Consider the following 113224-nt stretch of genomic DNA (forward strand, 5'->3'; position numbering starts at 1 on the left):
CATCATCACTATTTATCTCGTCCTTCCCAGTGATCAACCGTTTTGTCTGACGACCATAGCGGCCCGGAACCACCTGATCCCATCCCGAACTCAGAAGTGAAACAGGCCTGCGCCGATGGTAGTTTGGCATTGCCCATGCGAGAGTAGGTCATCGTCAGACTCCTAATACCAAAACCCCCGACAGCACCGCTGCCGGGGGTTTTTTATTGCCTTTAGAAAACCGGCCATGGGTGCTCTTCTGGCTGTGATGGTCGAAAAATAAAACTGGCCTGGATAACCATTCTTCGAGATTCCTCACCGTGACAGACTGGACGTCGCATTAAACTGATCAAAAAAAGAACTGGCAAAAAATAAAACGATAGCCAGCTTTCAGAGACGCTCATCAGTCTTCATAAGGAACAGCCGCTCACAATAAAAGTGCGGCGACAGTGAGACGTGACTATGAGTAAAAATAGCGTAGCCCTCCTCGTGCTGGGGTTGATGAGTGTATCGGCTTTTGCCGAATTGCAGCCCATTTCTGATGATCAGCTATCGGAAGTGACCGGCCAGGCGTTCAAGTCTGTTGATCGCCAATATCACCCTGACGAAAACAACTCCACCTCTTATACCCGTGTAAACCTAGGAATGGATACGATATTCAGACCGGAATTGATGTCCTTGAAATGGGCCGATATGAGCGGGATGGAGAAAAAGCCGGCAGCTCGGATGTATATATCGAAGATTTTGGTCTGGGGTATATCAATAATCAGGCCTACTTCGAGGCGAACCCCAAGGCGCCCCGTCAACGAAAACCCGACGGCTCCGCCTACGCCGAAGGTGAAATAGTCCCTTTCCACATTGAAAATCCCTTCTTCGAATTTGCCTACGATGAAGCCACTGAAGAAGTAGTGGGTTTCCGCCTTGGCTTCGGTAATTCGATGGGGGTTTTTCTCCGGCAAGATTGAAACCCTTACCGGCAGTATCAATGTGGACATCGTCGATCGTGGAGAGGGGATTAGGCAGGCGGACTCTGACGGTAACTTCTTTGACCAGTTGATTGTCCTTTTGACGCCTCTGCTGGAGAAGAACAGCCCGCTGGTGACGAAAGCCAAGCTGGTGTATGGCGCCGAAGGCGATCCGAATATAGGTTCCCTGGATCCAATCAGAGCCGAGTACATTGGCATTCCGGACGGTGAGAAATTTGTTCTGGAGGGTGCCGGTGGGTTTACCCGGTGGTCGCTCAAAAACCTGATTGGTTGGGGGGGGGCAGCTCGGAAATCGAGGTCCCCGATTGCTCTTTCTTCAGTTGTGGTAGCGGTGATATCTACGTTTACGCTCAGGACTATGTGATTCTCGGGATCGATGCCTGTTTCGATCTCGATATCTACAACAGCTTTCCGATCGGCGAAGTGGGCGAAGTCGATGGCGAACGGCGCATCACCGGTGCTACCGATGGCACCTTCATCTCCTTTCAGACCAAGGATCTTGATTGGCTGAAGGACGTCAGCAATACCGACATCACCCCTGAAGATTTCATCCGAACGACTGCCGGTGCTTTCTTTAACATTCCTAACGGCGCAACCGAGGTTAACCTTAACGAAGCGTTGTATGGCAGCCAGCGCTACCGTACCGAATACATCGACCGCGGACACGGCATGTTTTAGGAGTGTCTATGGTCCTTATAGACGATGGAAATGCCCTGGCGCTTCGCGATATTACGGGAGCCTACCAGTTGATTGACCTGCTGGTGGATGTTACCGCAGACCGCCGTGGAAGGCCGGCGCTCGGGTTGACGACCACCTCGTTGACTGGCGATCTGAGCATCGGCTCCATTGAACTCGGTGGGCAGGGAAGCGCTTCGGCGCTGTCGATCTGGGTTTTCTGTTTGAAGATGCTTCCTTTACTGGCCAAGCCTACACCAATGCGCTCTATTTGCAGGGCGGTGGTCACGCCGATGCCGGCCCCCAGGGAATGCGACTGTCGACAGAGTGGAGTCTGGCTGACGCCAACATAGCCTATACGGAAGACGGTAATCGAGTCATCCTCAGCGGCTCGCAGTCCTGGGGGCGCGGTGACGTGACGCTGAACGTAACCAGGTCTGAAGTCCGGAATGACACGCAGTTCTATGACGGACTGAGAATTGGATTCGAGGGCGTTGAGGCCGGATATCGAATCAATGGATTGCGTGTGGCCAGCGAGGATTCGGAGTTGAAGGACGGGACAGAGCTGCTGCTGGCATTGGGATTCTACCCGGCCTATGAGTTCGAGCTGGACGGACACCTGACCCTCGGTCCTGGGGGCACGAGCGGGGAAGGTATTACCATCAACTCGGACGTTCAAATTCGCAACGGTAAGGCCGCAGTCATTGCCGCGCCCTACGATGAGGGAAGTGGCGAGATGAGCCAGAAAGGTCTCTGGTTGACCGAGCTGGACTACGACAGTCACGTCCGGGACATGACTATCGATCTCACTGATGAAGGTCTGGCCATTATCAAGGGTGAAGCGTGGGGCACCATGAATATCGGGAACCTGCGAGTGGGTGACAAGGACACGGGGCAGAGTATTGGGCGATTCGAGCTGCAAAAATACGAAACCGGCAGCAGTATGATGATCATGCCCGGCGGCGCCGGAACGGTCTGTGCCGGAGGCATGGGGGTGACAGCCTTGGCGTGTCAGGCGACCGGTGGCCGCTGGGAAGACCGGGGTGAGGAAGGGGTTACCATTCGACTCAAGCAAATCTTTGCCAGGGCCCTCAGTGATGAAAAGAAAAACGCACTGACCTGGGAAACCAATCGCCAGATTGGTGATGGCGGTAACCTGGTCAACGGCACCGGAACCCAGCTGGTCATCAATGACATCTATACCAGTGATGGCGGTGATTTTGATGGTGATGGGATGGAGGATAATACCTTCGGCATCCAGACCGAGCTCGCGATAGATATTTACCAGACCAAAGTGGTGAAAAAATCCACGGGTACCGACGCAAAGGGCGTGGTTGGCGCGCGCGGAGATGAGAAAATCATGGATTCTTCGGCGCCCGGCGGTTATCGCTATGTCAGCAATCCTACGACAGATGAGAAGCAGAATCGTCCATTGGGATTTGCTGTATCGGCACGCACCCAGTTTAAAGAGTTGTCTATCAATAACGTTGACCTGGTGCATCCAGCCGGAGGAAGTCAAACCGCAATCTACGGGGTCAATCTGCACAACGTCGATATTCGTGCCAATCTGACCGCCACGCCCATTCCCTGAAATCGGGTATCCAGCTACCCGGCGCTGGATACCAACTTTGTCTTTTGGTCTCTGCTGGTGTTTAATCCGGCGGAGTCCACTTTCCTGTCCGGATGGCATCAAATGAAGTCTAAAGCATTGATCACACACCTGAGTGATGGCGAAGTTCACTCCGGTGAATCCCTCGCCGCCAAGCTTGGTGTCAGTCGTACCGCAGTCTGGAAACAGGTCCGAAAGGCCATGGAAGAGGGTGTGGAGATTCAGACCATTCGTGGCAAAGGCTACCAGTTGCTTTCCTCCGTGGATTTGCTTGATGCCGACAGCATCTTGTCGGCCATTGCCCCTGAGTACCGGGGCGATATTGCCCTGCAAGTCTTGGATGAAGTGGGCTCGACCAACGCCGAGGTCGGTCGTCGGATGTCGTCGGGGGAGGCCAGTCTGCCAATTACCATTGCTGATTGCCAGACAGCGGGCCGTGGTCGTCGTGGGAGGGTATGGACGAGTCCCCGGGGGGAAAATCTTTATCTATCCATGGGGATTACTCTGCAGGGTGGTTTTTCGAGACTTGATGGATTGAGCCTCGTGTTGGGGGTTGCCGTGGCCAACGCTCTGGAGCGACTCGGTGCACAGGGTCTCGGGTTAAAGTGGCCCAATGATATTTTTGTTCCCGGCGGAAAGCTCGGTGGGATTCTTGTAGAGCTTCAGGGGGAATTGCAGGAGGGGGTTGTGCAGGTGATTGCCGGCTTCGGTATCAATGTACATGCGCAAACGCTGGGCGGTGTCGATCAGCCGTGGAGCAGTCTTGCCCGTTCTTACCCGGACGTTCGCTGGCGCCGCAATGATCTTGCCGGTAACTTGATTACTGCCGTTCAGGATGCGCTTGATCTGTTTTCTCGAGACGGTTTCGGTGCCTTTCTGGAACCCTGGCAGGCACGTGATATTTTCAAAGGCCAATCCGTAGAAGCTAAGGGAGGCGGTGTGGTGGGCATCGCGGCGGGCATCGACGAGCGCGGCAACTATCTGGTTCGGACCGGCGATGGGACCGTTCCAGTGCGCGCCGGTGAAATCAGTCTCAGGGTGGTGTCATGAGGCTGCTCATCGATGCCGGTAATACCCGAATCAAGTGGCGGTTGGTTAAGGGGAGCAACGAGCAACCAGTGGTCGTAGATCAGGGCGCAGTGGACCTTGTTGATCAGGAATCGCTGGCATCACTCGCCGGGCGTCTGAGCGACGTTGAGCGTGTTGCTGTCTCGGTGGTCGCGGGAGAGCCGCAGCGAAAACGCCTGTCGGAGGTGTTGGCCTTGTTAACACCGGCGCCTGTGGTCTATCACTGGGCGGAGGCGGAGCGAGCTGGTCTTCGAAATGCTTATGACGATCCTTCAAAGATGGGGGCTGACCGTTGGCATGCCATGTATGGCGCCTGGTCAACGTACCGACAGGGGGTGGCGATTGTTGATGCGGGAAGTGCCGTTACCGTCGATTACGTTGACGGAGCAGGGCAGCATCTTGGCGGTTTTATCTTACCGGGTTTGCAGATGATGTTCCGAAGCCTGAAAACCGATGCCGCTCGCATTGGTTTTGAGCCGAATCAGGTATTGGATCGGTCTCCCGGGCGGTCAACCGGGGAATGCGTTAACCACGGGCTGGCCTGGTTGTCTGCCGGAATGGTGGCGAAGATTCAGGAGGACGTAGACCGGTTTTCGATAAAGGATGTTCTGGTAACCGGCGGAGATGCGGAGCGCTTGGTTGGCTTGGGGCTGGGCGGGATGATTGTTCCGGACCTGGTACTGCAAGGGCTTGCACGTATCGACGGTGAGGAGTCAGCGGTATGAAGTGGTTGGCGTTCATCGTGCTGGCTATCAATGTTGCCGTCTGGTATTTCGCCGATGTGTTCCAGCCGCCAGTTCGGTCCCCAGTGACGGACGGGGGCACCTTGCCTCGTGTTGCCAGCCTTAAATCGCCTGAGTCCGAAACCAGCGAGTGGGCCGAGCCAGCCCCTGAGCAGGAGGTATTGCAGGAAGCCGGCGTCCAGCCGGTAACAGCCACGGAGTTGCAGGAACCAGTGCCTGAGCCTGAACCTGAACCGGAGCCTGACGCCGAACCCCGGGCGGAAGTGGCTGATGTTTCTGCCCCGGTTGCTGGGGCGCCGGTGGGGCCGATAGCTTCAGGTTCGCCGGAAGCCGAGGGCGCAGCTGAGGCGATGGGGGAAACGGGTTCAGGAAGTGTCGCTGCCCGGCAAGGTGTGGGGGAGCCCGTGGAAGAGGTGTCGGCCGAAGAGCCCGAACTGAGGGTCTGTGTCCGGATGGGCTGGTTGGAGACTCGTGAGCAAGCGCAACGCTTGATCGAGGCCCGAGCCGGTGAGGCGGTCGAGCTGGTGGTGGTCGAAGAGCGCCGTGAACTGACGCCCTATAACTGGGTCATCATCCCCCCTCAGCCAGGCGCCGAAGCGCTTCGGCAGTTTCGTGAGATCCAGCGTCGTGGCATTGATTCCTATCTCGTGACCGAGGGTGAGAACCGAAATGCGATCTCTCTGGGGCTGTTTGAGTCGCGAGAGGCAGCAATATCCGTGCTGGAAGAAAAAAAACGTCAGAATCTTAATGCGGTGCTGGCAAACTTCCCCCGAAATCAGATAAGCTACGCGCTCGCTTTTGAGGGGCAGCCCGCTCTTGTAGAAGAGCTGGTTCCGGCGGTGGAAGCGGATTATGGAAGCAATTTTGATTTCGTTGAAATCAACCCTTGTGAGGGTGTTGCAACGCCGAAAAAAAATCCGTAGTATACCGCCCTCGCTGACGAGGCGAATGTGAGCTGGCGTAGCTCAGTTGGTAGAGCAGCTGACTTGTAATCAGCAGGTCGGGGGTTCGATTCCGTCCGCCAGCTCCACTTTTAGTTTTTGACAGGTTTGCGAGAGTAAATCTGACTCGGAGGGGTTCCCGAGTGGCCAAAGGGATCAGACTGTAAATCTGACGGCATCGCCTTCGCAGGTTCGAATCCTGCCCCCTCCACCACTTATTGCTCGCGGGCATCGTATAGTGGCTATTACCTCAGCCTTCCAAGCTGATGACGCGGGTTCGATTCCCGCTGCCCGCTCCAATTTGGTTTTGTAATGCTCATGTAGCTCAGTCGGTAGAGCACACCCTTGGTAAGGGTGAGGTCGGCGGTTCAAATCCGCCCATGAGCTCCACTTTCAATCCGGTCAACGTTACGGTCCTGTTGATTAGGGAGTTGGTCAAATGTCCAAAGAAAAGTTCGAACGCAGTAAGCCTCATGTAAACGTGGGCACCATCGGTCACGTTGACCATGGTAAAACCACTCTGACTGCCGCTCTGACTCGTGTGTGTCACGAAGTATGGGGTACAGGTACTGCCAGCGCGTTTGACCAGATCGATAACGCTCCGGAAGAGAAAGCGCGTGGTATCACCATCGCTACTTCTCACGTTGAGTACGATTCTCCGACTCGTCACTACGCGCACGTAGACTGCCCGGGCCACGCTGACTATGTGAAGAACATGATCACTGGTGCGGCGCAGATGGACGGCGCGATCCTGGTTTGCTCCGCAGCTGACGGCCCCATGCCGCAGACTCGTGAGCACATCCTGCTGTCCCGTCAGGTTGGCGTTCCTTTCATCGTTGTGTTCCTGAACAAGGCCGACATGGTTGACGATGAAGAGCTGCTTGAGCTGGTAGAGATGGAAGTTCGTGACCTGCTGAGCCAGTACGACTTCCCGGGTGACGACACTCCGATCATCACCGGTTCTGCCCTGATGGCTCTGGAAGGTAAGGATGACAACGAAATGGGTACTACCGCTGTTAAGAAGCTGGTAGAAGCCCTGGACGACTACATCCCTGAGCCGGAGCGTGCCATTGACCAGCCGTTCCTGATGCCGATCGAGGACGTATTCTCTATCTCTGGCCGTGGTACTGTTGTTACCGGTCGTGTAGAGCGTGGCATCATCAAGGTTGGCGACGAAGTTGAAATTGTTGGTATCCGTGAGACCACCAAGACCACCTGTACCGGTGTTGAAATGTTCCGTAAGCTGCTCGACGAAGGTCGTGCCGGTGAGAACGTTGGTGTTCTGCTGCGTGGTACCAAGCGTGACGACGTTGAGCGTGGCCAGGTTCTGGCGGTGCCGGGTTCCATCACTCCGCACACCAAGTTCGAGTGCGAAGTGTACGTACTGAGCAAAGAAGAAGGTGGTCGTCATACCCCGTTCTTCAAGGGCTACCGTCCTCAGTTCTACTTCCGTACCACCGACGTAACCGGTTCTTGCGAACTGCCGGAAGGCGTAGAAATGGTTATGCCGGGTGACAACGTGAAGATGAGTGTTACCCTGATCGCTCCGATCGCCATGGAAGATGGTCTGCGCTTCGCAATCCGCGAAGGTGGCCGTACCGTTGGTGCCGGCGTGGTATCCAAGATTATCGAGTGATTGCTCGGTAAGTAGTAGTTGCACTGAGTTGTTTCGGTGCAGGCCAGTAGCTCAATTGGCAGAGCAGCGGTCTCCAAAACCGCAGGTTGGGGGTTCGATTCCCTCCTGGCCTGCCATTTTTAAAACATTTGGATACAAAAGCTGATTCCTATGGAGTCAAAAGCCGTACAGTCAACCAGTCGTTTCGATCTCCTGAAGTGGCTGGTTGTTTTCGCATTGATTGTCGTCGGTGTCGTCGGTAATCAGTATTTTAGTGCCGAGTCATTGTTGTATCGGGTTCTGGCTCTCGTGGGTCTCGCTCTTGTGGCGGCCTTCGTTGCGCTCCAGACTGATCGTGGGCGTCGGTTCGCGACCTTGTTGAAAGAGGCGCGTGTCGAGATTCGGAAAGTCGTTTGGCCCACCAGGCCTGAGCTGGTGCAGACCACCATTATTGTTGTGGTGTTTGTGCTGGTTGTGGCGTTGATTCTGTGGGGAATGGATTCGCTGATCAGTTGGTTGGTCGCCGGATTTATCGGTTAATGGGAGTGTGCAATGGCTAAGCGCTGGTACGTGGTTCATGCGTATTCTGGCTTCGAAAAGCATGTGATGCGCACTCTTAAAGAGCGTGTGGCTCTGAATGGCATGGAAGATATGTTCGGCGAAATCCTCGTGCCTACCGAGGAAGTGGTCGAAATGCGCGATGGTAAGAAGCGGAAGAGTGAGCGCAAATTCTATCCGGGGTACGTACTCGTCCAGATGGAAATGGATGATGCATCGTGGCATCTTGTAAAAGATACGCCAAAGGTTCTTGGTTTCATCGGTGGGACCAAGGATAAGCCGGCTCCTATCACCGAGCGTGAGGCTGAGGCGATCCTGCGCCGAGTAGAGAGTGGTGCGGAAAAGCCGAAGCCCAAGACCCTGTTTGAGCCGGGAGAGATTGTTCGCGTTATTGAAGGTCCGTTTGCTGATTTCAATGGCGTGGTAGAGGAAGTGGATTACGACAAGAGTCGTTTGAAGGTGGCTGTTCTGATCTTTGGTCGTTCAACTCCGGTCGAGCTGGAGTTTGGGCAGGTCGAAAAAGACTGATCGGTTGCTTTACATCTGAAAGCTCGCGCGCCCAGGCGACGCGGGCTTTTTGTGTCTGAAGAGGGGAGCCGAAAGGCGTTTGAACCCATAGGAGAACTGTCATGGCAAAGAAGATCGAAGCGTACATCAAGCTTCAGGTTGCTGCCGGTAAGGCCAACCCAAGCCCCCCTGTTGGTCCCGCGCTGGGTCAGCACGGCGTTAATATCATGGAATTCTGCAAGGCGTTCAACGCCAAGACTCAGGAAATGGAGCCTGGTCTGCCGATTCCGACTGTTATCACTGTTTACAGCGATCGCAGCTTCACGTTCATCACCAAGACACCGCCTGCCGCGGTTCTGCTGAAGAAGGCTGCTGGTATCAAGAGTGGTTCCGGTCGTCCGAATACCGAGAAAGTCGGTACCGTGACCCGTGCGCAGCTCGAAGAGATTGCCAAGACCAAAGAGCCTGACCTGACTGCAGCCGACATGGATGCAGCGGTTCGTACCATCGCCGGAACAGCCCGTAGCATGGGCCTGAACGTGGAGGGCCTGTAAGATGGCAAAGCTGAGTAAGCGTCAGAAGCTGATTCGTGAAAAAGTGGAAGCCGGCCGTTCATACTCTATTGACGAGGCCGTTGCTCTGCTGGTTGAGCTGGGCGAAGGCGTCAAGTTCAAGGAGTCTATCGACGTTGCTGTCAACCTGGGTGTTGACGCGCGTAAATCCGACCAGGTTGTTCGTAGCAGTACTGTTCTGCCTCACGGCACCGGCAAGTCTGTTCGCGTAGCCGTTTTTACTCAGGGTGCAAACGCTGAGAAAGCAACCGCTGCAGGCGCCGATGTTGTCGGTATGGACGATCTGGCGGAAGAAGTTAAGAAAGGCAACATGGATTTCGACGTTGTTATCGCAACGCCGGACGCCATGCGTGTCGTTGGTCAGCTGGGTCAGATCTTGGGCCCGCGTGGCCTGATGCCAAACCCGAAGGTTGGTACCGTAACTCCGGACGTTGAGACTGCGGTCAAAAACGCCAAGGCGGGTCAGGTGCGCTACCGCACCGATAAGAACGGCATCATCCACGCTCCGCTGGGCAACGTGGAATTCTCTGCTCAGACCATCAAGGAGAACCTTGAAGCTCTGGTTGCAGACCTGAAAAAGGCCAAGCCTGCGTCGGCGAAAGGTGTGTATCTGAAGAAGATCACCCTGTCCTCGACCATGGGTCCTGGCCTGGCTATCGATCAGGGAACCCTGGCACTTTAAGGTCCGGATCGGTAGTTGCTTTGTAGTCTAGGCGGAAGCCAAGGCTGTCAAAGACCGCAGGCCCCCGCGGCCTTCCGGATGCCGGAAGGCCACAAGGGTTAAAGCAACGCCTGCGCAGACGGTGTGAAGACGTTCTCTGAACCCAAACACCGTTAGGCGCCCGAAAGGGCATTGATGGGTTTGCCGGTAAGAACCGGCGAAATCGAGGAGATTACCAGTGGCAATTAGACTCGAAGACAAGAAGGCGATCGTCGCTGAAGTCAACGAGACTGCTGGTGCTGCTCTGTCTGTGGTTTTGGCTGACTACCGCGGTGTCACTTCTGGTGACATGACTGCGCTTCGTGCCAAGGCTCGTGCTGAGAAGGTGCATCTGAAGGTTGTTCGTAACAACCTGGCAAAGATCGCCATCAAAGGTACCGAGTTCGAGTGCATTGACGAAGCTCTGGTAGGCCCAACCATTCTGGCCTTCTCTATGGAAGATCCGGGTGCCGCTGCGCGCCTGCTGAAGGATTTTGCCAAAGAGAATGAGGCGTTTGAGATCAAAGGTCTGGCTGTCGGCGGTGAGCTGATGGGCGCAGAACAGATTGATCGCCTTGCCAAGCTGCCGACGCTCCACGAAGCGTTGACCAAGCTGGCAGTCGTAACCAAGGCACCAGTTACCAAGCTCGTACGCAGCCTGAACGACGTTCCTGGACGGATTACGCGGGTAGTAGCCGCAGTCCGTGACCAGAAGCGCGAAGCTGCTTGATTCTGTTGAACACTATTTTTCTATTTTTTGGAGAAAGTCATGGCTCTGTCTAAAGACGATATTTTGAATGCAATTGCTGAAATGAGCGTAATGGAAGTTGTTGAGCTCGTTGAAGCTATGGAAGAGAAGTTCGGCGTTTCCGCTGAAGCTGCCGTTGCTGCTGCTCCGGCTGCCGCTGGTGGCGACGCGGCTGCTGCTGAAGAGCAGACCGAGTTCGACGTAGTTCTGACTGGCCCGGGCGAGAAGAAAGTAAACGTCATCAAGGCCGTTCGTGAGCTGACTGGTCTGGGTCTGAAGGAAGCTAAGGAAATGGTTGACGGTGCTCCGTCTACTGTTAAGGAAGGCGCTTCCAAGGACGACGCTGAAGAAGCCAAGAAGAAGCTTGAGGAAGCAGGCGCTTCTGTTGAGCTCAAGTAAGAGTCGGTTTTTGATCGACACCGTGCTTTAAGCATGGACAGGCTGGTGGCTTTACGCCACCGGCCTTTTTCTGTTGTATGTGCTATAGACTCTGGTCTGCTATGGCAGACAGGCGCCAGAGCTATAACAGCGACAGCCAGGGTCTTGTTCAAGACGGCGCTATATGCCGAGCAATTCGGCCCCGAAGCAGAACATTGGTTGCTTCTTGATACCAGGTATCAGGTCTAAAGCTGGGGAATGCAGATGACTTACTCCTACACTGAGAAAAAGCGGATTCGCAAAGACTTTAGCAAATTGCCTTCCGTGATGGACGTCCCCTATTTGCTGTCTATTCAGCTGGATTCGTTCCGGGACTTCCTCCAAATGGAAGCCGCTCCTGAAGACCGCCGGGAAACCGGTCTTCACGCAGCATTTAAATCCGTATTCCCAATTGTCAGTTACTCTGGCAATGCCGCGCTCGAGTACGTTAGCTATCGTATTGGCGAGCCGGTTTTTGACGTCAAGGAATGCCAGCTTAGGGGCGTAACCTACGCAGCGCCGCTGCGGGTGAAAGTCCGCCTTATCATTTACGATAAGGAGTCGTCCAACAAGGCGATCAAGGACATCAAGGAGCAAGAAGTCTACATGGGCGAAATGCCCCTGATGACCGAGAACGGTACCTTCGTTATCAATGGTACTGAGCGTGTAATCGTTTCCCAGCTCCACCGTTCACCAGGTGTGTTCTTCGATCACGACAAGGGCAAGACTCACTCCTCCGGCAAACTGCTGTACTCCGCGCGGGTGATTCCTTACCGTGGCTCCTGGCTCGACTTCGAGTTCGATCCGAAGGACTCTGTGTTCGTTCGTATCGACCGTCGTCGTAAGCTGCCCGCCACCATCCTTCTGCGTGGTCTGGGGTTCACCTCCGAGCAGATGCTGGAGATGTTCTTCGATACCAGTAAGTTCACGCTGGGTGCCGAAACCTGCAAGCTTGAGCTGGTTCCGAGCCGTCTGCGTGGCGACATTGCGACCTTTGATATCAAGGATAAGGACGGCAATGTCATTGCAGAGGAAGGTCGCCGGATCACCGCGCGCCACATTCGCCAGCTTGAAAAGGCCGGCATTAATGAGTTGGACGTGCCTACCGAGTACCTCCATGGACGTGTTCTGGCCAAAGACATGGTCGACAGCAAGTCCGGAGAGGTGCTGGCCGAATGTAACTCCGAGCTGACAGCCGAGCTGATCGAGAAGCTGCTGGACGCCGGTATTACGGAAATCGAAACCCTGTACACGAACGACCTCGACTGTGGTCCGTTCATGTCCGATACCCTGCGTATCGATCCGACCCGCACGCCGCTGGAAGCGCTGGTCGAGATCTACCGTATGATGCGCCCGGGAGAGCCGCCCACCAAAGAGTCGGCGGAAAACCTGTTTACCAACCTGTTCTTCTCCGACGAGCGTTACGATCTGTCCGGCGTTGGCCGTATGAAGCTCAATCGTCGTCTGGGTCGTGAAGACAGCACTGGTCCGGGTACCCTGACCAACGAAGACATCATTGATGTTCTCAAGACTCTGATCAACATCCGTAACGGTCAGGGCAGTGTGGACGATATTGATAACCTGGGTAACCGTCGTGTTCGCTGTGTGGGTGAGATGGCGGAGAACCAGTTCCGTGTCGGTCTGGTCCGTGTTGAGCGGGCAGTTCGTGAGCGTCTGAGTCTTGCTGAGAGCGAAGGCCTGATGCCGCAAGACCTAATCAACGCCAAGCCGGTAGCTGCGGCTGTGAAGGAGTTCTTCGGTTCCAGTCAGTTGTCCCAGTTTATGGATCAGAACAACCCGCTGTCGGAAGTGACTCACAAGCGTCGTATTTCGGCACTTGGGCCGGGCGGTCTGACCCGGGAGCGAGCCGGCTTCGAGGTTCGTGACGTACACCCGACTCATTACGGACGTGTGTGTCCGATCGAGACTCCGGAAGGTCCGAACATCGGTCTGATCAACTCACTGGCGACCTATGCCCGCTCCAACTCCTACGGTTTCCTTGAGAGTCCGTACCGGAAAGTGGTAGATGGCGTGGTGACCGACGAGGTGGTTTACCTGTCGGCCATCGAAGAGAGCAACTACGTTATCGCCCAGGCAAGTGCGGCGATGGACGAGGAATCCCGCCGTCTGACAGACGAGCTGGTTACCGTGCGTCATCAGAACGAATTCACCGTAATGCCGCCGGAGAGCGTGAACTTCATGGACGTATCGCCGCGCCAGGTTGTGTCGGTTGCTGCGTCTCTGATTCCGTTCCTTGAGCACGACGATGCGAACCGGGCTCTGATGGGTGCGAACATGCAGCGTCAGGCCGTTCCGACCCTGCGCTCCCAGGTACCTCTGGTCGGTACCGGTGTTGAGCGTACTGTGGCCCAGGATTCCGGCGTCTGTGTGACTGCCCGTCGTGGTGGTGTGATTGAAAGCGTTGATGCGGCCCGTATCGTAGTTCGCGTCAACAACGACGAAACCGAAGCCGGTGATGCAGGTGTGGATATCTACAACCTCACCAAATACACCCGCTCCAACCAGAATACCTGTATCAACCAGCGTTCCATCGTTCGTCAGGGCGATGCCGTAGCGCGTGGTGACGTTCTGGCTGACGGCCCGTCTGTGGATCTGGGTGAGCTGGCGCTGGGCCAGAACATGCGCATCGCGTTCATGCCCTGGAACGGATACAACTTCGAGGACTCGATCCTGATCTCCGAGAAGGTGGTTCAGGAAGATCGTCTGACGACTATCCATATCCAGGAACTGACCTGTGTCGCTCGTGATACCAAACTCGGTAGCGAAGAGATCACGGCAGACATCCCGAACGTGGGTGAAAGTGCGCTGGCCAAGCTGGACGAGTCCGGCATTGTCTACATCGGTGCCGAAGTGGGCCCGGGCGACATTCTGGTCGGTAAGGTAACGCCGAAGGGTGAGACTCAGCTGACTCCGGAGGAGAAGCTGCTGCGTGCGATCTTCGGTGAAAAGGCGTCTGATGTAAAAGACACCTCTGCCCGTGTCCCGACTGGTACTCGCGGAACCGTTATCGATGTTCAGGTCTTTACCCGTGACGGTATCGAGAAGGATCAGCGTGCTCAGTCCATCGAGAAAGAGCAGCTGGATCAGTACCGCAAGGATCTTAAAGACGAATACCGGATCGTTGAGGGTGCTACCTACGAGCGTTTGATGAATGCTCTGAACGGTCAGGAAGTCATCAGTGGACCCGGCCTGAAGAAGGGCGCCAAGCTGGACGAGGCTTATCTGGCTGAGCTGCCGCGTCCGGACTGGTTCAAGCTCCGGATGAAGGACGAAAGCCTGAATGAGCTGCTGGAGAAGTCCGAGCAGTCTCTGGACGATCGCAAGAAAGAACACGAAGCCCGTTTCGACGACAAGAAAGGCAAGCTGCAGCAGGGCGACGACCTGGCTCCGGGCGTGCTGAAAATTGTCAAAGTGTACCTGGCCATCAAGCGTCGCATTCAGCCTGGCGACAAAATGGCCGGTCGTCACGGGAACAAGGGTGTTATCTCTGCGGTCATGCCTATTGAGGATATGCCGTACGATGAGCACGGAACCACCGTGGATATCGTGCTGAACCCTCTGGGTGTTCCGTCGCGGATGAACGTTGGCCAGGTTCTTGAAACGCACCTGGGTGCGGCTGCCAAAGGTCTGGGTGAGCGCATCAGCCAGATGCTGGATGAGCAGCGCAAGATTGCCGAGCTGCGCAAACTGCTGGATGAGATCTACAACCATTCGGACGAAGTGTTCAAGGTGGATCTGGACTCCCTGAGCGACAAGGAAATCCTGGAGCTGTGTGGAAATCTGCGTTCCGGCGTACCGATGGCGACTCCGGTCTTCGATGGCGCGAAGGAAGCGGAAGTGAAGCGGATGCTCGAGCTTGCCGGCCTGAGCACCACTGGCCAGACTGTGTTGTACGATGGTCGTACAGGTGATGCATTCGATCGACCGGTGACGGTTGGCTACATGTATATCCTGAAGCTGAACCACCTGATCGACGACAAAATGCACGCCCGTTCTACCGGTTCGTACAGCCTGGTTACCCAGCAGCCGCTGGGTGGTAAGGCCCAGTTCGGTGGACAGCGTTTCGGTGAGATGGAAGTGTGGGCCCTTGAGGCCTACGGTGCGGCGTATACGCTGCAGGAAATGCTTACCGTCAAGTCTGATGACGTGAATGGTCGGACCAAGATGTACAAGAACATTGTTGATGGGGATCATCGTATGGAGCCGGGCATGCCCGAATCCTTCAACGTTCTTGTCAAGGAAATCCGCTCGCTGGGTATCGACATCGAGCTGGAATCCGAGTAAGCCGAATTGTTTTTGGCAGCGTGAGCGGGTACCCCGTGTACCCGCCCGAATTTAACGCCATCCGGAGCTTTTACTGATGAAAGATTTGCTGAATCTTCTCAAGAGCCAGAACCAAAGCAAGGAATTCGATGCCATTCGCATCGGCCTGGCATCCCCTGACATGATTCGCTCATGGTCTTACGGTGAGGTTAAAAAGCCTGAGACCATTAACTACCGTACGTTCAAGCCTGAGCGTGACGGTCTTTTCTGTGCCAAGATCTTCGGCCCGATCAAGGACTACGAGTGTCTGTGCGGCAAATACAAGCGCCTGAAGCACCGTGGTGTTATCTGTGAGAAGTGTGGCGTTGAAGTCGCTCTGGCCAATGTTCGTCGTGACCGTATGGGGCACATCGAACTGGCTAGCCCGGTCGCCCACATCTGGTTCCTGAAGTCCCTGCCATCCCGTATTGGCTTGATGCTGGACATGACTCTGCGTGACATCGAGCGGGTTCTGTATTTTGAGTCCTTCATCGTCATCGAGCCTGGCATGACCACGCTTGAAAAGGGCCAGCTGCTGAACGACGAGCAGTACTACGAAGCCCTCGAAGAGTTTGGTGACGAATTCGATGCCCGCATGGGTGCGGAAGCCGTCAAGGAATTGCTGGAAGGTATCGATCTGCAGGCCGAGGTTGACGCGCTGCGGGAAGAGATTCCGCAGACCAATTCCGAAACCAAGATCAAGAAGTTCAGCAAGCGCCTGAAGATTCTTGAAGCGTTCCTGCACTCCGGCAACCGCCCGGGTGACATGATCATGACCGTTCTGCCGGTTCTGCCGCCGGATCTCCGTCCGCTGGTACCGCTGGATGGTGGTCGCTTTGCCACCTCTGACCTGAACGATTTGTACCGTCGTGTGATCAACCGGAACAACCGTCTCAAACGCCTGCTCGAGCTCAACGCGCCGGACATCATTGTCCGTAACGAAAAGCGGATGCTGCAGGAAGCAGTTGACGCGCTGCTGGATAACGGCCGCCGTGGGCGTGCTATCACCGGCACCAACAAGCGCCCGCTGAAGTCCCTGGCCGACATGATCAAAGGTAAGCAGGGTCGTTTCCGTCAGAACCTGCTGGGTAAGCGGGTAGACTACTCGGGCCGTTCGGTCATCGTGGTAGGTCCATACCTGCGCCTGCACCAGTGTGGTCTTCCCAAGAAGATGGCGCTGGAGCTGTTCAAGCCGTTTATTTTCTCCAAGCTGGAGCATCGCGGCCTGGCGACGACAATCAAAGCCGCCAAGAAGATGGTTGAGCGCGAAGAAGGCGTGGTCTGGGATATCCTGGACGAAGTCATTCGTGAGCACCCGATCATGCTGAACCGTGCGCCGACCCTGCACCGTCTGGGTATCCAGGCGTTCGAGCCGGTTCTGATCGAAGGCAAGGCGATTCAGCTGCACCCGCTGGTGTGTGCCGCCTATAACGCGGACTTCGACGGTGACCAGATGGCGGTACACGTACCGCTGACTCTGGAGGCGCAGCTCGAAGCCCGTGCCCTGATGATGTCTACCAACAACGTTCTGTCTCCGGCAAACGGAGAGCCGATCATCGTTCCGTCCCAGGACGTGGTACTTGGTCTGTACTACATGACCCGTGAGCGCGAAAGTGCGCTGGGTGAGGGCATGGTGTTCTCTGATGTGAAGGAAGTTCACCGCGCGTACGGCGCCGGAATGGTGGACCTTCAGGCCAAGGTCAAGGTTCGGGTTAAGGAGGTGAGCGTCGCGGAAGACGGTTCCCGCGAGGAAACCTTCAAGGTCGTTGAGACCACCGTTGGCCGTTCGCTGCTGTTTGATATCGTGCCGGATGGCCTGTCGTTCGATCTGGTCAACAAGCCGATGGTCAAGAAGGCCATTTCCGGTCTGATCAATACCTGCTATCGCGATGCGGGCCTGAAAGACACCGTTATCTTTGCTGACCAGCTCATGTACATGGGTTACCACTACGCGACCGTGTCCGGTATCTCGATCTGTTTCAACGACTTCGAGATCCCGCCCGAGAAGTACGAGATGGTCGACGCGGCTACCGATGAAGTTAAGGACATCGAAAACCAGTACGCATCCGGTCTCCTGACCCAGGGTGAGAAGTACAATAAGGTCATCGATATCTGGTCCCGCGCCAACGACAAAGTCTCCAAGGCTATGATGGAGCGTTTGTCGAAAGAGCAGGTTATCGGGCCTGATGGCCTGCCTGTGAAGGGCGAAGACGGCGAAGACCTGATGCAGGAGTCGTTCAACTCCGTCTACATGATGGCCGACTCCGGGGCGCGGGGTTCTGCGGCCCAGATCCGTCAGTTGGCGGGTATGCGTGGTCTGATGGCCAAGCCGGATGGCTCGATCATTGAGACGCCGATCACTGCGAACTTCCGTGAAGGTCTGAACGTACTCCAGTACTTCATCTCGACCCACGGTGCTCGTAAGGGTCTGGCAGATACCGCTCTGAAGACTGCGAACTCCGGTTACCTGACCCGTCGTCTGGTCGATGTATCCCAGGATCTGGTGGTCACCGAGGAAGACTGTGGCACGGCCGAAGGCCTGCTGATGACGCCGCACATCGAGGGTGGCGACGTTGTTGTGCCGCTGGGCGATCGTGTGCTGGGTCGTGTTACCGCTCGCGATGCGTTTACCCCGACCGACAAGGACAACGCGGTTGTTCCGTCCGGCACCCTGCTGGATGAGAAGACCGTCGAGACGCTCGAGCGGGCCGGTGTAGACGAGGTCTGGGTGCGCTCTGCGATCACCTGTGAAACCCGCCACGGTATCTGCTCCAAGTGTTACGGCCGTGATCTGGCCCGTGGACACCAGGTTAACGTTGGTGAGGCCGTTGGTGTTATCGCGGCTCAGTCCATCGGTGAGCCGGGTACCCAGCTGACCATGCGTACCTTCCACATCGGTGGTGCGGCGAGCCGGGCCTCCGCGGTGGATAACATTCAGGTCAAGCATGGCGGTACTGTTCGCCTGCATAACCTGAAGTCTATTGAGAAGACCGATGGCAGCCTGGTGGTTGTATCCCGTTCCTCAGCGCTGGCCATTGCCGATGAACAGGGTCGTGAGCGTGAGTGGTATAAGCTGCCCTACGGTGCCGTGCTGTCTGTTAAGAACGGCGATGCGGTTGAGGCCGGTGTGGTTGTGGCTAAGTGGGATCCGCATACCCACCCGATTATTGCCGAAGCCCAGGGTACAGCCAAGTTTGTCAACATGGAGCAGGGCATCAGCGTCCGCACCCAGACTGACGAGCTGACAGGCCTGTCTACCATGGAAGTGATCGACCCGAAGGATCGCCCTGCTGCTGGTAAGGACGTTCGTCCGGGTATCCAGCTGCTGGATGAGTCCGGTAATGAGGTCGAGCTTCCGGGTGGCGCAACGGCTATGTACTTCCTGCCAGCCAACGCCCTGGTCACCATGGCCAATGGCGCCAAGGTTGAGCTGGGTGACGTGGTTGCGCGGATTCCGCAGGAAAGCTCGAAGACACGGGATATAACCGGTGGTCTGCCGCGGGTTGCGGATCTGTTCGAGGCGCGTCGTCCGAAAGAGTCTGCGATCCTGGCAGAAATCAGCGGCACCGTGTCCTTCGGCAAGGAAACCAAGGGCAAGAAGCGTCTGGTGATTACGCCGAAAGATGCAGACGCTTACGAGGTTCTGATTCCGAAGCATCGTCAGCTTAACGTGTTCGAGGGCGAAACTGTTGAGCGGGGCGAGGTGATTTCTGATGGCCCGTCTAACCCGCACGACATTCTGCGTCTTCTGGGTGTGGTCGAGCTGGCCAAGTACATCACTAACGAAATCCAGGACGTGTACCGTCTGCAGGGCGTTGTCATCAACGACAAGCACATCGAAGTTATCGTTCGCCAGATGCTGCGCAAGGTTGAAGTGACCGACCCGGGCGATACGACTCTGCTTTCCGGCGACCAGGTGGAAATCAACCAGGTGCTCGAAGAGAACGAGAAGGCCGATGCTGCTGACAAAGAGCCGGCGCGCTTCGAGCGTCTGCTGCTGGGTATCACCAAGGCTTCTCTGGCGACCGAGTCGTTCATTTCTGCTGCGTCGTTCCAGGAAACCACGCGGGTCCTCACCGAAGGTGCGGTTACCGGCAAGCGTGATTACCTGCGCGGCCTGAAAGAGAACGTGGTTGTTGGTCGTCTGATTCCGGCCGGCACTGGTCTGGCGTACCACAGCGAGCGCCGTCGCAAGCGCGAACTGGGTGAGCAGGGTGTGACCGCGGCGGATGTCGAAGAGGCGCTCAGCGCAGAGCTCAACCGCGAAAGCTGAGTTGGGCTGGCGAGCCACCTCCGGATAGATACCTATTCCGAAGGTGGTTAAAAAGAGATCAGTCATCTTGACTGACATGGGCCGCAGGCTTAAACTTGCGGCCCTCAAATTTTACCCCCTGTACCCAGGGGGTAAGTTTCATTGGAATGGTTTTTGGAGTTTGCTTACATGGCAACGATTAATCAGTTGGTGCGTAAGCCTCGTAAGCGCAAGGTAGCCAAGAGCGACGTTCCCGCTCTCCAGGCCTGTCCTCAGCGCCGTGGTGTGTGCACTCGTGTGTACACCACAACGCCGAAGAAGCCGAACTCAGCACTGCGTAAAGTGTGCCGTGTTCGTCTGACTAACGGCTACGAGGTTTCCTCATACATCGGTGGTGAAGGTCATAACCTTCAGGAGCACAGCGTAGTGCTTATCCGTGGCGGTCGTGTAAAGGACCTCCCGGGTGTGCGTTACCACACTGTTCGCGGAACACTGGACACCCAGGGTGTGCAGAACCGTAAGCAGGGTCGCTCCAAGTACGGTGCAAAACGACCCAAGTCCTGATGTCCCTAATGGGTGTCTTTTATCGTTGCTTGTTAGAACGGTAAGAGTAAGGCTGAGTAGCAATTGGCTATCTCAGGGGTTCCTGAAGACCTTTTAAATAGATAAGGGCTTATCGATGCCTAGAAGAAGAGTTGCAGCTAAACGGGAAATTATCCCGGATCCTAAATTCGGCAGTGCACGCCTTGCCAAGTTCATCAACCACGTGATGGAAAGCGGCAAGAAGTCTGTTGCAGAGCGCATTGTTTACGGCGCGCTCGATATCGTCGCCGAAAAATCCAAGGAAGAGCCGATCGACATGTTCGAGAAGGCCCTGGAGAACATCCAGCCGATGGTTGAGGTTAAATCCCGTCGTGTTGGTGGTGCTACCTACCAGGTGCCTGTAGAAGTTCGGCCTTCCCGTCAGAACGCGCTGGCCATGCGCTGGCTCGTTGAATTCTCACGGAAGCGTGGTGAGAAGTCCATGGCTCAGCGTCTGGCCGGAGAAATCCTGGACGCCGTTGAGAGCAAGGGCGCCGCTGTGAAGAAGCGCGAAGACGTTCACCGCATGGCAGAAGCCAACAAGGCTTTCTCCCACTTCCGTTTCTAATAAGCCGAGGTTTATACAGTGGCACGCAAAACTCCAATCAAGCGATACAGAAACATCGGTATTTGTGCGCACGTTGATGCGGGCAAAACCACGACCACCGAGCGGGTTCTGTTCTATACCGGTCTGTCTCACAAGATCGGTGAGGTTCATGATGGCGCCGCCACCATGGACTGGATGGAACAGGAGCAGGAGCGTGGTATCACCATTACCTCTGCTGCGACCACCTGTTTCTGGCAGGGTATGGACAAGCAATATCCTGAGCACCGTATCAACATCATCGATACTCCGGGGCACGTAGACTTCACCATCGAAGTAGAGCGTTCCCTGCGTGTACTCGACGGTGCGGTGGTTGTTTTCTGTGGTTCTTCTGGTGTTGAGCCGCAGTCTGAAACTGTTTGGCGTCAGGCTAACAAGTATGAAGTTCCCCGCATGGTGTTCGTCAACAAGATGGACCGTGCTGGTGCTAACTTCCTGCGTGTTGTGGATCAGATCAAGAACCGTCTGGGTGCGACTCCTGTGCCCATTCAGCTGCCGATCGGTGCCGAGGAAGACTTCCAGGGCGTGGTAGACCTCATTCGTATGAAGGCTATCTACTGGAATGAAGCTGATTCCGGAATGACCTACGAAGAGAGGGACATTCCTGCTGAGCTGCTCGAAGAGTGTGAAATGTACCGTGAGCAGATGGTTGAGGCTGCTGCCGAAGCCAACGAAGAGTTCATGGACAAGTACCTGGAAGGCGGCGAGCTGACCAATGACGAGATCAAGGCTGGTCTGCGTCAGCGCACCCTGGCTAACGAGATCGTGCTGGCTACCTGTGGTTCTGCGTTCAAGAACAAGGGTGTTCAGGCGGTTCTGGATGCGGTTATCGAGTTCCTGCCGGCTCCGGACGAAGTTAAGGCCATCCGCGGTGAAGTTGACGACGAAGGTACCGAGGAAACTCGTCCGGTCGACGACAACGCCCCGTTCGCGGCGCTGGCGTTCAAGATCGCCACTGACCCGTTTGTTGGTACTCTGACGTTCTTCCGTGTGTACTCGGGAACCCTGGAAAGCGGCAATGCGGTCTACAACTCTGTGAAGGGTAAGAAAGAGCGTGTTGGTCGTATGGTGCAGATGCACTCGAAGGACCGTCAGGAAATCAAAGAAGTACTGGCTGGTGACATCGCTGCGGCTATCGGTCTGAAGAGCGTGACGACCGGTGACACCCTGTGTGATGAGAACAACAAAATCGTTCTCGAGCGCATGGAGTTCCCGGAGCCGGTTATCTCTGTAGCAGTTGAGCCGAAGTCCAAGGCTGATCAGGAAAAGATGGGTGTTGCCCTGGGTAAGCTGGCTCAGGAAGATCCGTCGTTCCGCGTTCGCACGGACGAAGAGTCTGGCCAGACCATCATTTCCGGTATGGGTGAGCTTCACCTGGACATCATCGTTGATCGTATGCGTCGCGAGTTCAAGGTTGAGGCCAACATTGGTAAGCCGCAGGTGGCCTACCGTGAGTGCATCCGGAAGCCGGTTGATGTCGAAGGCAAGTTCGTGCGCCAGTCTGGCGGTCGTGGTCAGTACGGTCACGTCAAGGTCAAGCTGGAGCCGCTGCCTCTGGACGACGATACCGAAAACTTCATTTTCGTGAACGAGATCGTCGGTGGTGTGGTTCCGAAGGAATACATCCCGGCGGTTCAGCAGGGCATCGAAGAGCAGATGCAAAACGGCTGTCTGGCCGGTTACCCGCTGCTGGGTATCAAGGCCACTCTGTATGATGGCTCCTACCACGATGTGGACTCCAACGAAATGGCGTTCAAGATCGCGGGTTCCATGGCCATGAAGAAGGGCGCGCTTGAGGCGAACCCGGCGCTGCTTGAGCCGATCATGAAGGTTGAAGTTGTCACTCCTGAAGACTACATGGGTGACGTCGTCGGTGACCTGAACCGTCGTCGTGGTCTGGTTCAGGGTATGGATGAAAATCCCTCCGGCAAGCTGGTTCGAGCTGAAGTTCCGCTGGCGGAGATGTTCGGTTATGCCACCGACCTGCGTTCTGCGACTCAGGGTCGGGCGTCATACTCCATGGAGTTCTCCGGTTACTCGGAAGCGCCGTCGAACATTGCCGAAGCAATCATGAAACAGGGTTGATTCCCGGACTTAAGAAACAGGAAGAGGTGTAACCGTGTCTAAAGAAAAATTTGAACGTAGTAAGCCCCACGTAAACGTGGGCACCATCGGTCACGTTGACCATGGTAAAACCACTCTGACTGCCGCTCTGACTCGTGTGTGTCACGAAGTATGGGGTACAGGTACTGCCAGTGCGTTTGACCAGATCGATAACGCTCCGGAAGAGAAAGCGCGTGGTATCACCATCGCTACTTCTCACGTTGAGTACGATTCTCCGACTCGTCACTACGCGCACGTAGACTGCCCGGGCCACGCTGACTATGTGAAGAACATGATCACTGGTGCGGCGCAGATGGACGGCGCGATCCTGGTTTGCTCCGCAGCTGACGGCCCCATGCCGCAGACTCGTGAGCACATCCTGCTGTCCCGTCAGGTTGGCGTTCCTTTCATCGTTGTGTTCCTGAACAAGGCCGACATGGTTGACGATGAAGAGCTGCTTGAGCTGGTAGAGATGGAAGTTCGTGACCTGCTGAGCCAGTACGACTTCCCGGGTGACGACACTCCGATCATCACCGGTTCTGCCCTGATGGCTCTGGAAGGTAAGGATGACAACGAAATGGGTACTACCGCTGTTAAGAAGCTGGTAGAAGCCCTGGACGACTACATCCCTGAGCCGGAGCGTGCCATTGACCAGCCGTTCCTGATGCCGATCGAGGACGTATTCTCTATCTCTGGCCGTGGTACTGTTGTTACCGGTCGTGTAGAGCGTGGCATCATCAAGGTTGGCGACGAAGTTGAAATTGTTGGTATCCGTGAGACCACCAAGACCACCTGTACCGGTGTTGAAATGTTCCGTAAGCTGCTCGACGAAGGTCGTGCCGGTGAGAACGTTGGTGTTCTGCTGCGTGGTACCAAGCGTGACGACGTTGAGCGTGGCCAGGTTCTGGCGGTGCCGGGTTCCATCACTCCGCACACCAAGTTCGAGTGCGAAGTGTACGTACTGAGCAAAGAAGAAGGTGGTCGTCATACCCCGTTCTTCAAGGGCTACCGTCCTCAGTTCTACTTCCGTACCACCGACGTAACCGGTTCTTGCGAACTGCCGGAAGGCGTAGAAATGGTTATGCCGGGTGACAACGTGAAGATGAGTGTTACCCTGATCGCTCCGATCGCCATGGAAGATGGTCTGCGCTTCGCAATCCGCGAAGGTGGCCGTACCGTTGGTGCCGGCGTGGTATCCAAGATCATCGAGTAATATTCTCGGGTGATCCTGAGAAAGGGGCTGATTTATCAGCCCCTTTTTCTATTTAAGTCGCAAAGTCCTTGCCCGCTCCCGTCGGTGGCTATAGCTGTTGACAGGGTTGGGTATTATGCATACAATGCGGCTCCTTTTTTTGAAGGTCGGCTAACTAGTAGCTGCTACGAGTGGAGTTTGGTGCATCATGCAAAGCCAAAAAATTCGAATTCGGTTGAAGGCGTTTGATTATCGTCTTATCGACCAGTCCACGCAGGAGATTGTCGATACCGCCAAGCGGACCGGCGCTCAGGTGCGTGGCCCTATCCCTCTGCCGACGCGGAAGGAAAAGTACACCGTTCTGATCTCTCCGCACGTCAATAAAGACGCGCGTGATCAGTATGAAATTCGTACTCACAAGCGTCTGCTCGACATTGTTGAGCCGACGGAAAAGACAGTAGATGCTCTGATGAAACTGGACCTGGCAGCAGGTGTAGACGTTCAGATCAGCCTCGGCTAATACCGCCCGGTATTAGTCTGTGTAACTGTCCTAAGGCCATAGAGGGTGAGAGCCCCGTACACTTAAGAGGTGAAACATGGCAATTGGTATTGTCGGTCGCAAGGCCGGTATGACCCGTATTTTTACGGATGAAGGGCACGCAGTGCCTGTAACGGTAATCGAGGTTGAGCCCAACCGGATTACTCAGTTGAAAACCCTTGAAAGCGATGGCTACCGCGCCGTTCAGGTGACCGTAGGTGCTCGTCGTGCTTCTCGTGTAACCAAGAGTGCAGCAGGTCACTTTGCCAAAGCCGGCGTAGAAGCTGGTCGTGGCGTGTGGGAATTCCGCCTGGCTGACGGTGAAGGTGAAGAGCTGGCGCTGGGTGGCGAAATTAATGCCTCCATCTTCGAAGATGGTCAGGTTGTCGATGCGATCGGTCAGTCCAAGGGTAAGGGCTTCCAGGGCGGTGTTAAGCGCTGGAACTTCTCCACGCAAGACGCTACTCACGGTAACTCCCTGTCCCATCGTGCGCCTGGTTCTATCGGTCAGAACCAGACTCCGGGTCGGGTATTTAAGGGCAAGAAGATGGCGGGGCAGATGGGTAATGCGCGTGTCACCGTGCAGAACCTGAAAGTTGTCCGTGTCGACGCCGAGCGCAACCTGCTGCTGGTAAGTGGTGCCGTACCTGGCGCAACTGGCGGCGATGTTGTCATCAAGCCTGCAGTTAAAGCCTGAGGAGCGGTGCGATGGAATTGACAATTACTGGTAGCGGAAAGGGCGTTTCTGTTTCCGACGCTACTTTCGCAAGAGATTTTAACGAGTCCCTGGTTCACCAGGTGGTAACTGCCTACATGGCGGCCGGCCGTCAGGGTACCAAGGCTCAGAAGACGCGTTCTGAAGTTAGTGGCGGTGGTAAGAAGCCGTGGCGTCAGAAGGGTACTGGTCGTGCTCGTGCGGGTACCATTCGTAGTCCGATCTGGCGTTCTGGTGGTGTGACTTTTGCTGCCAAGCCGCGCGACTTTGAGCAGAAGGTTAACCGCAAGATGTACCGTGCGGCCATGCGCTCTATTCTGTCCGAGCTGGTTCGCCAGGAGCGTCTGGTAGTGGTTGACGACATGAATGTCGAGACTCCGAAGACCAAGGCGTTTACTGCCAAGCTGAAGGATATCGGTGTATCTAATGCTCTGATCCTGTCTGACAGTGTGGAGCAGAACCTTCACCTGGCATCCCGCAACATTCCGCACGTTGATGTGCGTGATGTCGCTGGCCTGGATCCGGTTAGCCTGGTTGCCTTCGAGAAAGTCGTAGTGACTGTTCCCGCTCTGAAGAAGATCGAGGAGATGCTGGGATGAATCAGGAACGTATTTATAAGGTTCTTCTGGGACCTCACGTATCAGAAAAAGCGTCTCTGGCGGCAGAGCGTGGTCAGGTTGTCTTTCGTGTAGCGCCTGATGCAACCAAGCCGGAGATCAAGAAGGCCGTTGAGCAGTTGTTCAACGTCACTGTAGAAGGTGTTCAGGTTCTGAACCGCAAGGGTAAGCTCAAGCGTACTATCCGCGGGTTCGGCAAGCGTAATGACATTCGTAAGGCTTACGTAAAGCTGGCAGAAGGTCAGGACATCGATTTTATGGATGTGGAATAAGGTAAAGGGGTCGTAAAATGCCGATCGTCAAAACCAAGCCAACATCTGCCGGACGCCGTCACGTTGTAAAAACTTACAACCCTGATCTGTACAAAGGGCGCCCTTACGAGCCGTTGGTAGAGACTCTGAAAAAGTCGGGTGGTCGTAACAATGCTGGTCGCATTACCACTCGTCACATTGGTGGTGGTCATAAGCAGCACTACCGTGTCATTGATTTTAAGCGGACCAAAGATGGTGTTCCGGCGACTATTGAGCGTCTGGAATACGATCCGAACCGCTCTGCGCACATTGCTCTTCTGAAGTATGCCGATGGTGAGCGTCGTTACATCATTGCTCCCAAGGGTATGAAGGTAGGCGATCCTGTGCGCTCTGGCGTCGACGCGCCGATTAAGGTGGGTTCCACTCTGCCGCTCCGGAATATTCCGGTTGGTTCTGTGATCCACTGCGTCGAACTCAAGCCTGGCAAAGGTGCTCAGCTGGCTCGCTCCGCGGGCGCATCCGTACAGCTGGTGGCTCGGGAAGGTGCGTATGCAACCATCCGCCTGCGCTCAGGTGAAATGCGAAAGGTGCTTGTAGATTGCCGTGCAACGCTGGGTGAAGTATGTAACAGCGAGCACAGCCTCAAGCAGCTTGGTAAAGCGGGTGCATCACGTTGGCGCGGCAAACGCCCAACAGTACGTGGTGTTGCTATGAACCCAGTTGACCACCCGCATGGTGGTGGTGAAGGGCGTACCTCTGGCGGGCGTCACCCGGTTACTCCGTGGGGTGTTCCGACCAAAGGGCATAAGACTCGTAAGAACAAGCGTACTGACAAAATGATAGTACGTCGTCGTTCAGCCAAGTAAACGACTACATAGAGGTAATTGCTGTGCCACGTTCTTTAAAGAAAGGTCCTTTTATAGACCTGCATCTGTTGAAGAAGGTCGAGGCAGCTCTGGAAGCTAACGACAAGCGGCCGATCAAAACCTGGTCCCGCCGGTCCACAGTCTTCCCGGAGATGGTAGGCCTGACCATTGCAGTCCATAACGGCAAGCAGCACGTGCCGGTTTATGTCACCGAAGATATGGTTGGACATAAGCTGGGTGAGTTCGCGGCAACGCGTACTTATCGTGGTCATGCAGCCGACAAGAAAGCTAAACGCTGATTGTGAGGTAATAGAAATGGAAGTAGCAGCCAAGTACAAGGGCGCTCGCCTCTCAGCTCAGAAAGCACGTCTTGTCGCCGACCAGGTACGCGGCAAGGCTGTTGAGGACGCCCTGAATATTTTGACTTTTAGCCCGAAGAAGGCAGCTGTAGTTATCAAGAAAGCTCTTGAGTCTGCAATTGCCAACGCTGAGCACAACGAAGGTCTGGATGTGGATGACCTGAAGGTGTCTACCGTCATGGTGGACGAGGGGCCGACGCTCAAGCGCATTAAAGCTCGAGCCAAGGGGCGCGCTGATCGTATTTTCAAGCGCACCTGTCATATCACCGTCAAGGTCGCCGACAAGTAGGAGATGCTCAGATGGGTCATAAAGTAAATCCAACCGGCATTCGCCTGGGTGTGATCAAAGAGCACAACTCAGTCTGGTATGCCGACAAGAAGGACTACGCGAAAAACCTTTTGAATGATATCGAGGTTCGCGAGTTCCTGGACAAGCGTCTGGTCAAGGCGTCTGTCAGCAAGATTGTGATCGAGCGCCCCGCTCAGAACGCCCGTATCACGATCCATACTGCCCGTCCCGGTATTGTTATCGGTAAGAAGGGTGAAGATGTTGACCGTCTGCGTCGCGAAGTCAGCGACATGATGGGCGTGCCTGTGCACATCAACATCGAAGAAGTTCGCAAGCCGGATCTGGATGCTCGCCTGGTAGCACAAAACGTTGCTGGTCAGCTTGAGCGTCGCGTGATGTTCCGTCGTGCCATGAAGCGTGCGGTACAAAACGCCATGCGTCAGGGCGCCAAGGGCATCAAGATTCAGGTTGGCGGCCGTCTTGGGGGTGCTGAAATCGCTCGTTCCGAGTGGTATCGCGAAGGTCGTGTACCTCTGCACACACTGCGTGCAGACATTGATTACGCAACCTATGAAGCGCATACCACCTACGGCGTAATCGGCGTCAAGGTATGGATCTTCAAAGGTGAGATTCTTGGTGGTATGGAGCAGGTCCGTGCTGACAAGAAAGCCTCTGGGAAGAAAGGTTCTAAGTAAAGGGGCACTCTTATGCTGCAACCAAAACGCACCAAATTTCGCAAGGTAATGAAAGGCCGTAACACCGGTCTTGCTCAGCGAGCTAATAAGGTGAGCTTCGGTGAATACGGATTGAAGGCGACCAGCCGTGGGCGTATAACTGCGCGCCAGATTGAGGCAGCGCGTCGTACCATGACTCGTCGTATCAAGCGGGGCGGTAAGATCTGGATCCGGGTGTTCCCGGACAAGCCGATCACCGGTAAGCCGCTGGAAGTACGTATGGGTAAAGGTAAAGGTTCTGTCGAGTATTGGGTGGCTGAAATCCAGCCTGGTAGGATGCTTTACGAGATGGAAGGTGTGAGCGAGGAACTCGCGCGTGAAGCCTTCACGCTCGCGGCAGCCAAACTGCCGGTTCAGACCACCTTTGTAACGAGGACGGTGATGTGATGAAAGCAACAGAGCTGCGTGAAAAATCAGTCGAGGAGCTGAACAAAGAGCTGATCGACCTGCTGAAGGAGCAGTTCAACCTTCGCATGCGCAAAGCGACAGGTCAGCTGAATCAGTCTCACCTCCTCGCCAAGGTGAAGCGTGACATCGCTCGCGTGAAAACAGTATTGAACGAAAAGGCAGGACAGTGACATGACCGAAGCTACCCAAACTGCCAGAACTCTGAGCGGCAAGGTCGTGAGCAACAAGATGGATAAGTCCATCGTGGTTCTGGTTGAGCGTCAGGTTAAGCACCCTCTGTACGGTAAGTACATGAAGCGCTCTACCAAGATTCACGCTCATGATGAGAATAACCAGTGCAACATCGGTGACACTGTGACCATTCAGGAAACCCGTCCGGTCTCCAAGACCAAGACCTGGGCCCTGGTGGAAGTGACCGAAGCTGCATCCAAGGTGTAATTCGCCCGGAGAACAACCATGATTCAGACTCAAACAATGCTTGAAGTCGCGGATAACAGCGGTGCACGTCAGGTGATGTGCATCAAGGTCCTGGGCGGTTCACACCGGCGTTACGCTAGCGTTGGGGATATCATCAAGGTGACCGTCAAGGAAGCCATCCCCCGCGGTAAGGTGAAGAAAGGCCAGGTCCTGAAGGCTGTTGTGGTGCGTACTCGCAAGGGTGTGCGTCGCTCAGACGGTTCGCTGATCCGTTTCGACGGAAATGCTGCAGTACTTCTGAACAATCAGGACGCACCAATCGGTACCCGTATCTTCGGGCCGGTTACTCGTGAACTGCGTAATGAGAAGTTCATGAAAATTATTTCACTGGCACCCGAAGTACTTTAAAGGACCAGAGGCCGGTTATGAAAAAGATCAAACGAGATGACGAAGTAATCGTCACCACGGGGAAAGATAAAGGCAAACGTGGTAAAGTTCTGCGCGTTCAGGACGACGGCCGTGTTGTAGTTTCTGGTATCAATATGATCAAGAAGCACACCAAGCCGAACCCGATGCTGGGCACCCCGGGTGGTATCGTCGAGAAAGAAGCACCTATCCAGGCTTCGAATGTGGCTATTTTTAATCCGCAGACCGGCAAAGCCGATCGTGTAGGCTTCCAGGTTAAGGAAGACGGCACCAAGGTGCGGATTTTTAAGTCCACAAACGAAACTGTCGATAGCCAGTAATCGGGGGTGGTGACGATGCTGAACATGAAAGAGCAGTACACGAAAGAAGTGGTACCCGCCCTGCAGAAAGAGTTCGGTTACAAGAATCCGATGCAGGTTCCGCGTATCGAAAAGATCACCCTCAACATGGGTGTCGGCGAAGCGGTTGGCGACAAGAAGCTGATCGAGAACGCTGTTGCTGATCTTGAGCGTCTGGCAGGCCAAAAGGCTGTAGTAACCAAGGCGCGTAAGTCAGTGGCTGGCTTCAAGATCCGTGAAGGTTGGCCGATCGGCTGTAAAGTTACTCTGCGTGGCGAGCGTATGTGGGACTTCTTTGACCGTCTGGTGCACATTGCGGTTCCCCGCATTCGTGACTTCCGCGGTCTGAACCCCAAGTCGTTCGACGGTCGTGGTAACTACAGCATGGGCGTGCGTGAGCAGATCATTTTCCCGGAAATCGAGTACGACAAAGTCGACAAGATCCGTGGTCTGGACATCACCATTACCACCACAGCCGGCTCCGATGATGAAGGCCGCGAACTGTTGAAAGCCTTCGGCTTTCCGTTCAAGAAATAAAGGAACGAGTGTAATGGCTAAGGTTTCCATGAAAAACCGTGAGCTCAAGCGCGAAAAGACTGTGGCTAAGTACGCAGCCAAGCGCGCCGAGCTCAAGGCGATTATCAAGAACCCTAACACCAGCGATGAAGACCGCTGGGACGCGCAGATGAAGCTCCAGCAGCTTCCTCGTGACGCGAGTCCCGCACGTCTTCGGAATCGTTGCCAGGTAACTGGTCGCCCTCACGGCGTCCTGCGCAAGTTCGAGCTGTCACGGATCAAGCTCCGTGAATACGGCATGCGCGGTGACGTTCCGGGCCTGACCAAAGCAAGCTGGTAAGATAGGCAGCCTGACTTCGGTCAGGTGCCTGTTGGTAAGCGGTGCGGCAAGCCGCTGCACAACTAAAAAGATCAGGAGCCTCATACCAATGAGTATGCAAGACACGCTTGCGGATATGTTTACCCGTATTCGTAATGCTCAGATGGCGTCGAAAGCTGACGTGACGATGCCGTCTTCAAAAATGAAAGTCTCCGTAGCCCAGGTCCTGAAGGACGAAGGTTATGTTGAGGATTTCTCCGTATCAGCCGACGCGAAGCCCGAGCTGACCATCACTCTGAAGTACTTCGGCGGTAAGCCTGTGATCGAAGAGATCAAGCGGGTCAGTCGTCCGAGTCTGCGCCAATATAAAGGTGCTGAGGAGCTGCCGAAAGTTTCCGGTGGTCTTGGGGTCGCGATTGTCTCAACGTCCAAGGGCGTTATGACAGACCGCGCTGCACGTGCTGCAGGCGTGGGTGGCGAAGTCATCTGCACCGTATTCTAGGAGATACACATGTCCAGGGTTGCCAATAATCCTGTCGTGCTGCCTTCCGGTGTTGAGGTTAAGCTGAACGGACAGGAAATCAGTGTTAAGGGTTCCAAAGGGACTCTTGAAATGAACATCCACCAGGCGGTGGAAGTAAAGCAGGAAGAGAACGTACTGCGTTTCGCGGCGCGCGATGGCGCCAAGCAGTCCCGCGCTCTTGCAGGTACCACCCGTGCACTGGTCAACAACATGGTTGTCGGCGTTTCCACTGGCTTTGAGCGCAAGCTCCAGCTGGTAGGCGTTGGATACCGTGCCCAGGCGCAGGGCAAGAAGCTCAATCTGACGCTGGGTTTCTCTCACCCGGTCGAGTACGAGCTGCCTGAGGGTATTACCGCCGAAACACCTTCGAACACCGAAGTTGTGATTCGCGGTATCGACAAGCAACAGGTTGGCCAGGTCGCTGCGGACGTCCGCGCGTACCGTCCGCCCGAGCCTTATAAGGGTAAGGGTGTTCGTTATGCGGATGAGCAGGTCAGACGCAAAGAAGCCAAGAAGAAATAAGGCGGGACTATGAGCGCGAATATCGAAAGAATGCGTCGCGCACGTAAAGTGCGTATGAAGATTCGTGAGCTGGGTGTCAATCGTCTGTGTGTTCACCGCACACCGCGTCACATGTACGCCCAGGTTACTACTGCAGATGGCAGCAAGGTTCTGGCATCTGCCTCCACGTTGGATAAGGAACTGCGCCAGAGTGCAACCGGTAACGTGGACGCCGCCAAGAAGGTCGGTCAGCTGGTTGCTGAGCGTGCCAAGGCGGCAGGTGTTGAGCAGGTCGCATTTGACCGCTCCGGTTACCGTTACCACGGTCGTGTCCAGGCAGTTGCCGACGGCGCCCGTGAAGCTGGCTTGCAATTCTAAGAGGTGGAGAAAATGAGCGTTAACGAACAGAAGGCGCCTGAGCTCCAGGAAAGACTGGTTCAGGTGAACCGTGTCGCCAAGGTTGTTAAGGGTGGCCGTATTTTTGCCTTCACCGCACTGACTGTAGTGGGTGACGGCAAAGGTCGCGTTGGTTTCGGTCGTGGTAAGGCCCGGGAAGTTCCGGTTGCTATCCAGAAGGCCATGGAAGCTGCGCGCAAGAACATGGTTGACGTCCCTCTGGACGGCAACACACTGCAGTACCCGGTAAAGGCTCAGCATGGCGGCTCCAAGGTCTACATGCAGCCGGCTTCCGAGGGTACCGGTGTTATCGCCGGCGGTGCAATGCGCGCCGTACTGGAAGTGACAGGTGTTCAGAACGTACTGTCCAAGTGTTACGGGTCTACCAACCCGGTGAACGTGGTACGTTCCACCATCAAGGCTCTTCAGGCCATGCAGGCTCCTGAAGATATCGCAGCCAAGCGCGGGAAGACCGTGGAAGAAATTCTGGGTTGAAGTCATGGCGAACGCAAAAACGATCAAAGTAACTCTGACCCGCAGCCCAATTGGCTGTCAGCCCAAGCACAAACTGTGTGTAAAGGGCCTGGGTCTTCGTAAAATCGGTCACACCGTTGAAGTGGAAGATACTCCTTCCGTCCGCGGCATGATCAACCGGGTAGATTACCTGGTTCGGGTTGAGGAGAACTAAGATGCGTCTGAACGAACTTAGTCCAGAGCCCGGTTCACGCCCAACTGGTAAGCGCGTTGGTCGTGGTATCGGTAGTGGTCTCGGGAAAACTGGTGGTCGCGGTCATAAGGGTCTGAAGTCCCGTTCCGGCGGCTCCGTTGCTCCGGGCTTCGAAGGCGGTCAGCAGCCTCTGGCTCGTCGTCTGCCGAAGTTTGGTTTCACTTCTCGCCAGCAGCGTTATGTTGCTGAGATTCGTCTGAACGAATTGGCGAAAGTGGAAGGCGACGTTGTGGATCTGGCTGCTCTGAAGAAAGCAGACATCATTCGCGAGGAAATCCGTGAAGCCAAGGTTATTCTGTCTGGCGAACTGAGCCGTGCAGTAACTGTTAAGGGCCTGCGGGTAACCAAGGGTGCACGCGAGGCAATTACTGCCGCGGGTGGAAAAGTCGAAGACTAAGGCGAGTCGAGGACTAAATGGCCAAGACAGCATCATTGCCTGCGGGCGCAGGAAAAGGATTGGCAGAGCTTCGGTCGAGGCTCTGGTTTGTATTCCTGGCATTGCTGGTGTACCGGATCGGTGCCCACATCCCGGTGCCGGGGATTAATCCTGACCGGCTCGCAGCCTTGTTCGAGCAGAATCAGGGCACAATCCTGAGCATGTTCAACATGTTTTCCGGTGGTGCGCTTGAGCGCATGAGTATCTTCGCTCTCGGTATTATGCCGTACATCTCGGCTTCTATTATCATGCAGCTCATGACTGCGGTGAGTCCGCAGCTTGAGCAGCTGAAGAAGGAAGGCGAGGCTGGCCGTCGTAAGATCAGCCAGTACACGCGGTATCTGACAGTGGTTCTGGCCCTGGTTCAGGGCGCCGGCATTTCGGTAGGTCTGGCATCCCAGGGTGTGACCTTCAACGACAGCTTCAGCTTCCACTTCGTGGCGGTTGTATCTTTCGTGAGTGGCGCCGTGTTCATGATGTGGCTGGGCGAGCAGATCACCGAGCGGGGCGTTGGTAACGGTATTTCGCTGCTGATTTTTGCGGGTATCGTTGCTGGCCTGCCTGGCGCTATCGGTCAGACTCTGGAACAGGCCCGGAATGGCGAAATGAGCCTGCTGGTTGTCCTGGGTATTGGTGTTCTGGCAGTGGCTGTTATCGGTTTCGTGGTCTTCATGGAGCGTGGTCAGCGACGTCTGACGATCAACTATGCGAAGCGCCAGCAAGGGCGTCGCGTGTTTGCTCAGCAGTCGAGCCATCTGCCTCTGAAGGTCAACATGGCTGGTGTGATTCCGCCCATCTTTGCGTCTTCCATTCTGCTGTTCCCGGCATCGATCGGTCAGTGGTTTGGTCAGGGCGAAGGCATGGAGTGGTTGAGCAGCCTGTCCCAGGCGCTGGCGCCGAGTCAGCCGTTGTATATCATCCTGTTCGCAGCAGCAGTGGTTTTCTTCTGCTTCTTCTATACGGCTCTGATGTACAACCCGAAAGAAGTAGCGGATAACCTCAAGCGCTCTGGAGCGTTTATTCCGGGCATTCGTCCCGGTGATCAGACCGCCAAGTACATCGATGGCGTGCTGACCCGGCTGACCCTGTTCGGTGCTATGTATATCGCAGCAGTTTCCCTGTTCCCTCAGTTCCTGATGGTGGCCGGGAATGTTCCGTTCTACCTGGGTGGGACGTCGCTGCTGATTGTTGTAGTCGTGGTGATGGATTTCATGGCGCAGGTACAGTCTCATCTGATGTCTCATCAGTATGAGTCCCTGATGAAGAAATCCAATCTCAAGGGCTATGGACGGAACGGCTGAGCCGTTCCCCTTGAAAACTGGAGTCGACAATGAAAGTACGCGCTTCGGTAAAGAAAATTTGCCGTAACTGCAAAGTAATTCGTCGCAATGGCTCAGTTCGAGTCATCTGCACGGAGCCTCGTCACAAGCAGCGTCAGGGTTAATCCTTATCCGGAAACCTGATTGCACAAAAGGCGATCGAAATGTTGGCGCTTGACTCCATAAGGGGTCGAGCGCTATTATTTCGCGCCCTTTTTGTGGCGGAAAATTCACACAGCAAAGCTTTGAACGCGGAGTAATTTGGATGGCACGTATAGCCGGTGTCAATATACCCGATAACAAACATGCTGTTATCTCGCTCACCTATATCTTTGGTGTTGGCAAGACAACAGCCCAGAAGCTTTGCGATGCAACCGGCGTTAAGCCGGACGTCAAGGTCAAAGACCTGAGCGACGAGCAGTTGGAGTCACTTCGTACCGAAGTAACCAAGCTGACTGTCGAAGGCGATCTGCGTCGTGAAGTTCAGATGAACATTAAGCGTTTGAAGGATCTCGGCTGCTTCCGTGGTCTGCGCCACCGTCATGGACTTCCGGTCCGTGGTCAGCGCACGAAGACCAACGCACGCACCCGTAAAGGTCCTCGCAAACCGATTCGCAAGTAACAGGTAGGCAATCATGGCAAAGCCAGGTACACGTACCCGTAAAAAGGTGAAAAAGACGGTTGTTGATGGCGTCGCGCACATTCACGCGTCCTTCAACAACACTATCGTGACCATTTCCGACCGTCAGGGCAACGTACTGTCCTGGGCCACTTCAGGTGGTTCTGGTTTCCGTGGGTCGCGTAAGAGTACACCTTTTGCTGCGCAGGTAGCAGCTGAAAGAGCCGGTAACGCGGCTGCTGAATACGGCCTGAAAAACCTGGATGTTGAAGTGAAGGGTCCTGGACCCGGACGTGAATCTGCAGTTCGCGCGCTGAACGCGTGTGGCTACAAGATCACCAACATCACAGATGTGACGCCGATTCCCCATAACGGTTGTCGCCCGCCGAAAAAGCGCCGCGTCTAACACAGGAGACAGTGAATTATGGCTCGTTATATAGGCCCGAAGTGCAAGCTGTCTCGTCGTGAAGGGACAGATCTTTTTCTGAAGAGCGGTGTTCGCGCACTCGACTCCAAGTGCAACATTGAGACAAAGCCAGGCATGCACGGCGCAGGCCGTGGTCGTCTGTCCGAATACGGCGTACAGCTTCGCGAAAAGCAGAAAGTTCGTCGCATCTACGGCGTTCTTGAGAAGCAGTTCCGTAATTATTACAAAGAGGCTGCCCGTCTGAAGGGTGCAACCGGTGAAAACCTGCTGCAGCTTCTGGAAGGCCGTCTCGACAACGTTGTATACCGCATGGGGTTTGGTTCTACCCGTGCTGAATCCCGTCAGCTCGTTTCTCACAAGGCGATTCTGGTAAACGACAAGGTAGTGAACATTGCTTCCTACCAGGTCAAGCCGGGTGACGTTGTGAGCGTGCGTGAAAAGGCCAAGAACCAGCTGCGTGTTAAAGGCGCACTGGAACTGTCTGCTAGCCGCGCACCGGTGAGCTGGGTAGAGGTCGACGCCAACAAGATGTCCGGCGTTTACAAGTCAGTACCTGAGCGTACTGAGCTGCCGGCTGACATCAATGAGAACCTCATCGTCGAGCTTTACTCCAAGTAAAGCCTAGTTAGCAACGATAGCAGATAGGGGCGTCTATGCAGCGTTCAGTACATGAGTTATTGACACCTCGTACGATTGACGTGAAGGAGTTGAGCGGCACGCGAGCCAAGGTGACGCTGGAACCTCTGGAAAGGGGCTTCGGTCATACCCTGGGTAGCGCTTTGCGCCGTATTCTCCTGTCTTCGATGCCGGGCTGCGCTATCACTGAAGCGCAGATCGACGGTGTCTTGCACGAGTACAGCGCCATTGAGGGTGTTCAAGAAGACGTCATCGAGATTCTCCTGAATCTCAAAGGCGTTGCCGTAAAGTTGGACGGTCGGGACGACGTTGAGCTGACGCTCAGCAAGAAGGGCCCGGGCGTTGTAACCGCTGGCGATATCAAGCTTGACCACGGTGTCGAGATTGCCAATCCGGACCATGAGATCTGTCACCTGAGTGAAAATGGTGAAGTGAACATGCGCTTGCGCATTGCCCGCGGTCGTGGCTATGAGCCGGCTGACCAGCGCGGTCTTGACGAGGACGAAACTCGCGCGATTGGACGCCTGCAGCTGGATGCGACATTCAGCCCAGTTCGTCGTGTGGCTTATGCCGTGGAAAGTGCACGGGTTGAGCAGCGCACCGACCTGGACAAGCTGGTTATTGACCTGGAGACCAATGGTACTATCGATCCGGAAGAAGCAATTCGTCGGGCCGCGACCATTCTCCAGCAGCAACTGGCAGTGTTTGTTGATTTCGATCACGAGAAAGAGCCTGAGCGTGTAGAAGAAGAGGAAGAAATCGATCCGATTCTGCTGCGCCCGGTTGATGATCTGGAATTGACAGTGCGTTCAGCTAACTGCTTGAAGGCGGAAAATATTTACTACATCGGCGATCTGATTCAGCGCACTGAAGTTGAGCTGCTGAAGACGCCTAACCTGGGTAAAAAGTCGCTGACCGAGATCAAGGACGTTCTGGCGTCCCGTGGTTTGTCTCTGGGCATGCGTCTTGATAACTGGCCGCCGGCGAGCCTTCGTGGCGACGACCGGGTTCTGGGCGGTTAATCGCCGATTAGTTTAAGGTAAGGAATCAGAGCAATGCGTCATCGTAAGAGTGGTCGTAAGTTCAGTCGGACCAGCGCGCATCGCAAAGCCATGTTTCGTAACATGACTGCGTCGCTGGTTGAACACGAGCTGATCAAAACAACGCTGCCGAAAGCCAAAGAGCTTCGTCGGGTGGCTGAGCCTTTGATCACGCTGTCCAAAAATGATTCGGTTGCAAACCGTCGTCTGGCGTTCGCGCGCCTGCGTAGCGACGAAGCGGTTGCCAAGCTGTTTGATGAGCTGGGCCCCCGTTACAGCGACCGTCCTGGCGGTTACCTTCGTATCCTGAAGTGTGGCTTCCGTGCCGGCGACAATGCCCCGATGGCATTCGTTGAGCTGGTAGGTCGTCCGCTGGATATCGAAGCGGAAGAGGTGGACGAAGACGAGGCGTAATTGCTTCGGATTTGTCCAGCGAAAAACCGGGTGCCGAAAGGTTCCCGGTTTTTTTGTGTCCGGAGTTTGGTGCCTGAGTGGGGGCGGAGGGTGGATAGGTTTTCTTATGGAAAAAGAAACTCGCTGCGCTCAGACAGCTTTTTCCAACTAAAACCTATCCACCCTCCTTGGCAAGCATCACCGGTCACCTTCTCCTGAATTTCTGACGGGAGGGGTCTGGGTGGTCTTTCTGCCGGGAAAATATGTCGGAGCGAAGCGAGTTATTTTTCCAGAAGAAAGGCTGCCCAGATCCCGTATTCCTTATTGCCGCAATTGTACCGATAGGAATTGGGCTTATTTCGACAGCATCGGCTTCAAATACCGCCCAGTGTGAGATCTCTCATTCTCGGATACTTCCTCCGGAGTCCCCTCAGCAATAATCTGCCCGCCACCAGAGCCGCCCTCCGGGCCGAGGTCGACAATCCAATCCGCGGTCTTGATGACATCCAGGTTGTGCTCGATCACCACGATCGTGTTGCCGTGATCACGCAGTCGCTCTAGAACGTTCAGCAGTTGTTGAATGTCGTAGAAGTGCAGGCCAGTCGTAGGTTCGTCGAGGATATAAAGAGTTTTGCCGGTATCCCGCTTGGACAACTCCTTGGCGAGCTTGACCCGCTGGGCCTCACCTCCGGAGAGGGTGACGGCACTCTGACCAAGACGGATGTAGGAAAGGCCTACGTCAATCAGGGTCTGGAGCTTGCGGGCAATAAATGGGACGGCATCGAAGAATTCCCGTCCCTCTTCCACGGTCATTTCCAGCACTTCGTGGATGTTCTTGCCCTTGTAGCGAACTTCCAGGGTCTCCCGGTTGTAGCGTTTGCCTTTGCAGACGTCGCAGGGAACATAGACGTCGGGCAGGAAGTGCATCTCAACCTTGATGACGCCGTCGCCTTGGCAGGCCTCACAGCGGCCGCCTTTGACGTTGAAGGAGAATCGGCCGGGTTTGTAGCCTCGGGAGCGAGCTTCCTGGGTGCCAGCGAACAGTTCACGGATCGGCGTGAAAAGGCCGGTGTAGGTGGCCGGATTTGAGCGTGGCGTTCTGCCAATCGGACTCTGGTCAATGTCGATCACTTTATCGAGGTGATCGAGACCTTTCAGGTCGCCGTGTGGCGACGCGCTGAGACTTGTGGCTTTGTTCAGCTTGGTGGCTGCGACAGGATACAGGGTGCTGTTAATCAGTGTGGACTTGCCCGATCCTGATACGCCGGTAACGCAGGTCATCACACCAAGCGGAATCTTCAGGGTAACGTCTTGAAGGTTGTTGCCATTGGCGCCCGTCAACGTCAGGTATTTTCCCGTGCCCTTGTTGCGCTCGGCCGGTACCGCTATCTCCTTGGTGCCGTTCAGGTACTGTCCGGTCAGAGAGTCGGCATTGTCCAGAATCTGTTGCGGGGTGCCCTGGGCGATTACCTGGCCCCCATGCACGCCAGCGCCGGGCCCGATATCAACAACGTGATCGGCGGCGCGGATGGCGTCTTCATCGTGCTCCACCACGATCACCGTATTGCCCAGATCCCGCAGGTGGGTGAGGGTCGCCAGCAGGCGGTCGTTGTCCCGCTGGTGCAGGCCAATGGATGGTTCGTCGAGGATGTACATGACACCCACGAGGCCCGCGCCAATCTGGCTGGCCAGCCGGATACGCTGGGCTTCGCCTCCTGAAAGGGTGTCCGCGCTGCGCTCGAGGGTCAGGTATTCCAGGCCAACGTTGACGAGGAACTGGAGGCGTTGGCGGATTTCCTTCAGGATTTTTTCTGCGATTTCGCCTTTGCGGCCGGGCAGCGCCAGGGTTTCAAAATACCCATGGGCATCACCTACCGGGAGGCGGGTTACGTCCGCAAGGTTATGGTCCTCGATAAAGACATGGCGCGCGCTGCGGCGCAGGCGTGAGCCGCCGCAGTCCTTGCACGGCTGGGTGCTGAGGTTTCTGGCCAGCTCTTCCCGCATACTCTGGGAATCGGTTTCCCGGTAGCGGCGTTCCAGGTTTGGCAGGATGCCTTCGAACGAGTGGGCCTTTTCCATGATGTGGCCACGAGAGTTCACGTAGCGGAACGAAATGGCTTCTTTGCCGGAACCATTGAGCAGCGTGTCCCGAAACCCTTCGGGCAGCTCCGACCAGGGCGTTTCCAAATCAATCCCGTAATGCTCGGCCACGGATGTGAGCATCTGAAAGTAGTACACCGCCCGGCGGTCCCAGCCCTTGATGGCGCCGGCGGCGAGGGTCGCGTCCGGGTTCTGGATAATTTTGTCCGGATCGAAAAACTGTTTGACGCCCAGGCCATCGCAGGTCGGACAGGCGCCGGCCGGGTTGTTGAAAGAGAAGATGCGGGGTTCCAGTTCACTCAGGGCGTAACCGCACTGGGTACAGGCATAACGGGCGGAGAAGATATGTTCTTCACCCTCGCCGCTCATGGGGGCGACCATGGCGATGCCATCGGCCAGATCCAGCGCGGTTTCGAAGCTCTCAGCCAGGCGTTGCTCCAGTCCGCCTTTGACCTTGAAGCGGTCCACGACAACATCGATCTGGTGTTTGCGCTTTTTATCCAGGGCGGGCACGTCGTCGATGTCATAAACCGTTCCGTCCACGCGCAGGCGAATGAAGCCCTGGCTTTTCATGGTCTCGATGATCTGGTGGTGTTCGCCCTTTCGGTCCCGAATGACGGGCGCCAGAATCATCAGTTTGCTGTCGGCCGGCATGGCGACAACCTGATCCACCATCTGGCTGATGGTCTGGGCTTCCAGAGGTTGTCCGTGATCGGGACAGCGTGGTTCGCCAGCCCGGGCGAACAACAGGCGAAGGTAGTCGTAGATTTCGGTGATGGTGCCGACGGTCGAGCGGGGGTTATGGGACGTCGATTTCTGTTCGATGGAAATGGCTGGCGATAGCCCCTCTATGTGGTCCACATCGGGCTTTTCCATCATCGACAGGAACTGACGGGCGTAGGTGGACAGGGACTCCACGTAGCGGCGCTGGCCCTCGGCGTACAGGGTGTCGAACGCCAGGGACGACTTACCGGAACCTGACAACCCGGTCACCACGATCAGCTTGTCCCGTGGCAGATCCAGGTCGATATTCTTCAGGTTGTGGGTGCGTGCGCCCTTGATCTCAATACGGTCCATAACACCTCGCTCAGAGAAAAAACGGAAAGTATAACGTGTTCACCGGGGGACAGCGAAAGCACTGATTGCGGTGGTCCTTGGCGGTGCCGGGCAGGTTTTCGTTCTGCTACAATGCGCCGCCTGCAACGGCTGCCTGATGTTCGGGTAGCTGGTGATCAATCCCGGTTTAGGTATCGCTTTCATGAATACGTTGGAACGTCGATCAGTCACGGCCCTCGCATCTGTGTACGCCATGCGTATGCTGGGGTTGTTCATGGTCATGCCGGTATTCGTGTTGCTCGGTGGCGATCTCAAGGGCGCAACCCCGGCGTTGCTCGGTTTTGCCATTGGTGCCTACGGGTTAAGCCAGGCTCTTTTACAGATTCCGTTTGGTTTGCTGTCCGACCGGGTAGGGCGCAAACGGATGATCTACATCGGCCTGGTGATTTTCGCCGCCGGAAGTCTTCTGGCCGGATCGGCTGAGTCCATATACGTTGTCATTCTGGGGCGGATTCTTCAGGGCGCCGGTGCCATTGCCAGTGTCTTGATGGCGTTGCTGAGTGATTTGACCCGGGAGGAAGAGCGCACCAAGGCGATGGCCACGGTGGGTATTTCCATTGGTTTGTCGTTCTCGGTGTCCTTGGTTCTGGGGCCCTTGCTGGGGAGCATCTGGGGGCTTTCCGGCATCTTTTACGCCACCGCGGTGCTTGCACTGATCGCGCTGGTGATTGTTAATCGTCTGGTTCCAACGCCGCATCAGCATAAAAACAGCGCGGATACCCATCCGGCAAAGGAAATGTTGAGCACCGTCTTGTCCGATCGTCGCCTGCTGCGGCTGGATTTCGGCATCTTTGCGCTTCATTTTGTTCTGACGGCGTTGTTTCTGTTGTTTCCCTCCATCCTGCAGGATCAGCTCGGGCTGGCCAGTAAGTCTCACTGGTGGTTTTACCTGAGCGTGATGGTCACCTCGTTCTTTGCCATGGTGCCGTTCATCATCATTGGTGAGAAGAAGCGCAAGATGAAGCCGATTCTGTGCGGCGCCATTGCCCTGCTTACGCTGGCCACGGCGGCGCTGACCTCGGCGACCACCGGCCTGGTTGTGGCCTGGGGGGTGTTGTTTGCGTTTTTCATGGCGTTCAATCTGCTGGAAGCCAGTCTGCCGTCGCTGATCAGCAAGGAAGCCCCAGCTGCGAGTAAAGGAACCGCCATGGGCGTGTATTCGACGTCCCAGTTTTTCGGTGCCTTCCTTGGCGGGGCGCTGGGTGGCGTCCTGCTGGAAGCCGTCGGTTTTACCGGTGTACTCTGGCTTATGGTCGGTGTTTTGGGCGTGTGGTTGCTGATCGCGATGACGATGCCAAGCCCGGGATACACGACCAGTTTCGTGGTACAGTTGCAGCAAGTAGTTGGTGACCAGTTCGACCAGATCGATGACGATCTTCGGAAATTGCCCGGCGTGAAAGACGTGGTGATTGTCGAAGAGGCGGCAACAGCCTATCTGAAAGTGGATCGCCAACAGTTTGATGAAGCGTTGCTGTCGAATGTTGCATTCGTTCGGCAGGGTGAAGGTTCTTAAATTTGAACGCCCGATTTTCCCGGGATACTCAGTCAGGAGCAAAGCATGGCACGAGGTGTAAACAAAGTTATTCTCATCGGGAACCTTGGGCAGGATCCTGAAACCCGCTATACCCCTAGTGGCAATGCGGTGGTCAATCTGAACCTGGCCACCGACGAAAGCTATAAGGATCGTCAGACCGGCCAGATGGTGCCCAAGACCGAATGGCACCGCATCGTGATGTTCGGCAAGATCGCCGAGGTCGCTGGCCAGTACCTGCGCAAGGGTTCCAAGGTCTACATCGAAGGCAAGCTGCAAACCCGTAAATGGCAGGACCAGAGCGGCCAGGACCGTTACACCACCGAAGTGGTGGTGGACATCAACGGCCAGATGCAGATGCTTGATAGCCGTGGCGAAGGCGGTGGCATGGGGCAGGGCGCTCCGGCGGGTCGTCCCCAGCAGTCCTACAACCAGCCGGCGGCTCAGCAGCAGCCACAGGGTGGCGGTTATCAGGGGGGGCAGTCTGGTGGTTATAACCAGTCGGCACCGCAGCAGCCTCAGGGCGGCATGCCTGAGCCGGTCGACGATTTTGATGACGACATTCCCTTCTAGGAAGTCCATCGTGCAGTTTGTAACGTAAGTCCGTTACAAGTAGTCATAAAGCCCCGCTTTGTCGGGGCTTTTTTGTGGGCGTTGATTGGGATCGGTTACAGGCCGAGTAATGTTATCGGACTATAAAAAAGTGTGAAATTGTTCACAAAACGTGAGTCCATTAACGCTTTGTCATTTTTTATGTAAGCCAATGTAAAAACTGCTGAAAGTTCAACCAGAATGATTAGAATCGGCACATTATGGGTAGTTTCCTTCTGTAGTAATTCATGACGCAACGCTCTTTGCTTTCTAAGATAACCGGTTTGCTGAACGGGGCTGGCGGACGCCTTCAGGTTTTCCTGGAGGTGCGCCCCGACGGTATTGCATGGGCAGAAATCGCTGGCGGCAAGTCGCCCGGTGCAGGCTTTGTTGAGTGCATGCCGGCCAGGCGCCTGAAAGCGTTGCAGGATCTGGTTGACCAGCGACATTGGCGTGGGGCAAAGGCCACGCTTGTATTGCCACTGGATCAGTATCAGGTATTCCAGATGGAGCGGCCCGAAGGCATTGAAGACTCTGAGCTGGGCGACGCATTGAAATGGAAGCTCAAGGACTTTCTGGACTTCCCGCCGGCCGATGCCGTTTCTGATGTCTTTCCATTTCCTGAAGATGCCTCTCGGGGGCGTGGTTCCCTGGTGAATGTGGTTGCCGCCCGCAAGTCGCTGGTGCAGGAACTGGTGAGTCTGGTTCGGGAATCCGGGCTGAAGCTGGTCTGTATTGATATCGCCGAACTGGCCCTGCGCAATCTGGTCAGTGCCCTGGATGAGAACGGTCGCGGTGCGGCCTTGGTGCACCTGCGTGATAGCTACGGGCAGATGGTGGTGTGCCGGGACGATACCCTCTATCTCTCCCGTCGCCTCGACGTGGCGGCCGATGATCTAAAGGATGCGGTACGCCAGGGAAGCGCCGTTCAGTCGCTGGCGCTGGAGATGCAGCGTTCGCTTGATTACTACGAGAGTCAGCTTGGGCAGGTGCCCCCGGCGACGATCCAGCTTGTGGTCCGGGACAGTTCCTTGCCCCTCGCCTCCATGGTGTCGTCCTATTTGGCCGTCGGTGTCCAGATGCTGGACTGGTCTGCGCTCGGGGGGGATCCGGCCGCGGACAGCCGCTGTTTGCCTGCCTGGAGTGCCGCCCTGGCGATGACCGGAGGAGACCGTTCATGAGCCAGAGCGTCAACCTGTATACCGAAGATTTGCGCCCACGTCGGGAAAGCCTGCAGGCAGGAACTCTCGTGGTCCTGGTCGCGCTGGTGGTGGTCGGATTGGTAGCCGGTAGTGGCTTGGCTCACTACCAGTCCAGTGAATTGCAGGCACAGATTGAAAAACTTGAGGCGGATAATCGTGGCCTTGAGCAAAGCATTGAGCGTCAGACCGAGGCCGTCCTGGCACGTCGTCCTTCTCCGGAGATTCGCGAGCAGCTTGTGGATGTGACCGAGCAGCTTGCCCGTCGTCAGCGTTTGCTCGAACGCGTGGAAAACCTGGTGCTGGGTGTTGGCGGGCAGTTCTCCCCGCAAATGGCGGCACTGGCCCGTCAGATCCCGGACGACGTTTGGCTGACCGGTGTGTGGCTGGACGCGGAGCAGTCGCAGGTTGCCCTCGAAGGCCTCGCCCGTTCCGGGGCATTGGTACCTTCCTATCTTGAAAATCTGGGTGACGAGCCCGCGTTCAGTGGCAGGACCTTTGGCGCCTTCCGTCTGTCCCGGCCGGAAAACGAACGGGGTATCCGTTTTCATGTGGCCACGGACCGTGACGGGGAGGACAGCTGATGGCTGAGTCCCTTAAAACCTCGGTCAAGCAGGCCGCAGACTGGTTTAATGCACGCCCCTTTCGTGAGCGTGGCCTGATTACGGCAACCGCCCTGATTGCCTGCCTGTTTGTGGGCTGGGAGCTGGGTGTCGCCCCGGCGTTGAAACAGAAAGAGGCATTGGCAAGCCGGCTGGATGTCTTGTCCTCCTCCCATGAGCGGTTGCTGATGCAACAGCAGCATCTCAATGATCAGCTGGCCACCGATCCCTCTCTGGAACTCCGTCAGGAACTGGCAGCCCGCCAGGGCCGGCTGGACCAGCTGGAACAGCAGATTGCCGACTCCACCGCCAAGCTGATTGCGCCCAAGGCCATGGTGTCTTTGCTCAGGGACATGCTCTCTGCCCAGCAGTCATTGCGTCTGGAGTCACTGGAGCTGAAATCACCAGAGCCCGTGTTTGCGCCGGCGGTAGAAAGCGTAGGCGACACAGAGACACCGGCAGATCGCGAGCCGTTGCTGTTTGCCCACGATGTGGAACTGAAAATCCGTGGCAGTTACCTGGACGTTCTCGCGTATCTCGAACGCCTGGAGTCGCTGGATGAGCGTCTGGGCTGGGTGACGTTTGAGTACGATGCCAACGCCTGGCCGGCGGGTGAAGCAATGATTCGGGTCCGGACCCTCAGTCTGGAGCCAGTGTGGTTGGGAGTGTGAGATGAAGCAGTACACGCGTCTTAAATCCGTGGGCCTGATGGCCTCACTTCTGGCCGCGCTCTGGGCCTTTTCCGCGCCGGCGCTGGCGCTCAAGGATCCCACTCGCCCGCCGGGGTTCGGTGGTGCACCGTCAAAGGCCGTGCCCAAGACCAGTCTGGCTGTTCAGTCGATTCTTGTGGGTAATGGTCGCAAGGTGGCGGTGATCAATGGCGAGCCCCGGGCGGAAGGACAGTCCTTCGGCAAAATCCGGGTGCGAAGGATTCTCCGGGATCGGGTTGAGGTTCTGGACCATGGCCGGCTCCGCACGCTTTACCTGGAGCAGCTTCCGCAGGTGCGGAGGACTCAATGAACCAACAGCAGGCAATCATGACCAACACGATCAAATCTCTGGCCGTTGCATTGCTGGCGGGCACGCTGGCGGCGTGCAGTAACAACCCACTGATGCGTTCGTCCAACGCGACATCCACCGATGTGGCGACCGCGATAGATGAGACGCTGGCGGCCTCCGAAACTCAGACTGCCGCCTCAACACCGGCGCCGACGTCGGCTACGTCAACACTTCCGGCGGATGTCAGTGCCGCTCTGTTGCCGCCGTTATCGCCTAATCAAGAATTGGACGAACGCTTTGATGTCAACGCCCGTGCTATCGCTGCGGGTATTTTCTTCGAGTCGCTGGTGGAAGGTACCCGCTACAATGTGGTGGTTCATCCGGATGTGGATGTGGCCGTTGATCTGCGCCTACAGGATGTCACCGTGCCAGAGGTGATGGACATTACCGCTGATCTTTACGGCCTGGATATCCAGCGCAGTGGTCGTCTGTTCAAGGTGCAGGCGGATCAGATCCAGACCCGGATCTTCCCGATCGATTACCTGCACTTCAAGCGCAAGGGTGGTTCGGAAACGCGCGTGAGTTCCGGGCAGGTCACCAACACCCAGAGCAATGGCAATGGTGATTCGGTTGATAATCGTGGGCGCGCCGGTACCACGCTGGCAGGTACCACGATTTCCACCGAAACCGAGTCCAACTTCTGGGCGGATATCCGCGACGCGGTTTCCATGATCGTTGGTACCAGCGACAGCCGGCAGGTGATCGTGAACCCGGGCGCCGGCCTGGTGATGGTTCGGGCTGGCGGTGAAGAGTTGCGCCTGGTGGAGGAATACCTGCGCCGCACCGAGCTGATCATGCAGCGTCAGGTGGTACTGGAAGCCAAGATCCTGGAGATCATCCTCGACGAAGGCTACCAGCAAGGCATCAACTGGTCCGATTTGCAGAGTGGCAGCAGCATTGTGGCCTCTGACGGGCTGCCCGCAGACTTTACCGCCCAGGCACTGGTTGGGCAGGCGATCCGGACTTCCGACATTGGCGGCCTGTTTTCTGCCAGTGTTCGCGCCGGTGATTTCTCCGCGCTGATCCAGCTGCTGGGTGAGCAGGGCAATGTCCAGATCTTGTCCAGCCCGCGAATTTCCACGGTCAACAACCAGAAGGCCGTGATCAAGGTGGGCACCGACGAGTTCTTCGTGACCGATATCGACTTCGACGACGACAACTCCACGTTAACTGGTTCCGACAGTACCTCTACCTCGGTGGAGCTCACGCCGTTTTTCTCCGGCATTTCCCTGGACGTGACCCCGCAGATCTCCGACAGCGGCAGCATTACCCTGCACGTTCACCCGTCGGTGAGTGAAGTGAACGATCAGGAAAAGATCATCACCATCGGAGAGCGGGATGTGACGCTGCCGCTGGCCATCAGCACGGTGCGTGAGACCGACAGTGTGATCCGCGCCGAGAGCGGGCAGATTGTGGTGATCGGTGGCCTGATCCAGAACACCAGTGACGATTCCAATTCCGCCGTGCCCTTCTTCAGCGATATCCCGGTCGTGGGTGAGCTGTTCAAGCAGCGTCGTTTCCAGTCTCGCAAGAGCGAACTGGTGATTCTGCTGCGCCCGGTTGTGGCGTCGGCGGAACAGATGAGCGCCGATGTCTCTGCCAGCCGTGAACGCATGAGCGTGCTGAAGGAGTTGCTGCAGTCGTCCCAATCCGTGACTCCGGAGCCCGAGCGAGCGGTTCGCTGACGATGTACGAATCCCATTTCGGACTGCAGGAAGCACCGTTCGCATTGACGCCCAACACACGCTACTTCCTGCGTGCCCCCAGCCATGGGGATGCGCTGGAACTCCTGCTGGTGGCGCTGGGCGAACGGGAAGGCTTTATCAAGATTACCGGCGAAGTCGGCACCGGCAAGACACTGCTGTGCCGGCTGTTACTGAACGAGCTGGAGTCCAAGGCGTATACCGCGTACCTGCCGAACCCGCATTTGGCACCGGACGCCCTTTATGAAGCGGTGGCCGAGGAGCTGGGGGTGGATGTCTCCCGGTGTGCCAATACCCATCAGGTGCTGAAGGCACTGAATGCCGCCCTGATTGAGCTGGCGATGGAACAGAAGCCGGTGGTGCTGGTGATTGATGAAGCCCAGGCCATGCCGGAAGACACCATAGAGGCGCTCCGGCTGTTGACCAACCTGGAAACCGAGAGCACGCGCCTTCTGCAGGTGGTGCTGTTCGGCCAGCCGGAGCTGGATGCGATGCTGGAAAAGGACAGCCTGCGTCAGTTGCGCCAGCGCATTACCTTCCACTACCGCCTGATGCCCCTGACCCGGGATTCGGTGGCCCAGTATCTGCGCCATCGGTTATCCCAGGCCGGTTATAACGGCCCGGAACTGTTCTCGGCGGGTGCCCTGCGTCTGCTCTCCCGGGCTGCCGGCGGCATTCCCCGGCTGGTGAACATACTTGCCCACAAATCTCTGCTAGCGGCGTGGGGGCAGGGGGACCGGGTAATCTCCCGTGGCCATGTACTCCGTGCCATTCGGGACACGGAAAGTGTCCGGCCCCCTGGATTACTGGCGAGGTGGCTATGAGCCTGCTGAATGATGCCTTGCGTGCTGCCGAGCAACGTCAGAATCGCCCCGAGGGTGTGACTGCCTGCAGCGGACAGGCCAGTGTGAAGCCTGCTCGCCCGTGGCGTTTGGCTGTGGCGGTGCTGGCGATCGCCATTGTTCCGGTTGGCGGGTATCTGCTGATCGAGCGTGAAGAAAGTGTGCCAACGGAGGTTGTGGAGGCTTCTCCCGTGGTTGTGCCTTCAGCGCAGGAAACAGTCGCACCGGATCAGGCAAAAGCCGACGTGGTACCCACGCCGAAGCCAGAGCCGGAAACCGTGGTGGTTTCTGATCAGGTGGTGAGTTCTGAGTCTCCCGCACAAGCCAGGCCATCGCCCGAGCAAGAGCCAGAGATAGAGGCCGCACGAGTCAAGCCCCCGGTTCCTGCTCGCCGTGAGGTGGCAGCGGCTGATGAGGCTTCTCGTTCAAACGTGAATAAGCCCGAAACAGATAAAACCAAAACACGGGAATCCGCTGTTGCAAGTCAGGATTCTGAAGCTGCGCAGACCACGGTCAAACAGGTTCGCGAAACACCGGAAGCCATTGATCGCAGTGTCAGTCGTGAGCTTGAGCGCCTGCTCCGCGCTGGCGACTCCCGGCAGGCCGAGCAAAAGCTGGTTGAGCTGGCTTCAGGTCAGGCCGCACCTGTGAGCAGGGAGGTGTTTGCCCGCGCCATGCTGTTGCAGCAACAACCGGACCGCGCCCTGCGCTGGCTGAGTGACTCCGAGGTTAGCGCTTACCCCGCTCTCAGGCTGCTTAGGGCAAGGGCTTTGCTGACCACGGGTGACCTTTCCGGTGCCGTAGCTAGCCTGCGCAAGCAGGTGCCGCCGGTGCCAGGCCACATTGAGTACCGCGTTACCCTGGCAACCTTGCTACAGCAGGCCGGTGATAGCGAAGAGGCCGCCCGACACTGGACCGCGCTGATTTCGGTGGATGACAGCCGCGCCGCCTGGTGGGTTGGATTGGCCATTGCCCTTGAATCCCGTGGTGAACTGGCCAGCGCCGCCAGAGCTTATGGCCAGGCAGCCCAATTGCCTGGGCTCTCGCCCTCGCTGGCGGATTATGTTCGTGAACGGCTGGAAACACTGCAGGCAGGTTGAGTATGACGGAACCGAAAAAGAAAATTCGACTTGGTGACCTGCTGGTTCATAACGATGTCATCAGTGAACAGCAGCTGATGACCGCGTTGCGGGAACAGAAGAACACGGGTCGAAAACTGGGTCGTACCCTGATCGACCTGGGGTACGTGGATGAGGACAATCTGCTCAACATCCTTTCTCGTCAGCTTGAGGTGCCGTTTGTCCAGCTACGGCACTATCGGTTCAACAATGAACTGGTGAAGAAACTGCCCGAGGCCATGGCCCGCCGGTTCCGCAGCATTGTGTTGGACGAACAGGGTGGCGAGCTGCTGATCGGTATGGCCGATCCATTGGATATCTTTGCCTACGATGAGCTGGTACGGATTCTCAAGCGGCCGGTCCGGCAGGCCGTTGTAAGTGAAAGTGAGCTGCTCAATGCTCTCGATCTGGTATATCGCCGGACCGATGAAATCGCGTCCCTGGCGGAAGAGCTGGAAGATGAGCTGGGTGACGATGCCTTTGATTTGGCGGACCTGTCGGCGGAATCCGAGAGCGCCGAGGCACCGGTAGTGAAGTTGCTACAGACCCTGTTCGAAGACGCCGTTCAGGCACGCAGTTCTGATATCCACATCGAACCCGATGAGACTTTGGTGCGGATTCGTCAGCGTGTGGATGGCGTGCTGCAAGAACAGGTGATGAAGGAAAAGAAGGTGAACGCCGCGCTGGTTCTTCGTCTGAAACTGATGGCGGGCCTGAATATTTCCGAGAAGCGTCTGCCACAGGACGGCCGGTTCAATATCCGGGTCAAGGGCCGCAGTATCGACGTGCGGGTGTCCACCATGCCGGTGCAGTATGGTGAGTCCGTCGTTATGCGTCTGCTCGATCAGAGTAAAGGCATGCTGAACCTCGACGGTACCGGTATGCCGGAAAATCTGCTGACACGTTTCCGCCAGATGATTCGTAAGCCCCATGGCATGGTTCTGGTCACCGGACCTACCGGTAGCGGTAAGACGACCACTCTGTACGGCGCGCTGAACGAACTCAACCGCGCCGAGGTGAAAATCATTACCGCGGAGGACCCGGTGGAATACCGCCTGCCGCGAATTACCCAGGTTCAGGTCAACCCGAAGATCGGCCTGGAATTCGCCAGTGTCCTGCGTGCGGCACTTCGTCAGGATCCGGACGTGATCCTGGTAGGTGAGATGCGGGACCGTGAAACCGCTGAGATCGGTTTGCGGGCGGCGATGACCGGTCACCTGGTGCTGTCCACCCTGCACACCAACGATTCCATCAGCAGCGCCATGCGCCTGATCGACATGGGCGCGGAACCGTTCCTCGTAGCAAGCTCCCTGCTGGGCGTGGTGGCTCAGCGTCTGGTACGTCGTGTCTGTGACAACTGTGCCGAAGCCTACGAGCCGACAGAGCAGGAGCGGATTTGGCTGGACAGCTTCCATCTGGATCCGCGGTATCTGGAGGCCGGTTTTGTTAAGGGACGCGGCTGTTACCAGTGCAGCAACACCGGCTACAGGGGCCGGGTGGGCGTTTACGAGTTGCTGGAAATGAACGAGCCCATGCTGGATGCGCTCCGGCAGAAGGACGTGGCCGCGTTCACCCGGGCCGCTCGACTGGGGGACAGCTACCGACCACTGGGCCAGTGCGCCATGGATTACGCTCTGCGCGGCGTGACCACTCTGGAAGAGGTCGCCCGGGTGGCGGCTACCTCGGAAACCGATTTTGCCGGTAGTGCCAGTAAGACGCTGGCGGATCTGGCGGTGGAAGAAGGTATGGCCTGATGCAGTTCAGTTATCGGGGCAAAGATAATCGCGGTATCACCCAGCAGGGCGCCATCGTGGCGGCCAGCGCGGACGCGGCTGCCACCGAACTGATGCGTCGGGGCATTACGCCCCTGGAAATCGAAGAACAGCAGGAGAAAGCGTCTGTTGGTAAACACCTGGGCGGCCTGTCCCTGTTCCGTGACAAGGTCACGCTGGACGAACTGATCGTCTTTTGCCGCCAGATGCATGCGTTGACGAAGGCGGGCATTCCCATCATCCGTACCATGCGGGGATTGGCCGATACGACACGCTCGGAGGCGTTGGCGGAGGTACTGCGGGATGTGACTGGCAGGCTGGAAGGCGGTACCACCATGGCTATCGCCATGCAGGCCCATCCCAGGGTGTTTTCGGAACTGTTCATTGCCATGATCCACGTGGGGGAGAACACCGGCATGCTGGATGACGCGTTCCGGCGCCTGTCTGAAATCCTGGAGCTGGAGCGGGATACCAGGCGCCGCATGAAGCAGGCCCTGCGTTACCCCTCGTTTGTGGTGGTTGCGCTGCTGGCGGCTCTGATGGTGGTGAATTTCCTGGTGATCCCCAAGTTTTCGGCGGTTTTCGCCAAATTGGGCGCGGATCTACCGTTTCTGACCCAACTGCTGGTAGACACCTCCGGCTTCCTGCTGAACTACTGGTACATAGGCCTCTTTGCTGTGGCCGCTGGCGCGGTTTTACTGAGGCAATGGAAGCAGACCTCGCAGGGCCGCCTGACCTGGGACCGTTACAAACTTCGGGTACCCGTTATTGGCCCGTTGCTGGAGCTGATTACCCTGAGCCGGTTTGCCCGAAACTTCGCCACCATGTTGTCGGCAGGGATGCCAGTGAGCCGCGCACTGACAGTGGTTTCCGATGCCACCGACAATGCCTGGATTTCCTCGCACATCAAGGAAATCCGGGCCGGTATCGAACGGGGTGAGAGTCTCGTGCGTACTGCCCGCCAGAGCCAGATGTTTACACCACTGATCCTGCAGATGATTGCGGTCGGTGAGGAAACCGGCTCGGTGGATGAAATGCTGAATAACGTGGCGGACTTCTATGACGAGGATGTGGATTACGGATTGAAACGACTGGCGGAATCCATCGAGCCGATTTTGATCGTAGCCATGGGCGTTCTCGTTCTGATCCTGGCTCTGGGGGTATTCCTGCCCATCTGGGATCTGGGTGCAGCTGCCATGGGGCGCGGGTAACACCGGGTGAAAGCATTGCCCGCAATCGACCGGCTGGTCTTGATACGCAAGTTTCGGCTCGGTGTGTCGATGGTGGTGCTGGGGCTTCTCTACTGGTTCTTGCTTGGTGTGCTGGAGCGGGAAGCCGGAAAGGCAGAAGAACAGGCTGCCAACCTGGTGTTTAACCAGTTGAGTGCGGCACTGGTGATACGCGGAGCAGAAGCAATGCTGAGCCGGACTGAGACGCTGGAGGGGCTGGTTGGTACCAATCCGTTCGAGTGGCTCGAGCATTCCTGGCATAACTACGCCGGAGTTTGCCGGCAGTGGCCCGAGCCCAGGCAGTGGTGCTTTCTGCAACGGGAACAAAAAGAAACAGTTAGCGGCGAAAGAGGATGGTTAATTTATAACCCGGAGCAGCCGATAACGTTGAAAGGACAACAGACACAACCGGGGCAGCTGGTGGTCTGGCAGGTAGCGACTGACTTTGCCGACAGGAACAGCAATGGCCGCCGGGACGCCGGGGAAAGATCCTCCGGATTGTTGCTGACAGAAACCGTGCTATCACGACATGAAATGGCAGGCCTTGAGGCCGTGAATTAAACGACAGAGGTAAGGAAAGAGGCTGATCTATGACGCATTACAGTACCGAACAGAGGAACCGCGGTTTCACCCTGATCGAATTGGTGGTGGTTATCGCTATTCTGGCGATTCTGGCAGCGTTCGCCCTGCCACGGTTTGCCCAGCTGTCCCAGCAAGCCCATAACTCCAGTGTCGACGCGGCCACCGGCGCACTGGCTGCGGGGGTTGCACTGGCAAAAACACAGTGGGTGTCCAATGGTTTGACTGCTGCCACCACTGATGTCGTTGGTTTTGGCAATGACGATGTCAACGTGAGCGACGACGGGTGGGTCGTTGGAACAACTGGCACCAACACAGCCCCTGCGTCCATGAGCGCAGCCAGCTGTATCGAGGTGTGGAATGGACTGCTGCAGGCTAACGCTCCTTCCGTGGACACCGCGACCGGTAGTGACTATCTGGCGACAGTCGCCAGTGGAACGTGCACCTACGCTTATCAGCTGGACGGTGGGACTACAGCAATCAGCTATAACGCCACCAATGGCGACGTAACGAACAACCTCTAAATCAGAAAACGTCCTGAGGACAAATGGAGAAGTACCATGAAGGTAATGCCAACTAAAAAAGAGCAAGGTTTCACACTCATCGAGCTGGTGATGGTGATTGTAATTCTGGGCATCCTGGCAGCGTTTGCACTGCCGCGGTTTGCCAATTTCAGCAACGAAGCACGAGTTGCAACAATTAACGGTGCAGCAGGTGCTGTTCGTTCCGCTGCGTCTATTGCACATGCTCGCTGGGTAGCAGATGGTGATACAACTTCTACCTCGGTATCGTTGGACGGCACTCCCGTCGCTATGAACGCATCGAATGGCTATCCGTCAGTTACAGGAATCGTAGATGCAGCGCAGCTGAGTGGTGAATTTGATGTTACTGCAGGCACGCCTGCAACCACTGCAGTCATCTCTCTGACTGATTCAAGCGGTAATGCTATTAACAACTGCAACTTCAGTTACGATGCGCTCACTGGAACTGCAACAGCTCCCACTGTTAGCGGTTGTTGATAGTCGGACTTTAATACGCCGGAGCATGTCGTGACATGCTCCGCATGCTTTGAATGAACTGTGGATTTTCGGGGGGCGGAGTATGAGGATTGCCCCAAGGGTAGCGGGGTTTACCCTGGTAGAGTTAGTCATGGTTATTATTTTGATCGGAGTTCTATCGGCCTTGGGCATTGGCCTTTTTGCCGGCCGGTCCGCCTTCTCCCCACTCCTGGCCAATCAACAACTCGCCTCCGCCACGCTGCTTGCCCAGCAAGCGGCGCTGGCGGGCAACTCCGCCGGTACGCTCACTGTTGAGCAAGCGGCGGAATCCTTTCGGTTTACCGTCGGTGCCGGTTCCCCGGAGGCTCGTGTCTTCAGCGTCGAGCGCGCCGGAACCAGTCTGACTGGTGTCGCGCTTCCCCTGACACTGTCCTTCAACAGCCTCGGTGAAGTTTCCAGCGGTGGTAGTACCAATCTGACTTTTTCCGGCGACACCACTTACCAGACCTGCATCAGTTCCCTGGGGGCAGTCTATTCCGGAGGTTGTCTGCCATGAGGCGCGAACGGGGAGCAACGCTGGTGGAGCTGGTGATCACGATTGTGATTATCAGCACCGCCATTGCCGGCGTGGTGGGCGCGTTTTCACTCATATCCGGTCGCAGTGCAGACCCGCTGAACGAGACCCGGGCGGTGGCGCTGGCCCAGCTGTATATGGATGAAATCCTCACCCGAAAATACGATGAACAGACCCCTCAGGGGGGCGTTCCCCGCTACAACGGTGCTTGCAGCATCGGATCAGAGGGGGCTGAATCCAGGGCCACGTTTGATGACGTAGATGACTACAACGGCCTGACCGATACGCCACCCTCCAGCGCCCTCAGTAGCCTGAGCGGCTACAGCGGGTTTTCCGTCCAGGTGTCGGTGAGCTGTGCCGGCACTGAAGTCGGGCTGGCGGCTTCCCAGGCCAAACGTATTGATCTGGTGGTATCTGCGCCGGATAACCGGGATTTCACCTTTTCTGCCTACAGGGCGAATTTCTGATGCGCAGGGCGGAGGGCTTCACGCTCATCGAGCTGATCATGGTGATCGTTCTGCTGTCGATCGTCGCCACGATTTCCGTACGCTTTGTGACGCTGTCGACGCAGGGCGCCATTGATGTGGGTTCGCGCCAGCTGCGTTCGCTGTCCGGTGTTGTACTCAGTGAACAGGTCAGCCGGGCTCTGCGAGAAGCGTTGCCGGGCTCGGTGCGGATAAACAGTGATGGTTCCTGCATCGAATGGATGCCTTTGCTGGCCGCTTCCAACTATCTCTCCCTGCCCGGTGGTGGAAGTCTGACCTCGTTCGAAGCGGTGCCGCTTGCGGGTGGTGAAACCGCGGCAGGTCGAGTTGTGGTTTACGGCTATGGCAGTGACCTGTATTCAGTGAGCAATCCTGGCCCGGTGTCGCCGGCAGCCACCTTGCCGACGGGCACGTCACCCGTCACCGTGAGCTTTGACGGCGGTGCCAGCCACCGCTTCTCGGGCCAGTCCCCGGCTCGAAAATTCTTTGTGATTGATGAACCGAGAACCCTGTGTCAGCAGGGGCCGTTCCTGTTCCGATATTCAAACTACGGTATCCAGTCCTCCGTGGCGTCGGGGTTGCCGACTGCGGCGCCAAACCGTGAAGTGATGGCAGCTGGGCTTGTGAGCAATTCCCTGCAATTCGAGGTGGTGCCTCCCACGCTTCAGCGTAACGGTGTCGTGGCGTTCACCTTCCAGCTGCAAAGTGAGCAAACCGGCGAGGTGACCACCGTAAGTCAGGAGGTGCAGATTCGTAATGTGCCATGAGTCTTCCCTGCAAAAGCAGTCTGGTGCCGGTCTGCCGGTGGCGATTTTTGTGATGACAGTGCTGGCCTTGTTGGTGGTGGTCATGGCCCAGCTCCAGCAGGGCAGTGCCGAGGCGGTAAGTCTGCAGATACAGTCCCAGCGGGCGTTGTTCAGTGCTGAAAGCGGTGCTCAGGTCGGCGTGCGTGAGGTACTGGAGGCGAACAGTTGCAGCGGTCTTACATCACCCAAGGTTTTTTCTTCGACTGGGCTGTCGGGCTGCCAGGCCGAGGTTTCCTGTGAGTCAGTGCTGGCGGATGTGCAGGGCTCGGGGGGAGCTCAGCCGGTGTTCACATTGATTAGTGCCGGCCAATGTGGCGCGGGGCTGGATCAGGCCCGGCGTGTGGTGGAGGTGAAGGTCCGGTGAAAGGCACGCTTCCTGCCATTGTAAGATTCTTTCGTTCGCTGGTGGTTCTCTGCACGGGCGTACTGGCTTCTGCTAACGCCCTTGCAGAGTGTTCTGCCTATTGGGGGCAGGCAACTATTAATGAGGTGCATAAACAATCTGAAGGCCAAACGAATTGGTTTGTCGAATTAAAAATGCTGTCTTTTTCGGCAACCGACAGTTATTCCGATTGGTCGCTGTCGCTGTGCAGTAATGCAGGTTGCAGTGGTGATATACCGTTAAGTGCTGCCACGGCATTGAGCCTTCCCTGGCTGGTGGTCGAAAAAGCGCAGATTGAAAATGGGGACGTCATCAACTTCCAGGCAATGGATATCCTGCTGAAAGATGGTGAGGGCAATACCATTGATTATCTGAGCGTTAATGGATTTGTCGACCAGGAGGATATGAACTGTGAACCGGCTTACAGTTGGCAAGCTTCGGGAGCTCAGACCAGCTCCAAGACCATATCCAGGCGTCCCGATGGCACGGGGGGGTGGCCCACCGAGCCGCCCAAAGGTAATGCGGACAAGCCAACTCAAGGTGGGTCCAACAATAACTCTGGCGGTGGCAATAATCTGGGTGGCTTTGAAGTTCTGGTGCCAGCGACTGGCAGCGTCTGTGCGCCGGTCGAGGTGACCATACGCGCCCTGAATCAGGGCGGAAACTTGCTGGCGGGTTACAGCGGGCAGATTGCTGTGCAGACAAGCTCCGGAAGCGGAAACTGGGCGGCAGGCAGCGCTGACGTACCTGCAGGTGTTTTAGCTCCAAATCCAGACACAGATAACAATGGTGGGGTTACCTACCAGTTCGTACCTGCGGATGGGGGGGCGGTGTCTTTGGCCTTGTCTAACGCAACGGCTGATGAGCTAACTATACAGGTAACAGAATTATCCGGTGTGGAGTCCCAGTCTTCTGCCATCCAGTTTCTAGAGAATGCTTTTCTGGTTGAAAGCTCGGACGTTAATGGACTCGATATTGTGGCTGAGCGCGACCATCAGTTTGTGGTCCGGGCCGTACGTCGCGATCCTGTAAATGGTGAGTGTGGCTCGATTCCGGATTACGAAGGCAGCATCGGGCTCAAAGCCTGGCTGTCCCGTACCGGAGATGACCCCGGCGGCAATGCGCCAGGCCTGAATAACGGTACGAGCACTGCGGGTGTTGCGAATGCGCTGCCCTCGGCGAACAACCTTTCCCTCAACTTTATGGGTGGCGAGGCATCGTTTTCACTGGTGACTTCGGATGTTGGTCAGTACGAGCTTAATCTGCTGGATGACACGTCCGGAATTGTACAGAACGTCATGGGGAGTCCGCTGCCGGTGGCGGGCGTCAGTGATCTCTGGACCGTCCGGCCTGACCGGTTCGAACTGTTCGTATCCGGCAATCCCTCTGCGAGCGATGCTTCCGGGCCGGTATTCCGGGCTGCGGGGGAGGCCTTTGACGTGCAACTGGCGGCGGTTGGTGCAAACGGCACGCCGCTGGCGAGTTACGGGCAGGAAGGTACTCCCCAGGGCGCTGACCTTACCCATACTCTGGTTCAGCCAGTTGGCCCTGGAAGCGAGGTGGGGCTGCTGTCCGGGGCTGGGTTGCTGTCAGGGTCTCTGTTCAGTAATGGCCAGGCGCTTGTCAGTGGTGTGAGCTGGAACGAGGTGGGGATTATAGCGCTGGCCGCGCGCAATGATTCCTACCTTGGTGCTACGCCACCGGTTCAAGGTCTGTCAGCCAACGTAGGGAGGTTCATTCCGGACCGGTTTGAATTGTCGGTATCACCAGGGGAACTGGCTCCGTTTTGCAGCACCGGATCGCCGTTTACCTACACCGGGCAGGCCATGAGCTGGAACCTGATGCCGGAAATCACCATTTCGGCGATGGGGCCTGGCACGTATGTTACTCGCAACTACACAGAAACGGGGTTCATGAAGCTGAATGCTTCTGGCGTCAGTCGGACTTCGCCAACGACGGACAATGTCCAGACGGGGCTCTCCGGCGCATTAATGCCCGTTACCGCCTCCATTCAAACCGGCATGGTGACAGTCTCCAGTCCCGGACAGGTGTCCTACATCTTCTCCAGTATGGACTCGCTGGTTTACGATAAATCCCCCGATGGCAAAGTCGGGCCGTTTGCTCCGAGTCTGACGCTTACGGTGACGGGCGTCGTCGATAGCGATGGTGTCGTTGCACCTTTGGTGCCAGTCCAGATTACGCCCGGCGCGCCCCTGGAAGTGCGATACGGTCGCTGGCATCTGGAGAATGTCTACGGACCGGAGAATGTCGTGTCGCTGTCGATGCCGTTTCGGGCGGAAGCCTGGAATGGCAGCCGTTTTGTCGAGCACGCCGATGATGGCTGCTCTGCCTGGAGTACGGCAAGCATCAGCGATCCGGAGGTGTACCATACGTTATCCGCCGATGCCGGCACGATTGGCGCTGGCAGCGGCGGCCCACTGGCGCTACAGCCCAACGGAACCCAGGGTACAGATGCGCTGACCTGGGATGTGCCCGGTTGGCTGGAGGCTGACTGGGATGGCGATGGTGCTCTGGACGATCCGGTCGGTCTGGCGACGTTCGGGGTTTACCGGGGGCACGACCGGGTGATTTTCTGGCAGGAGCGTTAAGGGAAACTGGAAGGCTCCTCCCTGTTTAAGGGGAGGAGCGTGGACTTACTCTTCTTCGTGTTCCGGGTGATCCATGCCCAGCTCGTTGATCTTCCGGGTCAGGGTGTTGCGCCCCCATCCCAGCAGGATGGAGGCATCCCGACGGCGGCCGCCCGTATGCTTGAGCGCGGTTTCGATCATGATCTTTTCGAACTCGGGTACCGCGGTATCCAGAATGCCTTTCTTGCCCCGCTTCAGCTCCTGCTCTGCCCAGTTTCTCAGGCCTTCCTGCCAGCTCGATCCGGCGGTAGGTGTTTCGGCCTGATGCAGAAGTTCGGGGGGCAGGTCGTCGATATGGATCTCACGACCACTGGCCATCACGGTCAGCCAGCGACAGGTATTCTCCAACTGGCGGACGTTGCCGGGCCAGGGCAGGGTGGAGAGGTACTCCTCTGCATCCGGGCGTAACAGCTTGGATTCAACGGCCAGTTCTTTTGCAGCGCGCTTCAGAAAGTGCTGCATCAGTCGGGGAATGTCTTCCCGACGTTCTGCCAGCTTGGGCAGGTGCACCCGAATCACGTTCAGGCGGTGGAACAGGTCCTCCCGGAAGGAGCCTGCTTCCACCAGTTTTTCCAGATTCTGGTGAGTGGCCGCAATGATGCGCACATCGACTTTGATGGGTGTGGTGCCACCCACCCGGTAGAACTCGCCATCGGCCAGAACCCGCAATAATCGGGTCTGGGTGTCGGCGGGCATGTCGCCGATTTCGTCGAGGAACAGCGTTCCCCCGTTGGCCTGCTCGAATCGTCCTTGGCGCGCAGCGCCGGCACCGGTAAAGGCACCTTTCTCGTGACCGAACAGTTCCGATTCAATCAGATCCTTGGGAATCGCCGCCATGTTCAGGGCGATGAACGGATGCTTGGCTCGTGGGCTGTGGTTGTGCAGGGCCTGGGCCACCAGCTCCTTGCCGGTGCCACTTTCACCGTTGATCAGGACGGTGATGTTGGAGTGTGAGAGCCGGCCGATGGCGCGAAAAACCTCCTGCATGGCCGGCGCTTCACCAATGATTTCGGTATTGCGCTGGAGGTTTTCCGGCTGCTTTTCCGTGCTGGCCCTTTTCTCGTGACTGTGGGCGACCGCACGTTTCACCAGAGCAACGGCATCGTCCACGTCAAAGGGTTTGGGCAGGTACTCAAACGCACCGGTCTGGTAACTGGTGACGGCACTTTCCAGGTCCGAATGCGCGGTCATGATGATTACCGGTACATCGGGGTGGTCGGCGACGATATCCGACAGCAGGGTGATGCCATCGACACCCGGCATTCGGATGTCGCTGATGACAGCGTCGGGCTGTTCATGCTGCAGGCGCGTGGTGATGCCCTCGCCACTCTCAAAGACCCGGGGGTGCATGCCGGCTTGATTGAGGGCGCGTTCCAGCACCCAGCGAATGCTCCGGTCATCGTCGATGATCCAGACGTTAGCCGGTTGGCTCATGGGGTGTCCTCCAGAGGCAGGAAGATAGTGAAATCCGTCTGGCCGGGCTCACTGTCGCACTCAACCAGACCATGATGTTGACCAATGATGCTTTGGGTGATGGACAGGCCAAGGCCGGTACCGCTGGCACGCCCGCTGATCATTGGATAGAAGATGTTTTGCCGCAGTTCCGACGGAATGCCGGGACCGTTATCGATGACATTCACCCGGCACACCAGGCGGTGGCGGCGGTTGCCAATGGTAAACTGGCGCAGGGCCCGCGTCCGGAACGTGATGGTGGGTGGTTCATCACTGTCATGGTCGTTCTGGTTTTCGAACGCGGCTTCCATGGCGTTGCGGGCGATGTTCAGGAAGGCCTGAATCAACTGCTCTTTGTCACCGGGGAATTCCGGAATGCTGGGGTCGTAATCCCGCCGGAATAGCAGGCGGCCTTTGCTCTCGGCTTCCAGCAGGGTGCCAACGCGCTCCAGTATTTCGTGAATGTTGGTCGGCGCTAGCTTGAGAGCCTTGTTGGGGCCCAGCATCCGATCCACCAGGCTGCGAAGCCGGTCTGCCTCGTCAATGATGACCCGGGTGTATTCCCGCTGGTCTTCGTCATTCAGTTCCCGGTCCAGAAGCTGTGCCGCTCCGCGAATGCCCCCCAGAGGGTTCTTGATTTCGTGGGCCATGCCCCGTACCAGAATGCGAGTTGTTTCCTGCTGGGAGATGATGTCCTCTTCGCGGGTAATACGCAGCAGCCGGTCCCTGGGCTGGATCTCGATCAGCACCTCGGTGGGATCAATGCTGATCGGCGTGACCGAGTAATCGGCCGTCAGCCGCGAGCCGCTGGCCAGCGTAAACTCCGCTTCTCGCCGGGTATAGGACTGGCCGTTTTCCAGCGCGGCGTAGAGGGTTTCAAGGGCTTCCTCTGAATCGATGAGGATGGAGCCGAAAGGCTGGCCGAAACTGCGGGTCATGCTGGTCTCGAACAGGCTTTCCGCCGCCGGGTTGAAGTATCGAATCTTGAGATAGTCCCCAAGCACCAGGACCGCCGTGGAAAGGCTGTCGAGAATGCTCTTGTAGCTCGGTGTGATGGGCTTGGACAGTGCCATGCGCGAATCCCGTTGAACGACCCGGTTTGTCTTAATATGTCCAAAGGATTGCAAGAAGCGAACCAGTTTAGACACCGTTGGAAAAACACAGGGCGATACGCGTATAAACGAGCCAAAACTGGCGGAATTATGCCGTAAGCTGGTGCAGGAGAGGGTATTTACTCTAACCAGCGGGGCTGTAACGCCCTGATGCTGGTCAGAGTATGGCGTGTTCTTGGTGCGAATGCACTGAAATGGTGCGCGGTATTAGTTCGCGACTGACGGGCGGTGCACGGTAAAGCTGATGGCGGAGCCGGTTTTCACCTGAACGCCGTTCTCATCCACGATGTGGACGCGGGCATCGTGGGTGCCCCGGTTTACGTTACTGACTGCGACAGTGCCAGAGGTGCTCTGGCCAATCGGCTGGCCATCCAGCGTCACTTCGTATTTGTGCCCCGATTGCAGCGAAGGGGAGCTGCTGACTTCAAAACGGACTTCGCCACCGCCGCTGTGGAATGCCTGGTTATTCTGCGGATAGATGAACGAAACACTTTCATAAACCGAGCCTTCACGTTTGACTTCTTCCCGGAGCTTGTCGGTTTCCCGCACATTCTGGGGTTTCGGGAGAGTCACGGTGGTCACCGGTTTCACATCGATGGCTTCTGCGCCTTCGGTCGGCTCGTCGGAGTAAGTGACGTTGCCATAGGCATCGACGTTTCGGTAAACCTCTGCGCTGACGGAAGAGGTAGCCAGGATAAGGGCTGCGGTGAGCAATCCGGTCCTCGGTTTCATAACTGCACCTGTTGTCGTGGTTTTTAACCGATTATCGATGGCGCCTGAGGTCTTTTCAACGGCTCCGGTGGCGGTTGTTGGTTACATATCGTTAACGGCGGCAGGCACTTGCGAGGATTTTCCGGGTGAGGCCTGATGGGGGCGAAAAAAAGCCCCGCACGGGGCGGGGCTTTTTGTTCTGTTGAATCTGTGGAGATTAAACAGAGTAGTACATGTCGAACTCAACCGGGTGAGTGGTCATGTTCAGGCGCTCAACTTCGCCGCGCTTCAGGTCGACGTAGCCAGCGATCATGTCTTCAGTGAACACGCCGCCCTTGGTCAGGAACTCGTGATCCTTCTCGAGGCAATCCAGGGCTTCCTGGAAGGTCTCGGCCACGGTCGGGATGTTCAGTGCTTCTTCCTTCGGCAGATCGTACAGATCCTTGTCCATGGCATCGCCCGGGTGGATCTTATTCTGGATGCCGTCGAGGCCGGCCATCAGCATGGCAGCGAACGCCAGGTACGGGTTGGCAGACGGATCCGGGAAGCGAACTTCGATACGACGTGCCTTCGGGCTGTTCACGAACGGGATACGGATGGAAGCGGAACGGTTACGGGCAGAGTAGGCCAGCATAACCGGAGCTTCGAAGCCCGGAACCAGGCGCTTGTAGCTGTTGGTAGAGGCGTTGGTGAAGGCGTTGATGGTCTTGGCGTGCTTGATGATACCGCCGATGTAGTACAGGGCGGTTTCGCTCAGACCGGCATAGCCGTCGCCAGCGAAGATGTTCTTGCCATCTTTGTTCAGGGACATGTGAACGTGCATGCCAGAGCCGTTGTCGCCAACCACCGGCTTCGGCATGAAGGTGGCGGTCTTGCCGTAAGCGTGAGCAACGTTGTGTACGCAGTACTTCAGGATCTGAACTTCGTCTGCTTTGCGGGTCAGGGTGTTGGCGCCAACGCCAATTTCACACTGGCCAGCGGTGCCCACTTCGTGGTGGTGTACTTCGATTTCCAGGCCCATGGATTCCATGGCCGCACACATCGCACCACGCAGATCGTGCAGGCTGTCTACCGGCGGAACCGGGAAGTAGCCGCCTTTGACGCCCGGACGGTGACCAATGTTGTTGCGGTCGAAGTCTTCACCAGATACCCAGGCAGCTTCTTCAGAGTGGATGCTGTAGCCAGCGCCCTTCATGTCGACGTCCCACTTCACGGAATCGAATACGAAGAACTCGGGCTCAGGGCCAAACAGTGCGCCGTCGGCGACGCCGGTGGACTTCAGGTACTCTTCTGCGCGACGTGCAACAGAGCGTGGGTCACGCTCGTAGCCTTGCATGGTGGACGGCTCGACGATGTCACAGGTGATGTTGACCGTGGTTTCTTCGGTGAACGGGTCCAGCACAGACGTGTCGTCGGCCGGCATCAGGATCATGTCGGATTCGTTGATGCCCTTCCAGCCAGCGATTGAGGAACCGTCGAACATCTTGCCGTCGGTGAAGAAATCTTCGTCAATTTCAGAGGCCGGCAGGGTAACGTGCTGCTCTTTACCGCGGCTGTCGGTGAAGCGCAGATCGACCCACTTAACTTCGTGTTCTTTGATCAAATCAATCGTTTTGGACATTGTGCATGCTCCGTTGTTTATTCAGCGTCTGGGACGCATTCGTGGTCTTTTCGCCGGTTGTCGGATTGGTGATCCGATCCACCTCAGAGGCTTAGGCAGCTTATCAAATGGAAATGCCGCTTGCCTGTGATTTAGGGCTGAAATCTTTTAAGCAAGCGTCTTGCCAATTTCTGGGGCGTGGCCCTGATTGGCTCAGTGACGCGGGTTTTAGGGCTATGGCTGTTGGTCAGAGGGGTGTTGTTGGTGCATGAAACAAGGTGCTGCGCACTAAAATGGGGCAAAAAAGGTCGCCGGTGATCTGAGTTGGTGCGGGTTCCCGAGTTCCGATAGGCGTTAATGTCCATATTCAGGGGTAGGACTTTTCGCTATACTTCGCGCCGCCTTATTTTGTGCCCCGGTTTCGGGGTGGTGCCGCCCGGCACATTCTTAATGGGCCCACCATTTACGGATTTGAGACGACATGTGAGGTTTGGCCTCAGGACGACGGCTCAGGTCAAAGACAGCATGTCGCAGGAATAATAGTTGTGATTGAGAAGCTTCGTAATATCGCCATCATCGCCCACGTTGACCATGGCAAAACCACACTCGTAGACCAGTTGCTGCGTCAATCCGGAACGCTGGAGCGTAAAGAGCTCGATAGCGAGCGCGTGATGGATTCGAACGATCAGGAAAAAGAGCGCGGTATCACCATCCTCGCGAAGAACACGGCGCTGAAATGGAACGACTACGATATCAACATCGTCGACACTCCGGGACACGCCGACTTTGGTGGTGAGGTTGAGCGTGTAATGAGCATGGTGGATTGTGTGCTGCTGGTTGTCGATTCGATTGATGGCCCGATGCCGCAAACCCGCTTCGTGACCCAGAAAGCCTTCGCGGCGGGCCTGCGCCCGATCGTGGTGGTGAACAAGATTGACCGTCCGGGTGCTCGTCCGGACTGGGTTATTGACCAGGTTTTCGATCTGTTTGATGCCCTGGGCGCGACAGACGAACAGCTGGACTTCCCGATTGTCTACGCCAGTGCCCTGAACGGCATTGCGGGTAACGATCACGAAAACCTCGACGACAACATGGATGCCGTGTTCCAGGCGATTGTTGACCATGTGCCGGCTCCAAAGGTTGACCTGGACGGCCCGTTCCAGATGCAGATCTCCCAGCTGGACTACAACAGCTTCCTGGGTGTTATCGGCATTGGCCGCATTATGCGCGGCAAGGTTAAGACCAATTCACCGGTAACCGCGATTGGTGCTGACGGTAAAAAGCGTAATGGTCGTATCCTCAAGATCATGGGGCATTCTGGTCTGCAGCGCGTGGAAGTCGAGGAAGCGCAGGCGGGTGATATCGTCTGTGTGAGCGGCATGGATGAGCTGTACATCTCCGATACCCTGTGCGACCAGTCTAATGTTGAGGCGCTGCCGCCGTTGACTGTGGACGAGCCGACCGTGTCCATGACCTTTCAGGTGAACGATTCGCCGTTCGCGGGTAAAGAAGGCAAGTACGTCACCAGCCGGAACATCAAAGAACGTCTGGAAAAAGAGCTGCTGCACAACGTTGCTCTGCGTGTTGAAGAGGGTGACTCCGCGGACAAGTTCAAGGTTTCCGGCCGGGGCGAGCTGCACCTGTCGGTACTGATCGAGAATATGCGTCGTGAAAACTTCGAGCTGGCGGTTGGCCGTCCTGAAGTGGTCATTCGTGAAATCGATGGCGAGAAGCAAGAGCCGTACGAGAACGTAATTGTCGACATCGAAGAGCAGCATCAGGGTTCTGTCATGGAGCAGATGGGGCTGCGCAAGGGCGATCTGACCAACATGGCTCCGGACGGTAAAGGGCGTATGCGCCTTGAGTACACCATTCCGGCGCGCGGACTGATTGGTTTCCGTAACGCTTTCCTGACCATGACGTCGGGCACCGGTATCCTGACATCAACGTTCAGCCACTACGGTCCGATCAAAATGGGTGATGTCACCAGCCGCCAGAACGGTGTTCTGGTCTCCATGGCGACGGGCACTGCGCTGACTTACTCACTGGAGACCTTGCAGAGCCGCGGTAAGCTGTTCCTGGATCCGGGCCAGGAAATCTATGAAGGCCAGTTGTGTGGTATTCACAGCCGTGACAGCGATCTGGTTGTGAACCCGACCAAGGGCAAGAAGCTCGACAACATGCGCGCTTCCGGTAAGGATGAAGTGATCGGTCTGGTGCCGCCTATCAAGCACACTCTGGAGCAGGCGCTTGAGTTCATCGACGACGACGAGCTGGTTGAAGTAACGCCGAAGTCGATCCGTCTGCGCAAGAAGCTGCTGACTGAAAACGAGCGTAAGCGCGCGAACAAGAAGTAAGCCTGCCGAAGCTCTGATAAAACCGGGCCCGCCTGACAGGTGGTGCCCGGTTTTTTTATGGCGGTTCATGTCATTGCAGTGAGGTGCTTGACTACACTCAGGGAACACTCGTTGCCGGAAGTGTTGCCATGCTGACCCTCTATCCTGAAATTACCCCTAACGCCCGTCATACCCTGGCGGTTGATCCACCCCATGAGCTTTATGTGGAAGAGAGCGGTAACCCGAATGGTATCCCTGTGCTTGTGGTTCATGGGGGGCCTGGGGGTGGGTGTGAGGATTACCAGCGCCGGTTTTTCGATGCGGAACGGTTCCGTATCATCCTGATGGACCAGCGTGGAGCCGGGCGGTCCACGCCATTGGCAGAGTTGGAGGGGAATAGCACTGACCGGCTGGTGGCCGACATGGAAACCGTTCGTGCCTTTCTGGGGGTGGAGCGTTGGTTACTTTTTGGTGGCAGTTGGGGTTCTACGCTGAGCCTGGTATACGCCCAGGCCCACCCGAACCGTGTGCTGGGGTTGGTACTGCGGGGTATCTTTCTGTGTCGTCCGGAGGATATTCAGTGGTTTTATCAATCCGGTGCCAGCCGGATTTTTCCCGATTACTGGGAGGAATATGAGGCTCAGATTCCGCAGTCCGAGCGATCTGATATGGTGTCTGCCTATTATCGGCGCCTGACGAGCAGTAACGAACTGGAACAAATTCAGGCGGCCAAGGCCTGGTCCGTATGGGAGGGGCGTTGCGCGACTCTGCATCCGAATCCCCGTGTTGTTGAGCATTTTGGCCATCCTCATGTGGCGATCGCACTGGCACGTATCGAGTGCCATTACTTCATGAATGCCGCCTTCCTTGAACCGGATCAGATCCTGCGGGATGCGGGAAAGCTTGCGGATATACCTGGCGTTATTGTCCATGGGCGCTACGACATGGTGTGCACGGTAGATAACGCCTTTGCCCTGAGTAAAGCCTGGCCAGGGGCGGAGCTCCGGATTATCCGGGATGCTGGTCATTCCGCAGCGGAACCGGCGATCGTCGACGCTCTCATTCGGGGGGTGGAGGAGGTGGTGAGCAAATCACAACAAAGCGCCAGTTAGTTACCGCTTTTCCTGTTGCGGTTCCTCGCTGGTCCCGATAGACTCCCGTCCGACTAATAACAAAACCCTTGCTGTATCCAGAGTTGTGAATGAAAGGGCTTATCCAGCGAGTATCAGAAGCGAGTGTTGCTGTAGATGGTGAGCAGATCGCCATCAGTGGTGAGGGCTTGCTGCTTCTTCTGGGCGTTGAGCGTGAAGACTCCGCCGATACTGCCGCCGACCTTTGTCGGAAAATTCTGTCATACCGTGTCTTCCCGGATGACCAGGGGCGAATGAACCGAAGCCTTCTGGATACCGGCGGTGACCTTCTTGTGGTTCCTCAGTTTACCCTTGCGGCCGATACCAACTCTGGTACCCGTCCGAGTTTTTCCTCCGCTGCCCCGCCCGCAATTGCCCATGACCTGTTCGAGTACTTCGTGGCTCAGGCCCGCGACGGGCTGGGAAGGGATCGCGTGACCGTCGGGCGTTTCGGTGCGGATATGAAGGTGGGCCTGGTGAACGACGGACCGGTTACATTTTTGCTGGAAGCGCCTGTTTCTGGGCGAGGGTGAGGTGCACAGATCAGGGGCGCGTAAGGAGACGGTGTTTCCTCTTGGTGCGTAAAAGTGTAGGTTATACCCCGTGTGATTTCGGTTGTTTCGGATTGTGCGATTCAACTTATTGAAAGAAAAGAAAAGTTTTTGAGTTGGCCCTGTAATTGTTTGCGTTCTTGCGGAGGGCTGTTGAGCGCCAGAAAGCATAAACACTTGCGTTTCTGGTGCGAAACGAGCTAAAAATGCACCCGCAATGATTTGCAAAATTGGGTTCAGTATATTAAAACAGTTTCATCATTCGGGGCTTTAAAAAGGTTCCGTAAGTGATTGAGCTTTAAAGATCTGCATGATGCGGATTGCATAACTAGAAAAAAAGTTACCCAGATTGTCATGAAACTGACGTAAGGGTAATCCAGAATCGGGTCCAACCAGTTTTTCTGGTTGGGCCTAAAAAAAATCGGGATCCGAACCCGTTTTATAACGCTAAAACCTGAGTTAACTCACAAAGGAAGACGCAAAATGAAAAAAACGCTCATCGCATCAGCTGTTGCAGCCGCAACTTTCTCTGGCGCTGCGCTTGCCGACGCTCACATGCCGACCGTTTACGGTAACATCCAGCTGGCTATTGCCCATGAGGACCGTGATGCCTCCGGCTCAAACATTGGTCACTACGACAATGGCTCCACTATCGGTTTTGCTCATGAGCACGCCATCAACTCTGCTCTTACCGGTTTCTTCAAGGCCGAACTGGAATTCGACGCAGACGACAAAGCTGGTAACGGTGGACTGAACGGGTTTGACGAAGCGTACATCGGTGTTAAAGGCGATAGCTTCGGTCAGCTTTGGGTTGGTTCTGACGACTCTACCTACGAGCGTGCGGTTGACTACATCGCCAACTATTACGAGTACGGTGGCCTGAGCCTTCGTAACGACAACGCTCTGGATGGTTTCGTTTACGATACTGGTGAAGGCGATCTGATCCAGTACGCCTCCCCGAGCTTTGGTGGTCTGAAGCTGCACGGCGCTGTCCAGTTCAACGGCGACGGTGAGAAGGAAGTAAAGTCCTATCCTTACCAGCTGGCTGCCACTTATTCTGTTGACGCGTTCGAGCTGGCTGTAGCTATGGACTCCAATGATGGTGACCGTAGGTACTCCGGTACTGCTGAAGGGGAGAGCGTGAACAACGAAAACACTTACGGTGTTCGTGGTACTTTCAACCTGGGTGATCTGGCTCTGACTGGCCAGTTCCAGACGCGTAAGGACGTTGGCGACCTATACGGTGTTCACGCAGCTTACGCCTTGGGCCAAAACAACTTCGCCCTGTCCTACGAAATGGTTGAAGCAGATCAAGGTGACCTTGAGGCTTCTACTATTACGGCACAGGCTCTGCACAGCCTGTCTGACCATATGTACGTGTATGTTGAAGGCTACCTCAACAACACTGATGATGGCATTACTGACGAAGACAACAGTGACTTCGTTGTTGGTGCTACTTACTACTTCTGATCTGGCCTTTAGCCTGATTTAAAAGTAGTTGAAGAAGACGGCGACCCTCGGGTCGCCGTTTTTCGTTGGGGTGTGTATGCTGGCGGCATTGTTATTGCTGTGAGCGAAAAACATGCCTCAGGAACTGGAAATCAAACTGACCTTGGACCCGTCCTCCGCCGAAGATGCCTATCGCTGGCTTTCTTCCCTGCCCGAAACGTCGGCGGGCCCCACCAAAAGCCTTATTAATACCTATTTTGATACCCCGGCAGCGGAGCTGAACCGTCGCCGTGCTGCGTTGCGTATCCGCCAGGCGGGTGACCGGTATATCCAAACCCTGAAAACCCAGGGCGACTTTGTTGATGGCGCGCACCGGAGGCAGGAATGGGAATGGCCGGTTCCGGGGCCATCTCTGGATTTCGATTTGCTGGGGGAGACGCCTTTGGCCTCCGATATCGATCTGACTGCCTTAAAGCCTATTTTTGAAACCAACTTCGAGCGCCGGATCGTGATGCTGGATGACGGTGCTGCGGTGATCGAGTGTGCCGTTGATATCGGCGAAATCACGTCTGGTTCCGACGCGTTGCCGTTATGCGAGGTGGAATTTGAACTCAAATCCGGTGACGAAAAACGTCTGCTCCACTGGGTCGGAAAGCTGGCGGAACAGGTGCCATTTTTCATCAACCTGATCAGCAAAGCAGAGCAGGGCTATTACCTGGCGGGTATCCATCGGCCTGAGCCATTGCCACCGGAATCTGATGCTGTGGCCCGGTTGTTCCATGGAACCAGTACGCTCTGGCTGACGGGCGAGAAAACCTCTGAGTTCGATGAGGCTGTGGTGGAGCTTGAGGGAGCATCAGCGCTTGTCGGATCGTCCGATTCAGCGAAGGTATTCGAGCAGTTCCGGGCTGACCCTGTTCCTGAGCGAATTCCGTCACTGGGGCCTTTGCAAGTGGCTTTGTTGCGCTCCTAAGCGCTCCTGGCAATGGAGTGGTCCCCGAGGGGGGTTACTCTTTGCTTTTGCTTGCTGTCTGCAACTCGTGCCAACGGTTTATGAAATCCCGATAGCGATCCAGCGCCTCTTTAACCACCTCCACCGAGGGGGTGTGGTTCGATTTGACTAGAACAATCAATCCCTTGCCCTCAATCTCCGTGTTGATCTCCGGGTGACAGATTACCTGATCATCACGGTCAATATAGGCGAGGGCGGTACCTATGCCATGTCGAATCAGGGCACTGACAATATCCGCCCAGTTCAGGTCGTCCAGTGTGATTTCATACCGATGCGGGTGGTCATGCTCGTAATTGAACAGGTCTTCCAGGACCTTTTCCGAGCCCGGCGCGACCACCGATCGCACCATGATTTCCGGATAGGTCCGGACCGGACGGAGTACCGTTCGGATGCCCAGGTTTTCGAAACGGGGCCGGTTTGCATCGCTTACACATTCAATGGTGGCTCGGTTGCCAAGATTCAGTTCGCACAATCGGTGGGCGATGTCGAAAGTCAGGCTGTCTGAATAGGCATCGGATTCATCGGCGGCGAGCACCACGATGTGCCGGGCACTGCCGGCATGGACGGCCTTGAGCGCTTCAGGATCGAAGCCGGAGCCATGATAGTGAACCAGGCCCACGTCCCTCAGTTCCGGCGGCAGGCCCTCGGGAAACTGGCGTGTCAGGAGCATGATGGGAATCGAGGTGTAGCCCGGTACCGAGCGAACCTGGGAGGCAAAGCGTAGGAAGTACTGTTCTCCGCCTGTCTGAGGGGTGTTGATGATCACGATGTGGTCGTTCATTTTATATACCCACCTACCGGTAAGAATGCGTTCCCGACGATAAAAACGGTATTCGATAAAGTCGCTGACGATCAGTGTGAGCAGCGTGATGGCGCCAACAAACATCACCACGATGGTGCTGATTCGTCCCATCAGTGTTTGCGGTGCGAAATCGCCGTAGCCAACAGTGGATACCGTGGTCATGGTGATCCAAACTGACTCGAACAGATTCAGATCCTCGAACGTCCAGATGACCAGTATCTGAAAGGCGAGCATCCCGCTCAGGATCAGGAACAGCCGTTTCATCCGTTTCAGAATCATGCTGCCCATTGGAAGGTGGGTCTGCTGGTGTTCCGGATTGAGGGGGCGTCGGTTTCTCTGCATCCGTTCTGGAGCCTGTTCAGTCGGGGTGACGTTCGTTATACAGTACCGGAAATATAACAGAGAAACAGGGGTTTGCCTTATGTCCAGTCCTTGGAGCTCCCTTCCGCCCGTGTTGGCGGACGATGTTGCCCGCAGCTGGAACACGGTGTTTCCGGATGGTTGCCCGGCGTGGCTGACAGCGGTCGATGATCTGACGGCGGAGGTGGTTGCCGATGCCTTGTCTCGTAGTCCATTTCTCCGGCAGGTTCTGGAGCGCTCTCCCGATCACATCCGTGAATGTCTGAATATTCGGGGGCTTTCGCAACCTACAACGCCAGAATTCCTGAACCATCGTTGGCAAGACTATCTGACACACGTAACAGACGAGGCATCTTTGCAGGTCGCGCTCCGACGATTCCGGCGGGAAGCCCAGTTCCGGATCATCTGGCGAGACCTGATGCGGTGGGCAGATCTGTCCGAAACTGTGGCTGCGGCCAGTGCCTTTGCCGATGTGTGCATCGAGGGGGCGCTGGAGTGGTTATACGGTGACTCGTGCGAGCAATTCGGAACTCCCTGGGGTATTGACCCGGTCTCCGGAAAGGAGGCACCCCAGAAGATGGTTGTTCTGGGTATGGGCAAGCTCGGTGGCGGCGAGTTGAATGTTTCCTCCGATATCGATCTGATCTTTGCCTTTCCCAGTGCTGGTGAAACCCGGGATGGGCGCCGTGCCCTGGATAATCAAACCTTTTTTATCCGGCTTGGTCAGCGCCTGATACAGGCGCTGGACCAGATTACCGCTGATGGCTTCGTGTTCCGGGTGGACATGCGCCTGCGCCCCTATGGCCAGAGTGGCGCGTTGGCCCTGAGTTTTGCCGCCCTGGAAGCCTACTATCAGGATCAGGGCCGGGACTGGGAGCGCTACGCCATGGTCAAGGCCCGTGTGGTGGCGGGAGACCAGCGGGCAGGGCAGGTTCTGATGCGCAGCCTGCGACCGTTCGTGTATCGGAAATACATTGATTTCAGTGCCTTTGAGTCCTTGCGCAACATGAAAGCGATGATCAGCCGGGAAGTCAGGCGCAAGGGCATGGAAAATAACATCAAGCTGGGCAGTGGCGGTATCCGGGAAATCGAGTTTGTGGTGCAGGCGTTCCAGCTGATTCGCGGCGGACGAGACCGTGAACTGCAACAGCGGTCAATGCTGGTCATCCTCGGGGAGCTGGAAGCCCTGGAATTGCTGCCGGTAACGGTGGTGGCGGAACTCCGGGAGGCCTATGTGTTCCTGCGCAATCTGGAGCATGCTCTGCAGGGGATGGAGGACCGGCAAACCCAGCTTCTGCCTGAGGACGATCTTTCGCGAGCCCGGGTGGCGCTGATTATGGGGTTCGAGGACTGGGCTGACTGCTTGTCCGAGCTCGATCTTCACCGAAAGAACGTTGCTCGCCATTTTGCCAATATCATCGCCAGTGATGACGATGAGCAGGCCGGTAGCGGCATGGTTGCCGAAGAGTGGTATGCATTGTGGCTGTCGGAGTTGGATCAGGCGTCATCGGTTGGCTGGCTTCGAAGCCACGATTTCGAGGATGCGGAGGATAGCTATCGGCTGCTGAAAGAATTAAAGCAGAACCGAACCGTCCAGACCATGCAGACTCAGGCTCGGCGACGGCTGAACCAGTTCATGCCAGTTCTGCTGGAAGCGCTGACGCAGGTTGAAAATCCCTCTGAGACCCTGTCACGGGTGCTCCAGCTGGTGGAGGCCGTGCTTCGGAGAACCGCTTATCTGGTTCTGCTGCTGGAGAATCCGGGGGCTCGAACCCAGCTGGTCAAGCTCTGCAGCGATAGTCCCTGGATCGCCAGGCAACTGGCCGATACCCCTTTGCTGTTGGATGAGTTGCTCAACGCCGAAAGCCTCTATTACCCGCCCGCCAAGGCGGAACTTGAGGATGATCTTCGCCAGCAGATGCTGCGGATTCCGTTTGAAGATCTCGAAGAGCAGATGGAATCCCTGCGTCATTTCAAGAAGGCGCACGTGCTGCGGGTGGCGGCCGCGGAATTGAAGGGCACGTTACCGCTCATGAAGGTCAGTGACTATCTGACATGGATAGCGGAGGTGGTGCTGGATCATGTGGTGGATGTGGCCTTTGCCAATCTGGTGAGTCGCCACGGGTATCCGGGGCGTTCGGATGGTGCGCCACCCGAAACAGACTTCGCGGTGATCGGGTATGGCAAATTGGGGGGAATTGAGCTGGGGTATTCGTCGGACCTGGACCTGGTGTTTGTCCATACGGCCGACGCCGAACTGTCCACCGATGGCGACAAACCGATAGATAACGCGGTTTTCTATACCCGGCTGGGCCAGCGCATTGTACATATTCTCAATACCCAGACACCCTCCGGGCAGCTTTATGAGGTCGACATGCGCCTTCGCCCCTCGGGGAATTCCGGTTTGCTGGTCAGTACGTTATCGGCGTTCGAGCGCTACCAGGAGAAAGACGCCTGGACCTGGGAACATCAGGCTCTGGCAAGGGCGCGGGGGGTTGCGGGTTGCGCAAACACGCTCTCGGGTTTTGAGGATATTCGCCATCGGATACTCTGCCAGCGTCGGGATGCGGAGGGGCTCCGGCAAGAAGTAGTAGAGATGCGAGAGAAAATGCGGGCGAGTCTCGCCACTCCCGACGGAAACCGGAACCAGGTCTTTCATATCAAGCATGACCCGGGCGGTCTGGTGGATATCGAGTTCATGGTTCAGTACCTGATGCTGACCCACAGCGCGGACCACCCGGAATTGACCCGCTGGTCCGACAACATACGTCAAATGGAGGCGTTGGGGCAGGTTGGGATATTGCCTGTTGAGGATGCGGAAAAGCTGCGTGACGTGTTCATTGCGCTCCGATCAACCATACATCGGCGAGCGCTCCAGAACCTCAGTAGCAAGGTGGAAGGGGATGCGTTCGAGGCGGAGCGCGAGTATGTGATCTCGGTCTGGAAGCGGGTGATGGGCGGGTAGAATCGTGTGTATTTTTCTTGTCAAATTTCCTGCTAGAATGCCATTTCCCCACGAAAACGGACTGTTAGGAGCAACAAAGAATGTCAATGGCTGATCGCGATGGCCTGATCTGGCTGGATGGTGAAATGGTTCCCTGGCGAGAAGCCAAAACCCATGTGCTGACTCACACTCTGCATTATGGCCTGGGCTGTTTTGAGGGTGTGCGTGCCTACCATACCGCGAACGGCCCTGCCATTTTTCGTTTGAAGGAACACACCGATCGGTTGTTCCGCTCCGCTCATATCCTGAACATGGAGATTCCGTTCAGCAAGGATGAGTTGAACGAAGCGCAACGTGCCGCAGTTCGAGAAAACAACCTGGATGAAGCTTACCTGCGTCCAATGGTGTTCTACGGTTCCGAGGGCATGGGTCTGCGGGCGGACAACCTCAAGGTGCACGTGATGGTTGCGGCCTGGAGCTGGCCCTCCTACATGTCGCCGGAAGCCAAGGAGATGGGGATCAAGGTGCGGACATCTTCCTACACCCGACACCATGTCAACATCACCATGTGTAAGGCCAAGGCCAACGGAAACTACATCAATTCCATGCTTGCGCTGAACGAAGCCATCGCCAGTGGCTGTGAAGAAGCATTATTGCTGGATAATGAGGGTTACGTTGCGGAGGGTTCAGGGGAAAATATCTTTATCATCCGTGATGGCGTGATGCACACGCCGGAACTGACCTCCTGCCTGGAGGGGATTACCCGGCAGACCATTCTGGACTTTGCCCGCGAACTGAACATTCCGGTGAAAGAGCGCCGCATCACGCGCGATGAAGTTTACATCGCTGAGGAAGCCTTCTTTACCGGCACTGCGGCAGAAGTCTTGCCTATCCGTGAACTGGACGGTCGCGTCATTGGCGCTGGCAAGCGTGGTCCCGTGACTGAGAAGTTGCAGGCTATGTACTTCGATGCTGTTAAAGGCAAGCTGCCAGAGCACAGCGGCTGGCTGACCCAGGTCAGATAGATCCCCACCACCGATGGGAAAAGAGTACATCAAGCACATTGGCGCCACCGGGGGATACCTGGTGGCGCCGTCATTTGAGGCCTCGTTCGAGGAAGGGTGGTTTGACCCTGACTTTTGGGGGGATTTGGCCGATCCGGTCAGTAAGGGCGGGCGAGGCGCGGCCTGGTTTATTCATGCCGCAGCTGGTGACTTGCTCCTTCGACATTTTTGCCGCGGCGGGCTTCCGGGGCGCTTCCTTCGACGAGACTACGTTTATACCAGAGTCAGCCAGGTCAGATCCTTTGTAGAATTTCGGCTGCTACGCAAACTCTACAGCCAGGGTTTACCTGTTCCCGAACCCATTGCGGCCGGCTACCAGCGTCATGGTTCGGTGTTCTATCATGCGTCGATTCTCATGCGGCGCATACCCGATGCCACCCCTTTGTCAGATCATGCCGGTTTTTCCGATCTGGGTGTTTGGCAAGACGCCGGGGCATGCATTCGTCGTTTCCATGACGCCGGTGTGTATCACGCCGACCTGAACTGCATGAATATTCTGGTTTCGGATCAGATCTATCTTATTGATTTTGATCGGGGGCGTATCATTTCGGGCGGAAAGGGTGGCGACTGGAAAAAGGCCAACATCAATCGCTTGAAGCGATCCGTTGAAAAGCTACTGGGCCATCTGGACGCCAGTCTTCGGGAGCAGCTATGGGAGTCATTGCTTTCGGGCTACCGGAGGTGATCAGTAGACTGGCTTTTCCCCGGGGGCTGTACGACGAAAGCGCTTGTATTCCCACTGGTATTGTTCTGGTACCTCGGCAATACACTTCTCAACCGATCGGTTCAGGGCGGTAAGGGACTCTGTCAGGTCTTTGGATGACAGGCTTGGCTCGGCCTCCCTGAGCACCATTTTAAAGCCCTTGCCTCCAGGAAGCCTTTGGGCATAGGTGACAATGGCCTTGGCGCCCGTCTTCTGAATGAGCTTGGACGCAAGCGTCATCGTGATCGTTGGAATACCGAAGAAAGGCGCAAATTCCCCGCCTTCGCGTCGGGGCGTCTGATCCGGAAGGATGCCAACCACGCCGCCTTCACGCAGGATGCTGAAGAGGCGAACAATGCCTTTCCGGTCGGTGGGGACGAGTTCTGACCCGGTGCGGCTCCTGGCGGTTTTTATGTAGTCTTCCAGTCCGGGTTGGTTGGGCGGGCTGTAGAGAGCAGCCATTTTGTAGCGAGAGGCAAAGAAAAGTCCGGCAAGTTCCCAGTTTCCATGGTGAGGGGCCAGTAATACCAACCCTTGTTTGCCCTGTTGGTAATCCCTCAGAAGTTCTTCTCCCTCGATTTCCTTTATCAGGTCCAGGCAGCGCTCGATGGGCCACTCCCACATCAGTGGAATCTCAAGAGCGGTTGCTGCCGTTTCCTGCATGCTTTTTCGGCCCAGTTCCTCGACTTCCTGTTTACTCAGGGTGGGGTAGCATGCCCGAAGGTTTTTTCGCGTTGTTTCTACCGAGCGTCCGCCGAGTCGCCATGCCATGGCTCCGAGACTGCGGCCAACACGCTGAGCACTCTTGAGGCTGAGGAGAGAAATAAGGTGGAATGCAACTTTGATGAATTTGCCGGGCACAGTGTCATCCAGTGGAGGCCGAAAGCTCGAAGGGCGAAAACTACCATTGTCACTGCTGGCGTACAAGGCGCCAGAGCTAAGACTCGGGAGGGCTCGCTGCTTTTCAGGCCTTCTCCATGCTAGAATCTGGCGCTTTGGTTTCAGTAGCGCCTGACCTAGAACGCGGCGCATCTGGGCTCTATCTGGGGATTTCGGGCGAATATTCTATGTGGGATAAAATCAGGCTGGCATTTTTCAAATTTGCGGCAGGCGGCTGGATTCCAGCTGGGTGGTTTGAGCCGGACTTGCCACCTGAACAAGAACGATCGGCAAAAACCGGGCACCTGAAACTTGAGGTGGTCAGCCACTGCTGGAATTACTCGCATTTTCTTGTGTATCAACTGAGCTCTCTGGTTCTGTTTCCGCCCAAGAAACTCGATGTCACCATGACGGTGTATTACAGCTCCGAAGATGCGAAAACGGCAGAATTGCTGGCTTATTTTGGCGAGGAAAATGTTCCCGGGGTGACGTGGAACTGGCAGGCAATCCCCAAGCAGGAGCTCTTCCGAAGAGGCATCGGGCGTAATCGGGCCGCGCTTGCAACCACCGCAGACTGGGTCTGGTTTACCGACTGTGACCTGATGTTCCGGCAGGGGTGTCTTGATGCCCTGGCAGAGGTGCTTCAAGGGCGACGTGATGCTCTGCTGTTCCCAGATGAGGAGCGCACGACCGATCTTCTGGCAGAAGATAACCCCATGCTAAAGGCTGGAACTGCCGGCCCTCAGGTACTGGATATTGACACATCGTCCTTCACCAGCCGTACCATCAGCAAGGCGACGGGGCCGTTACAGATTGCCCACGGTGATGTGTGCCGGGCGGTGGGCTATTGCCGGAACATTGGTATTTATCAGCAGCCAGAGGAGACCTTCGCCAAGTGCCACGAAGATCGGGCCTTCCGATGGCTACTCCGCAGTCAGGGTGAGCCTATCGAATTGCCTGGCGTCTATCGGATTCGGCATGTTGCCAAGGGCCGTTATTCGGGCAGTGAGACCCGTAGCCGATTGAGGACATGGCTGCGGGTCTGGCAGTCCCGATGGCGCGATTGGCGTCAAGATTAAATGACTATAGGGCATGTAGAGAGCGTTAGACGAAATGATTGGTAGGAAAGGTTTAGAAAAACAACCGATCGCTTCCTTGCTCGATCGGCACTCCAGCGTAGAAAAAGATCATGATTATTTGTCATAAATATAGATTTATTTTTCTGAAGACCAGTAAAACAGCAGGTTCATCGATAGAGATGGCACTTTCTAAGTTCTGTGGTCCTGAAGATATTGTGACTCCACTTTCTAAAGAGGAAGATTTACAGAGAGTGGAAGCTGGAGGAGTGGCGCCTCAAAATTACGGTGAGATGCCGTTTCGGTATAAGCCGTCCCAGATTTGGAAGGTTATCAGCCGCTCTAAGCCGCCTTGTCGTTATTACGATCATATTCCTGCAAGGAAAGTGCGGCGCAGAATTGGGGTGGATGTCTGGAACAGCTATTACAAGTTCTGTGTAGCGAGGAACCCGTGGGACAGGGTGATTTCTCAGTACTATTGGCGTCAAAGAAATGCTGAAAAAATGATGTCGATTGATGAGTTTTTAGAGTCTTCTCATATCCGGTCGCTTGTGCGGAAGGGGATGGGGATTTATACCATTGGCGGGAAAGTGGTAGTGGACAAAATTTGTCGTTATGAGAATCTTGTCGATGACCTCGAAACGGTTCGGCAGCATTTAAGTTTGCCAGAACCTATTCTTCTGCCAAAAGCCAAGTCCACACATCGCCAAGACAAGAGACACTACTCTGAGGTGTTTACTCGTGAACAGAATGAAAAAATTAGATCAATATTCAAGGCTGAGATTGAACTGCTGAATTACGAGTACTGAGGAAGATCTCAATCACCCTCGATTTTCACCAGAACTGCTTAAGTCATCAACAAGTGGGAGCTTTAGATGCTAACCCCGCATTTAAATATTTGTCCGTTTTCCACCATGTTGGCGTAGTTCAGGTGCGCTGGCGTTAAGCCGGCAGGTATTTTTCATTCATCGGTAGATTGCTGAACGTGGCCAGCAAGTTGAGGTGATCGGTGTTTTCTACAGGGGCGCGATAACCCGCTTTTCGGTAGCCAAGGATCTATTTGGTATTGCAGAATGGCCCCGGGCTCTGGACCTGAGCTTGCCAGCCTTCGCCTTTCTGTCGTCCAATTGTTGCGAGAGCGGTAATGCTTGGGAGTGGCTGTAACTATCTCGGCTTACCGCTGCGAGAGTGTGGTCTCTATACTTGAATTCGAAAGTAACGCATTTTGGCCAAAAATTTGAAATGAATGAGTGAAAACCCAGCAGTCGAGGACTGGAGAACAGTTTTGCGCTGCGCTACATAAGCGCCTAATTTTGATTAGGCGCATTCTGGATGGTCGGCGAAATCATGTCTGAAAATATTTGGTTGTAGCCCGAATCACCTAAACGTTAAAAACGCTAGGAAAATGATGAATCCATTGGTATCTATACTCATTCCGGTCTACAACGTCGCACCCTATTTGAGGGAGGCGCTAGACAGCATTGTTAACCAATCCTATGAAAACCTTGAAATAATTATTATTAACGATGGGTCTACGGATAATAGCCTTGAAATTGCCGAGGAATACGAGCGTGACGCCAGAGTCAGCATATTTTCCCAGCCAAATCGCGGTTTGTCGGGAGCGCGGAACAAGGGTGTAGAGCTGGCAACGGGCAAATATATCTATTATTTCGACTCTGACGACATCCTAGAATTGAATGCGATTGAGGACTGCGTAAAAGTGATGGAAGAGTCTGACTTGGATATCATCGCTTTTTCTGCATCGACTTTTGGCGATATCGATTTCAAGGGAAAAACATATCATCGAGAAAATACCGATATCATGACTGGGAAAGCGTTTCTGGAAAAATATATCGCGACGCCCAGCTACTTTTGTTCGGCTTGTAATTACTTGTGCAAGAAAACTGTGGTAACCAATAACTGTATTACCTTTATTGATCGAATTCCGCATGAAGACGAAACCTATACTTTTGATATTTTTTATCACGCGGGCCGGGTAAAATCCATAAGTAGCCGCTATTTCAAAAGACGTTATCGTGCAGGATCTATCATGACCTCGAGGAAAAGTGAACGAAATGCCATTGCTCTACTAAAAGTGCATAGACACTTTGTGGAGCATTATTCTGACTTTGCGCCTGGTCGTTATCAAATCAAGAAATTCACTCGCCGCATCAGCCAGGTGATAATGAAAAATAATCTACCTTATTCAGTCATGCATGGTTTCGATTTCTCTATACCCCTTAGGTATAGAGTAAAGTATGCGCCAAAGCGTTTTATTTCCGCTTTATTTAATCTGAAAGGGTAGTTCCGGACTATATTTTTGCCTTCATTCCCCTAATGGTAAGCATGTTGTATTAGTCGGATATTTGCGCCAATTTATATTGTAGGGTATTGAGTATAATGATTTGAAATATTTAGTTTTTAATTCTGGGTTTTCGAGAGTGGATTTGCATGCAGGTAAGGTTCTTAGGGCATAGACGGACTGGAGGAGGGCAATGGTAGAGAGTAGTAATGGCTTACAATTTCATGGATCGGTGAACAAGGTCAATCGAAAGACTTTTGCTGAGAGGGTGAGTAGCAAGGTTCCACACCTATTTTCAATATGGCTTCTTTTGACGGTTTTAGCCCCCCATCAGGATCTCTACAAGGCATTTTTCCACGGCATTCTCATACCAACCGTCCTGATTCTCCTGTTCACCCGGCGGGCGGGCATCAACTGGAGAGACCCGTTCCTATTGGTTTCTCTGGCGTTTTTCGCCTATGCATCTATTAGCACGTTCGTGGTTGGCTTTGGTCCTATGAGCGAGCATGTGCGGGCCTTTCGCTGGGGTGTGGAGATAACCTTCGGCTTGCTCGCGCTTTATATCTGGATGCCTCATGTCGTTAAGTCACCACGATGGTGGGCCTATCTCTTCCTTTGGTGCGGACTTTTCGGGGCGCTGGCCGCTGTTATTATGTTTGTTTTTTATTTTGATCTTCGAGGGCGGTTAACGGGGTTGGGAGCGTTGCATAACCCGATTCAGGCCGGATCCATTCTTCTGGTTTATTTCGCTATTGGTCACTTACTGCTGACAAGTGTGCGTTCTGGCTTTACGAAAGGGGACAAGGCGCTTTTGGCCGCTTCATTGGCGAGTGTCTGTCTGGCTGTTTTTCTGTCAGAGAGTCGTGCGCCCATCGGGGCGATGGTTGTCTACCTGATGTACCTTGGTGTACTTGTTCTGGTGAAAGCATCCGACATGCGAAGCTTTCTGGCGGTCAGTGTGGTTTCAGCGGTTGTAGCATGGATCGTGGTGGCTCTTTATGGTGGAGACGCTTATGTCCAGCAGTTGCTCAGCAGGGGGGCGTCGTCCCGGCTGGAGATCTGGGCAGGCTATCTCCAGTATCCGCCGGCTTCATGGTGGTTTGGCTTCGGAGCAGGGACTCCGCCGGATGTCTTAACCGCAGCGGAAGCCTATTGGATACCGAACAGAGTTCCTGTCACCCACGCCCACAATTTGTTTATTGGCACCCTGGTTGAAACTGGCATAGTTGGCCTGTGTTTTCTGGCGACAATGATTGGATTGGTCGTGAGAAGCATCGTAATCAGCCGTGCTGGCATGGAAGAGAAAATTGGGCTTTTTGCACTGCTGGGGCTGGTTTTCATGTTGACCCTGACCGGGTCCCATACGGTGATCAGTTCGATCAAGGCCGTTTGGCTGTTCCTCTGGGTGCCTGTCGTTTTTATCCTGTTCTGGTCAGATCGTGACGGGGTGACGCGTTCAGCCAGTCAAACAGGCTGAACGCGTGTGGTGGAGAGCCGCTATTTGAACAGTCGCCGCAGCGAGACTTCCGCCTGGTTCAGAGTTTTGATCCAGCCGGTGTTGGTCAGTGGATTGTAAGCCCAGGGCTTGGGGGGCTCATGATCTGCGCAGTGAAGAAAGTCCTCCGCAATCGGGAGAGCGCTTTCATGCCGCCCCTTGAGGTCGGTTATTTGGGATTCGCTCATCAGTGCGAAGGGGTAGTAGCCGCAGTTTCGCTTCTTTTCCGCAAGCTTCAGTCCCAGGGTTTTTTTCTTGCCCCGATAGGCGGGTACCTCCGGAAGCCACATGGCGAAGGGGGAGTGCAGATAGCCCATGGGCATAAACTGGTTTCTGGCCTGCTGATTATTCGCTGGTTCGGATTGTGCGAAAGACCACCCTGCGTCTTTCAGCCGCTTTGGTTTCATGATGAGTAACGCTGAAAAGTAGGTTCCTGCGCTGCGCTCGGAGCGTTCCCGGAAGTAGAGATTCAGGTCGGTGTTGTAGGAGTACTCTGCCCCTCTGGCAAAGTTTATTGCTTTCATAAAGCATGGGCTGACGAAGCTCAGTGAGGGGGCTTTTTCGAACGTCTGCTCGATTCCTGCAAGGTCATCCTCGTCAAGCCTGCGAACCATCTGTGTGTCGTCTTGCAGATAGCAGACGAGGTCGGCATCCAGGTGTTCCTCAAATGCCCGCTGCATATTACCGTACAATCCGCCCAGGTGGTGGCGGGACCTTTCGTCCCGCTGGGGCTGGATGATGCGGTGTTTGGCGCGGAATTTTTCGAGCACTTGAACCGTTTCCGGATCCGTACTGTTGTCATCAAAGATCACAATCGGGGAACCGGGTGCGCAGGCTTCTATAGATCCAATGCAGTTTTCCAGATAGCGGCCCCGGTTAAAGGAGAAGACGCAGAAAATCATTCGGATGCCTCAAGCTGCTTGATGCCGCACGGGGTCACCTTGGTTTTCTCTTTTTCGGAGCTCACTCGCAAGGCCTTGTTCGCTGCCACCAGCTCCGGATCCTTATACCCGCGCTTGTGATCCAGATGAATCACAATGGCGTTGTAACGCACGTGTTTGGGCTTGATGCCGGAGTTGATCAGCCGCACCCCGAATTCCCGATCAAGTCCGCCCCAGGGCATGCGCTCATCAAAACCATTCACCGCCAGAATGTCCTCGAGCCAGGCGGAACCGTTCGAGCCCTTGAAGTTGCAGGCAGTAGGGGTGAGCGTATTGAAGATTTTTGCCTTGAGTGGCGTGGCGGTCAGCTTGCTGTTTTTGTAGCTGGACTTTAGTCCGTTTTCCTTTAGCCAGTTCAGGTCGAAACAGCGCCCACTGACGATGTCGTCCCTGGTTATCGTTTGGCTCGTGCTCATGGGCAGCTTGTGGTACCCGCCAGACAAATAGCGGCCTGGCTCGGCCTCTTTGGCGTGCACTTCAAGGAAGTCTTTGCGAGGTATGCAATCGCCGTCGGTAAACACCACATACTCTGATTCAACTTCGACAATCGATTTGTTGAGGATCCGGCACTTACGAAAACCCTTGTCCTCCTGCCAGACGTGTTTGATCGTCATTCCGGTTTCTTCCCGAATGCGATCAATTACCTCACGGGTCTCTTCCGTTGACCCGTCGTCACCAATCACCAGCTCAAAATTGTTATGAGTCTGAACGCTGTAGCCCCAGAGGACTTTCTCCAGCCATTCCGGTGAGTTATAGGTGGTCATGATAACGGAAAGTTTCATGCATGCAGTCCTGTAGAAAATAGGTTGAATCGTGTTCAGTTTGCCAGATCCCGAGGCTCGTCGAATGATTGTGACTAAACGGGCAAAACTCTAACACGATTCTGACCGAACTCTTATCGTAGGATTCCGAAGGGGGGCAGTGGCTCCGCTGATATGGTTGGGCACAATTTTAACGACTCAGGGAATGATTTGCCGCAGCAAAATCAGTGGAGTTTTGAGCATATCGAGTTAGCAAACTGCCCTGAGTTTGGCAAGCAACGTCGAGGCGATGGGCTTCTGGGATGGCCACCGAGCCTTATCAAAAAGGCAAGCTCTGTTAGATCTGATCTGACGAAGGTACGGCTTAAACAGGTCGGGTGCGCCGCATTGCGCACCCTTGTGTTTGCGAGTAGTTATCGTCAGGTTCTGCCGTATTTATCCTCGAAACGTACAATGTCATCCTCGCCCAGGTAAGAGCCGGACTGGACTTCAATCAGTTCCAGGTCAATGACGCCGGGGTTTTCCAGTGAGTGAGTCTGTCCGACGGGTATAAAGGTTGACTGGTTTTCAGTGACCAGATAGGTCTTCTCGCCGTTGGTCACCTTGGCGGTGCCGCTGACCACGATCCAGTGTTCGGCGCGGTGGTGGTGCATCTGTACTGACAATTTGGCACCGGGCTTCACGGTGATCCGTTTCACCTGGTAACGGGTTCCGTTGTCGATAGAGTCGTAAACTCCCCAGGGGCGGTAGACCTCGCGATGGTTCATGTGTTCGTGGCGGCCATCGTCCCGGATTTTTTCCACGATGTTTTTCACGTCCTGAACTCTGTCCCGGTGTGCAACCAGCAACGCGTCCTTGGTTTCGATGATCACCAGGTTGTCTACGCCAACGGTCGCGACCAGTCGGCTGTCGGCCCGGACAAGGGTGTTGCGGGTATCGTGGGTAATGACATCGCCACTCAGGCAGTTTCCAGCCTCATCTTTTTCGCTGACATCCCAAAGGGCAGACCATGAGCCGATATCACTCCAGCCGGCGTCCAGGGAGACAACAGCGGCTTTGTCGGTCTTTTCCATCACCGCAAAGTCGACGGAATCCGAAGGACACTGAGCGAAGGCGTCTGCGTCGACCCGGGTGAAGTGAAGGTCCTGGCTGGCGCCGGACATGGCGGTTTTGCAGGCGGCGAGAATATCCGGGCGGTGCGCTTCCAGCTCGTTCAGGTAGTCCTGGGCGCTGAACAGGAACATGCCGCTGTTCCAGAGATAATCACCGGAGGTCAGATATGCCTTGGCGGTGTCCAGGTCGGGTTTTTCCACAAAGCTGTCAACCGTGAAGCAATTCATGGCCAGCTCGTTGCCCCGATGGATGTATCCGTACCCGGTCTCCGGATGCTGGGGCACGATGCCAAAGGTTACCAGACTGCCTGCCTGAGCCAGAGGAATCGCTTTCTTGACGCCATCCTGGAAGGCTTTGGTGTCCTGAATAAGGTGGTCTGCGGCGAGTACCAGCATGAGTGGATTGGCTTCGCTGCTTCTTTCCACCAACTGAAGTGCCGCCAGGGCAATGGCCGGGGCGGTGTTTCGGCCACAGGGCTCGAGGATAATATCGGCCTGTTCCTTGCCGGCTTGGCGCATTTGTTCGGCCGCCAGGAAGCGGTGCTCTTCATTACAGATCAGCAGGGGCTCTTTGGCGTCCATGCCATCCAGACGAGCCACGGTCGCTTGCAGCATGGACAAGGGTCCGTCCGTCAATTTCAGAAACTGTTTGGGGTTCAGCTGCCGGGACATCGGCCATAGCCTGGAACCGGTTCCACCGGCCATAATGACGGGGTGAATCATGGGTATACTCCGTGTCTGGTCTAGAGCGCGTTTTGCCCGCTGCGCATCGGTTGTTACGTCCGTTATTTCGCTCGTCATCTTACCATAGGGGTAGCACATAATTGTCCCGCAGGTACACGAAAATGAAGGTTTAGCAAGGAGCTTCGAATGCCGTTGCCACTGTCGGTTTATTTTATTACCCGGAATGAGGAGCTGAGGCTGCCGGAATCCATTGCCAAAGTTCAGGGGTGGGTCGATGAGATTATCGTGGTGGACTCGGGCAGCGTGGATCGAACCTGCGAGATTGCCAGGGAGGCCGGTGCCCGGGTCGTGCATCGAGATTGGCAAGGTTTCGCCTGTCAGAAGGCGTATGCTGCCTCCCTGTGTCGGAACGATTGGGTGCTGGACCTGGATGCCGATGAGGTTCTGTCGGATACCCTGGTGAGGAACATTCAGGCACTGTTTGCCAGCCCGATGCCACAGGATGTCGCGGGCTATCGAATGCGCTGGGTGTTATCCCCGCCCATACAAGGACACCCTTTCCGTCACGACAAATCGAAGAAAATTCTCCGGCTGTATAACCGCAAGAGGGCGATGATTGTTGCTGAGCGAGACAGCAATAACGATCGCCCTCAGGTTCAGGAGGGGAGGGTGCTGGAGCTCAAGGGCGACGTGTTACACCGGACGCTGGTCTCGCTTGAGCAAATGGAACGCAAGTACTGTCAGCTGTCATCCGAACAGGCCAGGTATATGCACGGCAAAGGCCGGCGCATCAGTTCCATCCGGTTGTTCGCGGAATTTCCTGTCAAGTTTTTGAAGTATTACCTTTTGCATCGGCAGGTCCTGAATGGCTGGTTTGGTCTGAGTGTGGCTATCACCGCTGCCAATCGGAATTTCATGCGTCTGGCAAAGGCCCGGGAGCTTCAATTGATGGACGAACTTAATCGTCGTCAGTAGAGCGGTTACCATTCTCAGGGAGTCCCAGTGTGGTGGCATTGCAAGGTTTCCAGATAAAAACTTTCGGTATTGGCGATCATGTTTTCCAGGGTCAGGTGCGTGCGCGCAAAAATGATCGCTTCTGTTTCCAGCACTCTCAGATCTGGCAGGTTTGACAGCCAGGAGCTCAGCAGCTGGGCAAGGCTTTCGACCGAATGGGCTGTGCTGACGGCCTGTTCTGGCAGCAGGGCCTGAATGGCTGGAATGGGGGTGGAAACTACGGGGCAACCAGCCAGGAGGCTCTCGATCAACACATAGGACAGCGCCTCGCGCTCTGAGCTGATGATGGTCAGGTCCGCTTCCTGGTAGACCTGCTCCATCGCAGGCTGGAAGCCTGCCAAGGTGACTGATTTTGCAAGACTGTGGCGATTGATCAACTGCTCCAGTCTGGGGCGCTCGGAGCCTTCACCATAAATGGTCAAATGGTAGTGGCGTTCGTCCGGGACGAGTTTGCTCCAGGCTTCTATCAGTTTCGAAAATCCTTTCACGGGTTCCAGGCGACCAACGGCAATCGCATTGATGGTGCCATCGGGCTGGTCGGTGACTGCTGGAGCACTTTGGCCGGGAGTTAGTGGGGCCGGCACGCCATTCGGGACAAGTCGCTTCCGAGGATGTTCCAGTACCAAAAATATTGGTTGGCTTACAGCGATGACCGCATCCAGGTGTTGAAACGCCCGGTGGTTCGACTTAATGCCATGAACGGTACCTAATCGCAGTGTGCTCAGGGAAAGGCGGGACCGGCTGACAAGGTCAGCCGCCTTGCTCCCCTGCGCATGGACAATATCAGGCGAAATATCTCTGAGGCAGCGAGTTATCGTCCACTGCAGCCATGGGTTTTTTCGGCCCAGTTGCACCGGTTGGCGGTGAAACGTCACGGGGGGAGGGAAGTGGTCGTGGTAACTCTTATGTCCAAGAACATGCACGGTGTGCCCGCGCTCGGCCATCCCCTTGGCGAGGTCTACGGTGTGTCGTTCCATACCCCCCCAGTTGGTACCCGGAGTGGCAATCACAAACGCCAGCGTCAGGTGACGTTCCGTCATGATAAGGCCCGGCGCCCGGTCACAAGCTGCTGGTAGATCCGAAGCGTTGCCTCTGTTTGGGCCTCCAGTCGGAAGCGGTCGGGAATCTGTATGTCCGGCGTTGGCCCGTCAAGTAACCGTACAACTGTTTCGGTAAATGCTTCTGTGTCGTCCGGAGTGACCAGTCCTTCACGGAAACAGGCCTGCAGTGTTTCAGCCGCGCCACCTCGGTTGAAGGCGGCTACGGGCGTGCCTGACGCCAGAGCCTCGGTGACCGTCCTGCCAAACGGCTCAGGTTTGGTGGACAGGTGACATACCAGGTCGGAGAGAAGATACAGTTCCGCCATGTCGTTTCTCTGGCCCAGGAAGGTGACATGCTTCGACAGGCCAAGCGCTTCGCAACGCTTTTTCAGCTCCTCCATGAAATGCTCTTTGCCGGGCTCTGCACCGCCGACGATGATGCCGTGGCAGTCATTGCGCTCCCGGATCAGTTGCGCCATAACCTCAAGAAAGGTCAGTTGGCCTTTCCAGCGGGAAATACGCCCCGGCATCATCAATATTTTCTGGTCTTTGAGTTGCGGGTAGGTCGCTAAAAGGGCATGGGTCCAGGATGGATCCAAGCGATGTTCGCGGAACTGGTCCACATCGACCCCTCGTTGTATAACGGTCAGTTTTTCCCGCGCAACATTGAAGTTGTTCAGCACGTAGTCCCGGACGCAGTTTGACACGGCGATGATGTGATTGGCCTTGGTCATGACAGCGCTGTACGGATTCACCGAATACATGCCGTGAAACGTCGATACGATCAGTGGCCGTTCGGCAGCGGGCAGGCTGAGCCAGGCAAGGTGAATGATCCAGGCTGGCATGCGGGACCGGACATGGATGATGTCTGGCCGAATCCGACGAATCAGTCTCCGCATGGGAAGGATTTGGCCGAAGGAGGCCGGCGATTTCCTGTGTATCGGCATCTGGACGTGGGTGCTGCCGTTCTCGTGCAGATGTTGGACCATTGGCCCGCCGTTGGAGACGACGAATGACTCATGTTCACGTTTGACCAGTTCAGCCGCGAACTCAACGGTGCCCCGTTCCACGCCCCCGCTGTGCAGGGCTGGCAAAGCCTGCAGGACTCTCACCCCACTCTCCCTCCGGTGAGTTCTTCCTGCGGCGGTGTTGGCAGCAGTTCCTTCTCCAGTACCCAGCGCGCCGCGCGATCCGCCTCCCAGAAAGGCTGTCCTCGAAGGGGCTTTTCTGTCATGACCGACGCGTGGTCTGACCATCGGGCGATACGGCCGTTCTTTACCAGCTGGTCGATTCCGGTTGCCACTCGACTGCCAGCCACCGGAGTAAGCTGGAATATCCCCGTGGGAGCGCCGGAGGTGGCCGCCTCGCACACCATGGACATACTGTCCGGGCTTACCCAGACCGCACGGGATGCGGATAACTGGTGATTAAGCCAGTCTTGATGGGTGCGCTCCGGATGGACGACGGAAATCTTCAGTCCGGCCAGCTCCTCCAGTTTGCCCAACAGCGGCTCCGGAGTCCGCCGCGAACCGCTGATGGTCCAGCGCCAACCTGTATAGTGGTTGATCAGATGGTGGATCTGGCCAAGCAGAACGTCCTCATCCCAGTCAAAGTGGGGCGAGGGCCCGCCCACCAGAATTAACGCCTCTGGCTTGTCAGTGATTCGGGCCAGTGGTGTCACGGTGTTGATCACGCCCTCGGTCAGCAGAACATTGGGCCCCTCGGCAACGCGATCGTGGGCCGGTGTAATGACCGCACTGACCCAGCCGAGCGGGAATCCGGGCTTCATCAATACCAGAGTGGAGACGTTTTTTTTTCGCCGTAACGCAAGCAGCAACCGGTGCGTGCCCGTGCCCGCACCGACAATCAGGTCGGGTTCTGCCGGTGGATAGTCGGCAGCGGGCGGCATGCCCAGAAACGACCGCCAGAGGGGAACGGCAATCGACTCTGTATCAACCCAGTGAAGGCTGGCACCGGCCAGCGCACGCAGTCGGTTGCCCAGGCCTTTGAGTTGGTTTCGATGACCTGGCTTGTTGTCCGTCAGCAGCCAGACCACCGGCGGTTCGCTTCTTTCCCTGTCGAGTGTCGCCATAGTTTGAGGCACGGTGTGCCCGTCTCCATTGGGTCTGTCTACTTGCGTTGATAAAAGCCCGGATCGTCAGGGTCCGGTCGGGTTTTGAACCGGCGGTGCATCCAGAGGTACTGGTCCGGGGCTTTGCGGATTTCCTGCTCGATCGTCCGGTTGATCAGGGTTGCGTCCTGCAAATCGTTTCCACTGGGAAAGTTCTCCAGCGCAGGATGGAAGTAGATGTCGTAGCCGGGTTTGTCTTCCCGGCGTGTGTGGCTGAACGGGACAACGACACAGCCACTTCGTTCGGCGATCCGCGATGTCGCGGTGATGGTTCCTGCAGGTATTCCGAAAAATGGCGCAAACACAATGTCCTTGCGGCCGTAATCCTGATCTGTGGCATACCACACTGCATGGTTCTGTCGCAGGCTTCTGAACAGGCCCCTCAGGTCCCTGGCACCGAGCACAGTGCCGTAACGCCGCTCTCTCGCCCTTGTCATTACCGCGTTCATGAGTGGGTTGTTATGATCGCGCTGCATCACATCGGCTGCAATGTGTTCCGTGACCAGCGCGCCGCCCAGATCCAGTGTGCTGTAATGCCCGCCAAGCAGCAGTACACCCTTCCCCTGAGCGCGAGCCTGCTCGAAAAATTCCAGTCCATGCACCCTGGTGATGTCCAGAAAGTGTTTCGGGTTGCGGAACCAGGCGAGGCCAAGCTCCATCAGGCCAATGCCATTGGCAATAAAGGATTTTCGAACCAATGCCGATTGTTGCTCTGTTGTCAGCTCCGGAAAGCATAGTCGGATATTGGTTTCGGTTATCCGTCGGCGGCGAGCTGCAAGCCGCAAGGCAAGCAGGCCGGCAAGTTTGCCAAGCCACCACTGCAGGCGCAGGGGCAGGTGCGCCAGTAACCACATGAGGCCGATCACACACCAGGTGGGCCACCAGCGTGGATGCCGGTACGCTGAAAAGTCTGTGTTTCGTGGGGGTTTACGATATGTCTTGTTCACTTGCAAACAGATCCTTGAAGGTGCCGGATTCCATGCACATCCCGTTGCGCTGTTTTCCCGGTTAGAGGAAAAAACACTGGATTTCCGCTATGATAGCGTACTGTTTGGTTGGGAGTCGTCTGTGCTTCACTTTATCTATTCCCTGTTAATTCGGCTACTGCTGCCTTTCATTTTACTTCGGTTATGGTGGCATGGACGAAAGGCACCGGACCTGCGGAATAACTGGCGCAACAGGGTTGGCTTTGTACCGCCCGTGGATGGGGCGGTTGTCTGGGTTCACGCCGTGTCGGTGGGGGAGACCATCGCTGCGGGTCCGATGGTTCGGAGGCTATTGGCACAAAAGGCGGGTATCACCATCCTGATGACCGCGATGACGGATACCGGCCTGGCGCAGGCCCGGAAAATGTTCGGGGATCAGGTCCAGTATGCTTATGCACCTTACGATACACCTGGCTCTATCAGGCGCTTCCTCGCACGGGTTCAGCCCAGAATTCTTGTCATCATGGAAACCGAGCTCTGGCCGAACATGATTCGTCAAAGTCGTGCCCTTGGTGTGCCTATTTTCCTGATTAACGCCCGGCTATCTGAGCGCTCTGCTCGTGGTTACGAGCGGGTCAAAGGACTCACCGGTCCGATTATGCAAAGTCTCAGCTGGGTGGCCGCACAGGCGGAGAAGGACGCTGAGCGTTTTTGTCGGCTGGGTGTGGAGCCTAGCCGTGTATCGGTCACCGGAAGCGTGAAATTCGATGTGGATATCCCAGCAAATGTTCACGCGTCTGCACGAAAATTGAAAGCGGCATTCGGAAACCGAGTGGTCTGGGTGGCCGGCAGTACCCATGAAGGTGAAGACGAGATGCTGCTGGCGGCACATCAGCAGGTGCTGGCAGCGCACCCCAGGACCTTGCTGATACTGGTTCCCCGTCACCCCGACCGGTTTGATTCTGTGGCAGACAAGGTGACCAGAGCCGGTCTGTCCCTTGCTCGCCGGTCAGGCTCGGACGAGCCCGCGACCGCGCAGGTCTATCTGGGGGATACCATGGGGGAGCTAATGATGCTGTATGGCGCCAGTGACATCGCCTTCGTCGGCGGTTCGCTGATTACCCGCGGTGGCCATAACCCCCTGGAACCGGCGGTCTGGGGTATTCCGGTGTTTTCCGGCCCTCACGTTTTTAACTTTGAAACCATTTACCAGCGATTGCAGGAAGATCAGGGGGTAACCATGGTGTCTGGCGCCAGTGAGCTGGCGCAACATCTGGTTGATCTGGTGGGAGATCCAGAGGCCCGGCGAGCCTCCGGTGAGCGGGCGCTGGCGGTGGTTGAAAAAAACCGGGGCGCCCTGGACAGGGTAGTTAGCGGAATCATCGAGCGTTTGTGACGGCGGGCTTGCCTTCGGGCGCCCGCCTCGCCGTTCACTGGGTCGGGTCTTCCAGTACCTCGTTCTCGTTTGCCAGTGCTTCAATGCCCGGTGCCGTTTCGCTCAGCCAGTTGTTCAGCACGATAAGGTCCTGCGGACTCAGTGTACCGGCGGCCTGTTGCAGGCGCAGGGTATTGACCACGTAATCGTAGCGGGCATTGGCGTAGTCACGGAGCGCCACGTAGTAAGCACGCTCGGCATCCAATACTTCGACAATATTCCGGGTTCCCACTTCATAACCTGCACGGGTTGCATCCAGCGCGCTGCGTCGGGACACGATGGTCTGTTCAAGGGCTGAAGCGGTCTCGATGTTATTGTTTACTGTCAGGAACAGGCTGCGGGTGGTGACACGAACATCCCGGCGCACCGTGTTCAGGGTTTCTTCGGCGACGTCCAGCAGAGAGCGCTGTTGGCGAACCGAGGCCTGGGTGCCGCCACCGGTATAGATTGGCACGTTCAGCGTCAGCCCGATTACACCCTGGGTGGTGGTGCCGTCCCGCTGGGTAAGCGTCGCGCCTGGCTCTTCCAGCCCATCAATGTCGGATTTGCCGTAGGAAGCGTTCAAATCCAGGGTGGGGTAATGCCCTGCTTTGGCTGCCCTCAGATTGGCTTCACTGGTGTTTAGATCATAAACAGCGGACTGAATTGACCAGTTCTGCTCCAGGGCCGTTTTCTCCCAGGCGGCGGGATCGGCCGGCTCCGGGCGTCCAAGGGGGAAGTTTTCGCGCAGGTTTTCCAGTTCCTCGGTGTACTCGCCGGTCAGGCGGGCCAGTTGTTCCCTGGCAACGTTGAGCTGGTTCTCTGCAACAATACGCCGGCTGCGGGTGTCATCGAACAACGCCCGGGCTTCATAGACTTCGGTGATGGCTATCAGGCCGACATCAAAGCGCTCCTGAGCCTGCTCGTATTGTCTTTGGATGGCGGCTTCCGCTGCCAGAGTAGTGGTCACCGTGTCCTGGGCGAGCAGCACATTGAAGTAAGCCGTGGCCACGTCAAGAATCAGTTGCTGCTGGGCAAGGTTGAACTGGGCCCGGGCCGATTCGGTCTGAAACTGGCTGGCATCGAAGCGATACCAGGCATCAGCGCGAAAAACAGGCTGGGTCAGCTGCGCCCCAAAGGCGAGTTCGCGGTAACCGGCATCCTGGTTTGGGCCGTCGACATCAATGTAGTTTGCATCGCCGAAAGCGCCGATCTGCGGCAGCAACGCACTCCGGGTCACATCGCTGGCGGCTTCCTGTGCCTCAAAGCGGGCTTGAGCAGCCGCTATGCCGGAATCGTAAGACAATGCTTTCTCGTAGGTCTCTACCAGATCCATGGAAAAAACGGACTGGGTCGCGAAAAGCCCTATCAGCCCGGAAAGCAGTTGCTTCTTCATAGTGTCTCCTGAATACCTTTGCACGAACGTGTCCCGCGATTGAAGGTTGTAACTTCCTATAAAACAGAAAAAAAATCCAATCGCAGTTGATCCTTGGGAAGCTGGACGGCCATTATGGACAATAAATGGGCATAGCTCTACACTTGCGAGGCGCACTTATTCGAGGTGCCACACAATCAAGTTTCGCGTCTTGACGGGGTGCTGACCAGTTTACTGTTTTAAACGGTGAACGGTCGGCTGAGATTGCACAGCAGAACCCGCAACCTGATCCGGATAATACCGGCGTAGGAATCAACGACCATACCGATCACTGGCAAGCGTTTTAACGACGCGCACGGGCACTGATTCAATGTCCGTTGAGCCGGGCTCTGTCATGCGCGACCACCGTTCCTTTGACAGACCCGGAGCCAGTGATGACAGACGAAATCTCCTACCTCAAAGACTGTGCCCGCGTGGATTCCGCTGCGGTTGAGCCGCTGCCCAGTTCCCGAAAAGTGTATGTGCAAGGTTCCCGCTCCGATCTCCGGGTGCCGATGCGAGCCATCAGCCAGAGTATCACTCCCACCGATATGGGCGGCGAATCCAATCCTGACGTGCTGGTGTACGACACCTCTGGCCCGTACACGGATCCGGAGGCCCGAATCGATATTCGCAAGGGGCTCGACCCCTTGCGCGGGGACTGGATTCGAGAGCGTGGGGATGTGGAGCAACTGTCCCGGTACACCTCGGCATTTACCCGTCGGCGAAACGCCGACCCGACACTGGATCCCCTGAGATTTTTTGAGGGGCGAAAGCCGTTGCGGGCGAAGGCCGGGAAGAACGTGAGCCAAATGCATTACGCCCGCCAGGGCACCATTACGCCGGAGATGGAGTTCATCGCCATCCGGGAAAATCTCAAATTGCAGGAGGCCCGCGAGCGGGGGCTGCTCGAATCCCAGCATCCTGGCCAGTCACACGGGGCTTCGTTGCCCGGGGCAATTACCCCGGAGTTCGTGCGGAATGAAGTGGCGCAAGGACGGGCAATCATCCCGGCCAACATCAATCACCCGGAACTGGAGCCGATGATCATTGGCCGCAACTTCCTGGTAAAGATTAATGGCAACATAGGGAACTCGGCGGTCAGCTCGTCCATTGAGGACGAAATCGAAAAACTGACCTGGGGCATCCGATGGGGCGCGGATACCATCATGGACCTCTCCACCGGCAAACATATCCATGAAACCCGGGAGTGGATCATTCGCAACTCCCCGGTCCCGGTCGGCACCGTACCTATCTACCAGGCGCTGGAAAAAGTGGGCGGTGTGGCGGAAGACCTCACCTGGGACATCTTCCGCGACACCCTGATCGAGCAGGCCGAGCAGGGTGTCGATTATTTCACCATCCATGCCGGGGTGCGGCTGCACCATGTACCGCTCACCGCCAATCGGGTAACCGGTATTGTCTCTCGTGGCGGTTCCATCATGGCCAAATGGTGTCTGGCGCACCATCGGGAGAGCTTCCTGTATGAGCACTTCGAAGATATCTGCCAGATCATGAAGGCCTACGATGTGTCCTTCAGTCTTGGCGATGGCTTGCGGCCGGGATCCGTGGCGGACGCCAACGATGCCGCGCAGTTTGGTGAGCTGGAGACCCTGGGTGAACTGACCAAAATCGCCTGGAAACACGATGTGCAGGTCATGATCGAAGGACCGGGGCATGTGCCGATGCACCTGATCAAGGAAAACATGGACAAGCAGCTGACATGCTGTGACGAGGCGCCTTTCTACACACTGGGTCCGCTGGTGACGGACATTGCGCCGGGATACGACCACATCACCTCCGGCATCGGTGCTGCCATGATTGGCTGGTATGGCTGTGCCATGCTCTGCTACGTGACGCCCAAAGAGCACCTCGGGCTGCCGAATAAAGAGGACGTGAAAACCGGCATCATCACCTACAAGATTGCCGCCCATGCCGCGGATCTCGCCAAAGGTCACCCTGGCGCCCAGGTCCGTGATGACGCGCTCTCCAAGGCCCGGTTTGAGTTCCGGTGGGAGGATCAGTTCAACCTGGGGCTGGATCCGGACACTGCTCGCTCGTTCCACGATGAAACCCTGCCGAAGGAGTCCGCCAAGGTGGCGCATTTCTGTTCCATGTGTGGCCCGAAATTCTGCTCCATGCAGATTTCCCAGGAGGTGAGGGATTACGCACGGGCCCGTGATCTGGACGAAAATTCGGCGCTGGCAACCGGGATGCAGGAAAAATCCCGGGAATTCATGGAGTCCGGAGGCAAGCTCTACGACAAGATCTGATTGTCCCGGTTTGGGTGTGTTCACAGCGGCTTCGGCCTGCTTGCAATGGATCGGAATCACCGGCTATTGTTCAAAATTGGTTTCGATTGGAGAAAAAATGACCAGCCCCTTTCAGTTCAGTGCCAGCGATGTCCATATCGAAAGGCGGGAAACCGTGTTTCAGGGGTTTTTCCGTCTGGACAAGCTGTGGCTGACGCACGCCCGCTTCGACGGGAAGAATATGCCGGTGTTCACCCGTGAGCTTTTCATCCGGGGTGATGCGACCTGCGTATTGCCCTACGATCCGGTCCGTGACGAAGTGGTGTTGCTGGAACAGTTCCGGCTTGGGGCGTTGGGGCGAGACCAGTCGCCCTGGTTGCTGGAACTGGTTGCCGGGATGAATGAAGACGGAGAGACACCGGAAGAAGTCGCGCGAAGGGAGGGCCAGGAAGAAGCTGGTCTGACCTTCCGCAGTCTGGAGCGTATCTGCGATTACCTGGTATCGCCGGGGGGGACGTCGGAACTGGTCCACCTGTACTGTGGGTTGGTCAGTGCCGAGTCGGCGGGTGGCCTGTATGGGATGGAGCACGAACACGAAGATATCCGTGCACACGTTTTCTCCTCGCACGAGGCCATTGAAATGATTCGTGACGGACGAATAAACAACGCGGCGGCCATTATCGCCCTTCAATGGTTGCAGCTGAACCGTTCGAGACTGCGTAACGAGGTGGGTCTATGACTGAGTGGACCATCAAACCCAAAGCTTATGTGCCGGATCTCCAGCGCCTGGGTGCACTGTGTGATGGTAACTACCAGCGCCTTCGCCGGTTGCGCCAGCTCGAGTTGAACGGCAGGTCGATCAATGCATTCGAGCTACGCCGTGAGAGCCTTTACCTTGGCAGGGTTCAGATCAAGGTGCTGCAGACAGCAAAATACACGGAAACCCTCCTACTTGAGCAGATCCACAACTCAGGCCGCTGGCTGAACAATCCGGAAATGACCGTGCGGGTCTATCACGATGCATCGATGGCCGAAGTGATCAGTTGCTATCGCGATCGTCAGATCGCGCCGGTTAACGACTACCCGAACCGTTTCATGCATCACCCGGATGAGAAGGTCCAGGTGAACGGTTTCCTGGCGGACTGGCTCGATTTCTGCCTCCGGTTTGGTCATCTGCCCATCGATCAGGCAGCTTGGCCTGCCGGCGAGGGTGTGGACTGAGCGGTCTTTGACCATCGTCTTATTGACCTGGTTTTTGAGAGGCCGGGCTCATGTCTGAGTTGTTAAAAATCGCAATATATCGCCAGACACTACTGAGAATGTGATGCCCGTGGCATTCAGGGGCAATAAAATCTTACCTCGACAACGTACACTCAAATCTCGACCAAGTGATGCGCAGTAAGGCGAAACTGATTACCATGACCATGCCAAACGAAACCCGACCTCTCCGGGTTCTGCATCTTACCGATCCCCATCTGATGGCAAACGCCAGCGGGCAACTGCTGGGTGTGAACACCCGGGACAGTTTCTCTGCCGTTATTGATGAGGTTTTGAAGTCCCATGGTCAGCCTGATCTGGTCCTCGCCACCGGCGATCTCGCCCAGGACGGTTCGGAAGAAGCCTATCGGGTGTTTGGCCAGCGGTTGAATGTCTTTCAGTGCGAGACCGCCTGGTCACCAGGCAACCACGATGACGCTGGCACCCTCAGGCAGGTAGCGGAGGAGTTCGGTGCCAATCATCGTCGTATACTGATGGGTGGCTGGCAGTTCATCCTGCTGGATTCGTCCGTTCCAGGAAAGGTTCATGGCGAGCTGTTACAGTCCGAGCTGGCGTTTCTTGAGCAGGTGTTGTCCGAGTATCCGGAGATGCCGGCGCTGGTGTCCCTTCATCATCACCCCGTTGATATCGGGTGTGCCTGGCTGGAAAATATTGGCCTTAAAAATCGAAAGGCTTTCTGGCAGGTTATCGAGCGTTTCCCTCAAGTGAAAGTCGTGCTCTGGGGCCATATTCACCAGGAACAGAACATAGTTCGTGACGGTGTGCGCCTGCTTTCAACGCCGTCTACCTGTATCCAATTCACCACCGGCTCATCCGACTTCTCCGTGGAGCCGCTGGCACCGGGGTACCGCTGGTTCGAGTTTGATGCCGATGGCAGCTTTACTACTCGGGTTCACCGTGCTCTGGACTTCAGTTTCGAGCTTGATCAGTCCAGCAGCGGATATTGAATTCCAAATTCCCTCATACTGATTCTCGGTTCTTCCCCTGCGTCCGCGCTCACGTTTTGCTAGCTTCTTGAGTTACACTGCGCAAAATTTTCACCAGGGAATCCGACCATGAGCGACATACCTGCAGATCTGAAATACATCGACACTCATCAATGGGTCCGTGTAGCCGATGATGGAACGGCGACCGTAGGCATCACAAATTTCGCCCAGGAACAGCTTGGGGATGTGGTGTACGTTGGTGTGCCCGATCTGGGCGTCACCGTTAACGGTGGGGAAGAGGCGGGGGTTGCCGAATCGGTCAAGTCGGCTTCCGATGTGTTCAGTCCCGTTACCGGTGAAGTGATCGCAGTAAATGAAGCACTGGAAGATGAGCCGGAAAAAGTGAATGAAGACCCCTACGGTGAGGGTTGGATGTTCCGGGTCAGGCTGGCGGATGAAGGTGAGCTGGACGGTCTGATGGATGCGGACGCCTACGCGGATCACGTTGCCGCAGAGATGTAACTCTTTCCCCTCGGATAACCGAAATGAACTTACCTGTCTTGTATCTTCGAAAAGGTGCGGAGCGACGTCTTCGTGCCGGTCATCTTTGGGTCTACAGCAACGAGGTGGACACTCGCCGATCGCCGCTCTCCGGGTTTGAAGCCGGTGCCCAGGCGGAACTCAGGGCTGCCAATGATAAGCCTCTGGGGTCGGTATTTGTGAATCCTCATGCACTGATCTGCGGACGACTGATCAGCCGGGATCCGTCTCATGGTATGACGCCCCAGCGGCTGACGCACCGGCTTGAGACGGCACTGGCGCTCAGGGAAACACTGTTTGAACGCCCTTTCTACCGCTGGGTCTTTGGCGACAGTGACGGACTGTCAGGCCTGGTGGTGGACCGCTTCGGAGATATCGTGGTCATTCAGATCTCCACGGCGGGCATGGAACAGATGAAAGGCTCCATCATCCGGGCCGTTCAGCGCCTCGTTCATCCAAAGTCCATCGTGCTCAAGAATGACGGCAAGATGCGCAAGGTTGAAGGGCTGGAGAATTACGTCGAGCAGGCCCATGGGCCAGAAGTGTCCGTGCTGCCGGTGGAAGAGAACGGGGTTCGGTTTGAAGTCTCGTTGGCGGAGGGACAGAAGACTGGCTGGTTCTATGATCATCGCATGAATCGCCGGCGCCTGCAGGCGTATGCGCCGGGCAAGCGAGTGCTTGATGTCTTCAGTTATGTCGGCGGCTGGGGGGTCCAGGCTGCGTCGGCGGGCGCCAGCCAGGTAACCTGTGTGGACAGCTCGGCATCGGCGATTGATAGCGTGCATCACAATGCTGCGCTCAATGGGCTGGAGAATGTGGAGACCCTTCAGGGCGATGCTTTTGAAGCACTCAAGGCGTTGTGCGACGAAAAGGAAAAATTCGATATCGTGGTGCTGGATCCGCCGGCCCTGATTCCCCGCCGCCGTGATCAGAAGGCCGGTGAACAGGCCTATGCCCGGCTGAACCAGCTTGGGCTCAGATTGCTGGAGCGCGAGGGCATTCTCGTGTCGGCATCCTGCTCCATGCATCTGTCACAGAGCCAGCTTGTGGATATTATTCGCAGCAGTGGCCGCAAGATTGACCGGTTTGTGCAGCTGTTGGAGCAGGGGCATCAGGCGCCCGATCATCCGGTGGTTCCCGGTATTCCGGAAACCGATTACATCAAGGCCTGCTTCGTGCGGTCACTGACCAGCTTCCTTTAAGGGAGCTGGTCGGATTCCCTCAAGTGCCTGTCAGTCTCTTAGCGACAGGATCTTCCAGTTTCTTTTCCGCGCCAGTGATTCCAGGGTCGGGTCCGGGTCCACAGCGACGGGATTGTCCACAGCTTCAAGCAGTGGCACATCGTTATGGGAATCGCTGAAGAACCAGGCGCCGTCCAGACTCTCTCCAGTATCCGCCAGCCAGTGGTTCAGCCGGGAAACCTTGCCATCCTGGAAGCTGGGTGTGCCGGCGACCTGGCCCGTGTACCGCCCATCCTTCAATTCCGGTTCAGTCGCAATCAGGTGCTCTATCCCCAGCTCGGCAGCAATAGGCTCTGTCACAAAGTGGTTGGTGGCGGTGATGATCATCAGGGTGTGGCCCAGGGTGCGGTGAGTATCCAGCAGCTCACCCGCTTTACGCTGCATCATCGGGCGAACTTTCTTCTCCATGAACTGATCGCGCCACGCCAGGAGCTGTGACATTTCGTGCTTTGCCAGTGGCTGAAGGGCAAAGCTCAGATAGCGAAGGATGTCCAGTTCGCCGTTCAGGTATTCCTGATAGAAGCGATCGTTGGCCTTGCGGTACTCCTCGGGATCAACGATGCCTTCTTCCACCAGAAATTCGCCCCAGGCGTGATCGCTGTCTCCCGCCAGCAGGGTGTTATCGAGATCAAAGATAGCGAGCGTCAACTTTTTACCTCCGGAGCGCAAACCGTGTCTTGGAAAGCGGCTAGTCTACCATGGCCGAACGTGCACAGCTCCGTTTGCTGTGGCCGTGCGTTTCTGCAAGAATGAAAACAACTTGGATAATTGTGGCCGTTCGAAATATGAACTGCCCGACCGACTTATAAGAGGACTGTGCCGTGATAGATTCAGACGGTTTCAGACCCAACGTCGGAATCATTTTGGCCAACCACAGGGGTGAAGTGCTGTGGGCTAGGCGTGTCGGGCAGGATGCCTGGCAGTTTCCTCAGGGCGGAATCAATGCCAACGAATCGCCGGAGGAAGCATTATACCGGGAGCTCGGAGAAGAAATCGGTCTTGCTGCCAGCGATGTGGAAATCATCAGCTGTACGCGGGGCTGGCTCAGGTATCGGCTGCCAAAGCGGATGGTGCGTCATAACTCGCATCCCGTCTGTGTCGGCCAAAAACAAAAATGGTTCCTGTTGAGGATGCTGTCGCCGGACGCGCGGGTTTGCGTGGACGGAACCGATTCGCCGGAATTCGATGGATGGCAGTGGGTTAGCTACTGGTATCCATTGGGGCAGGTTGTCTCGTTCAAACGTGAAGTCTACCGGCGGGCGCTGAGGGAGCTGGCTCCCCGCTTGTTCCATGAGATGGAACAGTGGCAGCGGCGCGAACAGACTCGACGAGCCCGGGAGCCCCAGACGGTGACGGACTAAACGCGCATGCTGAGCATATTGCGAAGTCTTGTACAAGAGGTGAACAGCGCCCGGGATCTCCAGGAGGCGCTGGATATCATCGTCTCGCGTGTGCAGAATGCCATGGGCACCGAAGTGTGCTCTGTTTACCTGCTGGACCCGGCAACCAATCGATATATCCTGATGGCCACCGAGGGGCTCTATCCAGATGCGGTAGGGCAGGTCACCCTGGCTTATTCCGAGGGCCTGGTTGGCCTGGTTGGTTCCCGCGAAGAGCCGATCAACCTGGAAGATGCGCCGTCTCATCCCCGATACCGCTATTTCCCGGAAACCGGTGAAGAACGTTTCCGGTCCTTCCTGGGTGTTCCCATCATCCACCACCGCCGTGTACTGGGGGTTCTGGTTGTTCAGCAGCGGGAGAACACACGAACCTTCGATGAGGGTGAAGAAGCCTTCCTGGTGACTGTGTCGGCCCAGTTGGCGGGCGTGATTGCTCACAGTGAAGCCACCGGTGTGATCAGCGGTCTTTCCCTGACCGGTGAAGAGGCCCGGGACGTCAGTTTCAACGGTGTGCCAGGCGCTCCGGGCGTCGCGATCGGCCAGAGTGTCGTGGTTTACCCTTCAGCCGACCTGGACGCCGTTCCGGAAAAAGTGCCAGAGGATGTTGAACAGGAAGTTGTTCTGTTCCAGTCAGCGGTAAAGGCTGTTCGGGATGACATCGAACGGGTCGCCGAGCGCCTGGCCTCACAGCTCAGGCCCGAGGAGCAGGCATTATTCGACGTCTATCTGAGAATGCTCGGTGATGACGCCCTGCCCGGCGAGGTGACGAACAAAATCCGCGAAGGAATCTGGGCTCAGGGGGCCCTGAAGCAGGTCGTTCAGCAGTACGTGCGCCACTTCGAGATGATGGATGATCATTACCTGCAGGAGCGGGCGGTGGATATCCGGGACCTTGGTCGCAGGCTTTTGTCCCACCTTCAGGAGCGCGGGCAGGAACAACTCGAATACCCGGAACGTACGGTGCTGGTCAGCGAAGAGCTGACTCCTGCGATGCTGGGGGAGGTGCCGAAAGGCCAGTTGGTCGGGCTTGTTTCGGTCAAGGGCTCCAGTAACTCTCACGTCGCCATTCTGGCCCGGGCCATGGGCGTACCTACCGTGATGGGACTGGTGGATATCCCCGTCAATCAACTGGACGGCAAGGAACTGGTTGTTGATGGCTTTGAAGGCCAGATTTTTGCCTCGCCCTCGGATGATCTGCGCGCGTTTTACCAGGCCATTTGTGAAGAAGAAGATGAGCTGATCCGCGGGCTGGAAGCTCTTCGGGATCAGCCCTGCGAGACGATTGATCATCACCGGGTGTCGCTGCTGGTGAACACCGGCTTGATGACCGATGTGGTCCGTTCCCTGTCGCACGGTGCCGAAGGCATTGGGCTGTACCGCACCGAAGTGCCCTTTATGATCAAGGACCGCTTCCCGTCGGAACAGGAGCAGCGCGAGTATTACCGGGAACAGCTCGAGGCTTTTGCGCCAAATCCCGTAACCATGCGGACCTTAGACATTGGCGGTGATAAATCCCTGACCTATTTCCCTATTCAGGAAGAAAACCCTTTCCTGGGTTGGCGTGGCATTCGGGTCACGCTCGATCACCCGGAAATCTTCCTGGTGCAGGTTCGTGCCATGCTGAAAGCCAGTGAGGGCCTGAATAACCTGCAGATCATGTTACCGATGATCAGCAATGTCTCGGAGGTGGAAGAGTCGCTGCACCTGATTTACCGGGTTTATCATGAGGTCCGGGAAGAGGGCTATGACATTCACATGCCGAAAGTTGGCGTGATGGTGGAAGTGCCGGCGGCGGTGTACCAGATCCGTGAACTGGCCGAACGGGTGGACTTCCTGTCGGTAGGCTCCAACGATTTGACCCAGTATTTGCTGGCGGTCGACCGTAACAACCCCCGGGTGGCCCAGCTATACCATTCCTACCATCCGGCGGTGCTTCAGGCGCTTGTTCGAATCGCCCAGGATGCCCATGTGGTGGGCAAGCCGGCTGGTATTTGTGGCGAATTGGCGGGTGACCCGGGTGGCGCCCTCCTGCTGATGGCGATGGGCTACGACTCCCTGTCGATGAACGCCGCGAGTCTGCCGAAGGTCAAGTCGGTGATTCGCAGTGTCAGTCGTGAGTGGGCCATGCAGCTGCTGGAGGATGTGTTGCTCCTGGATTCGCCTCACGTCATCAAAAGTTGTGTGGACCTGGCCCTTCGCAACGCTGGATTTGGCCGTTATCTCCGGCCAGGAAAGACGAACAGTACGGCCTACGCAGAACGAGCGGCCTCTTGAGCCAACGGGCTGTATTTGAATGAATATAGGGTGAGGACTCTAAATCCTGCTGGTAGTTTGGAATAGGGTAGGTCTAACAAGGGCCATTCCCATGTTGCCAATCGGAATAGGAAGAACCATGACAGCGCCAACCGATCTGAAAACCGCTCCTCGTGTCGGACTCGCCCTAGGTGGTGGTGGCCCGCTGGGCGGCATATACGAGATCGGCGCCTTGCGGGCGCTCGATGAAGCCCTTGATGGTCTCGATTTCAACAACATTGATGTGTATGTGGGCGTCAACGCGGGCTCTTTCGTGGCGGCGAATCTCGCCAACCAGATGACCACCGCTCAGCTGTGCCGGATTTTCGTCCGGAACGAAGCGGAAGTACATCCGTTCCACCCAGAGGTTTTCTATCGTCCGGCATTTCGTGAGATAGGTCGTCGTCTGCTGGCCGTGCCAGGCCTTGTGTCTACCGCTCTTCAGCGGTTCGTGAACAACCCGTATGACCAGAGCCTGCTGGAAGCGATGACGATTCTCGCCCAGGCAGCGCCGTCAGGACTGTTCGATAATGAAGGGTTGCACGATTACCTGAAGCGCGCCTTCACCATGCTGGGCCGGACTAATGATTTCAGGGAACTGAAACGGAGCTTGTACATTGTGGCTGCCGACGTGGAAAGCACCGACGCGGTCTGTTTCGGAGCGCCGGGCTTCGATCACGTGCCTATTTCAAAGGCCATTCAGGCCAGTACGGCCTCGCCCGGACTGTATGTGCCGGTCGACATTGATGGCCGCTATTACGTGGACGGTACACTTCGGAAGGGGTTGCATGCCTCGGTCGCCTTTGAAGACGGTGCGGATCTGGTGTTCGCGGTAAATCCTCAGGTGCCGATAGACGCCAGTGCCGCTGTCCGTGCCGGCTCTATGAAGCCCGGCGAACTGACCCGGGCGGGGATGCCTAACCTGCTGTCACAAATGTTCCGGACCATGGTGTATTCGCGTATGCAATCGGGCATTGCCCAATACGCCCGCGACTATCCAGACAAGGACATCTTGCTCTTTGAACCCACCCGGGACGACGCGAAGCTCTTCTTCTCCAACGTGTTCAGTTTCCAATCCCGAAGAATGGTGTGCGAACACGCTTACCAGATGACTCGTCGTGATCTGCTCAAGCGTGCAGATGAACTGGAGCCGCGCCTGGCCAAATACGGAATCAGCCTGCGTCGTGATCGGCTGGAGGATGAGCAGCGCACCATCAGTACCAGTCTGTATGGCGAAATGTTGCCGCTATACGTGGCCAAAGGCAGGAAGAAAAAGGCTGAGAAGGGCAGGCTGGCGTCCCGCTTTGAAAACGTCAGCCATCTATTCAGTAAGGCCCAGTGAATTAAGCAGCCGGGGGTTCGGTAGATTCGCGAACCCCGGCAGCCTTGGTTAGAGAATATAGCGGCTCAGATCTTCGTCCTCGGCCAACTCCCCAAGCTTTTCATTTACATAGGCAGAGGTCACTTCAAATGTCTCGGTGACCTTGTCGCCCGCATCGAAGGACAAACTTTCCAGCAGGCGTTCCAGCACGGTATGCAGGCGGCGAGCACCGATGTTTTCGGTGGTTTCGTTAACCTTGCAGGCCACCTCGGCAATTCGGGCGATGGCATCCTCACTGAACGTGAGCTTAACCCCTTCGGTGCCCATCAGCGCTTCGTACTGCTCCACGAGTGACGCATCCGGCTCAGTCAGTATGCGCTTGAAGTCATCCGGAGTAAGCGCCTGAAGCTCGACCCGAATCGGCAAGCGGCCCTGTAGCTCGGGAATCAGGTCCGACGGTTTTGACAGGTGGAACGCGCCGGAGGCGATAAACAGAATGTGATCCGTGCGCACGGAACCGTATTTTGTGCTCACCGTGCTGCCCTCAATCAGAGGGAGCAGGTCGCGCTGAACGCCTTCACGAGATACATCCGAGGAGGTGTTTTCCGAGCGCTTGGCGACTTTGTCGATCTCATCGATGAAGACGATGCCATTCTGCTCGACCGCCTGAATGGCCTTCTGCTTGATTTCTTCCTCGTTCACCAGCTTCGCCGCTTCTTCGTCTTTCACCCGGCGTAAGGCATCTGCCACCTTCATCTTCCGGGTCTTGCGCTTTTCGGAAGACAGGTTGGAGAACATGCTCTGGAGCTGGCTGGTCATCTCCTCCATGCCGGGAGGCGCCATGATCTCGACGCCTGCGGAGCTGGCGCTCAGGTCAATTTCGATGTCCTTGTCGTCCAGGTCGCCTTCCCGCAGCTTTTTGCGGAACATCTGCCGGGTGGCAGAGTCGGCCGGCTTCTGGCTGTCTTCGTTAAAGTCCCTGGGTGGTGGCAGCAGGGCGTCGAGGATGCGCTCCTCAGCCGCATCCAGAGCGCGGTTCTCGTGGCGCTTCATCTCCTGCTCGCGCAGCATCTTTATAGCTGCATCCGCCAGGTCCCGGATGATGGACTCCACATCCCGGCCAACGTAACCAACCTCGGTAAACTTGGTGGCCTCGACTTTCAAAAACGGGGCATCGGCCAGCTTGGCCAGTCGGCGGGCGATCTCGGTTTTACCGACGCCCGTTGGGCCGATCATCAGGATATTCTTGGGGGTGATTTCGTCTCGCAGGCTGTTATCCAGCTGCATCCGGCGCCAGCGGTTCCGCAGCGCGATGGCGACTGCCCGTTTGGCTTCTTCCTGGCCTACGATGTGTTTGTTGAGTTCGTGAACAATCTCGCGGGGTGTCATTCCAGCCATGGTCGCTCCGGATCAGTCGTTAGTAGGCAGCACTTCGAGGGTGCGATTGTGGTTGGTATAAACACAGATATCCGCCGCAATGTTCAGGCCTTTCTCGACGATCTCATGGGCTGGTAAATCGGTGTTTTCCAGAAGCGCCCGGGCGGATGCCTGGGCGTAGGGGCCGCCGGAGCCAATGGCAATCAGGCCCTGTTCGGGCTCGATGACATCTCCGTTCCCGGTAATGATGAGGGAGGCCGTCTCATCAGCGACTGCCAGAAGGGCTTCCAGGCGACGCAGTGCCCGGTCCGTTCGCCAGTCTTTGGCCAGTTCAACGGCGGCTCGGGTGAGATTGCCTTGATGCTTTTCCAGCTGGGCTTCGAAACGTTCGAAGAGCGTAAATGCATCAGCGGTGCCACCGGCAAATCCGGCAAGCACCTTTCCGTTGTAGAGTCGACGGACCTTGCGTGCGTTTCCTTTCATGACGGTATTGCCCAGTGAGACCTGGCCGTCGCCTCCCATGGCAACTTCGTCATCACGTCGGACCGAAAGTATGGTAGTCATTTGGGCTCCAATTGCCTGATTAAAATCGGTATCAAGGCACTATGGAGGCAGGCGGGAAGAATTCAAGTGGGTATCGGGCCACCGGCTCTGGCGTTCACTGCCTATGGCCCGACAGGCTCGCAGCCATCCCTGGCGAATGTTAGGTCAGCCCTTTTTCGGGATCTTGCGAACCAGCGGTTCTATGTTGATGGATACCAGCTTGTCGATGGCTGAGTTCATCTGGCTGCGAGAGACAAAGGGGCCCACATTGACCCGGTACCAGGTTGAGCCGTTGTCCAGATCAATACGCTGAACCTGAGCACGCAGGCCCTGGAAAGCAATCTGGGCTCGCTGGCGCTCCGCATCGGCCTTGCTGCGGAATGAGCCGGATTGCACCAGGTAGTCGAAGTCCTGCTTGGCCGGGCCGGGAGTGTATTCCTCCACCTTTGGGGGAACGACTTCCGATTCCGGCAGCATTTCATAGAAGCGAAACCCGGGCTTCTTCTCTTCTTCTGCCTTGGCGGTGTTCTGGGGCGGCGTGACCACCTTGGTGGCGGGTTGCTCTGCCTGCTGAGGAACGTTGTTCGCAGATTGGCCGGACGGCAAAGAGTTCAGGTAGACGATGAATCCGATAAACCCGCCGACTGCGGCCAGGGACAGAATCCACTTCACAGACAATCCCCCTCTCTGGTTTTTGGTTGGCGCCGCGGCCCTCGGCTGCTTTTTAGGCTGGCGCGAGGGCTTGGCGGGTTTCTTTTTTTGCGTTGCTGAGGGCGATGCCGTCCGGTACTTCCGGGCATAATCTCTTGCCATGGCAAACAGTTACATCTCTTCTGGTGCGCTTACGCCAAGCAGGTCTAGGCCATTGGCAATGACCTGGCGGATGGCCAGGTACAGACTAACACGGGCGTCCCTTAGCGCCGAGTCTTCTACCAGAACTTTGTGAGCGTTGTAGTAAGTGTGGAACTGTCCCGCCAGGTCACGCAGGTAGTGCGTCAGGTGATGGGGTTCCCGCTGGGCGGCGGAGTTGGCAATCAGTTCCGGGAACTTGGCCAGCTGATTAGCCAACTCTTTCTCTTCATCCAGAGTCAGAAGTGACAGGTCGCCAACGCATTCGTTACGTCCGCGCTCTACGCCGTCGTCTGCCAGCTTACGCAGGACGCTGCAGATCCGAGCATGGGCATACTGGATGTAGTAGACCGGGTTCTCGTTGGTCTGGGACCGGGCGAGGTCAATGTCGAAGGTGAGCTGCGAATCCACACGGCGGGCGGCCAGGAAGAAACGGGTCGCATCCCGGCCTACTTCGTCAATAAGATCACGTACGGTCACGTAGCTGCCAGCACGCTTGGAAATTTTTACTTCCTGGCCGGAGCGGGTGACCATCACCATCTGGTGCAGGACGTAGTCCGGCCATCCTTGCGGGATGTCGGCTTTCAGGGCCTGAAGCCCGGCCCGCACTCGGGTCACGGTCGAGTGGTGGTCGGCACCCTGTTCGTTGATGACAGTGCTGAAGCCGCGCTGCCATTTATCCAGATGGTATGCCACGTCTGGCAGGAAGTAGGTGTAGCCGCCGTCCTTCTTGCGCATGACGCGGTCTTTGTCATCACCGAATTCGGTGGTTTTCAGCCAAATGGCGCCTTCACTTTCGTAGGTGTATCCGTTCTCGTTCAGGCGCTCGACGGCTGCTTCCACTTTGCCGTCCTTATACAGTGATGACTCGAGGAAATAGACATCGAAATGAACGCCGAAGGCCTTCAGGTCGAGATCCTGCTCACGACGCAGGTAGGCAACGGCAAAGTCCCGAATGGCATCGAGGTCTTCCGGATCGGCCTTGCCGATCACATGACGATCGTCGGCATCGATTTTCTCACCAGCCAGATAGGATTTGGCCACGTCGATAATGTAGTCACCCCGGTAGCCATCAGCGGGCCAGCTTTCGTGCTCCGGCGTCAGGCCTTTTACCCGGGCCTGAACGGACAGCGCCAGGTTATTGATCTGGGCACCGGCGTCGTTGTAATAGAACTCGCGGGTGACGTCGTAGCCATTGGCTTCCAAAAGCCGGCACAGGCAGTCGCCAATGGCGGCACCGCGACCATGGCCAACGTGCAGAGGCCCCGTCGGGTTGGCAGAGACAAATTCCACCTGAACTTTCTCGCCTTTGCCGTGTTCGTTTCGGCCAAACTGTTCCGCCCGCTCCAGAATGGTGCCGACAATTTCAAACGCGCTGGCGGTACTCATGAAAAAGTTGATGAAGCCCGGTCCGGCAATCTCCACCTTTTCAACCGCTGAACTGTCAGGCAATCGTGCCACCAGTTCCTCGGCAAGTTTTCGTGGCGGACAACCTGCAGCCTTCGCGGCGACCAGTGCAATGTTGCAGGCGTAGTCACCGTGGGATTTGTCCTTGGTGTTGCCTACTTGCGGGGTAAATGTCTGGTCGGCTGGCAGAGTGCCTTCAGACTGAAGCGCGGCCAGTGCGGACTGGAGCAGATCGGAAACGGTCTCTTTCATGCTGTCGGATGACTCGGTTGGCTGGAAGGGTGGAAAACATGGCTGGGAGGCCGGTTAAGAATTGAAGGCGGCTATTATCGCGGAAAGGAGGAAGGGACTCAAATCGTAAAAAGCCCCGCGAGTGCGGGGCTTTTTTTTAGTATGGTGATGTACAGTCTAATTCGCTTCCGTACAGTCCTTCGGTACCACCCGGGGGGATAATGTTGGTATTGTTTAAATCGGAGGCAAGGCACGAGAGAAAGAATTCTGATTTTTCGACGCTCTCAGAGCCGCCGACTCTTACGGTAGCGGTAAGCTCTACTCCAACCCAGTTGCAGTGACTCTGTGGGTAAAGCAATGAGAAATCTGCTGAGCCGTCAGCGCTAGTAGTAATGAATGGTGCGCTGGTGGCGGCAGAGTTAGTCGGTTCTAGTGTGCCGTTTGAGTTGATGTCCTCTCCGGCATCAAGCTGGCCATCTCTATTGGCATCTTCAGCTGGACAGTATACAGAATTTGGGATTCTCCATTTGTTATCGACGGCTTCGTAACTGCCTTTAGCGTATCCAACTGGGAGAACGCTCAATTCGATTTCTGCACCCTCAATAGGTGCACCGTTTGCGTCAGTTACAATCGCAACATAGTCCTTGCGATAACGCACGGAGTCAGGTTCTTCGATTTGGTTCCCTGTTCCAACAGCAAGCCGTAATGCCTGGCGCGCTACTGTTATGGTCACCGAGTCTGTAATTGAACCCGCTACCGTGGCTTCGATAATAACGCCGTCTCTGCCGCTCGTATTTGATCCTGCTTGGTATACCGTTGAGGCCCTGCCTTGTGAATCAGTAGTGTCTCGACTCGTTGCTAGGTAGCCTCCACTGCCGTCTGTCACGATGCGGAAGGTCACATCTTGGTTTTTTACGAGATTGTTGTTGGCGTCGCGAATGACAGCGATGATTTCGCTCGAGGCTCCAAGATCAAGTTGTGTTTTCGTGGCTTGTAGACTGATTTCGTCGGGATTGGTTGCTACGAACTCAAGGGAGAGGTCCGTGGACAGGCCATTTGTTTCCGACGCGGTTACAGTTGCGAGGCCTGCGTTGTCTGAACTTATGTCAATGCGAGCAATACCGCCAGATGTAGTGACTGTGCCGTTCGCCGGAGTCAATGTGCCTCGTGATGTGGAAAACTGAACTTCGGTGCCGTCCGCAATTGGGGTGCCATCTACGATCCATTCGAGAGCTAGTTCTTGGGTCGTGCCGATGTTGATCTCAGCATTATTTGTCGGAGTGCTGAAGCCAAAACGATCGGACGATATCTCAATGTTTTGGGAGGTCGATAATGTACTGTCTCCCGAAAATGCGGTGGCTGTAATTGTGGCAGTCCCACTTGTAGAGCCGCTGCTTAGGTCTGCGGTTACCACTCCATTTGCATTCGTTGTCAATGAGGTGGCGGATAGATTGCCAAGAGTGCTCGTGATGTTAACTGGCTGGTTTGGGATGCCATTACCCTCGGAATCAGACAAATTGATTTGAATCGAGGTTGTGCTCCCCAGAGAAACAGAAGAAGGCGCGTTAATAGCGATTTCGGTTCCTGTGATCTCGATGTTGACGTTATTGGTTACAGAACCGCTTTGGGCAGAAACCTGGATGGTGCGGTTTCTATAGTCTCCCGCCGTCATTAGGGTGGCGGACGCAACTCCCGCTTGGTCAGTTTCGCTTTGGGTAACCTCAAGAGTTCCACCATTTGCAGTGCTAAAGTTTACAAGGACACCTTCTAAAAGTACGCCGTTTGAATCTTTAACCCGTGCTGTGATTGAGGAGCGGGCACTGTCGGATGAGTATATACGGATGGGGCTGGCGACGAGGTCTATCGATCCAGCCTCAGTCGAGGCCTGATTTGTCGCCGATCCGGTACTGCTGTCGCCGTTTGGTGAGCCAGCTAATGGATTCGAGTTTTCCCCACCCCCGCAAGCAGATAGTGAGGCAGCCAATAATATGGCTGATGCACGCGCAAGGAATTGTTTTTTCATTATGACACTCCGATTTCCGTTTACAGCAAGTAACATCATGATGCGGATCCCCTGCACGAGATCGCATATAAGGTCCTTCAAGTGAGAGGGCACTTGCCAGCCGAGAATGATCTTACGCGTAAGGGAAAGGGGTGCCTACGCATGAGCGCTGGCAATCTGTAAAATACTGTTAAATATTAAAAATTTGCTGGTTACTGTCACCCCGACTCCAATGGATCAACATCAATCATCCACCGGGTTCGGGGGCGCATAGGCATTTGGTCAAGGTGTTGGCAAATTTGTCTAAGCAGATAGTTCAAAGATTTCCGGCTGCCTGAATTTATAATCAGCTGGGCCCGATGGCGATCCGCACGGCGAGCGATGAGAGCGGGCAATGGTCCCCAGGTTTCGATGCCGGGCCTCTGGGTCATAGGCTTGACCGAGTCCAGGAACTGCAGGCTTTGCTCCATGGTGTTGCCTTCGGCTCGAAGGATGGCCATCGCTCGAAAAGGGGGGAGCAGACCGGACTCCCGTTCGGCCAGCAGTTGATCGGCGATTTCCAGGTAGTTGCCTCGGCACAGGGCTTTCAGCAAGGGGTGGTCGCTATGGCACGTCTGGATCAGTACTTCGCCTGGTTTTGCGCCGCGGCCTGCTCGTCCGCTCACTTGTAGAAGGGTCTGGATCAGCTGCTCGGGGGCGCGAAAGTCCACACTGAAAAGCCCGCCATCCGCATTTACAACAACGACCAGTGTCACGTTCGGAAAGTCATGGCCTTTTGCCAGCATCTGGGTTCCGACAAGAATGCAGGGGTCGCCCTTGTTCACCTGTTTCAGGATCGCCTGGATACTGCCTTTTCGCTGGGTGCTGTCCCGATCCACGCGAACCACCGGGGTATCCGGAAACGCCTCACCAAGTATGTCCTCCGTTCGCTCGGTGCCTTGCCCCACGGGTTTAAAGGCCTCGCTCTGGCACTCCGGACAGGCTTCGGTTGCCGCCGTCTGGTAATCACAGTGGTGGCAGCGCATGGCGCGGTCGCGTCGATGGTAGGTCAGGCGGGTGTCGCAGCGAGGGCATTCGACGGTGTGTCCACAATCGAAGCACATCATCACTGGCGCAAACCCCCGGCGATTGACGAAAACCAGTGCCTGTTCTCCTTTGTTCAGCGCTTGCTGGATGGCTGAGATAGCCGGGCGAGAGAGGCCTCCTTCGAGAGGCCGGCTGCGTATGTCGAGCAGGCTCAGTGAGGGTGGCGCAGCGTTTTTTGCCCGTTCCTCAAGCCGCACCAGTTTGTATTTTCCCTGCTTTGCATTGTTCAGGGATTCGAGGGAGGGCGTGGCGGAGCCAAGAATAATCGGGCACTGGTTCAGGTGTGCTCGGTAGACGGCCACGTCCCGGGCCGAGTAGCGGAAGCCGTCGCCCTGTTTGTAGGAACTGTCGTGTTCCTCATCGACAATGATTGCACTGAGTTGCGTGAAAGGAAGAAGGGCGGCCGATCGGGTGCCTATCAGTATGATCGGCTCACCGTTTCTTATTTTTAGCCAGGTCTCAAGGCGTTCCCTGTCGTTCAGCGCGGAATGCCACACAGCAATGCGGGCGCCAAAGTAACGCTGGAAACGGGCGACCGTCTGGGGCGTAAGATTGATTTCCGGAACGAGAACCAGTGCTTGCTTGTCCCTTGCCAGGTTTTTCGTCAGGTAATCAAGGTAGATTTCCGTTTTACCGCTGCCGGTGATGCCGAATAGCAGGCAGGGGTTAAACCCGTTCTCGCCTTCAACTAGCTGTTCAGCTGCTTTTTCCTGCGCAGGCGACAGCGTGGGTCCTGTGGTGACGTC

The 113224-nt window shown here is 56.2% G+C and carries 113 protein-coding genes, 5 tRNA genes, 1 rRNA gene and 1 riboswitch (1 of these 120 cut by a window edge); of the genes, 97 read left to right on the top strand and 22 right to left on the bottom strand.

The genetic code is table 11. The features are described 5' to 3' along the window. The first annotated feature begins 45 nt into the window (after window positions 1–45). The 55 genes from rrf (at window position 46) to rplQ (ending at window position 38005) form a co-directional block, all read left to right on the top strand. A 5S ribosomal RNA gene (gene rrf, locus QVZ43_RS15500) occupies window positions 46–160 on the top strand. Between the two features lie 502 nt (window positions 161–662). Continuing rightward, on the top strand, window positions 663–944 hold the full coding sequence (locus tag QVZ43_RS16450; RefSeq protein ID WP_338140904.1) for a hypothetical protein: 282 nt from the start codon (window positions 663–665) through the stop codon (window positions 942–944). Then, a complete protein-coding gene (locus QVZ43_RS16455) occupies window positions 901–1329 on the top strand; it encodes a hypothetical protein (RefSeq protein WP_338140902.1) in 429 nt (142 codons plus the stop codon). Before QVZ43_RS16450 ends, QVZ43_RS16455 begins: the two co-directional genes overlap by 44 nt. Beyond that, window positions 1326–1643, top strand: a complete 318-nt coding sequence (locus QVZ43_RS16460; protein WP_338140903.1) for a hypothetical protein — start codon at window positions 1326–1328, stop codon at window positions 1641–1643. The genes QVZ43_RS16455 and QVZ43_RS16460 overlap by 4 nt, the downstream gene beginning before the upstream one ends. An 8-nt stretch (window positions 1644–1651) precedes the next feature. Next, window positions 1652–1993, top strand: a complete 342-nt coding sequence (locus QVZ43_RS15510) for a hypothetical protein (protein WP_302910677.1) — start codon at window positions 1652–1654, stop codon at window positions 1991–1993. Continuing rightward, window positions 1951–3231 (top strand): hypothetical protein, encoded by a 1281-nt coding sequence (locus tag QVZ43_RS15515; RefSeq protein ID WP_302910678.1) that lies wholly within the window; start codon window positions 1951–1953, stop codon window positions 3229–3231. The genes QVZ43_RS15510 and QVZ43_RS15515 overlap by 43 nt, the downstream gene beginning before the upstream one ends. A 102-nt stretch (window positions 3232–3333) precedes the next feature. After that, window positions 3334–4299, top strand: a complete 966-nt coding sequence (locus tag QVZ43_RS15520; protein WP_223795757.1) for a biotin--[acetyl-CoA-carboxylase] ligase — start codon at window positions 3334–3336, stop codon at window positions 4297–4299. Further along, on the top strand, window positions 4296–5042 hold the full coding sequence (locus QVZ43_RS15525; RefSeq protein ID WP_302910679.1) for a type III pantothenate kinase: 747 nt from the start codon (window positions 4296–4298) through the stop codon (window positions 5040–5042). Before QVZ43_RS15520 ends, QVZ43_RS15525 begins: the two co-directional genes overlap by 4 nt. Then, complete coding sequence (locus QVZ43_RS15530; protein WP_223795755.1) at window positions 5039–5983, top strand: hypothetical protein; 945 nt, start codon at window positions 5039–5041, stop codon at window positions 5981–5983. The genes QVZ43_RS15525 and QVZ43_RS15530 overlap by 4 nt, the downstream gene beginning before the upstream one ends. Window positions 5984–6014: 31 nt before the next feature. After that, window positions 6015–6090: transfer RNA gene (locus tag QVZ43_RS15535), tRNA-Thr, on the top strand. Between the two features lie 40 nt (window positions 6091–6130). Then, window positions 6131–6215: transfer RNA gene (locus tag QVZ43_RS15540), tRNA-Tyr, on the top strand. Window positions 6216–6225: 10 nt separating this feature from the next. Then, window positions 6226–6300 (top strand) — tRNA-Gly (locus tag QVZ43_RS15545). Window positions 6301–6315: 15 nt separating this feature from the next. Further along, window positions 6316–6391 (top strand) — tRNA-Thr (locus tag QVZ43_RS15550). A 49-nt stretch (window positions 6392–6440) separates the two neighbouring features. Further along, the gene (gene tuf, locus QVZ43_RS15555) at window positions 6441–7637 is read left to right on the top strand and encodes an elongation factor Tu (RefSeq protein ID WP_223795744.1); all 1197 of its coding nucleotides are present in this window, start codon (window positions 6441–6443) and stop codon (window positions 7635–7637) included. Between the two features lie 40 nt (window positions 7638–7677). Continuing rightward, window positions 7678–7753 (top strand) — tRNA-Trp (locus QVZ43_RS15560). Window positions 7754–7787: 34 nt separating this feature from the next. Next, complete coding sequence (gene secE, locus QVZ43_RS15565; protein WP_223795754.1) at window positions 7788–8156, top strand: preprotein translocase subunit SecE; 369 nt, start codon at window positions 7788–7790, stop codon at window positions 8154–8156. 12 nt (window positions 8157–8168) lie between these two features. Beyond that, window positions 8169–8702: a transcription termination/antitermination protein NusG gene (gene nusG / locus QVZ43_RS15570; RefSeq protein ID WP_302910680.1), complete on the top strand. Its 534-nt coding sequence runs from the start codon at window positions 8169–8171 to the stop codon at window positions 8700–8702. 101 nt (window positions 8703–8803) lie between these two features. Further along, window positions 8804–9235: a 50S ribosomal protein L11 gene (gene rplK, locus QVZ43_RS15575; protein ID WP_223795752.1), complete on the top strand. Its 432-nt coding sequence runs from the start codon at window positions 8804–8806 to the stop codon at window positions 9233–9235. A 1-nt stretch (window position 9236) separates the two neighbouring features. Then, window positions 9237–9935, top strand: a complete 699-nt coding sequence (rplA, locus tag QVZ43_RS15580) for a 50S ribosomal protein L1 (protein ID WP_223795751.1) — start codon at window positions 9237–9239, stop codon at window positions 9933–9935. A gap of 217 nt (window positions 9936–10152) precedes the next feature. Next, window positions 10153–10683, top strand: coding sequence for a 50S ribosomal protein L10 (gene rplJ / locus QVZ43_RS15585; RefSeq protein WP_223795750.1), 531 nt, complete (start codon window positions 10153–10155; stop codon window positions 10681–10683). Window positions 10684–10722: 39 nt separating this feature from the next. Beyond that, window positions 10723–11100, top strand: coding sequence for a 50S ribosomal protein L7/L12 (gene rplL / locus QVZ43_RS15590; protein WP_223795749.1), 378 nt, complete (start codon window positions 10723–10725; stop codon window positions 11098–11100). Between the two features lie 243 nt (window positions 11101–11343). Then, window positions 11344–15423, top strand: coding sequence for a DNA-directed RNA polymerase subunit beta (gene rpoB, locus QVZ43_RS15595; protein WP_223795748.1), 4080 nt, complete (start codon window positions 11344–11346; stop codon window positions 15421–15423). Window positions 15424–15499: 76 nt separating this feature from the next. Next, entirely contained in the window at window positions 15500–19714 is a 4215-nt protein-coding gene (gene rpoC, locus QVZ43_RS15600; RefSeq protein WP_223795747.1) for a DNA-directed RNA polymerase subunit beta', read from the top strand. A gap of 168 nt (window positions 19715–19882) precedes the next feature. Further along, window positions 19883–20257 carry a 30S ribosomal protein S12 gene (gene rpsL / locus QVZ43_RS15605; RefSeq protein WP_008174844.1) on the top strand — a complete coding sequence of 125 codons (375 nt, stop codon included), beginning with the start codon at window positions 19883–19885 and terminating at the stop codon, window positions 20255–20257. A gap of 115 nt (window positions 20258–20372) precedes the next feature. After that, complete coding sequence (gene rpsG / locus QVZ43_RS15610; protein ID WP_223795746.1) at window positions 20373–20843, top strand: 30S ribosomal protein S7; 471 nt, start codon at window positions 20373–20375, stop codon at window positions 20841–20843. Window positions 20844–20861: 18 nt separating this feature from the next. Continuing rightward, window positions 20862–22964: an elongation factor G gene (gene fusA, locus QVZ43_RS15615; RefSeq protein WP_223795745.1), complete on the top strand. Its 2103-nt coding sequence runs from the start codon at window positions 20862–20864 to the stop codon at window positions 22962–22964. Between the two features lie 34 nt (window positions 22965–22998). Further along, window positions 22999–24195 (top strand): elongation factor Tu, encoded by a 1197-nt coding sequence (tuf, locus tag QVZ43_RS15620; protein ID WP_223795744.1) that lies wholly within the window; start codon window positions 22999–23001, stop codon window positions 24193–24195. Window positions 24196–24382: 187 nt separating this feature from the next. Then, a complete protein-coding gene (gene rpsJ, locus QVZ43_RS15625) occupies window positions 24383–24694 on the top strand; it encodes a 30S ribosomal protein S10 (protein WP_004580743.1) in 312 nt (103 codons plus the stop codon). Window positions 24695–24770: 76 nt separating this feature from the next. Beyond that, window positions 24771–25409: a 50S ribosomal protein L3 gene (gene rplC, locus QVZ43_RS15630; RefSeq protein WP_223795743.1), complete on the top strand. Its 639-nt coding sequence runs from the start codon at window positions 24771–24773 to the stop codon at window positions 25407–25409. An 11-nt stretch (window positions 25410–25420) separates the two neighbouring features. Then, complete coding sequence (gene rplD, locus QVZ43_RS15635; RefSeq protein WP_223795742.1) at window positions 25421–26026, top strand: 50S ribosomal protein L4; 606 nt, start codon at window positions 25421–25423, stop codon at window positions 26024–26026. Further along, window positions 26023–26316: a 50S ribosomal protein L23 gene (rplW, locus tag QVZ43_RS15640; protein ID WP_206645231.1), complete on the top strand. Its 294-nt coding sequence runs from the start codon at window positions 26023–26025 to the stop codon at window positions 26314–26316. The genes rplD and rplW overlap by 4 nt, the downstream gene beginning before the upstream one ends. A gap of 17 nt (window positions 26317–26333) precedes the next feature. Beyond that, window positions 26334–27161 (top strand): 50S ribosomal protein L2, encoded by an 828-nt coding sequence (gene rplB, locus QVZ43_RS15645; RefSeq protein WP_223795741.1) that lies wholly within the window; start codon window positions 26334–26336, stop codon window positions 27159–27161. 23 nt (window positions 27162–27184) lie between these two features. Further along, a complete protein-coding gene (gene rpsS, locus QVZ43_RS15650) occupies window positions 27185–27460 on the top strand; it encodes a 30S ribosomal protein S19 (protein WP_007154011.1) in 276 nt (91 codons plus the stop codon). 16 nt (window positions 27461–27476) lie between these two features. Next, window positions 27477–27809, top strand: coding sequence for a 50S ribosomal protein L22 (gene rplV, locus QVZ43_RS15655; RefSeq protein WP_223795740.1), 333 nt, complete (start codon window positions 27477–27479; stop codon window positions 27807–27809). An 11-nt stretch (window positions 27810–27820) separates the two neighbouring features. After that, the gene (gene rpsC / locus QVZ43_RS15660) at window positions 27821–28504 is read left to right on the top strand and encodes a 30S ribosomal protein S3 (protein WP_223795739.1); all 684 of its coding nucleotides are present in this window, start codon (window positions 27821–27823) and stop codon (window positions 28502–28504) included. A 12-nt stretch (window positions 28505–28516) separates the two neighbouring features. Beyond that, entirely contained in the window at window positions 28517–28930 is a 414-nt protein-coding gene (gene rplP, locus QVZ43_RS15665; RefSeq protein ID WP_223795738.1) for a 50S ribosomal protein L16, read from the top strand. After that, the gene (rpmC, locus tag QVZ43_RS15670) at window positions 28930–29121 is read left to right on the top strand and encodes a 50S ribosomal protein L29 (RefSeq protein WP_223795768.1); all 192 of its coding nucleotides are present in this window, start codon (window positions 28930–28932) and stop codon (window positions 29119–29121) included. The genes rplP and rpmC overlap by 1 nt, the downstream gene beginning before the upstream one ends. 1 nt (window position 29122) lies before the next feature. Further along, window positions 29123–29389 carry a 30S ribosomal protein S17 gene (gene rpsQ, locus QVZ43_RS15675; protein WP_223795737.1) on the top strand — a complete coding sequence of 89 codons (267 nt, stop codon included), beginning with the start codon at window positions 29123–29125 and terminating at the stop codon, window positions 29387–29389. An 18-nt stretch (window positions 29390–29407) separates the two neighbouring features. Beyond that, window positions 29408–29776 (top strand): 50S ribosomal protein L14, encoded by a 369-nt coding sequence (gene rplN / locus QVZ43_RS15680; RefSeq protein ID WP_206645236.1) that lies wholly within the window; start codon window positions 29408–29410, stop codon window positions 29774–29776. A 17-nt stretch (window positions 29777–29793) separates the two neighbouring features. Next, the gene (gene rplX / locus QVZ43_RS15685; protein ID WP_223795736.1) at window positions 29794–30114 is read left to right on the top strand and encodes a 50S ribosomal protein L24; all 321 of its coding nucleotides are present in this window, start codon (window positions 29794–29796) and stop codon (window positions 30112–30114) included. A 15-nt stretch (window positions 30115–30129) separates the two neighbouring features. Next, complete coding sequence (gene rplE / locus QVZ43_RS15690; protein WP_223795735.1) at window positions 30130–30669, top strand: 50S ribosomal protein L5; 540 nt, start codon at window positions 30130–30132, stop codon at window positions 30667–30669. Between the two features lie 13 nt (window positions 30670–30682). Continuing rightward, complete coding sequence (gene rpsN / locus QVZ43_RS15695) at window positions 30683–30988, top strand: 30S ribosomal protein S14 (RefSeq protein WP_223795734.1); 306 nt, start codon at window positions 30683–30685, stop codon at window positions 30986–30988. 88 nt (window positions 30989–31076) lie between these two features. Beyond that, the gene (gene rpsH, locus QVZ43_RS15700) at window positions 31077–31469 is read left to right on the top strand and encodes a 30S ribosomal protein S8 (RefSeq protein ID WP_223795733.1); all 393 of its coding nucleotides are present in this window, start codon (window positions 31077–31079) and stop codon (window positions 31467–31469) included. A 9-nt stretch (window positions 31470–31478) separates the two neighbouring features. Continuing rightward, window positions 31479–32012 (top strand): 50S ribosomal protein L6, encoded by a 534-nt coding sequence (gene rplF, locus QVZ43_RS15705; protein WP_223795732.1) that lies wholly within the window; start codon window positions 31479–31481, stop codon window positions 32010–32012. A gap of 9 nt (window positions 32013–32021) precedes the next feature. Continuing rightward, window positions 32022–32369, top strand: coding sequence for a 50S ribosomal protein L18 (gene rplR, locus QVZ43_RS15710; protein ID WP_223795731.1), 348 nt, complete (start codon window positions 32022–32024; stop codon window positions 32367–32369). Window positions 32370–32381: 12 nt separating this feature from the next. Beyond that, window positions 32382–32882 (top strand): 30S ribosomal protein S5, encoded by a 501-nt coding sequence (gene rpsE / locus QVZ43_RS15715; RefSeq protein WP_223795730.1) that lies wholly within the window; start codon window positions 32382–32384, stop codon window positions 32880–32882. 4 nt (window positions 32883–32886) lie between these two features. Continuing rightward, a complete protein-coding gene (gene rpmD / locus QVZ43_RS15720; RefSeq protein WP_223795729.1) occupies window positions 32887–33075 on the top strand; it encodes a 50S ribosomal protein L30 in 189 nt (62 codons plus the stop codon). Between the two features lies 1 nt (window position 33076). Then, window positions 33077–33511 carry a 50S ribosomal protein L15 gene (gene rplO, locus QVZ43_RS15725; RefSeq protein ID WP_223795728.1) on the top strand — a complete coding sequence of 145 codons (435 nt, stop codon included), beginning with the start codon at window positions 33077–33079 and terminating at the stop codon, window positions 33509–33511. A gap of 17 nt (window positions 33512–33528) precedes the next feature. Further along, window positions 33529–34851 carry a preprotein translocase subunit SecY gene (gene secY / locus QVZ43_RS15730; RefSeq protein WP_223795727.1) on the top strand — a complete coding sequence of 441 codons (1323 nt, stop codon included), beginning with the start codon at window positions 33529–33531 and terminating at the stop codon, window positions 34849–34851. A 29-nt stretch (window positions 34852–34880) separates the two neighbouring features. After that, the gene (gene rpmJ / locus QVZ43_RS15735) at window positions 34881–34994 is read left to right on the top strand and encodes a 50S ribosomal protein L36 (protein ID WP_004580765.1); all 114 of its coding nucleotides are present in this window, start codon (window positions 34881–34883) and stop codon (window positions 34992–34994) included. A gap of 140 nt (window positions 34995–35134) precedes the next feature. Then, window positions 35135–35491 carry a 30S ribosomal protein S13 gene (gene rpsM / locus QVZ43_RS15740; RefSeq protein WP_206645246.1) on the top strand — a complete coding sequence of 119 codons (357 nt, stop codon included), beginning with the start codon at window positions 35135–35137 and terminating at the stop codon, window positions 35489–35491. A 13-nt stretch (window positions 35492–35504) separates the two neighbouring features. Beyond that, complete coding sequence (rpsK, locus tag QVZ43_RS15745) at window positions 35505–35894, top strand: 30S ribosomal protein S11 (protein ID WP_007153992.1); 390 nt, start codon at window positions 35505–35507, stop codon at window positions 35892–35894. 18 nt (window positions 35895–35912) lie between these two features. Then, window positions 35913–36533 (top strand): 30S ribosomal protein S4, encoded by a 621-nt coding sequence (gene rpsD / locus QVZ43_RS15750; protein WP_223795726.1) that lies wholly within the window; start codon window positions 35913–35915, stop codon window positions 36531–36533. A 35-nt stretch (window positions 36534–36568) separates the two neighbouring features. Continuing rightward, on the top strand, window positions 36569–37573 hold the full coding sequence (locus QVZ43_RS15755) for a DNA-directed RNA polymerase subunit alpha (RefSeq protein WP_223795725.1): 1005 nt from the start codon (window positions 36569–36571) through the stop codon (window positions 37571–37573). Window positions 37574–37606: 33 nt separating this feature from the next. After that, window positions 37607–38005, top strand: a complete 399-nt coding sequence (rplQ, locus tag QVZ43_RS15760; RefSeq protein ID WP_206645249.1) for a 50S ribosomal protein L17 — start codon at window positions 37607–37609, stop codon at window positions 38003–38005. Between the two features lie 333 nt (window positions 38006–38338). Here rplQ and uvrA read toward each other — a convergent pair whose 3' ends face one another. Next, window positions 38339–41161, bottom strand: a complete 2823-nt coding sequence (gene uvrA / locus QVZ43_RS15765) for an excinuclease ABC subunit UvrA (protein ID WP_302910681.1) — start codon at window positions 41159–41161, stop codon at window positions 38339–38341. 181 nt (window positions 41162–41342) lie between these two features. On the opposite strand from uvrA, the gene QVZ43_RS15770 reads away from it, so the two are divergent. The 19 genes from QVZ43_RS15770 to QVZ43_RS15860 all read left to right on the top strand — a co-directional run bounded on the left by QVZ43_RS15770 (window position 41343) and on the right by QVZ43_RS15860 (window position 59279). Continuing rightward, entirely contained in the window at window positions 41343–42713 is a 1371-nt protein-coding gene (locus QVZ43_RS15770) for an MFS transporter (protein ID WP_223795723.1), read from the top strand. 45 nt (window positions 42714–42758) lie between these two features. After that, complete coding sequence (ssb, locus tag QVZ43_RS15775; RefSeq protein WP_302910682.1) at window positions 42759–43304, top strand: single-stranded DNA-binding protein; 546 nt, start codon at window positions 42759–42761, stop codon at window positions 43302–43304. A gap of 302 nt (window positions 43305–43606) precedes the next feature. Beyond that, window positions 43607–44503, top strand: a complete 897-nt coding sequence (locus tag QVZ43_RS15780; RefSeq protein ID WP_302910683.1) for a type IV pilus biogenesis protein PilM — start codon at window positions 43607–43609, stop codon at window positions 44501–44503. Further along, window positions 44500–45105: a PilN domain-containing protein gene (locus QVZ43_RS15785; RefSeq protein ID WP_302910684.1), complete on the top strand. Its 606-nt coding sequence runs from the start codon at window positions 44500–44502 to the stop codon at window positions 45103–45105. Before QVZ43_RS15780 ends, QVZ43_RS15785 begins: the two co-directional genes overlap by 4 nt. Next, window positions 45105–45794, top strand: a complete 690-nt coding sequence (locus QVZ43_RS15790) for an MSHA biogenesis protein MshJ (RefSeq protein ID WP_302910685.1) — start codon at window positions 45105–45107, stop codon at window positions 45792–45794. The genes QVZ43_RS15785 and QVZ43_RS15790 overlap by 1 nt, the downstream gene beginning before the upstream one ends. Window position 45795: 1 nt before the next feature. Continuing rightward, window positions 45796–46143: a hypothetical protein gene (locus tag QVZ43_RS15795; RefSeq protein WP_302910686.1), complete on the top strand. Its 348-nt coding sequence runs from the start codon at window positions 45796–45798 to the stop codon at window positions 46141–46143. After that, window positions 46140–47867, top strand: a complete 1728-nt coding sequence (gene mshL, locus QVZ43_RS15800) for a pilus (MSHA type) biogenesis protein MshL (RefSeq protein WP_302910687.1) — start codon at window positions 46140–46142, stop codon at window positions 47865–47867. The genes QVZ43_RS15795 and mshL overlap by 4 nt, the downstream gene beginning before the upstream one ends. 2 nt (window positions 47868–47869) lie before the next feature. After that, window positions 47870–48709 carry an ExeA family protein gene (locus tag QVZ43_RS15805; protein WP_302910688.1) on the top strand — a complete coding sequence of 280 codons (840 nt, stop codon included), beginning with the start codon at window positions 47870–47872 and terminating at the stop codon, window positions 48707–48709. After that, the gene (locus QVZ43_RS15810) at window positions 48706–49827 is read left to right on the top strand and encodes a tetratricopeptide repeat protein (protein WP_302910689.1); all 1122 of its coding nucleotides are present in this window, start codon (window positions 48706–48708) and stop codon (window positions 49825–49827) included. Before QVZ43_RS15805 ends, QVZ43_RS15810 begins: the two co-directional genes overlap by 4 nt. 2 nt (window positions 49828–49829) lie before the next feature. Then, window positions 49830–51599 carry a GspE/PulE family protein gene (locus QVZ43_RS15815; protein ID WP_302910690.1) on the top strand — a complete coding sequence of 590 codons (1770 nt, stop codon included), beginning with the start codon at window positions 49830–49832 and terminating at the stop codon, window positions 51597–51599. Next, the gene (locus QVZ43_RS15820) at window positions 51599–52828 is read left to right on the top strand and encodes a type II secretion system F family protein (RefSeq protein WP_302910691.1); all 1230 of its coding nucleotides are present in this window, start codon (window positions 51599–51601) and stop codon (window positions 52826–52828) included. Before QVZ43_RS15815 ends, QVZ43_RS15820 begins: the two co-directional genes overlap by 1 nt. A gap of 6 nt (window positions 52829–52834) precedes the next feature. After that, window positions 52835–53407, top strand: a complete 573-nt coding sequence (locus QVZ43_RS15825; RefSeq protein WP_302910692.1) for a hypothetical protein — start codon at window positions 52835–52837, stop codon at window positions 53405–53407. 29 nt (window positions 53408–53436) lie between these two features. Next, a complete protein-coding gene (locus QVZ43_RS15830) occupies window positions 53437–53949 on the top strand; it encodes a prepilin-type N-terminal cleavage/methylation domain-containing protein (protein ID WP_302910693.1) in 513 nt (170 codons plus the stop codon). 36 nt (window positions 53950–53985) lie between these two features. Further along, complete coding sequence (locus tag QVZ43_RS15835; RefSeq protein ID WP_302910694.1) at window positions 53986–54444, top strand: type II secretion system protein; 459 nt, start codon at window positions 53986–53988, stop codon at window positions 54442–54444. Window positions 54445–54526: 82 nt separating this feature from the next. After that, window positions 54527–54979 carry a type II secretion system protein gene (locus QVZ43_RS15840; protein WP_302910695.1) on the top strand — a complete coding sequence of 151 codons (453 nt, stop codon included), beginning with the start codon at window positions 54527–54529 and terminating at the stop codon, window positions 54977–54979. Next, the gene (locus QVZ43_RS15845; RefSeq protein WP_302910696.1) at window positions 54976–55464 is read left to right on the top strand and encodes a type IV pilus modification PilV family protein; all 489 of its coding nucleotides are present in this window, start codon (window positions 54976–54978) and stop codon (window positions 55462–55464) included. Before QVZ43_RS15840 ends, QVZ43_RS15845 begins: the two co-directional genes overlap by 4 nt. Continuing rightward, a complete protein-coding gene (locus tag QVZ43_RS15850) occupies window positions 55464–56249 on the top strand; it encodes a pilus assembly FimT family protein (RefSeq protein ID WP_302910697.1) in 786 nt (261 codons plus the stop codon). Before QVZ43_RS15845 ends, QVZ43_RS15850 begins: the two co-directional genes overlap by 1 nt. Further along, window positions 56239–56652: a hypothetical protein gene (locus tag QVZ43_RS15855; protein ID WP_302910698.1), complete on the top strand. Its 414-nt coding sequence runs from the start codon at window positions 56239–56241 to the stop codon at window positions 56650–56652. Before QVZ43_RS15850 ends, QVZ43_RS15855 begins: the two co-directional genes overlap by 11 nt. A 173-nt stretch (window positions 56653–56825) precedes the next feature. Further along, complete coding sequence (locus QVZ43_RS15860; protein WP_302910699.1) at window positions 56826–59279, top strand: DUF6701 domain-containing protein; 2454 nt, start codon at window positions 56826–56828, stop codon at window positions 59277–59279. 45 nt (window positions 59280–59324) lie between these two features. On the opposite strand, the gene glnG is transcribed toward QVZ43_RS15860, so the two are convergent. The 4 genes from glnG to glnA form a co-directional block, all read right to left on the bottom strand. Further along, the gene (gene glnG, locus QVZ43_RS15865) at window positions 59325–60752 is read right to left on the bottom strand and encodes a nitrogen regulation protein NR(I) (protein ID WP_302910700.1); all 1428 of its coding nucleotides are present in this window, start codon (window positions 60750–60752) and stop codon (window positions 59325–59327) included. Further along, on the bottom strand, window positions 60749–61843 hold the full coding sequence (gene glnL, locus QVZ43_RS15870; protein WP_223795704.1) for a nitrogen regulation protein NR(II): 1095 nt from the start codon (window positions 61841–61843) through the stop codon (window positions 60749–60751). The genes glnG and glnL overlap by 4 nt, the downstream gene beginning before the upstream one ends. 246 nt (window positions 61844–62089) lie before the next feature. Next, complete coding sequence (locus QVZ43_RS15875) at window positions 62090–62614, bottom strand: DUF4124 domain-containing protein (protein WP_302910701.1); 525 nt, start codon at window positions 62612–62614, stop codon at window positions 62090–62092. Window positions 62615–62810: 196 nt separating this feature from the next. After that, a complete protein-coding gene (gene glnA / locus QVZ43_RS15880; RefSeq protein WP_223795702.1) occupies window positions 62811–64214 on the bottom strand; it encodes a glutamate--ammonia ligase in 1404 nt (467 codons plus the stop codon). A gap of 524 nt (window positions 64215–64738) precedes the next feature. Between glnA and typA the strand changes: the two genes are divergently transcribed. From typA to QVZ43_RS15905, 5 genes are all read left to right on the top strand, one after another. Continuing rightward, window positions 64739–66550 carry a translational GTPase TypA gene (gene typA, locus QVZ43_RS15885; RefSeq protein WP_302910702.1) on the top strand — a complete coding sequence of 604 codons (1812 nt, stop codon included), beginning with the start codon at window positions 64739–64741 and terminating at the stop codon, window positions 66548–66550. Between the two features lie 128 nt (window positions 66551–66678). Next, window positions 66679–67641, top strand: coding sequence for a prolyl aminopeptidase (pip, locus tag QVZ43_RS15890; protein WP_302910703.1), 963 nt, complete (start codon window positions 66679–66681; stop codon window positions 67639–67641). 89 nt (window positions 67642–67730) lie between these two features. After that, window positions 67731–68192: a D-aminoacyl-tRNA deacylase gene (gene dtd / locus QVZ43_RS15895; RefSeq protein WP_302910704.1), complete on the top strand. Its 462-nt coding sequence runs from the start codon at window positions 67731–67733 to the stop codon at window positions 68190–68192. A 501-nt stretch (window positions 68193–68693) separates the two neighbouring features. Then, window positions 68694–69680: a porin gene (locus QVZ43_RS15900; protein ID WP_302910705.1), complete on the top strand. Its 987-nt coding sequence runs from the start codon at window positions 68694–68696 to the stop codon at window positions 69678–69680. A 112-nt stretch (window positions 69681–69792) separates the two neighbouring features. Then, on the top strand, window positions 69793–70632 hold the full coding sequence (locus tag QVZ43_RS15905; protein WP_302910706.1) for a CYTH domain-containing protein: 840 nt from the start codon (window positions 69793–69795) through the stop codon (window positions 70630–70632). A 34-nt stretch (window positions 70633–70666) separates the two neighbouring features. Here QVZ43_RS15905 and QVZ43_RS15910 read toward each other — a convergent pair whose 3' ends face one another. Continuing rightward, on the bottom strand, window positions 70667–71815 hold the full coding sequence (locus tag QVZ43_RS15910; protein ID WP_302910707.1) for a potassium channel family protein: 1149 nt from the start codon (window positions 71813–71815) through the stop codon (window positions 70667–70669). Between the two features lie 79 nt (window positions 71816–71894). On the opposite strand from QVZ43_RS15910, the gene glnE reads away from it, so the two are divergent. The 3 genes from glnE (at window position 71895) to QVZ43_RS15925 (ending at window position 76526) form a co-directional block, all read left to right on the top strand. Then, window positions 71895–74798, top strand: a complete 2904-nt coding sequence (gene glnE / locus QVZ43_RS15915; RefSeq protein ID WP_302910708.1) for a bifunctional [glutamate--ammonia ligase]-adenylyl-L-tyrosine phosphorylase/[glutamate--ammonia-ligase] adenylyltransferase — start codon at window positions 71895–71897, stop codon at window positions 74796–74798. Between the two features lie 80 nt (window positions 74799–74878). Further along, window positions 74879–75802: a branched-chain amino acid transaminase gene (locus QVZ43_RS15920; protein ID WP_223795695.1), complete on the top strand. Its 924-nt coding sequence runs from the start codon at window positions 74879–74881 to the stop codon at window positions 75800–75802. A gap of 13 nt (window positions 75803–75815) precedes the next feature. After that, window positions 75816–76526, top strand: a complete 711-nt coding sequence (locus tag QVZ43_RS15925) for a 3-deoxy-D-manno-octulosonic acid kinase (RefSeq protein WP_302910709.1) — start codon at window positions 75816–75818, stop codon at window positions 76524–76526. On the opposite strand, the gene QVZ43_RS15930 is transcribed toward QVZ43_RS15925, so the two are convergent. Continuing rightward, the gene (locus tag QVZ43_RS15930; RefSeq protein WP_302910710.1) at window positions 76527–77405 is read right to left on the bottom strand and encodes a lysophospholipid acyltransferase family protein; all 879 of its coding nucleotides are present in this window, start codon (window positions 77403–77405) and stop codon (window positions 76527–76529) included. Between the two features lie 284 nt (window positions 77406–77689). On the opposite strand from QVZ43_RS15930, the gene QVZ43_RS15935 reads away from it, so the two are divergent. From QVZ43_RS15935 to QVZ43_RS15950, 4 genes are all read left to right on the top strand, one after another. Then, entirely contained in the window at window positions 77690–78502 is an 813-nt protein-coding gene (locus tag QVZ43_RS15935) for a glycosyltransferase family A protein (protein ID WP_302910711.1), read from the top strand. A 110-nt stretch (window positions 78503–78612) separates the two neighbouring features. Then, entirely contained in the window at window positions 78613–79308 is a 696-nt protein-coding gene (locus QVZ43_RS15940; RefSeq protein WP_302910712.1) for a sulfotransferase family 2 domain-containing protein, read from the top strand. A gap of 599 nt (window positions 79309–79907) precedes the next feature. Continuing rightward, on the top strand, window positions 79908–80804 hold the full coding sequence (locus QVZ43_RS15945) for a glycosyltransferase (RefSeq protein WP_302910713.1): 897 nt from the start codon (window positions 79908–79910) through the stop codon (window positions 80802–80804). 190 nt (window positions 80805–80994) lie between these two features. Next, window positions 80995–82278, top strand: coding sequence for an O-antigen ligase family protein (locus QVZ43_RS15950; protein ID WP_302910714.1), 1284 nt, complete (start codon window positions 80995–80997; stop codon window positions 82276–82278). 20 nt (window positions 82279–82298) lie between these two features. Here the strand turns inward: QVZ43_RS15950 and QVZ43_RS15955 are convergent, their stop codons facing one another. The 3 genes from QVZ43_RS15955 to QVZ43_RS15965 all read right to left on the bottom strand — a co-directional run bounded on the left by QVZ43_RS15955 (window position 82299) and on the right by QVZ43_RS15965 (window position 85833). Then, window positions 82299–83198 (bottom strand): glycosyltransferase, encoded by a 900-nt coding sequence (locus QVZ43_RS15955; RefSeq protein WP_302910715.1) that lies wholly within the window; start codon window positions 83196–83198, stop codon window positions 82299–82301. Beyond that, window positions 83195–84019, bottom strand: a complete 825-nt coding sequence (locus QVZ43_RS15960) for a glycosyltransferase family 2 protein (RefSeq protein WP_302910716.1) — start codon at window positions 84017–84019, stop codon at window positions 83195–83197. The genes QVZ43_RS15955 and QVZ43_RS15960 overlap by 4 nt, the downstream gene beginning before the upstream one ends. A 398-nt stretch (window positions 84020–84417) precedes the next feature. Next, a complete protein-coding gene (locus QVZ43_RS15965; RefSeq protein ID WP_302910717.1) occupies window positions 84418–85833 on the bottom strand; it encodes a mannose-1-phosphate guanylyltransferase/mannose-6-phosphate isomerase in 1416 nt (471 codons plus the stop codon). Between the two features lie 147 nt (window positions 85834–85980). Here QVZ43_RS15965 and QVZ43_RS15970 point away from each other — a divergent pair, with 147 nt between their 5' ends. Then, window positions 85981–86769, top strand: coding sequence for a glycosyltransferase family 2 protein (locus QVZ43_RS15970; RefSeq protein WP_223795686.1), 789 nt, complete (start codon window positions 85981–85983; stop codon window positions 86767–86769). Window positions 86770–86783: 14 nt separating this feature from the next. Here the strand turns inward: QVZ43_RS15970 and QVZ43_RS15975 are convergent, their stop codons facing one another. From QVZ43_RS15975 to lpxL, 4 genes are read right to left on the bottom strand one after another with little or no spacing between them, the layout of a single operon-like run. Beyond that, window positions 86784–87848 (bottom strand): glycosyltransferase, encoded by a 1065-nt coding sequence (locus tag QVZ43_RS15975; protein ID WP_302910718.1) that lies wholly within the window; start codon window positions 87846–87848, stop codon window positions 86784–86786. Further along, on the bottom strand, window positions 87845–88960 hold the full coding sequence (locus QVZ43_RS15980) for a glycosyltransferase family 4 protein (RefSeq protein WP_223795684.1): 1116 nt from the start codon (window positions 88958–88960) through the stop codon (window positions 87845–87847). Before QVZ43_RS15980 ends, QVZ43_RS15975 begins: the two co-directional genes overlap by 4 nt. Beyond that, a complete protein-coding gene (locus tag QVZ43_RS15985) occupies window positions 88957–89940 on the bottom strand; it encodes a mitochondrial fission ELM1 family protein (RefSeq protein ID WP_302910776.1) in 984 nt (327 codons plus the stop codon). The genes QVZ43_RS15980 and QVZ43_RS15985 overlap by 4 nt, the downstream gene beginning before the upstream one ends. 38 nt (window positions 89941–89978) lie before the next feature. Next, complete coding sequence (gene lpxL / locus QVZ43_RS15990) at window positions 89979–90926, bottom strand: LpxL/LpxP family Kdo(2)-lipid IV(A) lauroyl/palmitoleoyl acyltransferase (RefSeq protein WP_223795683.1); 948 nt, start codon at window positions 90924–90926, stop codon at window positions 89979–89981. 121 nt (window positions 90927–91047) lie between these two features. Here lpxL and waaA point away from each other — a divergent pair, with 121 nt between their 5' ends. Beyond that, window positions 91048–92301: a lipid IV(A) 3-deoxy-D-manno-octulosonic acid transferase gene (gene waaA / locus QVZ43_RS15995; RefSeq protein WP_302910719.1), complete on the top strand. Its 1254-nt coding sequence runs from the start codon at window positions 91048–91050 to the stop codon at window positions 92299–92301. A 34-nt stretch (window positions 92302–92335) separates the two neighbouring features. Here waaA and QVZ43_RS16000 read toward each other — a convergent pair whose 3' ends face one another. Next, a complete protein-coding gene (locus QVZ43_RS16000) occupies window positions 92336–93715 on the bottom strand; it encodes a TolC family outer membrane protein (RefSeq protein WP_302910720.1) in 1380 nt (459 codons plus the stop codon). Window positions 93716–93899: 184 nt separating this feature from the next. Continuing rightward, a riboswitch (TPP riboswitch) is annotated at window positions 93900–94023 on the top strand. A gap of 105 nt (window positions 94024–94128) precedes the next feature. Between QVZ43_RS16000 and thiC the strand changes: the two genes are divergently transcribed. From thiC to QVZ43_RS16030, 6 genes are all read left to right on the top strand, one after another. Then, the gene (gene thiC / locus QVZ43_RS16005) at window positions 94129–96006 is read left to right on the top strand and encodes a phosphomethylpyrimidine synthase ThiC (RefSeq protein ID WP_302910721.1); all 1878 of its coding nucleotides are present in this window, start codon (window positions 94129–94131) and stop codon (window positions 96004–96006) included. Between the two features lie 97 nt (window positions 96007–96103). Then, a complete protein-coding gene (locus QVZ43_RS16010; RefSeq protein ID WP_302910722.1) occupies window positions 96104–96724 on the top strand; it encodes an NUDIX domain-containing protein in 621 nt (206 codons plus the stop codon). Beyond that, window positions 96721–97206 (top strand): DUF1249 domain-containing protein, encoded by a 486-nt coding sequence (locus tag QVZ43_RS16015; RefSeq protein ID WP_223795679.1) that lies wholly within the window; start codon window positions 96721–96723, stop codon window positions 97204–97206. Before QVZ43_RS16010 ends, QVZ43_RS16015 begins: the two co-directional genes overlap by 4 nt. A 197-nt stretch (window positions 97207–97403) precedes the next feature. Further along, window positions 97404–98210 carry a 3',5'-cyclic-AMP phosphodiesterase gene (gene cpdA, locus QVZ43_RS16020; protein WP_302910723.1) on the top strand — a complete coding sequence of 269 codons (807 nt, stop codon included), beginning with the start codon at window positions 97404–97406 and terminating at the stop codon, window positions 98208–98210. A 108-nt stretch (window positions 98211–98318) separates the two neighbouring features. Next, window positions 98319–98711, top strand: a complete 393-nt coding sequence (gcvH, locus tag QVZ43_RS16025) for a glycine cleavage system protein GcvH (RefSeq protein WP_223795677.1) — start codon at window positions 98319–98321, stop codon at window positions 98709–98711. Between the two features lie 23 nt (window positions 98712–98734). After that, window positions 98735–99931 carry a class I SAM-dependent rRNA methyltransferase gene (locus tag QVZ43_RS16030; RefSeq protein ID WP_223795676.1) on the top strand — a complete coding sequence of 399 codons (1197 nt, stop codon included), beginning with the start codon at window positions 98735–98737 and terminating at the stop codon, window positions 99929–99931. Window positions 99932–99961: 30 nt separating this feature from the next. Here the strand turns inward: QVZ43_RS16030 and QVZ43_RS16035 are convergent, their stop codons facing one another. Further along, window positions 99962–100618, bottom strand: a complete 657-nt coding sequence (locus QVZ43_RS16035; RefSeq protein ID WP_302910724.1) for a histidinol-phosphatase — start codon at window positions 100616–100618, stop codon at window positions 99962–99964. A gap of 173 nt (window positions 100619–100791) precedes the next feature. Between QVZ43_RS16035 and QVZ43_RS16040 the strand changes: the two genes are divergently transcribed. The 3 genes from QVZ43_RS16040 (at window position 100792) to QVZ43_RS16050 (ending at window position 105004) form a co-directional block, all read left to right on the top strand. Continuing rightward, window positions 100792–101331 carry an RNA pyrophosphohydrolase gene (locus QVZ43_RS16040; protein ID WP_223795674.1) on the top strand — a complete coding sequence of 180 codons (540 nt, stop codon included), beginning with the start codon at window positions 100792–100794 and terminating at the stop codon, window positions 101329–101331. A gap of 6 nt (window positions 101332–101337) precedes the next feature. After that, complete coding sequence (ptsP, locus tag QVZ43_RS16045) at window positions 101338–103644, top strand: phosphoenolpyruvate--protein phosphotransferase (protein WP_302910725.1); 2307 nt, start codon at window positions 101338–101340, stop codon at window positions 103642–103644. Between the two features lie 118 nt (window positions 103645–103762). After that, window positions 103763–105004, top strand: coding sequence for a patatin-like phospholipase family protein (locus QVZ43_RS16050; RefSeq protein WP_302910726.1), 1242 nt, complete (start codon window positions 103763–103765; stop codon window positions 105002–105004). 48 nt (window positions 105005–105052) lie between these two features. Here QVZ43_RS16050 and hslU read toward each other — a convergent pair whose 3' ends face one another. The 6 genes from hslU to QVZ43_RS16080 all read right to left on the bottom strand — a co-directional run. Further along, window positions 105053–106381: an ATP-dependent protease ATPase subunit HslU gene (hslU, locus tag QVZ43_RS16055; RefSeq protein ID WP_302910727.1), complete on the bottom strand. Its 1329-nt coding sequence runs from the start codon at window positions 106379–106381 to the stop codon at window positions 105053–105055. A gap of 12 nt (window positions 106382–106393) precedes the next feature. After that, window positions 106394–106924 (bottom strand): ATP-dependent protease subunit HslV, encoded by a 531-nt coding sequence (gene hslV / locus QVZ43_RS16060; RefSeq protein WP_223795670.1) that lies wholly within the window; start codon window positions 106922–106924, stop codon window positions 106394–106396. A 144-nt stretch (window positions 106925–107068) separates the two neighbouring features. Further along, window positions 107069–107716: an SPOR domain-containing protein gene (locus tag QVZ43_RS16065; protein WP_302910728.1), complete on the bottom strand. Its 648-nt coding sequence runs from the start codon at window positions 107714–107716 to the stop codon at window positions 107069–107071. A gap of 9 nt (window positions 107717–107725) precedes the next feature. Further along, window positions 107726–109411: an arginine--tRNA ligase gene (gene argS, locus QVZ43_RS16070; protein ID WP_302910729.1), complete on the bottom strand. Its 1686-nt coding sequence runs from the start codon at window positions 109409–109411 to the stop codon at window positions 107726–107728. A 136-nt stretch (window positions 109412–109547) separates the two neighbouring features. Further along, window positions 109548–111452 carry an Ig-like domain-containing protein gene (locus QVZ43_RS16075; RefSeq protein WP_302910730.1) on the bottom strand — a complete coding sequence of 635 codons (1905 nt, stop codon included), beginning with the start codon at window positions 111450–111452 and terminating at the stop codon, window positions 109548–109550. A gap of 158 nt (window positions 111453–111610) precedes the next feature. Further along, window positions 111611–113224, bottom strand: partial view of a primosomal protein N' gene (locus QVZ43_RS16080; RefSeq protein WP_302910731.1) — the 3' portion only. 561 nt of this gene lie beyond the right edge of the window; only the last 1614 of its 2175 coding nucleotides appear in the window; its start codon lies off the right edge, out of view; the stop codon is at window positions 111611–111613.

The sequence above is a fragment of the Marinobacter suaedae genome (assembly GCF_030519635.1).
Classification (GTDB): Bacteria; Pseudomonadota; Gammaproteobacteria; order Pseudomonadales; family Oleiphilaceae; genus Marinobacter; species Marinobacter suaedae.

Excerpts from the sequence above, each read along its gene's own strand:
- QVZ43_RS15770 (WP_223795723.1), top strand. The coding sequence starts at position 41,343 with ATGAATACGTTGGAACGTCGATCAGTCACGGCCCTCGCATCTGTGTAC.
- rplD (WP_223795742.1), top strand. The coding sequence starts at position 25,421 with ATGGAATTGACAATTACTGGTAGCGGAAAGGGCGTTTCTGTTTCCGAC.
- QVZ43_RS15925 (WP_302910709.1), top strand. The coding sequence starts at position 75,816 with ATGGGAAAAGAGTACATCAAGCACATTGGCGCCACCGGGGGATACCTG.
- QVZ43_RS15820 (WP_302910691.1), top strand. The coding sequence starts at position 51,599 with ATGCAGTTCAGTTATCGGGGCAAAGATAATCGCGGTATCACCCAGCAG.
- QVZ43_RS16075 (WP_302910730.1), bottom strand. The coding sequence starts at position 111,452 with ATGATGTTACTTGCTGTAAACGGAAATCGGAGTGTCATAATGAAAAAA.
- QVZ43_RS15855 (WP_302910698.1), top strand. The coding sequence starts at position 56,239 with ATGTGCCATGAGTCTTCCCTGCAAAAGCAGTCTGGTGCCGGTCTGCCG.
- rpsE (WP_223795730.1), top strand. The coding sequence starts at position 32,382 with ATGAGCGTTAACGAACAGAAGGCGCCTGAGCTCCAGGAAAGACTGGTT.
- QVZ43_RS15840 (WP_302910695.1), top strand. The coding sequence starts at position 54,527 with ATGAGGATTGCCCCAAGGGTAGCGGGGTTTACCCTGGTAGAGTTAGTC.
- QVZ43_RS15520 (WP_223795757.1), top strand. The coding sequence starts at position 3,334 with ATGAAGTCTAAAGCATTGATCACACACCTGAGTGATGGCGAAGTTCAC.
- rpsN (WP_223795734.1), top strand. The coding sequence starts at position 30,683 with ATGGCTAAGGTTTCCATGAAAAACCGTGAGCTCAAGCGCGAAAAGACT.
- QVZ43_RS16000 (WP_302910720.1), bottom strand. The coding sequence starts at position 93,715 with ATGAAGAAGCAACTGCTTTCCGGGCTGATAGGGCTTTTCGCGACCCAG.
- QVZ43_RS15875 (WP_302910701.1), bottom strand. The coding sequence starts at position 62,614 with ATGAAACCGAGGACCGGATTGCTCACCGCAGCCCTTATCCTGGCTACC.
- rplF (WP_223795732.1), top strand. The coding sequence starts at position 31,479 with ATGTCCAGGGTTGCCAATAATCCTGTCGTGCTGCCTTCCGGTGTTGAG.
- ptsP (WP_302910725.1), top strand. The coding sequence starts at position 101,338 with ATGCTGAGCATATTGCGAAGTCTTGTACAAGAGGTGAACAGCGCCCGG.
- QVZ43_RS15910 (WP_302910707.1), bottom strand. The coding sequence starts at position 71,815 with ATGCAGAGAAACCGACGCCCCCTCAATCCGGAACACCAGCAGACCCAC.
- QVZ43_RS15955 (WP_302910715.1), bottom strand. The coding sequence starts at position 83,198 with ATGATTTTCTGCGTCTTCTCCTTTAACCGGGGCCGCTATCTGGAAAAC.
- QVZ43_RS15515 (WP_302910678.1), top strand. The coding sequence starts at position 1,951 with ATGCGACTGTCGACAGAGTGGAGTCTGGCTGACGCCAACATAGCCTAT.
- QVZ43_RS15975 (WP_302910718.1), bottom strand. The coding sequence starts at position 87,848 with ATGACGGAACGTCACCTGACGCTGGCGTTTGTGATTGCCACTCCGGGT.
- QVZ43_RS15940 (WP_302910712.1), top strand. The coding sequence starts at position 78,613 with ATGATTATTTGTCATAAATATAGATTTATTTTTCTGAAGACCAGTAAA.
- QVZ43_RS15860 (WP_302910699.1), top strand. The coding sequence starts at position 56,826 with ATGCTGTCTTTTTCGGCAACCGACAGTTATTCCGATTGGTCGCTGTCG.
- QVZ43_RS15805 (WP_302910688.1), top strand. The coding sequence starts at position 47,870 with ATGTACGAATCCCATTTCGGACTGCAGGAAGCACCGTTCGCATTGACG.
- QVZ43_RS15905 (WP_302910706.1), top strand. The coding sequence starts at position 69,793 with ATGCCTCAGGAACTGGAAATCAAACTGACCTTGGACCCGTCCTCCGCC.
- uvrA (WP_302910681.1), bottom strand. The coding sequence starts at position 41,161 with ATGGACCGTATTGAGATCAAGGGCGCACGCACCCACAACCTGAAGAAT.
- rplV (WP_223795740.1), top strand. The coding sequence starts at position 27,477 with ATGGAAGTAGCAGCCAAGTACAAGGGCGCTCGCCTCTCAGCTCAGAAA.
- ssb (WP_302910682.1), top strand. The coding sequence starts at position 42,759 with ATGGCACGAGGTGTAAACAAAGTTATTCTCATCGGGAACCTTGGGCAG.
- rpoC (WP_223795747.1), top strand. The coding sequence starts at position 15,500 with ATGAAAGATTTGCTGAATCTTCTCAAGAGCCAGAACCAAAGCAAGGAA.
- cpdA (WP_302910723.1), top strand. The coding sequence starts at position 97,404 with ATGACCATGCCAAACGAAACCCGACCTCTCCGGGTTCTGCATCTTACC.
- QVZ43_RS15785 (WP_302910684.1), top strand. The coding sequence starts at position 44,500 with ATGAGCCAGAGCGTCAACCTGTATACCGAAGATTTGCGCCCACGTCGG.
- QVZ43_RS16065 (WP_302910728.1), bottom strand. The coding sequence starts at position 107,716 with ATGGCAAGAGATTATGCCCGGAAGTACCGGACGGCATCGCCCTCAGCA.
- QVZ43_RS16010 (WP_302910722.1), top strand. The coding sequence starts at position 96,104 with ATGACCAGCCCCTTTCAGTTCAGTGCCAGCGATGTCCATATCGAAAGG.
- QVZ43_RS15790 (WP_302910685.1), top strand. The coding sequence starts at position 45,105 with ATGGCTGAGTCCCTTAAAACCTCGGTCAAGCAGGCCGCAGACTGGTTT.
- QVZ43_RS16030 (WP_223795676.1), top strand. The coding sequence starts at position 98,735 with ATGAACTTACCTGTCTTGTATCTTCGAAAAGGTGCGGAGCGACGTCTT.
- QVZ43_RS15530 (WP_223795755.1), top strand. The coding sequence starts at position 5,039 with ATGAAGTGGTTGGCGTTCATCGTGCTGGCTATCAATGTTGCCGTCTGG.
- pip (WP_302910703.1), top strand. The coding sequence starts at position 66,679 with ATGCTGACCCTCTATCCTGAAATTACCCCTAACGCCCGTCATACCCTG.
- secE (WP_223795754.1), top strand. The coding sequence starts at position 7,788 with ATGGAGTCAAAAGCCGTACAGTCAACCAGTCGTTTCGATCTCCTGAAG.
- QVZ43_RS15755 (WP_223795725.1), top strand. The coding sequence starts at position 36,569 with ATGCAGCGTTCAGTACATGAGTTATTGACACCTCGTACGATTGACGTG.
- rplO (WP_223795728.1), top strand. The coding sequence starts at position 33,077 with ATGCGTCTGAACGAACTTAGTCCAGAGCCCGGTTCACGCCCAACTGGT.
- glnA (WP_223795702.1), bottom strand. The coding sequence starts at position 64,214 with ATGTCCAAAACGATTGATTTGATCAAAGAACACGAAGTTAAGTGGGTC.
- rplA (WP_223795751.1), top strand. The coding sequence starts at position 9,237 with ATGGCAAAGCTGAGTAAGCGTCAGAAGCTGATTCGTGAAAAAGTGGAA.
- rpmC (WP_223795768.1), top strand. The coding sequence starts at position 28,930 with ATGAAAGCAACAGAGCTGCGTGAAAAATCAGTCGAGGAGCTGAACAAA.
- hslU (WP_302910727.1), bottom strand. The coding sequence starts at position 106,381 with ATGGCTGGAATGACACCCCGCGAGATTGTTCACGAACTCAACAAACAC.
- QVZ43_RS15835 (WP_302910694.1), top strand. The coding sequence starts at position 53,986 with ATGAAGGTAATGCCAACTAAAAAAGAGCAAGGTTTCACACTCATCGAG.
- dtd (WP_302910704.1), top strand. The coding sequence starts at position 67,731 with ATGAAAGGGCTTATCCAGCGAGTATCAGAAGCGAGTGTTGCTGTAGAT.
- nusG (WP_302910680.1), top strand. The coding sequence starts at position 8,169 with ATGGCTAAGCGCTGGTACGTGGTTCATGCGTATTCTGGCTTCGAAAAG.
- argS (WP_302910729.1), bottom strand. The coding sequence starts at position 109,411 with ATGAAAGAGACCGTTTCCGATCTGCTCCAGTCCGCACTGGCCGCGCTT.
- QVZ43_RS15920 (WP_223795695.1), top strand. The coding sequence starts at position 74,879 with ATGTCAATGGCTGATCGCGATGGCCTGATCTGGCTGGATGGTGAAATG.
- rpmJ (WP_004580765.1), top strand. The coding sequence starts at position 34,881 with ATGAAAGTACGCGCTTCGGTAAAGAAAATTTGCCGTAACTGCAAAGTA.
- QVZ43_RS15970 (WP_223795686.1), top strand. The coding sequence starts at position 85,981 with ATGCCGTTGCCACTGTCGGTTTATTTTATTACCCGGAATGAGGAGCTG.
- glnE (WP_302910708.1), top strand. The coding sequence starts at position 71,895 with ATGTCCAGTCCTTGGAGCTCCCTTCCGCCCGTGTTGGCGGACGATGTT.
- rpsQ (WP_223795737.1), top strand. The coding sequence starts at position 29,123 with ATGACCGAAGCTACCCAAACTGCCAGAACTCTGAGCGGCAAGGTCGTG.
- QVZ43_RS15985 (WP_302910776.1), bottom strand. The coding sequence starts at position 89,940 with ATGGCGACACTCGACAGGGAAAGAAGCGAACCGCCGGTGGTCTGGCTG.
- QVZ43_RS15850 (WP_302910697.1), top strand. The coding sequence starts at position 55,464 with ATGCGCAGGGCGGAGGGCTTCACGCTCATCGAGCTGATCATGGTGATC.
- rplK (WP_223795752.1), top strand. The coding sequence starts at position 8,804 with ATGGCAAAGAAGATCGAAGCGTACATCAAGCTTCAGGTTGCTGCCGGT.
- rpoB (WP_223795748.1), top strand. The coding sequence starts at position 11,344 with ATGACTTACTCCTACACTGAGAAAAAGCGGATTCGCAAAGACTTTAGC.
- QVZ43_RS15960 (WP_302910716.1), bottom strand. The coding sequence starts at position 84,019 with ATGAAACTTTCCGTTATCATGACCACCTATAACTCACCGGAATGGCTG.
- QVZ43_RS16450 (WP_338140904.1), top strand. The coding sequence starts at position 663 with ATGGGCCGATATGAGCGGGATGGAGAAAAAGCCGGCAGCTCGGATGTA.
- rpsL (WP_008174844.1), top strand. The coding sequence starts at position 19,883 with ATGGCAACGATTAATCAGTTGGTGCGTAAGCCTCGTAAGCGCAAGGTA.
- QVZ43_RS15965 (WP_302910717.1), bottom strand. The coding sequence starts at position 85,833 with ATGATTCACCCCGTCATTATGGCCGGTGGAACCGGTTCCAGGCTATGG.
- rplN (WP_206645236.1), top strand. The coding sequence starts at position 29,408 with ATGATTCAGACTCAAACAATGCTTGAAGTCGCGGATAACAGCGGTGCA.
- thiC (WP_302910721.1), top strand. The coding sequence starts at position 94,129 with ATGACAGACGAAATCTCCTACCTCAAAGACTGTGCCCGCGTGGATTCC.
- secY (WP_223795727.1), top strand. The coding sequence starts at position 33,529 with ATGGCCAAGACAGCATCATTGCCTGCGGGCGCAGGAAAAGGATTGGCA.
- QVZ43_RS16015 (WP_223795679.1), top strand. The coding sequence starts at position 96,721 with ATGACTGAGTGGACCATCAAACCCAAAGCTTATGTGCCGGATCTCCAG.
- QVZ43_RS15510 (WP_302910677.1), top strand. The coding sequence starts at position 1,652 with ATGGTCCTTATAGACGATGGAAATGCCCTGGCGCTTCGCGATATTACG.
- QVZ43_RS15845 (WP_302910696.1), top strand. The coding sequence starts at position 54,976 with ATGAGGCGCGAACGGGGAGCAACGCTGGTGGAGCTGGTGATCACGATT.
- glnL (WP_223795704.1), bottom strand. The coding sequence starts at position 61,843 with ATGGCACTGTCCAAGCCCATCACACCGAGCTACAAGAGCATTCTCGAC.
- tuf (WP_223795744.1), top strand. The coding sequence starts at position 6,441 with ATGTCCAAAGAAAAGTTCGAACGCAGTAAGCCTCATGTAAACGTGGGC.
- QVZ43_RS15830 (WP_302910693.1), top strand. The coding sequence starts at position 53,437 with ATGACGCATTACAGTACCGAACAGAGGAACCGCGGTTTCACCCTGATC.
- rplQ (WP_206645249.1), top strand. The coding sequence starts at position 37,607 with ATGCGTCATCGTAAGAGTGGTCGTAAGTTCAGTCGGACCAGCGCGCAT.
- hslV (WP_223795670.1), bottom strand. The coding sequence starts at position 106,924 with ATGACTACCATACTTTCGGTCCGACGTGATGACGAAGTTGCCATGGGA.
- rplX (WP_223795736.1), top strand. The coding sequence starts at position 29,794 with ATGAAAAAGATCAAACGAGATGACGAAGTAATCGTCACCACGGGGAAA.
- QVZ43_RS16050 (WP_302910726.1), top strand. The coding sequence starts at position 103,763 with ATGACAGCGCCAACCGATCTGAAAACCGCTCCTCGTGTCGGACTCGCC.
- QVZ43_RS15945 (WP_302910713.1), top strand. The coding sequence starts at position 79,908 with ATGAATCCATTGGTATCTATACTCATTCCGGTCTACAACGTCGCACCC.
- rplL (WP_223795749.1), top strand. The coding sequence starts at position 10,723 with ATGGCTCTGTCTAAAGACGATATTTTGAATGCAATTGCTGAAATGAGC.
- rplE (WP_223795735.1), top strand. The coding sequence starts at position 30,130 with ATGCTGAACATGAAAGAGCAGTACACGAAAGAAGTGGTACCCGCCCTG.
- rpsH (WP_223795733.1), top strand. The coding sequence starts at position 31,077 with ATGAGTATGCAAGACACGCTTGCGGATATGTTTACCCGTATTCGTAAT.
- QVZ43_RS15900 (WP_302910705.1), top strand. The coding sequence starts at position 68,694 with ATGAAAAAAACGCTCATCGCATCAGCTGTTGCAGCCGCAACTTTCTCT.
- rplW (WP_206645231.1), top strand. The coding sequence starts at position 26,023 with ATGAATCAGGAACGTATTTATAAGGTTCTTCTGGGACCTCACGTATCA.
- rpsG (WP_223795746.1), top strand. The coding sequence starts at position 20,373 with ATGCCTAGAAGAAGAGTTGCAGCTAAACGGGAAATTATCCCGGATCCT.
- QVZ43_RS15950 (WP_302910714.1), top strand. The coding sequence starts at position 80,995 with ATGGTAGAGAGTAGTAATGGCTTACAATTTCATGGATCGGTGAACAAG.
- mshL (WP_302910687.1), top strand. The coding sequence starts at position 46,140 with ATGAACCAACAGCAGGCAATCATGACCAACACGATCAAATCTCTGGCC.
- gcvH (WP_223795677.1), top strand. The coding sequence starts at position 98,319 with ATGAGCGACATACCTGCAGATCTGAAATACATCGACACTCATCAATGG.
- rpsM (WP_206645246.1), top strand. The coding sequence starts at position 35,135 with ATGGCACGTATAGCCGGTGTCAATATACCCGATAACAAACATGCTGTT.
- rpmD (WP_223795729.1), top strand. The coding sequence starts at position 32,887 with ATGGCGAACGCAAAAACGATCAAAGTAACTCTGACCCGCAGCCCAATT.
- rplB (WP_223795741.1), top strand. The coding sequence starts at position 26,334 with ATGCCGATCGTCAAAACCAAGCCAACATCTGCCGGACGCCGTCACGTT.
- glnG (WP_302910700.1), bottom strand. The coding sequence starts at position 60,752 with ATGAGCCAACCGGCTAACGTCTGGATCATCGACGATGACCGGAGCATT.
- QVZ43_RS15815 (WP_302910690.1), top strand. The coding sequence starts at position 49,830 with ATGACGGAACCGAAAAAGAAAATTCGACTTGGTGACCTGCTGGTTCAT.
- rpsD (WP_223795726.1), top strand. The coding sequence starts at position 35,913 with ATGGCTCGTTATATAGGCCCGAAGTGCAAGCTGTCTCGTCGTGAAGGG.
- QVZ43_RS15810 (WP_302910689.1), top strand. The coding sequence starts at position 48,706 with ATGAGCCTGCTGAATGATGCCTTGCGTGCTGCCGAGCAACGTCAGAAT.
- QVZ43_RS15795 (WP_302910686.1), top strand. The coding sequence starts at position 45,796 with ATGAAGCAGTACACGCGTCTTAAATCCGTGGGCCTGATGGCCTCACTT.
- rpsC (WP_223795739.1), top strand. The coding sequence starts at position 27,821 with ATGGGTCATAAAGTAAATCCAACCGGCATTCGCCTGGGTGTGATCAAA.
- rplP (WP_223795738.1), top strand. The coding sequence starts at position 28,517 with ATGCTGCAACCAAAACGCACCAAATTTCGCAAGGTAATGAAAGGCCGT.
- QVZ43_RS15525 (WP_302910679.1), top strand. The coding sequence starts at position 4,296 with ATGAGGCTGCTCATCGATGCCGGTAATACCCGAATCAAGTGGCGGTTG.
- rplR (WP_223795731.1), top strand. The coding sequence starts at position 32,022 with ATGAGCGCGAATATCGAAAGAATGCGTCGCGCACGTAAAGTGCGTATG.
- rpsJ (WP_004580743.1), top strand. The coding sequence starts at position 24,383 with ATGCAAAGCCAAAAAATTCGAATTCGGTTGAAGGCGTTTGATTATCGT.
- rpsK (WP_007153992.1), top strand. The coding sequence starts at position 35,505 with ATGGCAAAGCCAGGTACACGTACCCGTAAAAAGGTGAAAAAGACGGTT.
- rplC (WP_223795743.1), top strand. The coding sequence starts at position 24,771 with ATGGCAATTGGTATTGTCGGTCGCAAGGCCGGTATGACCCGTATTTTT.